Here is a 110937-nt window from a genome sequence, read left to right on the forward strand (position 1 = left end):
GGAATTAGTGAAACCCGCACGGCCCAATTCCCACTGATGCCGCTATGTTAATGGAGGATCATATCAACCGATGCGGCAGCCGTTATTTCGAGACCAGGCTACATACGATAGTTGACGCGACAAAGCTGCACGACGGAGAACAACAAATCCGATCCAAGATGCCATTCCACCGAAGCCATTCGAGTAAGAAGCAGTCATCAGTGCAGAGACAGCGAAACCCCGCTTTGTCCCGCTTAGCAGACATCCATGCGCCCCGCAGCGAGCGTCCGCTTTGAGGTTTACTGCCTGCCAAAAAGGACCGTTTGTTGAATGGTATATTTTCTGGGGCAATTTCACGCATAACCGCTGATACGTCATCTCCCTCTAATTCACCAAAAAACGGGTAAGGGGTGATATGCTCGGCGCTCGAATTGGTTCATCAACCGAGTAAAAACGGCAAACCTACTTCTTGTCCCGCGCGTCTTTTTCGTCCTTGGTCAGCGTCTGACCCCAAACATTCTTGGAAATTCCAAGCTCGGGTTTCATCGGCTTGGTCTTGCCCTTTTTCACAGCGCCACCCTTATTCAGGAATTCCTGAATAAGGGCGTCTTCCGTGGTCGATTTCGGAACTTGTTTCATCGCAATCCCCTAGCTCTCTTCGGTTTCAGCGTCCTCGACATCATCGCCCTGATCCGCGATCCATGCGACTGACACGACGCTTTCGTTCTTGCCGGTATTGAACACTTTCACACCGCCAGCCGAGCGTGAGCGGAAGGAAATCCCCTCGACGGGCACGCGGATCGACTGGCCCTTGGAGGTGGCGAGCATGATCTGATCGTCCAGCTCTACAGGGAAGCTGGCCACGACGTCGCCACCGCGCATCGCCTTGTCCATCGCCGTGACGCCCATGCCGCCGCGACCGCGCAGGGGGTAGTCGTGCGAGGAGGACAGCTTGCCCGCGCCTGCGCTCGTGATGGTCAGGATCAGGTTCTCGACCGCCGACATTTCCGCATAGCGTTCTTGCGATATCTGTGTGTTGGCATCGCCTTCCTCTTCCTCGGGCAGCTCTGCATCATCGGCAAGGCCCGCCATGGCGCGGCGCATCTTGAGGTAGGCTGCGCGCTCGTCCGAGGTGGCATCGAAGTGGCGGATAACCGACATCGACACGACCTTGTCATCGCCCTGCAAACGGATGCCGCGCACACCGACAGATGCGCGCGAGTTGAAGACGCGCACGTCCGTTGCACGGAACCGGATCGCGCGGCCGGAGTTGGTCACCAGCATGACATCATCGTCATTGCTGGCGATGCGCGCGTTGATCAAGGTGGTTTCGGCGTGATCATCCTCGAATTTCATTGCGATCTTGCCGTTGCGCATGACGTTGGTGAAATCGGACAGCTTGTTGCGCCGCACCGTGCCTGCGGAGGTGGCGAAGACAACCTGTAGATCGTCCCACTCGTCCTCGTCGCGGTCCACCGGCATGATCGCTGCAATGGAAACGCCCGTTGGGATTGGCAGGATGTTGATGATCGCCTTGCCCTTGGCGGTGCGCCCGCCGAGCGGCAAGCGCCATGTCTTGAGCTTGTAGCTCATCCCGTCGGTGGTGAAGAACAAAAGCTGCGTGTGGGTGTTGGCCACGAAGAGCGTCGTGATGACGTCCTCGTCTTTGGTCTGCATGCCAGCGACACCCTTGCCGCCACGGCGCTGCGCGCGGAAATCTGCAAGGGGCGTGCGTTTGATGTAGCCGCCCGAGGTGATGGTGACGACCATGTCCTCGCGCTCGATCAGGTCCTCGTCTTCCATATCGCCGGACCAGTCGACAATTTCGGTGCGGCGCGGCACGGCGAATTTCTCGCGTACTTCTTTCAACTCGTCGCGGATAATTTCCATGATCCGTTCGCGCGATCCAAGTATTTCCAAGTATTCTCTGATCTTTGCGGCAAGTTCTTTAAGTTCATCCGTTACTTCCTTGACGCCAATTTGTGTCAGGCGTTGCAGACGCAGATCAAGAATGGCGCGCGCTTGCGTTTCGGACAGGTTATAGGTGCCATCGTCATTCATCTTGTGGGTCGGATCATCAATCAGATTGATGTATTCGGCGATCTCCATCGCGGGCCAGCGGCGTGTCATCAGCTTTTGACGCGCTTCGGCTGCGTCCGCAGAGGAGCGGATGGTGGCGACCACTTCGTCCACATTGGTAACCGCGACCGCGAGGCCACAGAGAATATGGCTGCGCTCGCGGGCTTTGCGCAGCTCGAAAGCGGTGCGGCGCGCTACAACATCCTCTCGGAAGTCTATGAAACTGCTCAAGAAACGCAAAAGCGTGAGCGTCTCGGGGCGACCACCGTTCAACGCCAGCATGTTGCAGCCAAAGTAGGTCTGCATGGGCGTGAAGCGGAACAACTGGTTCAGCACGACCTCTGCCGTGGCATCGCGTTTCAGCTCGACCACGACGCGCACGCCGTTTCGATCGCTTTCGTCCTGCACGTGGGCGACGCCTTCGATCTTTTTCTCGCGCACTTGCTCTGCGATCTTTTCGATCATCGACGCCTTGTTCACCTGATAGGGAATTTCATCGACGATGATCGCATAGCGGTCTTTGCGGATTTCCTCGACGCGGGTCTTGGCACGGATCACGACAGAACCGCGCCCCTCAAGATAGGCTTTGCGCGCACCGCTGCGGCCCAGCATGATCGCCCCTGTGGGGAAGTCGGGACCGGGTACATATTCAATCAATTCCTCACTGGTGAGGTCGGGATTGTCGATCAGTGCAAGGGTCGCCGTGACCACTTCGCCAAGGTTATGGGGCGGGATGTTTGTGGCCATGCCGACGGCAATACCGCCTGCGCCATTGACCAGCATGTTAGGATAGCGCGCCGGCAATACTGTCGGTTCGCGATCTTTTCCATCGTAATTGTCCTGAAAATCCACCGTATCCTTGTCAATATCGGACAACAGATAGGCGGCAGGCTTGTCCATGCGTACTTCGGTATAGCGCATGGCGGCTGCGTTATCACCGTCCATGGAGCCAAAGTTGCCTTGCCCGTCAAGCAGGGGCAGCGACATGGAGAAATCCTGCGCCATGCGCACCAGAGCATCATAGATAGCGCTATCGCCATGGGGGTGATATTTACCCATGACGTCGCCAACAGCGCGCGCTGATTTACGGTAGCTTTTGTCGTGGGTATTTCCGGCTTCGTGCATCGCATACATGATGCGGCGGTGGACGGGTTTCAGACCATCGCGCAGGTCGGGAATCGCACGGCTGACGATGACCGACATGGCATAATCAAGGTAAGAGGTCTTCATCTCTTGGGTGATCGAGATGGAGGGGCCCGTGTAGGCCGATACCGGAGCTTGATTTTCGTCTTCGTTTTCAGGGGTTTCTGGGGTGTCGTTCACGTGAACTATCCTGCCTTATCACCGCGCACGCACTTTGGGCGAGCCGCTATATTTTGTTAGCTCGAATGTAGCAGAAACATTATGTAGGGTGCAATGGCAAGCGCCGCTAAAAACGCGGCGCAGGGCGCGATTAGCTCTCGAACATGCGTGAATACTTGGTGCCCTCGATTGTCGCGCCAAGGCGAATGCCGGCTTGACCAAAAACGATGCCCACCACGGGCGACATCGCCGTCGCGGTATTCGTGCTAAGAGATTCGCCGTCCCCGAGGAAGGTGGCGTCCACATCTGCGCCAGCGGCCCAGCCATCGCTCTCGCGGAAATCACGCAACGAATCTTCGGTCATGAAGAACAGCACATGGGCGTATTGATTTGCGCCGATCTGAATGCCGAAATTCGCTTTTGTCGCGGTAAAGTAATCCACCGTGCTGCCGCCAATCCGAAGTGCACCGCGCCCGAAACCGCCGCCAAAACCAAACCCCGCTTCAGTAATGAGCGGCATGACCAACATGCCCGAAGAGCGGGCTGCGATTGCGCGTGTTCTAGGAAATTCGGCGTACATCTGTGCCAGCGTGGCATCGACGCGGCCTTCGATGCGATCCACGCTGGAATTGGTGCGTCGATTGTCGCAAGCGCCAAGGAAAAAGGCACCGGCCAGTCCGGAAAGCGCAAATGCGCGGCGCGAGAAATTCGTCATGGGGTTACCTGCTCATAGCCTCAACTGCCCAACTCTTATGGCTGGATGTGAACGTAGTTTATGCGAGGCGCGCATGGAAGTCATCCACGCGCGCTAGCCGCAAGCGGAGTTCAGCGCAAAATGTTACCCATTTGCCAGAATTTGTGCGACGCGCGGTGCGAAATAGCTCAATATCCCGTCGCAGCCCGCGCGTTTGAAGCACATCAGGCTTTCCATCATCACGCGCTCGCCGTCGATCCAGCCGTTCTGCGCCGCCGCCTCGATCATCGCGTATTCGCCGCTCACTTGATAGGCATAGGTGGGCACGCCGAATTCGGTTTTGACGCGCCCGCAAATATCAAGGTAGGGCATGCCGGGTTTCACCATGACCATATCCGCGCCCTCGGACAGGTCGCGCTGGATCAGGCGCATTGCTTCGTCCGAATTGGCAGGGTTCATCTGGTAGGTTTTCTTGTCGCCCTGCAAGGCACCGGACGCTCCGACCGCGTCGCGAAACGGGCCGTAATAGCTTGAGGCGTATTTAGCCGCGTAACTCAAGATCATCACGTTGTGGTGGCCCGCACTTTCCAGCGCGCCGCGCATCGCGCCAATGCGCCCGTCCATCATATCGGACGGCCCGATGATATCTGCGCCGGACTCGGCCTGCGCGAGGGTCATTTTAACCAGCGCCTCTACGGTGCGGTCATTGACGATCTCGCCATGTTCGACAAAACCGTCATGTCCGTTGCTATTATAAGGATCTAGCGCGACGTCCGTCATCACAGCAATATCGGGCACAGCGTCCTTTATCGCGCGTGTAGCGCGGTTGCTCAGGTTGTCGGGGTTCCACGCCTCAGCACAATCTTCGGTTTTGAGGCTTTCGTCGGTATAGGGAAACAGGCAAACCGCTGGAATTCCAAGGCTATGCGCCTGTTTCGCAGCCTCTACGATCTTATCGACGGAGCGGCGCATGACGCCGGGCATAGAACTCACAGGCTCTTCGACCCCTTTGCCATCGCGCACGAAAAGTGGCCAGATCAGATCGGCCGGGCTAAGCGTGTTCTCCTGCGTCAGCGCGCGCAGTGCAGGGGTGCGGCGCGCGCGGCGAAAGCGGGCAGCGGGGAAGGGGGCGACGGTTCGGGTCATGGGCGGCCTCATGGTCTATTTGTCTCGCTCCAGACCTGCCATGCACAGCGGCTCAGAACAAGGCTGGGAATTGCTACCAAGGCCAGTTATAGAACCCGCGATAACTCTAGAGCTGTAATCGTGAGCCGAGCTTGGATCTGACCGACGCCCTTTTTGAACTGATCGACATGCGCTCGTTCTCGAACCTGTGGTTCTGGATCGCGCTTGCTGTGATGTGGTCGAGCGCCTCGCACTATGTTCTCGGGGTGCCGTATGATCTTGTGCTGCGCGCGCGCCGCTCTGGCGGCGAAGCGGTGAACGACATGGAAGATCTGGTGCGCATCAACGTCAACCGGCTGCTCTATATCGGGCGCATGTCGGGTCTTTGGCTGGCGGGAATTACCTGTTTCATGCTCACAGGTCTTGGTCTGCTTGGTTTTATCTACTGGGTGGAATTTGCGCAGGCGCTATTTTTGTTGCTTGCGCCGATGACGGTTGTGGGGCTTCTCAGCCTCAATACCGCGCGGTTGATCCAGATCGAATCTGCCTCGGGGGACGCGCTGTACAAGCGTTTGTTCCGCCACAGGATCACCGTGCAACTTATTGGCATGGTGTCGATATTCGTCACGGCCATGTGGGGCATGTACACCAATCTGGCGCTTGGTCCTCTGGGCATTTGACGTATTCGCCGCAAGGACCATATGCGCGTTATGACTGACACATCCAATATCACCGTTTCCGGTGCGCCCGAGGGCTTTGATGCGCAATTGATCCTGCGCGAAGTGGAGCGCAGCGGTGCGCCCGTGCTGCATGTTGCGCGCGACGACAAACGCATGGCGGCGATGCAGGACGCTTTGCGCTTTTTCGCCCCCGATATGCCTGTCGTGGTCTTTCCGGGCTGGGATTGCCTGCCCTATGATCGGGTTTCCCCGAACGCGGATATTTCGGCGACGCGCATGGCGACGTTGGCGGCGCTTGTACACGAGATGCCGAAGCGTTTCATTTTGCTCACGACCCTTGGCGCTGCGACGCAGCGTGTGCCTGCGCGCGCGGTCCTGCGCGAGGCGGCGTTCAGCGCGAGCGTCGGCGGGCGCGTCGATGAAAAAGCGCTGCGTAACTTCCTAGTGCGCATGGGTTTTGTGCAAAGCCCCACGGTGATGGAGCCGGGTGATTACGCGGTGCGCGGCGGTATCATCGACATTTTTCCGCCGGGCGAGCAGGGACCGATCCGCCTTGATCTGTTTGGCGATGTACTGGACGGCGCGCGCCGGTTTGATCCGGCAACGCAGCGCACGACAGAAAAGCTGGATGTGATCGAACTTGCGCCAGTGTCCGAGGTCATTCTGGACGAGGCGGCGATTACGCGGTTTCGTCAGAATTACCGCATCGAATTTGGCGCGGCTGGCACGGATGATCCTTTATATGAAGCGGTGAGCGCGGGGCGCAAACACCAAGGCGTCGAGCATTGGATGCCGTTTTTTCACGAGCGGCTTGAGACCTTGTTCGACTACTTGCCAAACGCGACAATCACCTGCGACGACCAACTTACCGCCGCGCGCATAGCCCGCTGGGAAAGCGTCGCGGATCAATACGAGACGCGTAAGATTGCGATGAATGCCAAAAAGCGGATGGATTCGGTTTACAAGCCAGCTCCTGCGGGGCTGTTGTATCTGGACGAGGCGGCATGGGACAAAGCGGTTGCCGCGCATCGCGTAGTGAAATTCAGCGCGCTGGCGCAAGCGGTCGGGCTTGGCGTTACCGATGCTTCGGGACGCATCGGGCGTAATTTTGCGCCAGAGCGTCAACAGGAAAGCATCAGCCTTTTCGGTGCGTTAGCCGCGCACATCAAAGCAAAGCTCGACACTGGCCCCGTGGTTATCGCCTCCTACTCCGAGGGTGCGCGCGAGCGCCTCACGGGGCTTATCGAGGACGAAGGTTTCGCCGAGACAATCGCCGTGCGCGATGCCAAAGGCGTGGGCAAACGTGGGCTGCATCTGGCGGTTTGGGCGTTGGAGCATGGCTTTGAGACGCCCGATCTGACGGTGATTTCCGAGCAGGATGTGCTTGGAGACCGTCTGATCCGCTCCGCCAAGAAGCGCCGCAAGGCAGAGAACTTTCTGACCGAAACACAGAGCCTCAATCCCGGTGATTTGGTGGTGCATGTGGATCACGGCATCGGGCGCTATCAGGGGCTTGAGGTGATCACGGCGGCGGGCGCGGCGCATGAGTGCATTTTGCTCGACTATGCAGAAAACGCGCGGCTTTATCTGCCGGTCGAGAACATCGAACTATTGAGCAAATACGGCCATGAAGAGGGTCTTTTGGACCGTCTTGGTGGCGGCGCGTGGCAGGCGAAAAAGGCCAAGCTAAAAGAGCGTATTCGCGAGATGGCGGACAAACTGATCCGCGTCGCCGCCGAGCGCGCTTTGCGCCGTGCGCCCATAATGGAGCCGCCGCCGGGCATGTGGGACGCGTTTTCCGCGCGCTTCCCGTATCAGGAAACCGACGACCAACTTGGCGCGATTGGCGATGTTCTGGCTGATATGGGATCGGGTCAACCGATGGATCGATTGATTTGCGGCGATGTGGGGTTCGGTAAGACCGAAGTCGCCATGCGCGCCGCCTTTATCGCGGCCATGTCCGGTGTGCAGGTTGCGATCATCGCGCCCACAACCTTGCTGGCGCGTCAGCACTACAAGAGTTTCGCCGAGCGTTTTCGCGGCTTTCCTATCGAAGTGCGCCCCTTGTCGCGGTTTGTCTCAAGCAAAGACGCCGAGGCAACCCGCAAGGACATGGCCTCCGGTGCGGTGGATATTGTGGTGGGCACCCATGCGCTTCTGGCCAAAAACACCAAGTTCAACAACCTTGGTCTGCTGATCATTGATGAAGAGCAGCATTTCGGTGTCGGGCATAAAGAGCGCTTGAAGCAGATGCGCACTGATATTCATGTGCTTACGCTGACGGCGACGCCGATCCCGCGCACCTTGCAATTGTCCCTATCAGGCGTGCGTGATTTGTCGATCATCGGCACGCCCCCCGTGGATCGCCTTGCCATTCGCACTTATGTCAGTGAATTTGACGCCGTGACCCTGCGCGAGGCGCTTTTACGCGAGCATTATCGCGGGGGGCAGTCTTTCTATGTGGTGCCGCGCATTTCGGACCTGCCGGAGATCGAGGCGTTCCTGACAGAGCAATTGCCCGAGCTTACATACATGGTCGCGCATGGCCAGATGGCGGCGGGTGAGCTTGATGATCGCATGAACGCCTTTTATGATGGCAAATACGATGTGCTTTTGGCGACAACGATTGTTGAATCCGGCCTTGATATTCCCACGGCGAACACGATGGTGGTGCACCGCGCCGATATGTTCGGCCTTGCGCAGCTCTATCAAATTCGTGGACGTGTGGGGCGCTCGAAGACCCGCGCTTATGCGTATTTGACGACGAAACCGCGCGCGAAACTAACGTCGACGGCCGAGAAACGCCTGCGGGTTCTGGGGTCATTGGACACGCTGGGGGCTGGTTTCACCCTTGCCTCGCAAGACCTCGACATTCGCGGTGCGGGCAATTTGCTGGGCGAAGAGCAATCGGGACAAATGCGCGATGTGGGCTATGAACTTTATCAGTCCATGCTCGAGGACGCGATTGCCAAGATCCGCTCTGGCGAGATGGATGGCCTTTCGGTGAATGACGATCAATGGGCACCGCAGATTAATCTGGGCGTGCCTGTGCTTATTCCCGAGACCTTCGTGCCTGATCTGGATGTGCGTTTGGGGCTGTATCGACGTTTGTCATCGCTGACGACAAAAGTGGAGCTGGAGGGGTTTGCTGCCGAGCTGATCGACCGTTTCGGCAAATTGCCGAAAGAGGTGAACACGCTGATGTTGGTCGTGCGCATCAAGGCCATGTGCAAGAAGGCGGGAATTTCCAAGCTGGACGGCGGGCCAAAGGGCGTCACAGTGCAGTTTCACAACGACAAATATGCTTCGCCCGAGGGGCTTGTGTCGTTCATTCAGAGCCAGAAGGGCCAAGCAAAAGTGCGCGACAACAAGATTGTGGTGCTGCGTGACTGGGGGACGGATGTGGATAAGATCAAAGGCGCGTTTTCGATCGCGCGTGATCTGGCCGAACATGCTGGTGCGATTAAACGCAGGGCGGTATAGCAAATTCGGACCGGTTTTGTCGGACCGGCTTTGCCTGTCCGATCCGCTGGGGGAGCGCGGCTCCCCCAGACCCCCTACGAGGTATTTTCGACCGAAGAAGGGTTTAAGGCTTAGCGTCTGGCGAACCAGTCTTCGATCTTGGGTTTGAGCCAGTCCCAAAGCGTCGGCGCACCGCGCGCGATTTTGGAGCCGACGCGGGCCTCGATCGTCCCGAAGCTTACCTTGTAGTCGCTCCAAGAGCCACCGTTTGACATAAGGTTCTGATTGGGCGGTTGGAAGCGGTCGAGGGATTTGGCGAAAATGGCGTCCGGCGTTGCTGCGGCTTCAAACTCTTCCCAGAGCGCCCGCAGGTCTCGCGATTGATCTGTTGGGAGCAGACCGTAAATGCGATCTGCGGCCTTGGCTTCATCTGCTTCCATCAAGGCAATGTCGTGATCGCCAAAAATGGGCGCATCTCCTGCGTCGATTTCCACGAGATCGTGCAGCAAAAGCATTTTTATCACGCGATTGATATCAACGCCCACAGGCGCATGTTCACCCAAGATCAGCGCGTAGAGCGCGATATGCCAACTGTGCTCGCCCGAGTTTTCATGGCGCGATCCATCGCAGAGCGTAGTCGCGCGGATCACTGATTTCAGCTTGTCCGCCTCGTTCAGGAAGGCCATTTGCGCATTGAGGCGTGCGCTCATTCGGGCGACGTATCTGCGGCCGCGTCCAGACGCGCCGCAGCGCGGTCGATCCGCTCGTTGAGCATTTTGCGCCCCCGGTCGAGCGCCATGCGTACACGTGCTGCGGTCATGAAGGCTTCCTCGGCCGTGGTCGAGGAACTGGCGAGCAAGTTGCCTATATCGACCACCAGCTCTTCGTCGCCAAGCGCGTTCGCCGCTTCGATAGCGTCACGGGCCAGATCATCGGCCAGCTTGTCGATAATCGCGCTCATGGCAACGCCTCCTTTAGCGTGTCGTCTCTGTCAGGCGGCGTTTCACATAGGTCGAGACGTTGCCGATCATCGTGTCCATATGTTGCTCTTCCTTGAAGAAGTGATCGGAGCCTTCAAGTTCCTGGTGCGTGATCGTGATGCCCTTTTGCTCGTGCAATTTATTGACGAGGCCGACCGTATCCGCAGGCGGCGCAACGCGGTCCGCAGTGCCGTTGATGACGAGGCCAGACGCGGGGCAGGGCGCGAGGAAGGAGAAATCATAAAGGTTCGCGGGCGGGCTAACCGAAATGAAACCGGTGATTTCAGGGCGTCGCATCAAGAGCTGCATGCCGATCCACGCGCCAAAGGAAAAACCGGCGACCCAGCAATGTTTGGAGTTGTTGTTCATCGATTGCAAGTAGTCGAGCGCGGAGGCGGCATCGGAGAGCTCGCCAATGCCTTGATCATATTCGCCCTGGCTGCGGCCAACGCCGCGAAAGTTAAAGCGTAGAACGGTAAAGCCCATGTTATAGAACGCATAGTGCAGGTTGTAGACGACCTTGTTGTTCATCGTTCCGCCAAATTGCGGATGGGGATGCAGCACGATTGCAATCGGTGCGTCCTTTTCCTTTTGCGGATGATAGCGGCCCTCTAGGCGACCTTCGGGACCTGGGAAAATAACCTCGGGCATATGCGTAAACTCCTGCGCGAAAGCGCCGCTGCCATTCTTGACGAATTCGCTAGGGCACTTTAGAACTATTCTAAGTCGAGCGGGGCTCAACCATCGACAAGCAGATATGCGCTGCTTGCGCGAAGGTCAATCTCATCAGTGCACTAAGGTGTTTTGAATGGCTCGGGGTGCAGTGATTTAGGGGCAGGTGATGAAGTTATCGACAAAGGGGCGCTATGCGATGGTCGCGCTTACAGATATTGCGCTGCAACCGGGCGATACGCTGGTGACCTTGGGCGATATTTCCAAACGCCAGGATATATCGCTGCCCTATCTGGAGCAGTTGTTCGTGAAATTGCGCCGCGCGGAATTGGTCATGTCGGTGCGTGGCCCCGGCGGCGGCTATCGTTTGGCTAAGGCCATGTCCGATATTCGGGTACTCGACGTGCTTGCTGCGGTGGATGAAACTGTGGATGCGATGCACAAGGGAGCGGGCGCGTCGGGCGGCAGTTCTGGCAGCCGTGCGCAGTCGATGACCAACCGTTTATGGGAGGGGCTGAGCGCGAACGTCTATGTCTACTTGCACCAGACGCGGCTTTCGGACGTTGTAAACAATGCGCTTGCGCCATGTCCGGCGGTTCCGAGCCTGTTTGATATCGTGGACGAATAATGGCGCGGGTTTACTTGGATCATAACGCGACCGCGCCGCTACGGGCCGAGGCCAGGGACGCGATGATCGCGGCGATGGACGCGGTGGGCAATCCGTCTTCTGTGCATGCAGAGGGGCGCACGGCGAAGGGCGTCATGGAAAAGGCGCGTGCACAAGTGTCAGCAGCGTTTGGCGCAGAGGGGGCGGATATCGTGTTCACCTCTGGCGCGACGGAAGCGGCCGGATTGGCGTGCATGGGGCGCGATCTGGCAAGCGCGCGGGTCGAGCATGATGCAGTACTGAGTTGGACCTCGGGTGAGCTTGGGGTTGATGCGGCCGGCGTGGTTATGCTGGATGATCCGCGCAAAAGCTCGGTGCAGCTGGCCAATTCGGAAACCGGCGTTGTTCAGGTATTGCCAGATGGATTGGCCGTGTCGGATATGACGCAAGGTTTTGGCAAGCTACCCGTGGCTTTCAACTGGTCTGGCGCGGATATGGCGTTGATTTCGGCGCATAAATTGGGTGGCCCCAAGGGGATCGGTGCGCTGGTGTTGAAGCGCGGCCTTGATGTCACGGCACAGATAAAGGGCGGGGGCCAGGAAATGGGGCGCCGCTCTGGCACGGAAAACATCATCGGAATTGCAGGTTTTGGCGCAGCGGCAGCGGCAGCGCAGCGCGATCTGGAGGCGGGTGTTTGGGATAAAATCGAGAAACTTAGAAACATTCTAGAAACAGCTATTGCAGATCGCGCAAAGCACACTATTTTTGTCGGGAAAGATACGAAACGCCTGCCAAACACATCCTGCATCCTCACGCCCGGTTGGAAGGGCGAGACGCAAGTGATGCAAATGGATCTGGCGGGTTTTGCGATTTCGGCGGGCTCTGCCTGTTCAAGTGGCAAGGTCAAAGCAAGTGGAGTTTTGATGGCGATGGGGCTCAATGAGGCTGCGGCATCTAGCGCCATCCGGGTCTCTTTGGGGCCGGAGACGACTGAACAAGAGGTGTTGGCCTTCGCGGATGCGTGGCTGACAGGGCACGATAAATTTCGCGCGCGCCGCGCGCTGTAGAACACGAACTGGAGATCAACATGGTAGCACTGGACACAAGCACGGACTCTGGCGTCAAGGACGGCGTAGATCAGGAAACAGTTGATGCTGTGCGCGAGGTTGGCGGCGCTTACAAGTACGGCTGGTCTACAGATATCGAAATGGAATACGCGCCCAAGGGTCTGAACGAAGACATCGTGCGTTTGATTTCCGAAAAAAACGAAGAACCCGAGTGGATGCTGGACTGGCGCCTTGAGGCGTACCGCCGTTGGTTGACGAAGACGGAGCCGGATTGGGCTATGGTCGATTATCCCGAGATCGATTTTCAGGACCAGTATTACTATGCGCGCCCGAAAAGCATGGCGATCAAGCCCAAGTCCTTGGAAGAAGTTGATCCCAAGTTGTTGGCAACTTACGCTAAATTAGGCATTCCACTGAAAGAGCAGATGATCCTTGCGGGCGTTGAGGGCGCGGAAGAAATTGACGTGAACGCGCCGCGCAAAGTGGCTGTGGATGCGGTTTTCGATTCTGTCTCCATCGGCACGACCTTTCAGGACGAGCTGAAAAAAGCGGGGGTGATTTTCTGCTCTATCTCGGAGGCGATCAAAGATCACCCAGATCTGGTAAAGAAGTATCTCGGCACGGTGGTTCCGGTATCTGACAACTACTATGCCACGCTGAACTCGGCGGTGTTTTCTGATGGCTCTTTCGTTTACATTCCGCCGGGCGTGCGTTGCCCGATGGAGCTGTCCACGTATTTCCGCATCAACGCGGAGAATACTGGCCAGTTCGAGCGCACATTGATCATCGCCGATAAAGGCAGCTATGTCAGCTACTTGGAGGGGTGTACTGCGCCAATGCGCGACGAATCCCAGCTGCACGCGGCTGTTGTCGAGATCATCATCGAAGAGGATGCAGAGGTGAAATATTCCACTGTGCAGAACTGGTATCCTGGCGATGAGAACGGCAAGGGTGGCATCTATAACTTCGTGACCAAGCGCGCTGATTGCCGCGGCGATCGTGCCAAGGTGATGTGGACGCAGGTTGAAACCGGTTCGGCCGTGACATGGAAATACCCAAGCTGCATTCTGCGCGGGGACGACTCGCAAGGCGAGTTTTACTCTATCGCCATTGCCAACAACTATCAGCAGGCGGATACAGGCACGAAGATGATCCATCTTGGTAAGAACACCAAGAGCCGGATCGTGTCCAAAGGTATTTCTGCGGGTCACGCGCAGAACACCTATCGCGGATTGGTTTCTATGCACCCCAAGGCGAAAAATGCACGTAACTTTACCCAGTGTGACAGTCTTCTGATCGGCGATAAATGCGGTGCGCATACTGTGCCCTATATCGAAGTGAAGAATAATTCGGCGCGGGTCGAGCACGAGGCGACAACCTCCAAAGTGGACGATGAGCAGCTGTTCTATTGCCGCCAGCGGGGTATTGGCGAGGAGGATGCTGTTGCCTTGGTCGTGAACGGGTTCTGCAAGGAAGTGCTGCAAGCGCTGCCGATGGAATTCGCGATGGAAGCGCAGCAGTTGGTAGCGATCAGTTTGGAAGGGTCGGTCGGGTAAAAATCTTCTAGAAAGATTTGCCTCCTGAATTTAACCGAGTTTGCTGAATGATCCAAACCACCATCATACCACGTCCCGAGTTGACGATGCCCGACGTTGAGGCCGCGCATTTGTGCGCGGCCTACGCCGAGGCCAGCGTCATCTTGGAGTATGGTGTGGGGGGCTCTACGATCATGGCCGCTGAAATGGCGGGCAAGACGATCACTTCGATCGAGACGGATCAGCTTTGGGTGGATACGCTTAACAATTGGTTTGAACAAAACCCGTGCCCCAGCTCGCCGGATATCATCTGGGCCAATATCGGAAAAACAAAAGCATGGGGGCGCCCTGTTAATGAGGATAGCTGGAGAGAGTACGCCAAATATCCTTTGGAAATCTGGTCTCTAGAGGACATTCCTCATCCAGATGTTGTGCTGGTGGATGGCCGCTTTCGCGCAGGCTGTGTGCTTGCCACCGCCTTTCACTGCAAACGCGACACCCGCGTGCTGGTAGACGACTATAGCCGCCGATCCAGCTATCACGCGATTGAAAAAATTCTAGGTGCGCCGCGTCTGGTCGGTCGGCTCGCCGAATTCGAAATCACACCTACACCGATCCCTGCAGAGCATCTGCTGGAGATCATTTCACTCATTCAAGACCCATACTAGGTCTGAAAAAAAACACTAACGAGGATGCAAAAAATGCTGAATATCAAGAACTTGCACGTTTCTCTTGAAGAGGAGGACAAGCAGATCCTCAAAGGCGTCAATCTGACGGTCGAGGCGGGGAAAGTCCATGCGATCATGGGTCCGAACGGGTCGGGCAAATCCACGCTTTCTTACGTGCTCTCCGGCAAGGACGGCTATACTGTGACCGAGGGCAGCGCTGATCTGCTGGGTGAAGATATCCTTGATATGGACCCGGAAGAGCGCGCGGCGGTTGGCCTTTTTCTAGCGTTTCAGTACCCCGTTGAAATCCCCGGCGTGGGTAACATGACGTTCCTGCGCACTGCGGTGAACTCGCAGCGCAAAGCGCGCGGCGAAGAGGAAATGAGCTCTACCGAGTTTCTCAAAGTGATCCGCGCGCGCGCCAAGGATCTCAAGATCGACGCAGACATGCTTAAGCGTCCTGTCAATGTCGGTTTCTCCGGCGGCGAGAAAAAGCGCAATGAAATCTTGCAGATGGCCATGCTCGAGCCAAAGATGTGCATCCTTGACGAGACGGATTCCGGTCTTGATGTGGATGCAATGAAGCTGGTTGCAGATGGCGTCAATGCGCTGCGCAACGAGGGTCGCGGTTTCCTTGTGATCACGCACTACCAGCGTCTTCTGGATCACATCAAACCCGATTACGTGCACATCATGGCCGACGGGCGCATCGTGAAAACGGGCGGCCCCGAGCTGGCGCTTGAAGTCGAGCAGAACGGTTACGCTGACATTCTGGCAGAGGTGGCGTAAATGGCTTTGGCACAAATAAAAATTGATGCAACGAGCGAGCGTCTCGCTGCGCTCGAAATGCCGCAGGGGGGCTGGTCCGGGGCTGCGCGCGCCGACGCTTTGGCGCGCTTGCAAGCCATGGGCCTGCCATCGCGCCGCGATGAATACTGGAAGTACACGCGCCCTGACACGCTGGTTCAGGCAAAAGCGCCTGAGGCTGCTGTTTTGGAAACGGATGAAAAGCCCGTGTTCAGCGGTATGGATCGTCTCAAGATCGTGTTTATCGACGGTGTATTTGACGCTGCTGCCTCTGATGATTTCGCGCTCGAGGGCGTGAGCATCGAGCGTCTTGCCGACACAAGCGCTGATATCCATTGGGCGCAAGGGCTTTACGGCGTGCTGGAAACAGCGGGTCAAGATCCGGTGGAACGCGCGCTTGCCGCGCTAAACACGGCCTATGCCACCGATGGCGTTTTGATCCATGTGACGGGTAAACCAAGCAAGCCGATCAGCCTGATTTATCGTCATGTTTCAACGAGTTCCGATGCGATCTTGCACCACGTTGTAAAGGTCGATGCTGGCGCGGAAGTGACTGTATTGGAAAACGGCCCAGCCGCCGCGCGCTTTAACAAGTGCATGGAAGTCGACATCGCGGATGGCGCCAAATTCCATCATGTGCGCACGCAGGGTCGCGATCACGAGCGCCGTGCGGCAACGCATATGTTTGCCCGCCTTGGCACGGAATCGGTGTTCAAGAGCTTCACGCTCACGGCGAATGGTGTGATGACGCGCAATGAGTGCGTGATCGAGCTGACGGGTGATGACGCCCACGCAACGGTTGCCGGCGCCGCGCTTGGTGATGGAGATTTTCACCACGACGACACGATTTTCATCACCCATGATGCGGTGAACTGCGAAAGCCGTCAGGTGTTCAAGAAGGTGCTGCGCAACGGCGCGACGGGCGTGTTCCAAGGCAAAATTCTGGTCAAGCCGGGCGCACAAAAGACCGATGGCTATCAGATCAGCCAGTCGCTTTTGCTGGATGAGGACAGCCAGTTCCTTGCCAAGCCGGAGCTGGAAATCTACGCCGATGACGTGGCTTGCTCGCATGGCTCGACCTCGGGGGCGATTGATGAAGAGGCGCTGTTCTACTTGCGCTCGCGCGGGGTTCCAAAAGGGCCTGCGACGGATCTTCTGACCCTGTCCTTCCTTGCCGAAGCCGTCGAGGAGATCGAGGATGAGGCCCTGGCTGAAGAGATTACCGAGCGCTTGGCCGCATGGTTGTCGCGCCGCCGTAGCTGATGCCCGTCACCTCTGACATGATTGCCACGTACAAGGGGCCGCGCAAGGTATTTGCGCGGCTTCTTGGTATGGGACAACGCGAAGATCGCGCATTGATCCTTGTGATGTCGGCCTGCGCCGTCGCTTTTATTTCGCAATGGCCCGCATTGGCGCGCAAAGCGCATTTGACGGGGCAGGCGCTTGATAGCTTGCTGGGCGGCGCACTCATGGCGTGGCTGTTTATTGCGCCTTTGCTGCTTTATGCGCTTGCCGCATTAAGCCATATCATCGCGCTCGCGCTGCGCGGTAAGGGCGATTGGTATGGCGCGCGCCTTGCACTGTTCTGGTCCATGCTTGCGGCAAGCCCGCTGATGTTACTGCATGGCATGATCGGCGGCTTCATCGGTCCCGGTACGGGCTTGCAAGTAGTTGGCTTTTTGTGGTTTGCGATATTTATCTGGTTCTGGCTCTCTTGCCTGATCGAAGCGGAAAGGTCCGTGTGATGCTGAACGCCTTTGTTACCCTTGCGATGCGCACGTTGACGGACACGCGCGCGGTTGCGCAAGAACTGCTGGACATGCGCATTTCGCGCCCCGTTCTCTGGCTTGCGCTTGCGTTGGCGGTTGTGCTTAACGCGTTGATATATAATGTTTCTTTGGTGCTTTCGCCGCCTGCGGGGCCCTTGCCAATGCTATTCGCGTCGCCATTGATCTTTGCGATGTTGATTGGCGGCGGTTTGGTTCTAAGTATCTTTGCAACCACCTACGCCGGACGCGCGCTTGGCGGCAAGGCGACGCTTGAGGGGATCATGACTTTGCTGGTCTGGCTGCAATTTCTGCGTTTTGCAGTGCAGATCGTCAGCTTTGTTTTGATGCCGATCATGCCCGGTCTTGTCGCGGTTCTTGTGCTGTCGGCGTCGCTTTACGGTATCTGGCTTTTGTTGCAATTCGTGGATGTGGCCCATGAATTCAACAGTCTGTTCGTTGCCTTCGGCGCGCTTATGCTGTCGGGTCTGGCGATCATGATTGGTCTTGCGATCATCCTGTCCATGTTGGGCATTCAGAATATGGGACTAATACCTAATGTTTGATGTAGATGCGATCCGCGCCGATTTTCCGATCCTGTCGCGCCAGGTGAACGGCAAACCGCTGGTTTATCTGGACAGCGGCGCATCGGCGCAAAAGCCGCAGGTGGTGATCGATGCGATCAGTCGCGCTTACGCCGAGGAATATGCCAATGTGCACCGCGGTCTGCATTTTCTGAGCAACCTCGCGACGGACAAATATGAGGGCGTGCGCGGTGTGATCGCCAAGTTTCTGAACGTGGCGGACGAAGAACAGATCGTGTTCAATTCCGGCACGACCGAGGGGATCAATACCGTTGCCTATGGCTGGGCCATGCCCAATCTGAGCGAGGGAGACGAAATCATCCTATCGGTGATGGAGCATCATGCCAACATCGTGCCCTGGCATTTCCTGCGCGAGCGCATGGGTGTTGTGATCAAATGGGTCGATGTGGACGCTACTGGCGATCTTGATCCGGCAGCGGTGATTGCCGCGATGGGGCCGCGCACCAAATTGGTGGCTGTGACCCATATGTCCAACGTGCTTGGCACTGTGGTGGACGTCAAAACAATCACAGAAGCGGCCCATGCGCGCGGCATCGCGGTGTTGGTCGATGGCAGTCAGGCGGCAGTGCATATGCCGGTCAATGTCGATGATATCGGCTGCGATTTCTATGCGATCACGGGGCACAAGCTCTATGGGCCGTCAGGGTCCGGCGCGATCTTCATGAAGCGCGAACGCATGGCCGAGATGCGCCCCTTTATTGGCGGCGGTGATATGATCCGCGAAGTGACCAAGGATGCGGTCAGCTATAATGATCCGCCAATGATGTTCGAAGCGGGCACGCCCGGCATCGTGCAGATGATCGGCCTTGGCGTAGCGCTCGAGTATATGATGGGGATTGGCCTTGAGAATATCGCCGCCCATGAAAAGGATCTGCGTGATTACGCGAACGAGCGTCTAAGCGGGCTGAACTGGATCACGGTGCAGGGTAATTCGGCGACCAAAGGCGCGATTTTCTCCTTTACGATGGAGGGCGCGGCCCATGCGCATGATATCTCGACCATTCTTGATAAAAAGGGTGTGGCCGTGCGCGCTGGCCAGCACTGTGCTGGGCCTCTTATGGAATTTCTTGATGAGAGTGCGACCTGCCGTGCCTCCTTTGCAATGTATAACACGCGGGCTGATGTCGATGCGCTGATCGATGCGCTGGAGTTGGCGCATGATCTGTTCGGCTAAAAGTTTTTCAACAAGACTTTGCCGTTGCGGGGCAGGGGCGGCAAAGTTATACCGCCCCTGTAGGCACCCATAGCTCAGCTGGATAGAGCGCTGCCCTCCGAAGGCAGAGGTCGATGGTTCGAATCCATCTGGGTGCACCAAATTCTCTCCACTACGCTGCGCGAAGTTCCATATGAGGCGTGCCATTTGATGTTTTTGCCTGCGTCACCCCATCGCCGTTTAGCGTGACATTTACTTGCTTGCGAAACGCGCTAAAGCTGTCGAACTCGACCACATCCACAGCTTCGTCGAACACTACGGTCAAAGACCAATATCCGGCGCCTGCTGCGCGCACGGCTTTGAGCGTGCCGTCGAACAAATGTCCTAGATAATGACCCGAAACACGCTGGTCCACATGCCAGCCGTGCGGCGCGTTTGATTTTGCTGCCGCGCTCAAGGTGTTCCAGTCGCGATAGCCCCATTGGCGCGCAATCGTTTCCAGCGCCATGCTTTGCGTGATCGGAGTTTGGCGCTCGCTCATCGCGGCGCGCAGTCGTTTGGCCTGCGTTTTGAGCGCTTCGAGGGAGGGCAGGTTTGTGCCGTTTATAAGTTGTGTCATTGGTTCAGTCCCATTTTGATCTATGGGTCACACTCTGTCGGGGGTGTTCGCATTGCCGCCTATCTGTGACCGAAAGTCAAAAATCGGGCTGGTTCAAGTGACTGCATTTACCAAAGGGTCGCCCCCGCGAACGGCAGGAGGCAGCGCTCCCTGAGGCGCTCTTACGCTTCGCTTGATGGCTTGTCCATCCCGTCGCGTAGGGCGATGTAGGAAAACAGGGCCGAGCCGAGAGCGGGGATCGTGAAAAAGAATGTGAAGGCCATAAGGTAGATGGAGGCATGTAGCGGCGCGCTAATCGCGCTGCCGATCGACCCTTTGGCGCGCAACTGCGCACGCAGTTTTTGCATGGCGATTTCGTCGCTCAGCGCTGATTTGCTTGTTGAACGAGCGCGTGGTTCGGGGCTGGGCGCGCCTGCGCACACCTTATCTATCTGCCTGTGAAGATGCGCCAGCATGTGCTCTACTTCTTCATTGAAATCGTCCATGACGTCGGGGCTAAGGTCGCGTGAATCTTCATGCCATAGCACTGCAGCGGGATCATGACCTTGGTTAAACTGCGCGCTCAAAGCCTGCGCAATATGCGCACTATTGAGGAACTTGGGCAATTTTTGCCCTGGCACAGGACCAACACCAAGGCAGATGCAACCGGGGCGATCGCCGCGTTCAGGCTGCTCGTGCAGCGCGATGCGCAGGCCTGCGAAATCCAGGAATACCAAATCATCGCAATCCCAAGTCACTGATTTTGAGCTGGAATATCTGGCAATTTTACTCGAAAGCACTTTGTCTGCCAGCGCATCTATTGCCATATGTGATCCGCTCTTGAGCACGATGGCCGCTATCGTTGTTGATGATCGCATTTTATTTGCCCGCTTTGTTGTGTCCCGCTGTTGATTTAAGTTTTGGTTAATAAAGATGGCAAGAATTTGGCGCACTTGCGCTTTTGAGATGTTACTCGCTTAGGGTTGCATGTCTGTTTGTGTGAAAGCGCCAAACCTGTCGGTGCTTTGCAAACCCAGCGCTAGCCGTCGATTTGCGCCGCCATGATTGCGATGGCTTTTTGGTAAACGCCTGCGGCATTCCACTGTTTGATCGCCGCGAAATTGGGCTGGCCTTCTTGATAGCCTGCGCCCGGGCGCCAGCCCTTTTGGCGGAGGAAATTTGCTGTTGAGGCCAGTGCGTCCGCTTCGGAATAGAAATTCACCCGCCCGTCGCCATTGGCATCAATGCCATAGGTCAGCGCATTGCCCGGCAGGAATTGTGTATGCCCGAGTTCACCATGTTTCGCGCCCTTTGTGTTGCCATCAATTGCGCCCATATCAACTAGTTTCAGAGCACCGATGGCGTGAGGCACGAAAAACGCGGAGCGGCGGCAATCAAAGGCCAAAGTGGTGATCGCCGAGACGATATGGCTGTCGCCCATAAAGCGGCCAAAGCCGGTTTCCATCCCGTGAATTGCGATGATCACGCCCGCGGGCACGCCGTATTGGCGCTCTAACGCGTTGAAAAAGGTGGCGTTCTGCGCTTTGCGTTTGCGCCCTTGGGCTACGATGGTCGGCGCGCCGCGCACTTGCATGAATTTCTGCAAAGAGTATTTGAAACTTTTCTGGTTGCGATCGGCCTTGATCGTGCCACTGGCATATTGGCTGTTTGCCAAGGCCTGAAGCCCGCGTTGCCCGACACCTGCGCGCTGCGCCTCGGCGGCGAAAGCGGCTTTCCATGCGTTGAAACCTGCCGAAGTGTTACCACACGGGGCGGCATGAGCGCTGCCGGCGGCTGTGAGGGTGGCCATGAAAAAGGCTACGGCTGTGATGATGCGTTTCATTAAAATCTCCCAAACCAATCTAAAAACTGGCTTAATGATACCGCTCAGTGGTTTGGGAGCAATGTAAAAGGCGTTTCTTGGCCGGCCTAGATGTATTGCGCCGCAAGAATGCTTGCCACCATCACAACAAGGGCGAGACGGCGTAGAAGGCTGATGGAGTGATGTTTCCAGCAGAATTTGTGCTTGTGGCGCGCAGCATGTTTCATGGCAATTTTGGCAAGGCGACGAGCAAAATCCAGTTGTCCGCGCTGCCAACCCTCGAAAGAGTTTTTACGCACAGCGCCGGGAAGCGCGTTAGCCGTGCCATCAGTGATAAAACCGCCGCTTTGTTTGGCAACCAGAGCGTTAAGGACCTTTTGTACGTCCTTCTGCTCAATCCTGTAGGCGGCATTGCGGCCCGAAAGGGAGCCCATTTGAGGTGTATATGTCATAATAAATACTCGTTAAAAATTATTCGTGTGGTTAAAGTTGCATTGAATTACGTATCTTTGTTGTTTCCATAATGGAATTTGTGTGCCCAAAACCAATCGATTGTGGCAAGCTTGCCCAAATCGTTAATCATGTTCACGCGCCTGTTTGGCATAAAAAAAGGCGCCCCAAAGAGCGCCTTTTTCCTAAATATCTGCTCAAATTAGCAAGAGTAATACATGCCGTACTCAACAGGATGCGGCGTGTGCTCGTAAAGCTCGACCTCTTCCATTTTGAGCGCGATATAGCCCTCGATCTGATCTGCGGTGAACACATCGCCTGCCAGAAGGTAATCCATATCTTTCTGCAACTCGTCCAGCGCCTCGCGCAGGGAGCCACAAACAGTCGGGATGTCCGCCAGCTCTTCCGCAGGAAGGTCATAGAGGTTTTTATCCATCGCTTCGCCCGGATCGATCTTGTTCTTGATACCGTCAAGGCCAGCCATCAAAAGCGCGGCAAAGCACAGATACGGGTTGGCGGAGGGATCAGGGAAACGAGCTTCGACGCGCTTGGCTTTGGGGCTTTCCGTCCATGGAATGCGAACGCAGCCAGAGCGGTTACGCGCAGAATAGGCGCGCAGAACCGGGGCTTCGAAGCCGGGGATCAGACGCTTGTAGCTGTTCGTGGAGGGGTTGGTGAACGCATTGAGCGATTTCGCGTGCGTCAGGATACCGCCAATGAAATACAGCGCCTCTTGCGAGAGGTCCGCATATTTGTCGCCCGCAAAGAGCGGCTTGCCGTCTTTCCAGATCGACATGTTGACGTGCATACCTGTGCCGTTGTCGCCGTAGATCGGCTTGGGCATAAAGGTCGCGGATTTGCCGTAGGCGTGCGCGACATTGTGAATCACGTATTTATACTTTTGAAGCTCGTCCGCCTGTTTTGTCAGGCTATCAAAGATCAGACCGAGCTCGTGCTGGCAGGACGCTACCTCGTGGTGATGCTTGTCCACCTTCATGCCGAGACGCTTCATCGTCGAGAGCATCTCGCCGCGCAGGTCTTGCGCTTCGTCGATCGGGTTGGTTGGGAAGTAACCACCCTTTAGGCCCGGGCGGTGACCCATGTTGCCCATCTCGTACTCTGTATCCGAGTTCCAAGAAGCGTCTGTTGCATCAACTTCGAATGATACTTTGTTGATTTTATTTGAAAAACGAACATCGTCAAAGAGGAAAAACTCCGCCTCTGGGCCCATGTAAGCCACATCGCCAATTCCGGAAGACTTGAGATAGGCCTCGGCCTTTTGCGCCGTGCCGCGTGGGTCGCGCTCATAGGCTTCGCCCGTGTCCGGCTCAACGATGGAGCAATGGATGCAGAGGGTTTTTTCTGCGTAAAACGGATCAAGATACGTGGTCGACGTGTCAGGCATCAGCTTCATGTCGGAATTTTCGATGCTCTTCCAGCCCGCGATCGAGGAGCCGTCAAACATGAAGCCTTCCTCAAGAAAGTCTTCGTCAACGAGATCGCAATCGACCGTGACGTGCTGAACTTTACCGCGCGTGTCGGTGAAACGGATATCGACATAGGCGATATCTTCGTCGCGGATTTGCTTTAGAACGGCTTCAATACTCATGCCTGATGTCCTCTTGGTGTTGTTGAATTTTGGAGTGTTTTACAGCGCGTCCGAGCCGGATTCGCCGGTGCGGATACGAATGGCTTGCTCGACGGGGCTGACGAAGATCTTGCCGTCGCCGATTTTATCGGTCTTGGCTGCGTTCACGATTGCCTCGATGGCGGCGTCCACTTGATCGTCGTCAAGAACCACGTCGATTTTAACCTTGGGCAAGAAGTCCACGACATATTCCGCGCCGCGATAAAGTTCGGTATGCCCCTTTTGACGCCCGAACCCTTTGACTTCGATCACACTCAGGCCTTGAACGCCCACGTCTTGAAGTGCTTCTTTCACTTCATCGAGTTTGAACGGTTTGATGATCGCTTCGATCTTTTTCATGGCCTGATCCTTTCGGTGATCTGCTTGAGTGTGTGAGACCACTTTCCCTTGGGCGGCACAATTGGATAGGCTAACGTAGTGGTCGATTTTGGGTGCTCTGCACAGGGCAGTGAATAATATTTGGGCGATATGCGCAAAAAAGAGGCAAAAGTGAAAGACGGTGAAATTTCAGCGCTAGGATTGCTGAGTGCGGCGCAAATGTGCGCGGCCGAAGCGCGTGTGGTAAACGCCGGGATGGCCAGCGGTTTGGAGTTGATGGAGCGCGCGGGGTGCGGCGTTGTTGAGGCGATTATTGAGACATGGCCCGAAATGGGTGCGGTGCCTGCGTATGCGCTGGTTCTGTGCGGTCCGGGCAACAATGGCGGCGATGGGCTTGTCGTTGCGCGCTTGCTGAAAGAGCTAGGCTGGACGGTGGATGTGTTCTTGCTTGGTGCGCCTGAGCGATTGCCGCGCGATGCGCGCGTTAACTTTGAGCGTTGGCGATCGTTGGGAGAGGTCAAGCCGTTGAATGACGCGGCGATTGGCAGGTATTTCGAAGAAAACCCAGAGACATCTGTCGTGATAGATGCGCTGTTCGGCACCGGATTGTCGCGGCCGTTTCATCCGGTCGCAGCCCTGCAAAGCGGCATTGAAACGCGGCGGAGTGTTTCGATCGACCTGCCCAGCGGGCTGTGCGCCGATAGTGGGCGATATCTGGGATTTGAAGGTGAAAACCCAAGGGAGGGCTGCATCAGGGCGGATCTCACCGTCACGTTTCATGCGCGCAAGCTGGGGCATGTGTTGGGCGACGGGGCGATTGGTTCAGGGCATGTAGTGGTCAAGGATATCGGGCTTGCGCCACTTGCCTGCGATCCGCAAATCGCGCGGGAGGTGGTGCTGGATGCCCGCCGGCTCGAAAAGGTGCAAGGCGGGCATAAATTTTCTAGTGGCTCCGCGCTGGTGCTGAGCGGCGGCGTGGGCAAGAGCGGCGCTGCACGTTTGGCGGCGCGCGCGGCGCTGCGAATCGGGGCAGGGGTGGTGACGCTTGGCGCGCCGCACTGTGCACAGGGCGAAATCGCCGCACAGATTACAGCGCTTATGTTGATCAGGATCGAGGATGCGGCGGATTTGGAAGTTGCCTTAGACGATGCGCGCATTTGTGCGCTTTGCATTGGGCCGGGTTTGGGAATTAACCGTGCGCACGCATTGGTAAGGGCCGCACTTGGAACACGCCATGCCCCGCTTCGCGTGGTTTTGGATGCGGACGCATTGAGCGCGTTTGCAGATGAGCCGCACGCGCTTTTTGACGCGCTTGGGGAGACTTGCGTACTTACCCCTCACTTTGGTGAATTCACGCGGCTGTTTCCCGATATTGCGGCGGACTTGAACGCTCCAGCCGAGCAAGGCCCCGCCTATTCCAAGGTAGATGCAGTACGCGCAGCGGCAAAGCGCGCGGGCTGTACGATCTTGCTCAAGGGGGTGGACACGGTGATTGGCGATCAAACAGGGCGCTGCGCAGTGCATAGCGCCAGCGGCGCGCGTGCGGCGCCTTGGCTGGCAACCGCCGGATCGGGCGATGTGCTGGCGGGGATCATCACAGGGCTGTTGGCGCGCGGACTTACACCCTTTGACGCGGCCTGCACCGGCGCGCATCTACATGTGGATTGCGCGTTGGCCTTTGGCCCCGGCTTGATCGCCGAAGACCTGCCTGAGGTTTTGCCAAAGGTGCTAAAACAGCATTTGGAGGCGACTTAGTCGTTGGTCTGACATCCTATTTCCAGCCCGCCTGCGTAGATCACATGCGGCGTGTCAAAGATGAATTCGACGATGTCGAGGTCTTGGGCCGGCAAAAGGGTGACGAATTCACCGTCTTGCAAATCCTGGACCGGAACCAGTTTTTGCGCTGAGGCATAAAGCGCACGGGCGCGCCAATCGCGGATCAGAATTTGGGTACCCGCAGGCAGGATCACATCCTCTGGCGGGCGTTTATGGCCAAGCGAGCCTGCTTTGATCTGGATAGCGTCACATCGCAGGCGTTTGCGGCGCACCCCCAAGAGCACGGCCATGCCGGCATCGCGCGTAATAATGCGATCACCGGGCGCGATGTCGCGCGCGGGCAATTCTCCGTCCATGGTCATTATGATCGTATCTGCGCAAAGACCGGCTTGGCGGGATTTCCCCAGACCTTGCTTGTCCTCCGAGGCCTGCACCCCGTTCTCGCGCCGGGCCATTTTCGGCTCCATCAGCGATATCCTATGTCTGCTCTGTTGGTCATTTTCGACCTTATGGAGCAAAGCGTACCCGCAATTTGCACGCGAATCTAGTGGCTTGTGATTTTCAATGTGCATGCGGTGGTTTTGACAGCAAAGCCTTGAGATTGCGTAAAGACATGATTTTCCTCTCGCCACGGGGATAGAGCTTTGCTAAGAGGCGTTTAAGTGCGGGTGTGGCGGAACTGGTAGACGCACCAGATTTAGGTTCTGGCGCCGCGAGGCGTGGGGGTTCGAGTCCCTTCACCCGCACCAACAGCGACGTTTTCATGCGAACGTCACGGCTCTCCCGAATCCCCTTGATCCCTATAGCGCCCCCAAGTAGGAAGGCGCTGATTTTGACCGCCGCGAACGCCTTTGCGGCCCCTATGCTATGGATAAGGACGACATGCAGGTCACCGAAACACTTAATGAAGGCCTCAAGCGCGGCTATTCGATCACCATTCCAGCGGCTGAACTGGCTGCGAAAGTCGACGAAAAGCTGCTTGAAGCGCGCCCCGAAGTCGAAATGAAGGGCTTTCGTAAGGGCAAAGTCCCGATGCCATTGCTGAAAAAGCAGTTTGGCCCGCGGATTCTTGGCGAAGCAATGCAGGAAGCCGTAGACGGCGCAATGTCCGAGCATTTCGAGACCACAGGCGATCGCCCTGCGATGCAGCCCGAGGTCGTTATGGTTGACGGCGAGACCTGGAAAGAGGGCGACGATGTAAACGTCACGATGTCCTATGAAGCATTGCCCGCGATCCCAGAAGTCGATCTGAGCAAGATCGAGCTGGAGCGCCTCGTGGCAAAGGCCGATGACGCCTCTGTTGACGAAGCACTGGCAAACCTAGCCGAGACGGCACAGGACTTTAAAGACCGCAAGAAAGGCTCCAAAGCCAAGGACGGCGATCAGGTCACGATGGATTTCCTCGGCAAGGTTGACGACGTTGCATTCGACGGTGGCGCTGGCGAAGATTACCCCTTGGTTCTTGGCTCCAACTCTTTCATTCCCGGCTTTGAAGAGCAACTGGTCGGCGTGAAAGCAGACGAAGTGAAGGACGTGACTGTTACGTTCCCGGAGCCCTACCAGGCCGAGCATCTTGCCGGCAAGGAAGCCGTTTTCACCTGCACGATCAAAGCTGTTAAAGAGCCCGTCGCGGCCGAGGTCAACGACGAGTTGGCAACGAAGTTCGGTGCGGAAGATCTTAACGCTCTGAAAGAGCAGATCAAAGAGCGTCTCGAGGCCGAGTATGTCGGCGCGGCGCGCGCAGTGATGAAGCGCAGCTTGCTCGACAAGCTGGACGACGTCGTTTCCTTCGATCTGCCCCCGTCTTTGGTGACGGCAGAAGCCGATCAGATCGCACATCAGTTGTTCCATGAGGACAACAAGGATATGGATCCGAACGATCACAGCCACGACAAAATTGTTCCAACGGACGAGCACAACAAGTTGGCCGAGCGCCGTGTGCGCCTTGGTCTTCTATTGGCAGAGCTGGGTCAGAAGGCAGAGGTTCAAGTGACCGACGCAGAAATGACACAGGCAATGATGAACCAGGCGCGTCAGTACCCCGGTCAAGAGCGTGAGTTCTTTGAATTCGTTCAGCAAAACCAGCAGATGCAGCAGCAGATGCGCGCGCCTATCTTTGAAGACAAGGTCGTGGATTACATTGTCGAGCTGGCGCAGGTCACCGAGAAGGAAATCAACAAGGACGAGCTGCAAAAGGCAGTCGAGTCGCTCGAAGAAGAGTGAAGCGTTCCTTGATTTGAATTGGATAAAACCCCGCTTTTCGAAGTGGGGTTTTTTCTTTTGGGCACTTGTTTTGCAACCCTAACAGAACGCAGGCTGGCGTTGAGTGTGCGGCATTGCGCAGGCGGGAAAAATGAACGTATTTGCGCGGACCCGAGCTGTCAATTTCGGATCCGCGCGACTGACCGTGAATGTCGATAGAGGGGATCACGTGTGAGTGGTGGCATCCTCGGTCAGTTTAAGCGATGTTTCTTTCTCAAGCTCCGCAAGCATCCGCAAAGCCGAGCGTAGCTCGCGTGGGTTGTCTGCGTTTGCCAATATTTCTTGAAAATAGGTGCGAAGGGCTTCCAGTGCCTTTGGGGTTTGGGTCTGCTTGCTTTGATCACCATAGCGCGCGATGGCCTCATGCTCCTTTAGGAAGACATTGCCGCGGATGTCCGAGCGTGTGCGCAAACGTTCGGTGCGCTCGATCGAGCAATCCAGAAGTCCGGCCATAGCGGTCACCTTGCCCATAGATGTTGGCGCGCCGAGGTAGTCGTAGGGCGCATTGCCGGAACGTTTCAGCACGCGGTTCATGAGTGGGTCGATCACGGCAACCGCATCGGTCACACCCGCATCCATTGCATATTCACAGGCCGCGATCATGATCTCGGAGGTGACGTAGCTGATTGAATTCTTGGCGCGCGCACAGCCCGTGGCACTAAGGCGATCGGTATCGACGCACAGACGTGTGGCTTCCCAGATCAACGGGCTGCGCGGGGCAGGTTCGCCTTGCAAAATAGCAGAGAAGACATCCGCCAGCATATTCGGACCTGTTGTCTGTAGAATTCGCATCGAGCCTACGACTTTGCCCGAGCTATCAATGCTAACAAGTGTCGTTGGATTAAGTGTGTCGAAGACATCGGTTTCTAGGCCGTCGTTTACATCAACATCCCATCCTAGACGATCCCGAAATACCCGGGCACGCAGGGCATAGGTCTGTTCAAGCAATTGGCTGAAGTGATGAGCATTAATACCATCTATCGAAATAATCATCTGTCCGTTCCCCACTTATCAAAAATCATCCTTAACGGCTCTACGCGGTAGCGCTATTAGGGGAATCCCGTAGATACACGTAAAAGTTGAGTGGGCGCGCCGTAAAAATCCAGGGAAGTAGATATTTGAATTTCTTTTGGCAGGGGGCTGCGAAATTTTGCAGACTATAGCCGCGTCTATTTGGGGTAAATGAAGCCCATTGCTATCGCGCGGCCCACCGCTTGGGGGGTCGTGAGGGCGCAGAGCTTTGATCGCGCTGATCTAAGGTGGACTTCCACCGTGCGCGAAGAGATCGACAGGATGTCTCCGATATCGATCTGGCTTTTTCCCGCGGCCGTCCATTGCAGCACTTCGCATTCTCTTGAAGACAGATGAGGACGGCGCAGCGCATGGCCCAGAGTGTCCGATTGCATGACGGTATCATGTAGCGAAACAGCAGCGGTTTGCAGCTCACCAATCACATTCTTGCGCAGTTTGTCCCACGTCTCACGAGAGCAATCGCGGGCAACGCTGATCAATCCGACCTCACCGTAGGGGCCGTGAATCGGTATGCTAAGTCCTTGTTCCGCAATGTTGAAATCCCGAGCATGTTCAAAGACTTTCTTGAAGTCTTCATGTTCGCTCAGGCGTTGCCAATCCACGGGTGCAATCGAGCGCATTGGCAGGTGCAATGTGGGGTCCACATTTTGAAACCGTTGCGCACCGTAGTGTTCTTTCCACTCGTTAGAGTAGGTAGAAAAGCCGATGACCTGATCGGACACGGTGTTTACGGCGCAGTAAGTTGCGAAATCCAGTTCGAGCTTGTCGCATAGATCCGTCAGGAACGAGGTGAACCCCGCTTCCGATTTTTCCAATGCTCCAAGATCGACAATGTCCATGATTAGCCTTGCTCCAGCGCTCAAAAAGCGGCTGACGCATGCTCTCACGTCTTAGGCGTTAACACAATGATTGTGTCGCGCAGTTTGCGATCGGGCTTAGACGGTTACGGGTTCGGATGTTTTGGAAAGCGTGCGCAGAAACGCAAGGACAGCCATTTGCTGGTCAGTCGGAAGGGTTTCAACCAAAGCAAGAATTTCCCCAACGCGGGCATCGGTAAGGGCGTTCATCGGCGCGTTTGAACGCGGTGCCTGAGGCGTGCTGTCGTCGCCAACCGCGCGGTCAAGTCCTTGGAAGAAGTAGGAAATCGGAACACCAAGCGTTTCGGCAATCATCAAAAGACGGGACGCGCTGACGCGGTTTGCACCGGATTCATATTTCTGGACCTGTTGGAAACGCACACCGACGGCCTCGGCCAAGGTCGTTTGGGAGATTTTCAAAGCAATACGGCGCCCTTTGATGCGCGCGCCAATTAAAACATCGATATTCGTCATATGTACCACCTTGATTACTAAACCTCACGTTGTTTACCGTTGACGTGGGCTGTTATTGCGTCATTTGACCACTAATATGCAGCGGTTGCAAGCGCTCGTAATGTATACGGTTAAAGGTGTCCTAGAGTAATCGTTTGAAAGCCCTAAAAATGGCGGGAATTTGCTTGGGATTATCGCTCTGTACATAAATAAAAAAGGGCCACATATCTAAATGCGGCCCTTATTCAATTCAATTGATTACCTGTTGGCAATGAATTGGCTGTTTACGATTCGTCTGTTGCTGGCTCGGACGCGGCAGATGGCTGATCGTCGTCATCCATTGCGGCAGAACCCAGATCGTCGAAGAGTTCAGCGATTTCGAAATCAGCGGCGGCTTCTTCCTCGGCAGCGAGTTCCTGAATGGACTTGCCGGAGGCCTGAAGCTCTGCTTCTTCAACAGAACGCGCAACGTTCAATTCGATCTCTGCATCCACTTCTGGGTGCAAACGAACTGTGACCATGTGCAGGCCCAGCTCTTTGATCGGAGCTTGCAGGACGACCTGCTTGCGATCGACGGAGAAACCGTCGGCTGTTGCCGCTTCGGCTGCATCGCGTGTGGTGACGGAGCCGTAGAGATAGCCCGCGTCAGATGCTTGGCGAATCACGACAAACTGCTGGCCGTTCAAGCGGGAAGCCATATCTTCGGCTTCTTTCTTGCTTTCCAGGTTGTTTGTCTCCAGCTGCGCTTTACGCACTTCAAAGCTGGCGATATTCGCGGCAGAGGCGGTCAGGCCTTTGTTCTGCGGAAGCAGAAAGTTGCGTGCGTAGCCGGATTTTACGTCAACAACATCGCCCATCTGGCCGAGTTTCGCGACGCGCTCAAGAAGGATAACTTTCATGTCAGGTTCTCCTTATTTCACGGCGTAGGGCAGCAGGGCGAGGAAGCGGGCGCGTTTGATGGCACGGGCCAATTCACGCTGCTTTTTCGCGGATACTGCGGTGATACGGGACGGCACGATCTTGCCACGCTCAGAGATGTAGCGCTGAAGCAGTTTCGTGTCTTTATAGTCGATCTTTGGTGCATTCTCGCCTGAGAAGGGGCACACTTTGCGACGGCGGAAAAATGGTTTTGCAGCCATGGTTTAGAGTCCTTTCTTCAGGTTAAATTAGCGACGCTCACGGCGTTCGCCGCGCTCTTCGCGTTTCTGCATTTGAACGGAGGGCAATTCGGCATGCTCGTCCATTTTGATCGTCAGAACGCGCATGACATCGTCATGTAGGCGCATCAGACGCTCCATTTCGTGCACGGCGCTTGCCGGTGCATCAGAGCGCAAAAAGGCGTAGTGGCCCTTGCGGTTCTTGTTGATCTTGTAGGCCATCGTCTTGACACCCCAATACTCGCTATCCACGAGTTTGCCGCCGTTGTCGGCGAGGACGGTGCCAAAATGTTCGATAAGACCTTCGGCTTGCGTGTTGGACAAGTCCTGCCGCGCAATCATGACATGCTCATATAAAGGCATGTGTGCTCCATTCATGTATCGGCGCATTTCAAAGACCGGGCAATGCACTTTCCGCGCCCATGGTCACGAGAGACTGCGCAGTGAAAAATTCCTGCGGAAAGCTGTGCTCTGTTAGCGGCCTTAGGTGCGCTTGGCAAGGGCGCGGCGAGCGGGGCATGAAAGGGTCAAAGAGGTGCCACATTCATAGCGCAAATTCAGGTGATGATAGACTTGGTATAATGTCATTTTTGGTGAGTAAGCCCCATGTCGGAGATTTCCTCCTATACGCTGGCAACGCAATCGCGGCGCGGATCTGGTTTGCGCAACAGCGACCCGTTATTGCGCCGCTTTCTAGGGATCGTTTGCGTGCTGGTTGCCGTCGGGCTTTGGATCACACCGGGTTTGAATGCGGGTGCGGATTTGCTTTTGATCAAGACCGCGCAAACCGGATTTGTGATTTTGATCGCAATCGCGACGCTTTTGTCCAAACGCTAGGGCCTTTACCGCGCGCGCCTAGGTTCGTGAGGCGTCATGTTCATTGGCGCACACGCTATGTTGATCGGCAATGGATTGCGCCGCGCGCGTTTTACACCGCATGCTTGCTTCATATTTAATTGGAGTGAGCTAAATGAAATCTTTCCTATTCGCCGCCGCATTCGCCCTTGCAGGCACATCTGCTTTTGCAGCCCCCGAGAAATACATGCTCGACGCGAGCCACAGCCAGATCGTGTTCTCTTACGATCACATCGGCTTTTCTACGACATACGGCATGTTCTCGGGCTTTGAAGGCGAGATCATGTTCGATCAGGAAGATCCCGCTGCCTCGAGCGTCAACGTCTCTATGCCGGCAAAATCCATGATTACGGGCTGGGAACAGCGCTTGGGTCACTTTATGTCCCCCGATTTCTTCGACGCCAGCGACGAAGAGATGATTTCGTTCACGTCGACCTCCATTGAAGTCACGGGCGACGACACGGCCTTGATCACCGGTGATCTGACAATCAACGACGTGACCAAATCGGTCGTGCTTGATGCGGTTCTGAACAAAGTGGGTGAGCATCCGATGGCAGGCAAGGCATGGGCCGGCTTTGATGCGACGACATCCTTGATGCGCTCTGACTTCAACCTTGGTGCATTTGCACCGGCGGTGAGCGACGAAGTGAAAGTGATGATTTCGATTGAAGCGGCCAAAGCCGAATAATCACCCATCAGTTTTTAGAAAGAAGGCCGCCGGAGTGATCCAGCGGCCTTTTTTATGTGCGCTTGTTCAATAGGGTTATTCGCTGCGCAGAGCCGTCAGTTCGATCATGACGCGAACCTCGAAGGCGAGGGAGCTTTCGTCCGGCATATTATCCCCAATCCCGAAGTCGCGCCGGTCCAGCAACAAAAGCCCTGACATGCGCGCCGTGTTCTCTTCGATAGAGAGATCGAAGGGCATCGACACCGGCATCTCGGCACCGCGAATGCGCAGGGTGCCAGCGGCGATGTAGCCATCTGGCTCGTTGAGCAGTTCGGCGCTGAAAACGGCTGTTTCATGGTTTGCTGCGTCAAAGAAATCGGGGCCCAGCGCCTGCGCTGTGACAGAGCCGAGCGTGAGCGAGCCGATCGAGACCACTGCACGCACCGATCCGTGCGAGCCAGCGGTGTTGCGAGGGGCGTAGGTGATATCGGCGGTCCAATCCTCGAAACTGCCCGTGACCTGAGAACCGAATTGCGTGATGGAAAGCGCAAGCGTGCCGCTTTGTACCTGCCACTCGCTTTGTACCTCAGCGAGCGCAGCGCGCGCCACGCTGGCATCGTGGCTCTTGTAGAGCCCGAGTGTGGAGCCAACGGCGATGGCCGCGGCCCAAGCGATAAGCGCGGCGCCGAATGGTGCGAGTTTGTTGGCTTTATGCGGCGTGCCCGCCTCTGTGCGTCCGGGCAACATACGGCGCAGCGTGTCGTCCTTGTCTATGAAGTGATGCTTGAGCGCGCCAACGACGTGCAGCGCGATCGAAATGACCAGCACACGTTCGAACACGATATGCAGACCCGCCGTCAGACCTGCCAGCGCTTCGCTTTTGGGCACCATTGGCAGGTTTTGCCCGAAGGGCCACCAGATGGGCGCGAAGCCTGCGGTGGAGGCATGGTGAATCCAGCCGGTCAGCGGCACCAGAACGAGCGAGCCATAGAGCAGCCAGTGCACCAGTTCGGCCAGAAAGCTCTCGGCCTTACGCTCGGGATGCAAGCCTGCGGGTTTGGGTTGGCTGATCGCCCATGCGATACGGGCGAGGGCGACGAAGAAGGCGGTGACGCCGACAGTCTTGTGCATGGAAAAGAGGAAGGCTTTGAACGCCAGTGCCTCACTGGTGTCATAGGGCAGTCCATTGGCGATGATCCCGAGCGGGATGGCGGTGAGGATCAGCAAAACGGTCAGCCAATGGAAGGCCTTTGTGACGGAGCCATAGCTGCGGGGGGTATTTAAAGCGGACATAAGGACAATTCCAATGCAGGCGGTGCGATTGCTTGAACCCTAGCGGCTGGGGCCGGGCTGTGCAGCCCCTATCTTGGAACAGCGGCTGTGCAGATATGCAGAGCAAGTGGGCGGCGCGCGCGTGGGCAGGCTTGCGAGCAGAGCCGTGCGCGGCTAGAGATTTGTCCAAAGAGCAATCAGGAGATGCGATATGACCAAAGCCTTTGTTTTCCCCGGTCAAGGGGCGCAATCCATCGGTATGGGCAAAGCGCTGGCAGACGCCTATCCGGCGGCGAAAGCGGTATTCGACGAGGTGGACGAAGCGCTTGGTGAAAAGCTGAGCACGTTGATCTGGGAGGGTGCGCAGGATAATCTGACGCTGACCCGCAACGCGCAACCTGCGCTGATGGCGACCTCGCTTGCGGCGATGCGCGCGCTGGAGGCCGAAGGTTTTGCGGTGACGGACGCGGCCTATGTGGCGGGGCATTCGTTGGGGGAATATTCGGCGCTGGCCGCAGCGGGTGCGTTGAGCATTTCTGACACTGCGCGGCTGCTGCGCACGCGCGGGCAGGCCATGCAAGAGGCGGTGCCAGTGGGCGTTGGCGCGATGGCGGCTTTGCTCGGCCTTGATTTCGAGACGGCCAAAGCGGTCGCCGAAGAGGCGGCGCAGGGCGAGGTCTGCCAAGCGGCCAACGACAATGACCCCAGTCAGGTGGTGGTTTCCGGTCATTTGGGCGCGGTCGAGCGCGCGCTGGTGATCGCCAAAGAAAAAGGCGCGAAACGCGCGATGCTTTTGCCCGTTAGCGCGCCGTTCCACTGCGCCTTGATGGAGCCTGCGGCACGGGTGATGTCGGAGGCTTTGAATGCGGTTCAGATCAATGTGCCAAGCGTGCCGCTGGTGGCCAACGTACGTGCAGAGGCAGTGAGCGATCCCGCGCTGATCCGCGCGCTTTTGGTCGAGCAGGTGACAGGATCGGTGCGCTGGCGCGAGAGCGTCGGCTTCATGGGCGCGCAAGGCGTAGATGTGATCTGGGAAATCGGCGCGGGCAAGGCGCTTTCGGGCATGATCCGGCGCATCGAGCGCGAGATTACGTGTAGCGCGGTTGGCACGCCCGAGGATATCGCCAAACTGGAGCGTTAGGCGCGCCTATTCGGCTGCGATTGCAGCGGCGTGGGCGGGCCTGATCGGGCGTGCGGGGCGACCCGGTCGGCTCGTTAGAGAGGGCTTGGCCACTGGCACCTGTGGCGCTTGCGCTGCAGGTTTCAGGTAGGCGGCGATCTTGGTGCGAATGTCCTTGGACGTGTCCGCGCTTGATAGTTTGATCGTGGGCAGGCCTGCCTGACTGAGTGCGCTCAGGATCACCGCCCGCTCGATTGCCTTGTTGCCGATGGCAGGGCTTGCGGCGGTCACGTCCAGCGCGAGTATGCAACGACCGGCACGATCGAACACGCCGAAATCCACATATTTTCCAGTGATAGCGGATAGCGCATTGGCGCGCGCGGGGCCGACGGCCTCGACCCCCGGTTCGAGCAGCGCACAAAGCGCGGTACGCGCCATGATCATATAGCCTGCACCTGCCTCATTCACGACCGATTGCACCAGAACGCGCATGCGAGCTTCATCAGGGGTGAGGGCAGGGCGCGCTTTGAAACTGATGGCGGTCACGTCTTCGAGTTGCTGCGCAGGGCCGCGCACTGCGTTTTTCGCGGAAGCGAGCGGGGGTAGTTCTGGGATTATGTCGACAACCTGTGCGCGCTCAAGGGGCAGTTCGGGCGCGGCCTTGTCAAAGCTGGCAGGGGCAACTCCACCGGTGTGGGGGTGATCGGGGGCACCGACATAGGGTTGTGGTATAACCAGCGCGATGTTCTTCACGCGTGCTTTGCGCCACTTGGAAAAACGCCGCTTCGCAATGATCAGCGCCAAGATAGCGCCAAGGCCGTAAAGCAGGGTTTGAGGGTTTTGTTGCAGGAAAACCTGGTCTTTCAGCACAGGGATATGTTGAAGGATCATCGAGGGATCAGAATATTCTACGGCCATATTTTTCAAGCTGCGCGTGAATTGCGTGATTTGCTGCTCTATCATGCTGTTGCCTTGATCCTGATTGACGTTTGCGTGTGTGGAACTTTGCTGGCCATAGGGCTAGCGGTGAATTTTGCCGAAAGCGGGGCATTGGTGTGAAAACACGGCGAAGCGGGCGTCTTGCGCCCTTGCACCGCGGTGAGGGCGGCGGGTGTTTGCCGAAACAGTTTGTCTTTGTTTTGATTGTTGTGATTGTGGCACCGGGGGGCCACGCTTTGTGCGAGGCAAGCAGAAAAGGATAAGAGCAATGAAGAAGCGTGTGTTTTTGATCGGGATTGGGGCGTTCGGTTTAAGCGGCGCATTGAGTGGCTGTGCGATCCTGCGCCGCGGGCCGGAAAATGTGCCTGTGGTGCGCGAGGGCTTTGTGGTGCGCCCCGAGCCGGTGGCGCAAAACAATATGACCGCGTTTTTGCCCGAGGGCGATACGATTTATCTTTCCGGTTCGATCAACGCGGATACGGCCGCAGGCTTTGCCGCCGTGCGCGAGGCGAATCCAGATGCGCGCCGCTTGGTCCTTCTGGAGGCCGACGGCGCAGCGGGTAGCGCGGAGGCGATGGGCTTTGGGCGTGCGGTGCGCGAGGCGGGGTTTGCAACGCATTTGCGCAACGATAGCGTGATCAGCGGCGGCGCGGTGGACGCGTTTCTGGGCGGCACGCAGCGCACCATGGAGGACGGTGCAGTGATTGGCGTGGTGCGCACCAAGGACGGCGATGCGCATAAGGCTTTCGCCAGCGAAATGACTGGCGGCGACGGCTATGCGCGCTTTGCGCAAGAATTTGGCGGGCGCAGACGCCCTCGGGCGATGACAATCGCAGAAATTGGCGCTATGGGGATCGTGAGCGCCGATCTCGGCAATGTATTAGCGACGAATTAGACGCCGATCCTGCGGGGGATTGGCGCAGCAGGAAAGGTTCATAACATGTTTGATTTGACAGGAAAATGCGCACTGGTGACAGGTGCGTCCGGCGGAATTGGTGCGGATATCGCGCGCGCATTGCACAGCGCTGGCGCAAGCGTTGGATTATCCGGTACGCGGGTCGAACCATTGGAGGCTTTAGCCGCTGAGCTGGGTGAGCGCGCCTTCGTTCTGCCTTGCAACCTGTCGGACATGGAAGCGGTTGCAGAGCTGCCCAAACAGGCGATTGCTGCAATGGGATCGGTGGATATTCTGGTAAATAACGCAGGCATCACGCGCGACAATCTGTTCATGCGTATGTCGGATGATGAATGGCAATCGGTGCTGGACGTCAACCTGACGGCGACAATGAAGCTGTGCAAGGGTGTGATGCGCGGCATGATGAAAGCGCGTTGGGGGCGGATTGTGAATATCTCGTCCATCGTCGGGGCAACGGGCAATCCCGGGCAGGCAAACTATGCTGCGTCCAAAGCGGGGATGATCGCGATGGGCAAATCGCTGGCTTATGAGGTTGCCTCGCGCGGGATTACGGTAAATGCGATCGCGCCCGGATTCATCGAGACGGCAATGACTGACAAGCTGACCGAGGATCAAAAGGGCGGTATTCTGGCGCAGGTGCCAGCGGGCCGTATGGGCACGCCAAACGAGATTGCTGCGGCGGTGATCTATCTGGCGAGCGCGGAGGCCTCTTATGTCACCGGCGCGACCTTGCATGTGAACGGCGGAATGGCCATGCTTTGAGCCAAGGGAGACGGGGCGTTGATTCCGTTTGCCTTAAGCACCGCGTGTGTTATAGCGGCGCATCATTGGCCTTGGATGCGTGAATTCAGGGTGGTCTTTCGGGACTGAAAGCTGCCCTGTTAGGGTAATAACAAGTGCCCCGATGGGGACAGGCACCAACGGGCCGCTGGCCCATAAGATAAGGATTTCGAGATGAGCGACATCGCAGATCGTGTTAAAAAGATCGTTGTTGAGCACCTGGGTGTGGAAGAAGATAAAGTTGTTGAAGGTGCATCCTTCATCGACGATCTGGGCGCAGACAGCCTCGACACAGTTGAGTTGGTCATGGCGTTCGAAGAAGAGTTCGGCATCGAAATTCCCGATGACGCAGCTGAGAACATCCAGTCCTTCGGCGACGCGGTAAAGTTCATCTCCGAAGCTGCGTAAGCAGCTTTCGTTAGACTTAAAGAGCGCCCCTCGCGAGTAGATCGCGGGGGGCGTTTTTTTTTGTGTGCTCTTGGAGCGCCTCCTTCGTCCCATGCCGCTTGGACCAGTCGTGCATAGCCGTATTAACCCCAAGATTGATGACCAGTTCCATCAAATCATCGCCAACACCTACGGGCAGATCGCCCTGATTGATCGTAACATCGGGGGTATTCTCATTGCTTTGCAAGAAGCTGGGTGAGACGAGACCCCCATCGTTATCTACATCGGCGATTATGGCGACTGGCTGGGTGATCACGGGCTGATCCTGAACGGGCCGATGCACTATGAGGGTCTGTTGCGTGTCCCGGTGATCGTCAAATGTCTAGGTTTTCCGGTTAGCAAGAAAGTCGATGGGCCAGTATCAATTCTTGATCTGGGCGAAACGTTTTTGATTATGGCGGTGCGACGCCCCTTCAAACACAACATGGGGCCTTCTTGCGCCTATGGCTTTTTAGATCGGAAAACAGATGCAATCTAAGGTTGCCACCCGGCTATTCATCGCTCAGTAATCTTGTATTTGCAAAGTGGGGGCAACACCTTGAGCAAAGGGGGACTTTTCGCTGCAAGTCCTATGAACGGCTGCTTTCTATGCAAAGCGGCGAAGAAGAAACGATAGCAGTTGTGCAATTTTTCTGCCGTGTGCGCTTGCGGCACGCTGTGATCGGCATTGATGCGAAGTTTAGCGATGCAACGCAGCATGAAAACCTGTCGTTCGTCCCAACTTATGAGAAAATTTAACGGTTCGTAATCAAATCTTTGGATTTTTGGGTCTTTTCGGCGGGTATTGCTCTCGGCCAATTTGGAAATTTCTATGCACTCGTGGCATTGCACGTGGTACTGCGGACTTGCTTGAAGATGCTTGTCGGTGACCACTGGTCTGGAGCAATCGGAATTCTTAGTTGCTATCCGCAACAAGCCGCATACCAAGGTGCGCAGGCGGCGCACCGACTGCGCAGCCCCCGCGTGCAGGGTCGCGTATCAGATAGGACATGACAGCCTCATGTTCGCCGCCCAAGACAAAGGCAGGGCAACGGTCAGGATTGATAGTGTCTTTGCCATCTGCGCCAGAGTAGCAATCGCTGGTCCATTCCCAGACGTTCCCGTCAAGATCGGTGATGCCTGTTGATGTTGTGGAAAACGCACCGCTCGGGCGCAGGGCGCGGCCGGTTTGGTTCGCTTCGGTCAAATAGCTCGAGGCCCATGTTAAAGACGGGTCAGTAAATATCGGATCTGCCTTTTCAGGCATCACTTCTTTGGAAATTTCCCTCCACTCCGCAGCGGAGGGCAAACGCCACTGAAGCGCGTTTTGAGTGTTGATCCACGTCACAAATTGCATCGCATCAGGATAGCTAAGACCCGTTGCGGGGAAATCGACGTCCCTGATCTTGCGTGAAAAGTCGAGTGCGCAGTAGCCTGCATCGTAGCACGCCTGCCATTCAAGCACAGCGACTTCGTGTGTCTGGACCTTCAGTTGACGACCATCTTGCAGGGTCAGCAATTCTGCTTGCACGATGTCGCTCATGGGGGATGATAAATCAGGGCCATGCGGGATGAACGCGGCCCCGATCACGGCCGCTGCCAAACCAATCAGCACACCACGGCGACGGGACATTCGCGACGGAACTGAGTGAAATTCAACAGCGGCCATTGGTCTGATCCTTATGCTAACCTGTTATGCTTCGAATTCACGCGGAGCGACGACTTGCTCCATCAGTGCGTTGTCCCATTCACCTTCGACAACAAAGTGAGCCGTGCCGCCCAGCATCGCACCGATGATCAGGTTGTGGTTCACATAGGCGTAAACGCCCGGTTGCTCGAAGGTGTACATCGCTGCCACCGCGCTACCGCCGCGCACAAACCATGTTTCCATGCCAGTCATCGGCTGGTCGCTGAACGAAGATTCCCAGACATATTCACCGTGACCACCGATCAGGTGGGGTCTGCTGTCCACGTTGCACGAGTTGTGGATTATCAGGACAGTTTCTCCGACTTTGGCTTTCAGAGCACCCTCGCCAGTCAGGGCACCGACTGCGCCATTGAAGACCTGATGGGTCGGGGTCAAAGTGCGCATCGCATCAAGGCTATCGGTGTAGTCCTCGCCTGCTGTATCGTATTTGCGATACTCGCCGTTCTCGTCCATCGGCAGGTAGTAATCCTGCTCGCCGATATAGGCGATGCTGTCATAGATTAGTTGGTTGCCATCCTTGTCTTTGAGGCCATCGCGCGGCAGCACCATAATCGCGCCGTTCATACCGTGGCACACGTGATACGGGATCATCGCGCCGCCGGGGGCGCAGTGGTATGTAAAGCAGCCGGGCTTGGTCGCCTTCCAGCGCAGCACGCATTCCTCGCCGGGATAGACGTGGGTCAGACCACCACCGCCTAGCGCGCCTGTAGAGGCGTGAAAGTCGATATTATGCTCCATCTGGCTATCCACAGGATTGCGCAGCGTTAGCTCGACCATATCGCCTTCATGGCAGATGATCAGCGGACCGGGGACGGAACCGTTATAGGTCAGCGCCCAGATTTCAGCGCCCGTGTCTTCGTCCACAACCATCAGAACTTCGCTGGTTTCCATGGTGATTTCGATGATCTTTGGGCCGCCTGTCGCGATTTGTTCATGCTTTGGGGCAAAGGGCGGTGCGACCAATTCCTGCTTTACGCGGGTGTAGCCAGACATATCCGCAGGTTTTGCAGTGCTATCCGCTGTCTGCTCAGCCGCTGCTTTATACAGCTTGGCAGATGTTGCGTTTGCGGCGTGCAGTTTGGGGGCACGCGGAGTTGCCATTGCACCTGCACCAGTCAGCGCTGCCGCGCCAGCAAGTACAGAGCCGCGCAACACATTACGGCGGCTGGTTTGCATAAGGCCGGGGTTGAAAAATTTGGTCATGGCTTGTCTCCTTGGAGTTAGCTTTGGGTAGAATGAGTAAAAGTGTAATCAGAGCCCGCTCAGGGCTTCTTCAAACCTTTCTTTGGCTTTCTTGGGCAAACGGCCTTCAAGAAAACTGTCGGGGGCAATGGCTTCATCGCCAACAGCAACGGCCATCACCATGCCCATGGCAAAGTGCGGCTTGCATTGAACGCCGTAAAAGCCGGCCTCGGGAAAAGTCACTTCGATCTCTTCGTTGATCTTGCCTTTGAAGCTCTCTGCGCCCTCGGGCATCATGCCTTTGACGCTTTCGGCATTGTGGCCTAGGTCTGTGGCCAGAAACTTGACCGTATCACCCGCCGCAATGCGCAGCGCAGACGGTTCAAAAATCATCCGGCCATTTTCGCCTTTGTTCAGCATTTTAACTTCAAAGGTCTCGGCAACGGCTGGCCCGCCAAGGGCGATAACAATTGCTGTGGATGTCATTAGGGTGCGAAACATTTTCTTTCCTCTCGGTGTCTGCATCTGTTGGCAAAAGGTTTAATGCGAGCGTCTGGGCCGCTCTTTGTGCAAACGCAAACTTCTGACCGCTAACGGAAATAAACTTGATTGCTGGCCCTAACAGGTAAAGGCCGTTACCAATTACGCACACCTGTGGATTGGATAATCATCTTGCCAACATCAATGGACGAAAGCCTGCTTGCCCCTTTGCCGCCGTTTTCGCTTTTGAAACGTGAGCAGATCAGAGCAATTCTGGATCATGCCGTCAGCCGCAGGGCCGACGTTGGCATCACTGTGTTTAATGAAGGTGACGCGGCAGAGCGATTTTTTCTATTGCTGGACGGAACCATACGCGTCGCGAAAGTGACGCCGGATGGCGAGCAGGTGACATCGCTACACATACCCGCAGGGCAGTTGTTCGGCATCGCGCCGGCGCTTGGGCGCGATGCTTATCCGGCAAGCGCAATCTCTGCATCAGAGGTGTTGTTTTTGTCATGGCCCGTTTCGCTCTGGCACAGTTTCATTGCTGATTATCCGGGCTTTGCAACCGAAACATATAAAACAGTCGGAGAGCGCGTAGCAGAGATGAATACCCGCATCATGGAAATGTCGACGCAGCATGTTGAGCAACGCATCGCACGCGCACTTCTCAGGCTGGTGAAGCAGTCTGGCAAACGCACAGATGAGGGGATCGAAATCAGTTTTCCGATCACCCGTCAGGATGTCTCGGAAATGACGGGCACGACCTTGCACACAGTCAGTCGCCTTCTGAGTGCTTGGGAAAAAGACGGGTTGGTCAGCAGTAAACGCAAAAAGATCGTGGTTTGTGATGCACACCGCCTTGTTGTTTTGGGTGGTGCCTAGTCAGTCACCAATGGCACGGTGCAGTTCCAGACGAAACAGCGCTTCGTCCAGATCATATTCCAGACAGGCATCTATGACGGTGTGAAACGAATTCACCGTACAGCCAACGCAGAGCATTTTGTGCCGCAAGAAGACCGCGACCGTTTCGGGCCAGATCGACATTAGGGTATCCAGATCAAGATCGGGATCATCCAGGTTCGCGCGTCGCATTTTAAAGTCCTCTCATATCCTTTTTGTCTAAAGCAAAAAATCAATCCAAACGTTGTGCTAACGCAAACTTCGCTTTTTTAGCTCTTGGTAATTCTGGCTCAATAACACTTGAATGGAGGGCAGAAGGATGGCCGAAACCCTGACAAAGTCGCATGCACGCAATATTTACTACGCAGGATTTCTGCCGTCACATAAAGTTGGGCGTCAAAGCGATTTGAGTATTGGAGGCTCTGGTTCGTTTGTTTGATTATTCTGCTTGTTTTTGATGTTACAAGCGGCGTTGTCGGATGATAATCCCCCCATTTTTAATGGGGTCAGACCGCAGAATTCAGGCGGCTGTTTTCAGTTTCATGGCAGGTGTCATGCCGCCGATGCCCATGTTGGGTCGTTCGTTGTTGTAAGCCCAGCGCCATACCGTGGCCTGATCCTGTGCCTCCTTGATCGTTTCAAAGATGTATTGGCTGAGCCATTCGATAATCTGGTTCAGGCTCCGCACCACGCGTTCGGCGGGCAATGAGAAGTCGACCTTGATGCAAAGACCCTCGCGATTGAAGGTATCCAGGACGTTCAGTGTCCGGATCAATCAGCCGCCGGAGAGTTGATTTGCCATAAAATTCATCGACCACGGTAGATCCGGTACACGCGTTTATGGTTCCAGCCATAGCCCTGCACATTGCGCAGATACAGAAAGCAAAGGCCAAAGTAACCGCGTCATTGGCACCGCCTGTCTGAGCATTAGGCTTTGTTCTACGTGCGCCGCCAGTTCGAAGCCCTACGTCCCCGCCGTATCCTGCGCCCGCGCCAAATTGACGGACGTGAATCGGACCTCGATGCCATATCGCAAGCCGTGCGGAAAATCGCGCTGGCGCTTTACCCCTTCGGTGCGTGCGCGATGGCAATAAACCTCTTTTACGCCTCGCTGATCGGATCTTGGGTGGGCTTTCCAGTGATATCTAGCGGATGGCCAATCGTGCTTGGTGCAATTATTAGGGTGCCTGCAACATGAGTGTTCGCGCGCCACATACGAACCTTGATGGATGAATCTGAGCCATGAAAATCGACCTTAGCCAAAACGAACCTGTCATTGAGGCCACAGACCTTGCAAAGTACTTGGACCTCACCCCCGAAGCCGTCAAAGACTTGATGCGCGCTGGGGCAATCACAAGCCTTTTTGAAACGGGCGTTGATGAACATGCGGGCAGCCACCGCCTTACTTTCACGTACCGCACTATCAGAGTGCGGTTTACCTGCGACAGCGAGGGCAAGGTACTTAAAACAGCGCGCTTTTCCATAGGATAAAGACCATGATCACCAGCGAGAAAATGCGCCAATGGACCGGCCCTTCACTTTTTTCACACGGGTTCAGAGCGTTCTTCTTGTTCGGCGCACTTTGGGCCGCGCTGGCGATGCTGCTTTGGACTTTCATGCTTTCGGGATATCTTGACTTGCCCACACGGTTTGACCCCGTGTCATGGCATGCGCATGAGTTTCTGTTCGGATGTCTGGGGGCCATCATCGCGGGCTTCCTATTTACCGCTGTGCCAAATTAGACAGGTCGTTTGCCTGTTGTTGGCTGGTCTTTGGCGCTGCTATTGGCAGCTTGGGTGTTGGGACGCATTGCGATTGCTTTTTCCGCGCGCGACTTTGGGGCATTCCAATCAAACGCCTAAGGCAGGGACCGGCAGCGTCATCATGTTTCTATCCGTGTTGGTCTCGGTCTTGATGCGTATTTGTGCTGGCGTCTGGCCAGACGGAGCGAGCATGTTCTGAGGCAACGGTATGTTGTCTTCATTGGGATGTTCATCGTCTGCTTGATTACATTGTCTTGTGCGAATTTCAATTATCCTCAAGTCAGGATAATATCTCTCAAACATATTCTTGAGATTTTTTAGACGAACACTCATTTCGTTTCAAAGCATGACCTTGCCAGCCCCATATGCCTCCTCTTGCCCCCAAGCCCCATACATTGGTAAACCCTACAAAAGAACATAGCATTGAGAGGGCAGTTTATGCGCAGAGTCGTTGTCACAGGATTAGGTCTCGTCACGCCATTAGCGTGCGGAGTGGAAGAAACGTGGAGCGCTATTTTGGCGGGCAAGTCTGGCGCGGGTCCGATCACGCGCTTTGATGCGTCGCGCGTAAAGACCAAATATGCCTGCGAAATCCCCCTTGGTAATGGCACGGACGGCACGTTCAATGCGGACGACTGGATGCTTCCCAAGGAGCGGCGCAAGGTGGATGACTTTATCCTCTACGGGATTGCGGCGGCCGAGCAGGCGGTACGCGATGCCAATTGGATGCCCGAGGACGAGGAGGACAAGCTGCGCACGGGCGTGATGATCGGTTCTGGTATTGGCGGTCTGAACTCGATCGCAGAGACCGCGATCCTGATCCATGAGCGTGGCCCGAGCCGTGTGTCGCCGTTCTTTATTCCCGGTGCGTTGATCAATCTGATCTCTGGTCAGGTGGGTATTCGTTACGGCTTTAAAGGGCCGAACCACGCGGTCGTGACGGCTTGCTCGACCGGCGCGCATGCGATTGGCGATGCGGCGCGGTTGATTATGACGTCTGATGCGGATGTGATGATTGCGGGCGGCGCTGAAGCGTCGATTTCCGAGATTGGCATTGCAGGTTTTAATGCGTGCAAGGCGCTTAGCACCAAGCGTGAAGATGATCCGACCAAGGCGAGCCGTCCTTATGACACTGACCGCGACGGGTTTGTCATGGGCGAGGGCGCGGGCGTGGTTGTGCTGGAAGAATACGAACATGCCAAAGCGCGCGGCGCGAAGATTTACGCCGAGGTGATCGGTTATGGTCTGTCGGGCGATGCCTATCACATCACCGCGCCGAGCGAGAGCGGCGAGGGCGGCGAACGCTCCATGCGCGCGGCGCTTGGCAAGGCGGGGCTTGAGCCTAAAGATATCGATTACATCAACGCACATGGCACATCGACCATGGCGGATACCATCGAGCTGGGCGCTGTCGAGCGGATGATGGGCGAGCATGCTGGCAAAGTCACTATGTCCTCGACCAAGTCGATGACGGGTCACTTATTGGGGGCAGCGGGCGCAATCGAGGCGATTTTCTCGATCCTTGCGATCCGCGATCAGGTGGCTCCGCCGACGATTAACCTCGATAATCCAGCGGTTGAGACAGCAGTCGATCTGGCCGCGAATGGCCCTGTAAAGCGCGAAATTAACGTGGCGCTCAGCAATTCCTTCGGATTTGGCGGGACCAACGCCAGCGTGCTCTTCGGAAAGGTCGAGTAATATGTGGCGCCACATTGCCTCTAACGCGGTGACATTTTTGATCGTCGCGCTGTTCTTGCTCGGGGGGATGATCCTGTGGGGACAGGGGCAGTATCGCAATGCCGGACCACTGGATCAGGCGATTTGTCTCAAGGTTGAGCGTGGCTCCAATATGGGCACGGTCAGCCGCGATCTGGATGCAGAGGGCGCCGTGAGCAGCGCTGCGATCTTCCGGATAGGCGCTGATTACGAGGATAAGACCGGATCGTTAAAAGCGGGCAGTTTTCTGGTGCCGGAGAACGCCTCGATGGAAGAGATCGTCAGCATCATTACGCGCGGCGGCGCGAGCACATGCGGCACCGAAGTGGTGTACCGCATTGGAGTAACGCGCGCGACGGTGCAGGTACGCCAGCTTGATCCGGCAACGAACCGTTTTGTCGAAAAGGCGAGCTTTAATCCAGCGGAGGAAGAGGCTCCCGAGATTTACACGCAGCTGCGCGGCGAGAACGATACGCGCTATCGCATTGCGCTGGCCGAAGGTGTGACGAGCTGGCAGGTAATCGAGGAGTTGAAATCGGTCGATCTGCTGGAGGGCGATGTGGACGCGGTGCCGGCAGAGGGCATGCTTGCGCCCGACAGCTATGAGGTGCGCGCGGGCGATACGCGCGCGGCTTTGGTGGCGCGGATGCAGGACGCACAAGAGCGCAGGATTGCGCAGGTCTGGGCAGCGCGTCGCGATGGTTTGCCGTTGCAGAGCGCTGAAGAGATGCTGACTCTTGCCTCGATTATCGAGAAGGAAACCGGCGTTGCAGAAGAGCGCAGGCAGGTGGCCTCGGTCTTTGTGAACCGTTTGAACCAGGGGATGCGTTTGCAGACGGACCCGACGGTGATTTACGGAGTGACGCGGGGCGAGGGCGTTTTGGGGCGTGGATTGCGTCAAAGCGAGCTTCGCCGCGAGACGCCTTGGAATACCTATGTGATAAACGGGCTGCCGCCTACACCGATCGCCAACCCCGGACTTGCAAGTTTGCAAGCGGCGGTCAATCCAGACGAGACGCCGTTTATCTTTTTCGTGGCGGATGGAACCGGAGGGCATGCTTTTGCGGTGACGCTCGCGGAGCATAATGCCAATGTGGCGCGCTGGCGTTTGATCGAAGCGGAGCGCGCGAATAATTGAGTGCGATTGATTGAAGATGGGCCTATTGAAGCCAGGCGTGGGGGCGCTGCCCCCGTCCATCCAAGATGGACTCCCCCGAGGTATTTCAAGACCAGAGAAGCGAGGCACCGGTTAACGATTTGTTAGGCTGAGCGGTCGCTAGAGCGCGCGCGTGGGCGCGGTTTTGCTTGACTTAGCGAACGGACTCGCCTATAAGTTGTGACATGCTAGGAGAAATGGCAAAGCGGCACCGGATAATTCCGGGGGCCGCTTTTTTGTTTCGCTCGTGCGGAGAAAACTCGCATGAGGAGTAAAGCTGTATGACACCAACATCCCCGCGTGTGATTGCTCAGAGTTTAGATGAGCTTGAAACATCGGCCAAGGCTCAGGTCGTGAGCGCCATTGAGGCGCTTAATCGACTGATGGCCGAGGTTGATGCTGGGAAGGTCGGGCCTAAATCCGAGGTCGCCAAGGTTCTTGGAGACATTCGGGATTGGTTGAAAATCGCTCATGAGATGGAGTTGCGTCTTGAAAAATCAGACCAAGGCAGAACAGGGAGCGGGCGAGGATATGCGCTCGATCTTGAGGAGGCCCGATCTAGCATCGGGTGCAGGTTGGATCGCTTGCGAAGATCGTGCTGTTCAGGAAAAATTTCTGGATGACATGGAGGAGGGAGAGCTTTTGGCTCTCCCTTTTTTGTTCGAGTTCTGGGCGATGCCGCATCAACTGCCGCCCGAGGGCGCTTGGCGGGCCTGGGTCGTGATGGGGGGGCGCGGCGCAGGTAAAACGCGCGCGGGGGCCGAGTGGGTGCGCACGCAAGTCGAGGGTGCGGGGCCGATGGATAAGGGGCGATGTTCGCGGATTGCCTTGATTGGCGAGACGGTGGATCAGACCCGCGATGTGATGATTTTTGGCGAGAGCGGGATTTTGGCGTGCTCGCCACCCGATCGCCGGCCTGAGTGGCAGGCGACGCGTAAGCGGCTGGTTTGGCCGAACGGGGCAGTGGCGCAGGTATTTTCGGCCCATGATCCCGAAGCGCTGCGCGGGCCGCAGTTTGACGGGGCCTGGGTGGACGAGTTGGCCAAGTGGAAGCGGGCGGATGAGGCCTGGGATATGCTGCAGTTTGCGCTGCGCCTTGGCGAGCATCCGCAGGTTTGCGTGACGACCACGCCGCGCACTGTCGGGGTTTTGAAAGAATTGCTGAAAGCGCCAAGCACGGTGGTGACCCATGCGCCGACGCAGGCCAACCGCGCCAATCTGGCGAGCAGTTTTCTGAAGGAAGTCGAGCGGCGCTATGCGGGCACGCGGCTGGGACGGCAGGAATTGGAGGGGGTGTTGCTTGAGGACAGTGAGGGCGCACTGTGGGGTAGCGCGTTGTTAGAGAGTTTGAGGGTAGAGTGTATTCCAGAGGTTGATCGCATTGTTGTCGCGGTGGACCCGCCAGCAGGGAGTAAGAGCGGCGCGGACGAGTGCGGGATTGTTGTGGTGGGAGTGCAGTGCGGCGGCGCACCGAATGAATGGCGTGCGGTGGTGCTGGAGGATGCGAGCCTCCAAGGTGCATCGCCCCACGGTTGGGCAAGCGCGGCGATTGCGGCGATGGAGCGATGGAAGGCGGAGCGCTTGGTGGTCGAGGTCAATCAGGGCGGCGATATGGTGAGTGCGGTTTTGCGTCAGGTTGATCCTATGGTGGCGATCACGGCGGTGCATGCGTCGCGCGGGAAGGTGGCGCGGGCGGAGCCTGTGGCGGCGCTATACGAGCAGGGGCGTGTGTCGCATGTGCGCGGATTGGCGGAGTTGGAGGACCAGATGTGCCGGATGACGGCGCGGGGCTATGATGGCAAAGGCTCGCCCGACCGCGTCGACGCGCTGGTTTGGGCGCTGCATGAGGTGATGATTGCGCCAGCGCTTGCCTATCGCAAGCCGCAGATACGGGCGCTGTAAAATTTAGCGCATTGGAGTGGGACCGGCGCGTGCCATGGTGGGGCGCGGACAGGGAAGCTGCGCGAAAAGGAGTGAGACATGGCATTTGATTTACTGAGGCGGCGCGGCGAAGTAGCGGCGCTCGAGACCAAAGCGAGCGCGACGGGGCCAGTGATTGCGTATCATGGCGCGGGGCGCGTGGCGTGGTCGGCGCGCGATACCGTATCGCTGACGCGCACGGGGTTTGTGGGAAATCCGGTGGGGTTTCGCGCGGTCAAGCTGATTGCAGAGGCGGCGGCGGCGGTGCCTTTGGTGCTACAGGATAATGCGCAGAGGTTTGAGCACCATGAGATTTTGACGCTGCTGGCGGCACCGAATGGGGCGCAGGGGCGGGTCGAGTTTCTGGAGGCATTGTTCGGGCAGCTCTTGCTGTCAGGGGATACATATGTGGAGGCTGTTGCCGCCGAGAGTGGCGCGCCGTTCGAGTTGCATGTGCTGCGCTCGGACCGGATGCGGGTTGTTCCCGGGGGTGATGGCTGGCCAGTGGCCTATGAATATGCTGTGGGCGCGCGCAAGGCGCGGTTCGATGTGAGCGGGGCAGTATCGCCGATATGTCATGTGAAATCGTTTCATCCGCAAGATGATCATTACGGGCTCTCGCCAATGCAGGCGGCAGCGACGGCGCTGGATGTGCATAATTCTGCCTCGCGCTGGTCAAAGGCTCTGCTGGATAATGCAGCAAGGCCATCGGGGGCGATTGTCGTCAAAGGCACGGACGGCAATGGTACGCTGGGGCCGGAGCAGTTCCAGCGTTTGCAGGACGAGATGGAGGCCTATCATCAGGGCGCAAAGAATGCGGGGCGTCCTATGCTGCTTGAGGGTGGTCTTGATTGGAAGCCGATGGGGTTCTCGCCCTCTGACATGGAGTTTCAAAAGACCAAGGAGAGTGCGGCGCGCGAGATTGCCATTGCCTTCGGGGTGCCGCCGATGCTGCTCGGGATTCCCGGGGATGCGACCTATGCAAATTACCAGGAGGCAAACCGCGCGTTTTATCGACAGGTGGTTGTTCCGCTGGCGGGCAAGGTTGCGGGCAAGCTGGGCGCTTGGCTAGCGGGCTACACTGGCGAGGCGGTAGAGTTGAAGCCCGACCTTGATCAGGTAGCGGCGCTGGCGGTGGAGCGGGATGCGCAGTGGAGCCGCGTTGCGGGGGCGGATTTTCTGAGCGTTGACGAGAAACGCGCGCTGTTGGGGCTACCGCCGCTTAGCGGCGAGGTGGCTGAATGAGCGAGCGCACAGATCGCTATGGGTTTGAGGCGTTTGATTGCGCTCCTGCGCTGCGCTTGGAGGCCCATGAGCGCGTTGCAAAGCTCCAGTTTGATGGATTGGGCAAGAGGCTAGATCGGATCGAAGAGTTGATTGAGCGATTGGAGCGGCGGCTTTGGTTGATGGTGTACGGCGTTGTTGCGGTGATCTTGGCGCAGGCTGTGCAGCCGTTGCTTTTAGCTGGCTAGCGGTTTGGGGCGCTGCCCCGTCTCAGCATGCTGAGACTCCCCGCGATATTTTTGGAAAGAGGAAACGGCATGCAGAGTGATGGTGGTTTAGAGCGCAAATTTTGCCGGTTTGGCGATGCGTTGACCGTAAAGGATGGTGTGGAGATTGAGGGCTATGCGTCGTTCTTTGGCGCGGCGGATCAGGGCGGCGATGTCGTGGTTAGGGGAGCCTATGCGGGGTCTTTGCAGGCATTGGCGGTACAGGGGCGGCAGGTGAAGATGCTTTGGCAGCATGACGCGAGCGCGCTGATTGGCGTTTGGGACGAAGTGCGCGAGGACGAACGCGGACTTTATGTGAAGGGGCGGCTTTTGGAGAGCGTAGCGCGGGGGCGCGAGGCGGTTGCCCTGATCGCGGCGGGCGCGCTTGACGGGCTCTCGATTGGCTATCGCACCAAAAAGGCAGTTCGCGGCGAGAATGGCACGCGCCATTTGCAGGAATTGGAGCTTTGGGAGGTGTCGCTGGTGACCTTTCCGATGCTGCCAAGTGCGCGTGTTGGTGCAAAGGGCGATGTGCTGGCAAGCGATATGCACGGGTTTCGCGCACTTGCTGAGGTTTTGCGCGGCGTTAGCAAAGAGTTGAATTTCTAACACTTAACGAAAGGACGAAGCGATGAGCGATCCTGAGATGAATTCTCGGGCCGGGGAAGACGTGTCTCCTGCCCAGGAACTGAAATCTGCCATGGCGGATTTCGTGGCCGGCTTTCACAGCCATACGGCCAAGACCGAGCAACGATTTCAACAGCAAGAAGAGCGACTGAGCATGTATGAACGTAAATCTTTGACACGAAACGCCCGTCCAGCTTTGTCGGGGGCGGCACTGGAAACGGCCCCGCACGAGAAGGCGTTCGGCGCTTACTTGCGCAATGGCGAGGAAGATGCGCTGCGCGGCATAGAGCTTGAGGGTAAGGCGATGTCCACGGCGGTTGCTGCGGATGGCGGTTATCTGGTTGATCCGCAAACCTCCGAAGCGGTTCAATCGGTGCTGCGCGGCGCGGCGTCCTTGCGCGCTGTTGCGAGCGTGGTGAATGTGGAGGCCACGTCCTATGATGTGCTGGTGGATCATTCTGACGCCGGTGTTGGCTGGGCGAGTGAAACGGCGGCCTCTGCGGAAACGGGCACGCCGCAAGTGGATCGCATTTCCATCCAGCTTCATGAATTGAGCGCACTGCCCAAGGTCTCGCAGCGCCTTTTAGATGACAGCGCCTTTGACATTGAGGGGTGGCTTGCGAGCAAGATCGCAGACAAGTTTGCGCGCGCAGAGAGTGCCGCGTTCATTAGTGGCGATGGCAACGACAAGCCCAAGGGTGTTCTGAGCTACGCCACGGCGGCAGATGGCACAGAGGTTTGGGGCGAGATTGGTCACATCGCTACAGGTGTGGACGGTGATTTTGCAGCGCTCAATTCTGGTGATAAGATTGTCGATCTGGTCTATGCGCTGGACGCGCGTTACCGCGCCAATGGTGTGTTCGTGATGAACTCCAAGACGGCGGGCCGTGTGCGCAAGATGAAGGACGGCGATGGTCGTTTCCTATGGTCCGACGGGTTTGCCGCGGGCGAGCCATCCCTGTTGCTGGGCTACAAGGTCGTCATTTGCGAGGACATGCCGGATGTGGCGAGTGGCCAAACCGCGATTGCCTTTGGCGATTTTGGCGCGGGCTATACAATTGCCGAGCGTCCAGATTTGCGCGTGCTGCGCGATCCGTTCTCGTCCAAACCCAATGTGCTGTTCTACGCCACCAAGCGCGTTGGCGGCGACGTGACGGATTTCAAAGCCATCAAGCTGTTGAAATTCGCACTCAGCTAAAAAGCTGGGCTGCGATTTGCGAAAGGCTGGCGATCGCGTCCGCCTTTCGCCCTTTGGGCGCGTGCAGAGAGAAAACCTGTGTTGTCTAGCTGCTCCCCTCCGTCCGAGCAACGCAGCTGTGCGCGTCCACCATTGCCGCCCCCGGGGAGGCCGACGTTAGATTTGGAGATATCGATGATGTTGATCGAAGAGGCTACAGTGCCGGACGGGGCCTTGCCCCTCGCGGCCTTCAAAGCGCATTTGCGCCTCGGGACGGGGTTTGGCGAGAGCGATTTGCAAGAGCCTGTCTTGAAGAGTTTTTTGCGCGCGGCTTTGGCAGCGATCGAGGCGCGCACGGGCAAGGCGTTGATTGCGCGTGAATTTTCATGGTCGGTTACACGTTGGCGGGATCCAGCCGCAGAGGTCTTACCGCTGGCGCCTGTGCGCGCTGTTGAGGCGGTAGAGATCGTCGACGGCGATGGAGTAGCAGCGGTTCTGCCGCCCGAGCGTTATGCTTTGGAGCAGGATGGACAGCGCCCTAAATTGATTGCGCGAGGGGCCGGATTTGGCACGATTTTGTGCGGCGGCAAGGCGGTCATTCGCTTTGAGGCGGGCTTTGGCGCGGCGTGGGACGAGTTGCCGAGCGATCTGGCGCAAGCAGTGTTTTTGTTGGCTGCGCATTACTATGAGTACCGGGACGAGACGGCATTGGCGCGGGGCTGTATGCCGTTTGGTGTGCAGACCTTGATCGAGCGATATCGCCCGATGCGCCTGTTCTCGGGTGGCCGCTCATGAGCGGGCTACGTTTGAACCGGGCGCTGGTTTTGGAGCAGCGCGTCGAGGTTGCGGATGGGGCGGGCGGTTTGCTGAATTCCTGGAACACGCTTGGCACGCTTTGGGCGGATATTCGCAGCTTTTCCGGGCGCGAGAGTGGTGGGCTGGGTGTGGCGCGCTCGAAAGTGGCTTTGAAAATTACGCTGCGCGCGGCACCGCAGGGGTCAATGATGAGGCCTACGCCAGATCAGCGCTTTCGTGAGGGCGCAAGGATCTATCTGATTACGGCCGTGGCAGATGGCGAGCCGCAGGGGCGCTATCTGACCTGCTTTGCAACAGAGGAGGTGGCGGCATGAGCGTGCTTTTATCTGGGGCCTTGCAGAGCGCGCTTTATACGCGGCTATCGGACGATCCGGTTCTTGCTGGGATCGTGGGCGTGCATGTCTATGACGCGGTGCCAGCGGGGCCTTTGCCGGATTTGTATGTGCTGCTGGGCGAGGAGGCGGTCAAGGATGCGTCGGACAAGAGTGGCGCGGGTGCGGTGCATGATTTGCTGATTTCGGTGATGAGCACAGCGGATAGCTTTCTGACGCTGAAGCAGGCGGCGAGCGCGATCTGGGACGCCTTGAGTAGCACCGATCTGGCGCTGAGCGAGGGGCGCGTGGTGGGACTTTGGTTTGCGTCAAGCAATGCCAAGCGCAGCGCAGCGGGGCAGCGCAAGATTGATCTGAAATTCAGGGCGCGCGTCGAGGCGTGAGTTGAAGCGGTAATTTTCCTAACGAAATGGAGTGAGCATCATGGGTGTGCAAAATGGTAAAGATCTGCTGATCAAAGTGGATGTGAATGGCAGCAATACGTTTGAAACACTTGCGGGCCTGCGGGCGACGCGGGTGAGCTTCAACGCCGAGACGGTGGATGTGACCAACCTGAGTAGCGCAGGGGGTTGGCGCGAATTGCTCTCTGGTGCGGGGGTCAAGACGGCGGCGCTATCCGGCTCTGGTGTGTTTCGCGACGAAGCCACGGACGAGCGGGCGCGGCAGATTTTCTTTGACGGGGAAATCCCGAATTTTCAGGTGATCATTCCTGATTTTGGCACTGTGCAAGGCCCGTTCCAGATAAGCGCGATTGAATACGCAGGCTCGCATAACGGCGAGGCGACCTATGAGATGTCGATGGCCTCTGCGGGCGAGTTGACGTTCACGGCGGCGAGTTGATGGAGAACCCCTGGAGCGGCGTGGTGAGTGTGGAGGTGGACGGAGTGGCCCGGCCTATGTCGCTCACGCTGGGTTCGCTGGCGGAGCTTGAGACGGTGCTGGGCGATGACACGTTGGTAGCACTTGTCGAGCGCTTCGAGAGTGGCGGGTTTTCCAGCTGCGATGTGTTGGCGCTGATCGTTGCGGGTTTGCGCGGTGGGGGCTGGGATGTTGTTAGCGCTGATCTGCTTGCTGCCGAAATCAAAGGCGGGCCTAGGGGCGCGGCGGAGGCGGCTGCAAGGCTGCTGGCGCGCGCGTTTCTGCTGCCGGAAGAGCGGCGCGCATGAAGCGCGTAAATTGGCCGGATATGATGCGCGCGGGGTTGGTGCGGCTGCGCCTTAAGCCTGCCGAGTTCTGGGCGCTGACGCCAGCAGAGTTGTTGCTGATGCTGGGGCACGGCGGCTTTGATGCCCCGATGGGGCGCGCGCGTTTGGCTGATTTGCTGAGGGCCTATCCCGATGTGCATAGCGGCGCTGGCGTAGAGAAGGAAATGCGAGATGAGTGAATTTGAGAGTTCGAATCCTGTGGAAGTGCAGCTTGACGCGCTTGAGGACAGCTTTGCCAATGCGGCGGGGATGGCGTCGAGTTTTGATGCGGAGATGAAGCGTATTCAGGGCACGTTTGCTGAAACGGGCAAGGGGATACAGAGCCTTGATGCCTCGCTCAGCCGCTCGCTGCGCGGGGCGTTCGAGGGGGTCGTGTTCGACGGTCAAAAGCTGAGCGATGCGCTGCGCGAGGTGGGGCAATCCATGGCGAGTGCGGCGCTGAATGCGGCAATCAAGCCGGTGACTAACCATTTCTCGGGCATGATCACTGGCGGCATGGATGCGTTGTTCAAGGGGCTGATGCCCTTTGCGGATGGCGGCAGTTTTGCGCAAGGGCGCGTCACGGCCTTTGCTAATGGCGGCGTAGTGAATGGGCCGACGACCTTCCCGATGCGCGGCGGCACCGGATTGATGGGCGAGGCGGGGCCGGAGGCGATCATGCCGTTAACGCGCGGCGCGGATGGCAAACTTGGCGTTCAGGCGCAGGGCGGCGGGCGCGGAGCGTCGATTGTAGTGAATATCTCCACCCCCGATGTGGAGGGGTTCAGGCGTTCACAAAGCCAGATCGCCGCGCAGATGAGCCGTGCCTTGGGCCGCTCGCAGCGCGCGCGTTAAGCAATTTCAGTCAGGCGGAGGGACAGGCATATGCAGTTTCATGAGGTTAGGTTTCCGGCGGCCTTGAGCTTTGGCTCGATGGGCGGGCCGGAGCGGCGCACGGATATCGTCGCGCTGAGCAATGGGTATGAGGAACGCAACACACCATGGGCACATTCGCGCAGGCGTTATGATGCTGGCGTGGGCTTGCGCGCGATGGATGATGTGAGCGAGGTGCTGGATTTTTTCGAGGCGCGGCGCGGGCAGATGTATGGGTTTCGTTGGAAGGACTGGTCGGATTTTAAGTCGTGCAAGCCATCGAGCACGGTCGCGCTGGGTGATCAGACGATTGGTTACGGCGATGGAATTGCGACGGAATTTCAGCTCAGCAAGGCCTATCGTTCCGGCGATGCGAGTTATACGCGGGTGATTTCCAAGCTGGTGAGCGGTACGGTCAAAGTCGGCATTGCAGGGGATGAACAGAACGAGGGTGTGCATTTCGAGGTCGATCTGGCGCGCGGCGTGATCATTTTTGAGCGCGCGCCTGACGAGGATCGCGAGATCACGGCAGGGTTCGAGTTCGATGTGCCTGTGCGTTTTGATACGGACCGCATTCACACATCAGCGGCGAGTTTTCAGGCGGGTGAAGTGCCAAGCATTCCTGTGCTGGAGGTGCGGTTATGACTGCGTTGCCGGAGGCGTTTCAGGCGCATCTTGATAGCGGCGTCACGACGCTGTGCCGCGCGTGGAAAATCGAGCGGCGCGACGGGGTATGCTTTGGCTTTACCGATCACGATCTTGCGTTGGAATTTGACGGGTTGATCTTCAAGCCTGACACGGGATTGTCGGCGATGGCCTTGCAACAAAGCACCGGATTGTCGGTGGACAACACCGAAGCGGTTGGTGCGCTGAGTGATACAGCGATCAAGGAAGTGGACATTGATGCGGGGCGATTTGACGGCGCTGAGGTGACATCGTGGTTGGTGAACTGGACCGACACGGCGCAGCGCATTTTGCAGTTTCGCGGCAATATCGGTGAAATCCGCCGCGCAGGGGGCGCGTTTCAGGCGGAATTGCGTGGTTTGACGGATATGCTGAACCGGCCTGTGGGGCGGGTTTATCAGCGCCCGTGCGGCGCGGTTTTGGGGGACGGTGCCTGCAGCGTCGATCTGCAAAGCGCGGCATACCGCGTGCAGAGCATTGTGGCTGAAATCGAGAACGCGCGGGTGTTTCGCTTTGAGGGTCTGGGCGGTTATGCGAGCGATTGGTTCGAGCGCGGGCGTTTGGACGTCATAAGTGGAGAGGGCGTTGATCTGAGCGCGGCGATCAAGGTGGATCGCATGTTCGGGGGGCTGCGCGAGATCACGCTGTGGGAGCCAATGCGCGCGGATATCCGTGCCGGCGATCACGTGCGCCTGTTCGCGGGATGTGACAAGCGGTTCGAGACCTGCCGCGTGAAATTCTCCAACGCTGTGAACTTTCGTGGATTTCCGGACATTCCCGAAGAGGAATGGATGATGGTGCATCCGAGCAAGGCGCCCTCCAAAGACGGGGGGAGCCGCAGGTGAGCGCCGCGTTGATGCCCGCAGAACGGGTCGTGGAAATTGCGCGCACCTGGATTGGCACGCCGTATCGCCATCAAGCCTCGGTGCGGGGGGCGGGGACCGATTGCCTTGGACTGCTGCGCGGTGTTTGGCGCGCGCTTTACGGGGCAGAGCCGGAGGTAGTGCCGCCCTATTCGCAAGACTGGGCGGAGCCGCAAGGCGACGAAGTGCTGCTGCGCGCGGCTTTGCGTTATTTGCAGCCGCAAAGCCGCGCAATGGCGGCGGGCGATGTGCTGCTGTTTCGCATGCGCGACGGGGCGATCGCCAAGCACGTCGGGATTTGCAGCTGCGCGGGCAAAGCCGCGACATTCATTCACGCCTATAGCGGCCACGCGGTCACTGAAAGTCCGCTTAGCCGTCCTTGGCAGCGCCGGATCGCGGCGCGTTTTCGTTTTCCGCTAGGAGTTTAACCCATGGCTACCATCCTTCTCTCTGCTGCCGGTGCATCTTTGGGGGCCTCTGTCGGAGGCTCGGTTCTGGGGCTGTCCATGTCCGCGATCGGCCGCTTTGCAGGGGCGATGGTCGGCAATGCGATTGACCGGCGTACGGTGCGCACGGATCAGCATATTATCGGCGGTGGATCAGAGACGGTTCAGACCGGCCAGATGAACCGCTTTCGCCTGACAGGTGCGGGCGAGGGGCGGCCTATCGGCCAGATTTTCGGGCGTATGCGCGTGGCCGGGCAGGTGATCTGGTCGAGCGAATTCGAAGAGCGGATCTACACCTCTAATGCGACGCAGGTCAGCACGCAAACGCAGGGCGCGCCAAGCGGTGGCAAGGGGGCGGCGCGCGAGGTGGGCAGCACGACGATCACCAATTCAAACACAACCGTCACGCAAAGCTATGCCTATTCCATCAGTATCGCTGTGGCGCTGTGCGAGGGAGAGATCACTTCGATCGGACGGGTTTGGGCCGACGGCATCGAGGTGAGCCCGGTGGATCTGAACATGCGCGTTTATGAGGGATCAAGCGACCAATTGCCCGACCCCAAGATTGAAGCGGTCGAGGGTGCGGGGCTTGCGCCAGCCTATCGCGGCACGGCTTATGTTGTATTCGAAAACCTGCAATTGGCGAATTACGGCGATCGCGTTCCGCAGTTCACTTTTGAAGTGGTGCGCGGCGCAACGGATGAGTTGCAAGGCCAGGCTGAAGATTTGACCCAAGCGATCAAAGCGGTGGCGGTGATGCCCGGCTCTGGCGAATTTGCGCTGGCGACGACCCCCGTGCATTACGATTACGGGCTTGGCAACCGCAAGAGCGCGAACGTCAACTCGCCAAGCTATCGCAGTGACATGGCGACTTCGGTCAAAATGTTGCGCGAGGAGTTACCGGGTTGTGCGGCTGCCTCGCTTATCGTGAGTTGGTTCGGGGATGATCTGCGCTGCGGGTCTTGCGAGATCAGGCCAAAGGTCGAGCAAAAGGAGTTTGAAGGCGATCGTTTGAAGTGGGGTGTGGCGGGTCTGAACCGTGCCTCTGCGCAGATGATTGCGCAGGATAGCGGGCGGCCGGTGTATGGCGGCACGCCGTCGGATAATTCGGTGCTTGAGGCGATTGCCGAGTTGAAGCGCGCGGGGCAGGCGGTGATGTTCTATCCCTTCATTCTGATGGATCAGATTGATGGCAACGGCCTGCCTGATCCTTGGAGCGATGCGAGCAGCCAGCCGAAATTGCCATGGCGCGGGCGCATCACATGCTCGGTTGCGTCGCTGCGTGATGGATCGCCCGACGGCACGGCTGCGGCAGCAAGCGAGGTTGCCGCTTTCTTTGGTGCGGCTTCGGCCAGCGATTTCAGCGTGTCCTCTAGCAGCGTAAGTTATAACGGTCCGAATGATTGGGGCTTTCGACGTTTCATCTTACACAATGCGGCGCTTTGCGCGGCGGCCGGCGGTGTGGAGTCGTTCTGCGTCGGATCGGAGATGCGCGGACTGACGCAGATCAGAGGCGCAGCGCACAGCTTTCCTGCGGTCACGCAGTTGATTGCGCTTGCAGGCGAAGTGCGCGCGCTGCTCGGGCCGAATTGCAAGATCGGCTATGCGGCAGATTGGAGCGAGTATTTCGGCTACTCTCCGCAGGATGGCTTTGGCCATCACTACTTCCACCTTGATCCGCTTTGGGCGGACGAAAACATCGATTTTATCGGGATCGACAATTACATGCCCCTGTCCGATTGGCGCGACGGTGAGCAGCATCTGGATGCGCAGCATGGCTCGATCTATGCGCTGGAGTATCTCAAGAGCAATATCGAGGGTGGCGAGGGCTATGATTGGTACTACCACTCCGATGAGGCGCGCGCGGCGCAAATCCGCACACCGATCACAGACGGCGCGCATGGCGAACCTTGGATTTACCGTTACAAGGATTTGAAAAGCTGGTGGAGCAAGCCGCATCACAACCGCATTTCAGGCGTGCGCGATGATCAGGCGACTGCGTGGGAGCCGCAATCGAAACCGTTCTGGTTTACCGAATATGGCTGCGCAGCAATCGACAAGGGCACGAACCAGCCCAACAAATTCGTCGATCCCAAATCATCGGAATCGAGCCTGCCACAGTATTCGAACGGGCAGCGCGACGAGTTGATGCAGATGCAATATTTGCGCGCCATGACCGATTATTGGGGCGATCCTGCGCGCAACCCGGTGTCCGATTTATACGGTGCGCCGATGCTTGATATGTCGCGCGCTTTCGTCTGGGCCTGGGATGCACGGCCCTATCCTCATTTTCCGAACCGCTCTGATCTTTGGTCGGATAGCGCGAATTATTGGCGCGGGCATTGGCTTAACGGGCGCTCGACGTCACGCTCGCTTGGCTCGGTCGTGGCAGAGATTTGCCTACGGGCGGGCGAGACGCGCTTTGACGTTAGCGCGCTTTATGGCGTGGTGCGCGGCTATCAGATAGCCGATGTGCTGGAGGCGCGCAGCGCGCTGCAACCTCTGATGCTGCGCTATGGTTTCGACGCTGTCGAGCGCGATGGCGTGCTGCATTTCATTATGCGCGACGGGCAGAGCGATGTGAGCCTCTCGATGGAGGATCTGGTGCACCATGCTGATATGGAGGGGGTTTTGGAGGTCGTGCGCGGCTCTGATGCCGACCTTGCGGGGCGTTTGCGCGCGAGTTTCGTGCAGGCGGATGGCGATTTCGACGTGATCGTCGAAGAAACCGTGCTGCCGCAGGACGGATCGCACGCGGTGTCGTCCTCTGACTTGCCGCTGATGATGACGCGCGCAGAAGCGCGGCAAATGCTGGAGCGTTGGCTGAGCGAAGCGCGTTTGTCGCGCGAGGCTGTGCGCTTTGCTTTGCCGCCCTCGAAGATGGGGGTGAAGGCGGGTGATGTGGTGCGCCTGAGCGGAGCGCAAGGCGATACGCAGTTTCGCGTCGACCGCGTCGAGCAAGGAGCGAGCCAGATTTTGGAGGCGGTGCGTATCGAGCCGAACATCTACCGCCCCGCGCCCTATGGCGACGAGGCGATTTCCATGCGTCCTTTCGTACCTGCGCTGCCTGTGCTGCCCTATTTTCTGGACCTGCCTTTGATGAGCGAAAACGAGGTGCCCCATGCGCCCCATATCGCTGTGACGGCCACGCCCTGGCCTGGGGCCGTGGCGGTTTACGATGCGCCCACGGACGCGGATTACGGGTTCAATACCTATGTTCAGGGTCGCGCAACGGTTGGCGTCACTGAAACGCCGCTGTTCAAGGGGGCAGTCGGCGTGATTGATCGCGGTGCGCCGCTACGTGTGAGGCTGGCGAGCGATCAACTTGAGAGCATCGCGCGCGAGACGCTGCTTGCAGGGGGCAATCTTGCCGCGATTGGCGATGGTTCGGGGAGCAATTGGGAAGTGTTCCAGTTCCAGCGCGCGGAATTGGTTGCACCCGACACCTACGAGCTAAGCACGCGTTTGCGTGGTCAATTCGGCACCGACGGGTTGATGCCGGATGCCTGGCCGATCGGCTCCATCTTTGTGCTGTTGAACGGTGTGCCGAACCAGATTGGCTTGCGCGCGAGCGATCGCGGCGTGCAGCGCCACTACCGGATCGGCCCAGCGGCGCGCGGCTATGACGATCCATCGTACGAGATGCGCGTGGAGCAATTTGACGGCGCGGGGCTGCGGCCCTATCCGCCCGCGCACCTGCGGGCGATCGAGGACGCAACGGACGTGAAAGTGACATGGCTGCGCCGCACGCGGATCGATGGTGATGATTGGGGTTGGGGCGACGTGCCGCTTGCGGAGGAGCGCGAACAATACGTGCTGCGCGTGCTGATCGGTGGTATCGTGGTGCGCGAAGAAGTTCTGGACGCGCCTGCCTTCACCTACAGGCTTGCGGATCGCATCGCAGATGGTGCCAGTGGCATTTACGAGTTGCGCGTTGCGCAGGTTTCCGAGCGCTTTGGTCCCGGCCTGTTCGCGCGACAGATCTTGGGGCTGTGATGCGCGCGGCTTTTACTTTGGGTGATCTTGTGCTGGCTGCGCGTTACCTCATGCGTTTCGAGCGCGCGGTGCGGGCAGAAAAATGCGCTGAGCTGCTTTGTCAGCTTGAGCAAGCGCGCGATTTCGCTGCGGTGACAGGAAGGGCCCATGCGCTCTTGGGGGATGGATCGCTTGGGGCATTGGCGCTGCGCAGAGGCATCGCGCCGATGCCAGCTTCGCTGACCCCCAAGGTAATGGAAGCGCTTGAACTGGTGCTTGGGCAGCTGAAACAAGTGCAAACGCTGGATCGATCGTCTGCGAGGATGTGAAACATCACCCCTTTGCATTTGTCCTGCGCCGCATAGATGGTGTAGGGTAGATGTGCAGAAAAAAAGGATGAATTTCATGGCACAGGCCAGACAACCGCTTCACCGCATCGACCCCGTTTGGGAGCGCATTTCGCACGAAGCCCAAGAGGCGGTGCGCGCGGAGCCACTTATGGGCGGGCTTTTGCATGCCTGCATTCTGCATCATGACAATCTGGAAAAAGCGCTGTCCTATCGCTTTTCGGCCAAGCTGCATTCCAACGAGATGAGCCAGCTGATCCTGCGCGACATCGCGGATGAGGCCTTTGCCGACAAGCCCGATATCGTCGAAGCGGCGCGCGCGGATTTGATGGCGATCTATGATCGTGATCCGGCCTGCCATCGCCTTTTGCAGCCCATCGTATTCTTCAAGGGGTTTCAGGCGATGCAGGCCTACCGGATCGCCCATTGGCTTTGGGGGCAAGGGCGCGAGGACCTTTCGTATTTCGTGCAAATGCGCGTGTCGGAGATTTTCGGCGTTGATATCCACCCTGCTGCGCGCATTGGCAAAGGCATCATGATCGATCACGCACATTCCATTGTGATCGGCGAAACGGCGGTTGTGGGTGACAACGTCTCGATGCTGCATTCCGTGACGCTGGGCGGAACAGGCAAGCAAGAGGAAGAGCGTCATCCCAAGATCGGCGATGGAGTGATGATTGGCGCAGGCGCGAAAGTGCTGGGCAATATCAAGATCGGCGCATGTAGCCGCATTGCTGCAGGCTCGGTCGTTCTGGCGGAAGTGCCGCCGTGCAAGACGGTCGCGGGCGTACCTGCGAAGATCGTGGGCGAGGCGGGCTGTGATCAGCCGTCGGTTTCCATGGACCAGTTGATCAATTCTGCGCCGAAGTGATCCGAGTGGCTGCGGGCGCGGCCCGCAGACTTGTTTTAGCCTGACCCTATGGGGGTCAGGCGGTGCCTCCGGCGGGAGTTTAAGGGCAAGATGAAGATCAGGCGAGCATGGCGATGGGATTTTCCAGATTTTCTTTGATGGCGGCAAGAAGTTCTGCGCCGAGCGCGCCATCGATGACGCGGTGATCCACGCTGAGGGTGACGGACATGACCACGGCGATGCCAAGTTCGCCGCTATCTGTGACGACGGGTTTCTTCACGCCAGCGCCAACCGCGAGGATCGCGCCGTGAGGCGGATTGATCACCGCATCGAAGTTGTCGATGCCCATCATGCCAAGGTTGGAAATTGCAAAGCTGCCGCCTTGATATTCATGCGGCGCAAGTTTGCGGGTTTTGGCGCGGGCTGCGAGGTCTTTCATTTCGGCCGAGAGCGAAGAAAGTGTTTTGCTTTCTGCGTCTTGCAACACGGGGGTGAATAGCCCGCCCTCGATTGCGACGGCCACAGCTACATCCGAAGCCTGCATTTGCAGAATGCGATCACCGGCCCAGACGGCATTGGCGGCAGGGACTTGTTGCAAGGCCAATGCACAGGCTTTGATGATGAAATCATTGACCGAGAGTTTGATATCGCGGCTCGACAGTTGTTTGTTGAGCTCGCTGCGAAACTCTAGCAGCGCATCGAGGTGGATATCACGGCGAAGATAGAAATGCGGGATGGTTTGTTTCGCTTCGGTGAGGCGTGCGGCGATGATCTTGCGCATGCCGTCGAGCGCGACTTCGGTGAAGGCGCGGCCCTCGTACATGCGGGTGATCGTGTTTGGATCGGTGGGTGCAGGCACAATGGGCGTTAGTGTAGTTTTGGCCGCTTTCGGCGCAGCGCTCGTTTGCGCCGTGTCGAGGTCTGCTTTGACAATGCGGCCTTTGGGGCCAGAGCCAGCGAGCGCGCCGAGATCGATCCCCTTATCCGCAGCAATGCGGCGGGCCAAGGGAGAGGCAAAGATGCGTCTTTCGTTTGTTGGTCTGGGCTTTGTTTGTTGCACCGACTGCTCTTTCGGCTGCTGCGCTGTCATTGCCTCCGGCGCAGTTTCGCCGTCCTCCAGCAAGAGCGCGATAGGACTGTTTACTTTCACTCCAGCCGTGCCTTCGGCCACCAGCAGCTTGCCGATCACGCCGTCATCGACGGCTTCAAATTCCATCGTCGCCTTGTCGGTTTCGATTTCGGCCAAAAGATCGCCGGAGGAGACCGTGTCACCCTCCTTAACGAGCCACTTGGCCAGCGTGCCTTCTTCCATCGTGGGGGAAAGCGCGGGCATGAGGATTTCGAGTGCCATTGGTATCTTCCCTTAACGATAGGTTACTTTTTGCACCGCTTCGATCACTTCTGCAGTGGTGGTCAGCGCGAGTTTTTCAAGGTTCGCCGCGTAGGGCATCGGCACATCTTTGCCCGTGCAATTGATCACGGGGGCATCGAGATAATCAAAGGCCTCCTGCATCAAAGTCGCAGAGATGTAATTGCCGATCGCGCCGACGGGCCAGCCTTCTTCAACAGTCACGCAGCGGTTGGTTTTCTTGACGCTCTCGATTACGGTTTGCGTGTCCATGGGGCGCAAAGTGCGCAGGTCGATTACTTCGGCTTCGATCCCGTTTTCCGCCAATTTATCAGCAGCTTCCAGTGCGTAAGTCATCCCGATCCCAAAGCTGACAATGGTCACGTCCGTGCCGGAGCGCGCGATGCGGGCCTTACCGATGGGAACGGTAAAATCCTCCAAGTCAGGCACATCAAAAGAGCGCCCGTAGAGGATTTCGTTCTCAAGGAAAATCACCGGATTTGGATCGCGGATCGCAGATTTAAGCAAGCCCTTGGCGTCCGAAGCGCTGTAGGGCATGACCACCTTGAGGCCGGGAATATGCGCATACCACGCGGCGTAATCTTGCGAGTGCTGCGCACCGACGCGCGCCGCAGCGCCGTTGGGGCCGCGAAACACCATAGGGGCGCCCATTTGACCGCCCGACATATAAAGCGTCTTGGCGGCGGAATTAATAATTTGATCAATGGCTTGCATGGCGAAGTTAAACGTCATGAATTCCACGATGGGTTTGAGCCCACCAAAGGCAGCGCCAACGGCGATGCCGGTAAATCCGTGCTCGGTGATCGGCGTGTCCATCACGCGTTTATGGCCGAATTCATCTAGCATGCCTTGGGAAATCTTGTAGGCACCCTGGTATTCGCCCACTTCTTCGCCCATCAGGAAAACGTCTTCGTCGCGGCGCATTTCTTCGCTCATGGCATCGCGCAAGGCCTCGCGCACGGTTTGTTGTTTCATCGCCGTGCCCTCGGGCCAGTCGGGGGCAGGCGCGCTCCACTCGGGTGTGGCCACGGGCGCGCTCACCTGTGCAGGGGCGCTCGCGGCTGGGGTCGCAGACGTGGGCGCAGACGTGGGCGCAGCAACCGCATCAGCACTATCGCCATCCTCCAAAAGCAGGGCAATGGCGGTGTTTACAGCCACGCCAGCACTGCCCTCGGGGACCAGAATTTTACCGATGACCCCATCATCGACCGCCTCGAATTCCATCGTGGCCTTGTCGGTTTCGATTTCAGCAAGGATATCGCCAGAAGCGACTGTATCGCCTTCCTTAACAAGCCATTTGGCGAGCGTGCCTTCTTCCATCGTTGGGGACAGGGCGGGCATTAGGATTTCATTAGCCATGATTTACACCTCTACCTCTGCATAAATATCCGTCCAAAGCTCCGAGAGATCAGGCTGCGGGCTTTCCTTGGCGAATTCAGCTGAGGCGTTCACCACTTTCTTGATCTCTTTATCAATCGCTTTCAGATCGTCCTCGCTCGCGTGTTTGCCCGTCAGCAGTATTTCGCGCACTTGCTCGATCGGGTCGCGTTCGTCGCGCATTTTCTGCACTTCTTCGCGGGTGCGGTATTTTGCGGGATCGGACATGGAGTGGCCGCGATAGCGATAGGTTTTGATCTCCAGAATGTAGGGGCCCTTGCCAGAGCGGCAGTGTTTCACCGCGCGCTCGCCCGCGTCCTTGACGGCCAGTACATCCATGCCGTCCACCGCTTCGCCCGGGATGCCAAAGGCCTCACCGCGCATATAGATATCTGGCGAGGATGTGGAGCGATGTTGCGACGTTCCCATGGCGTACTGGTTGTTTTCAATGACGAAAATACATGGAAGCTCCCAAAGTGCCGCCATATTGAAGGTCTCGTAGACCTGTCCTTGGTTCGCAGCGCCATCGCCAAAGTAGGTAAAGGTGACGCGCCCGTTTTCTTTGTACTTGTCCGCAAATGCAAGGCCCGCACCGAGCGGCACCTGAGCCGCAACGATCCCGTGGCCACCATAGAAATGTTTCTCTTTGGAGAACATGTGCATGGAGCCGCCCTTGCCTTTGGAATAGCCCCCCTCGCGGCCCGTAAGCTCGGCCATGACGCCGTTCGGATCCATTCCGCAGGCCAGCATATGGCCGTGATCACGGTAGGAGGTGATGCGCTTGTCGCCTTCCTCTGCAGCGGCCTCGAGGCCCACAACGACCGCTTCCTGGCCAATATAAAGATGGCAGAAGCCGCCGATCAGGCCCATGCCATAAAGCTGGCCCGCCTTTTCCTCAAAGCGGCGGATCAGCAGCATGTCCTTGTAATAGGCAAGCAATTCGCCTGCCGAGACATTTGGTTTTGCAGATGTTTTTCGCGCGGCCATGGTCTGCGTGCCCTCCCAGAGACAGAGATAGTTTAGCGTTAAACTACATGATACCGCATTGAATGCAGGCTGACCAGAGGGGTGATTTCGAATGCAGGCCTTTTCGCGGCAAAGCCCCGTTAGCGCACGACGATTTCATCAGCCCGCAGCAGGCCCAGCACATCGCGCGCCTGTTGATCCAATAGATCGAGGTCGAGGAACGTATCGGAGAGCCGCTTTGTCAGGTTTTCCATATCGTCAACTTCGGCCTGCAACTCGGTCAATTGTGCGCTCAGCTCACGCGCAGCGACGGTGATTTCCGCGCGCCGGAACACGCCGTAATCGCCCTGAACCGCCGCAAATGTGAAATAGGTCGCAAGGCTGAAGGCCACTGCGAAATAGATCAATGCGCCCAGCGCGGGTTTTGCGGTTTTGGATGTCATACTGGCCTCGGTTGGCGAGTCTTGCGCTCGCTGTGCAAAGTATGTGCCACGAAGGTTTGACGCAGGTCAGCCCCTTTTCCCCCTAAAGCGGGAAGTGAGGCAGAGGTGTGTGATGGAAGGCACAATTCTTGGGCTTGATGCGGCTCAAACCGCCCTTAGCGATTTCAGAATATCAGCAGCCAATTGGAACGAGCGCACGCGCGCCGCGTGATCATGGATCATCCCCGTTACCATGATCTCATCAGGTTGGTATCGCGTGATAATTTCATCAAGCTGACGATACACACTGTCCGGCGCGCCGGTGGCAGAGCACGACAGCGCATGATTTACGCCCTGCATAACGGGCGCGGGCACATGTGCTTCGATGTCGTTGACGGGCAGGGGCAAGGGCCCGGGCCGCCCCGTGCGCAAACGCGCGAAGGCAAGGATTTGCGAAGAGCGCAGGAAAGCAGCTTCTTCATCGCTTGGCGCAGCGCACACGCCCGCAGCAAGCATCGCGTGGGGCTTTTCGAGTGTGCTCGATGGCTGGAACGTGCTGCGATAGATATGCAGCGCTTGCTCCAGCATGTCTGGCGCAAAATGCGAAGCGAACGCATAGGGCAGGCCGAGATAAGCCGCGAGCTGTGCACCGTACAGGCTGGAGCCAAGTATCCAGACCGGCACATTTGTACCTTGCCCGGGAATCGCGCGCACGGGCGCGGTGTCATCGCCGTCTGCAAGGTAGCCGATCAATTCCTGCACATCCGTCGGGAAACTATCCTCTGGCGCCATGTGCCGGCGCAGCGCCCGCGCGGTCGCCATGTCCGATCCGGGTGCGCGGCCAAGGCCAAGGTCGATGCGATCGGGATAAAGCGTGGCCAGCGTGCCGAACTGCTCTGCAATCACCAGCGGCGCATGGTTGGGCAACATTATGCCGCCCGCGCCAACGCGGATGGTTTTGGTGGCCGCCGCGATCTGCGCAATAACAATGGAGGTCGCAGCGCTGGCGATCCCGGGCATGTTGTGATGCTCGGCCAGCCAATAGCGTTTGTAGCCTGCCGTTTCAGCCGCTTGCGCCAAAGACACGCTATTCAGGATCGCGTCGCGCGCAGTTTGGCCCTCTGGAATGGGCGATAAATCAAGCAGCGAAAAAGCATCCATACTAGTACCCGCGCCAGATCCAGCCGCCGCCAAAGATGCGGGTGCTATCAACGTCATAGAACACGCAGGCCTGACCCGGTGACACGCCGTCTTCTGGCGTGAGCAACTCGACGCTTGCCTCCACCTCTGAAATCGGGCGAATGATCGCAGGGCGCGGCGGACGTGTCGAGCGTACGCGCACCAGCACATGCCATTCGTCCTGTGACATCAGCGGCGCATCGCCCAGCCAGTTGATCTCGCGCACGGGGATCGTTCGGGTGGACAGCAGCTCTTTCGGGCCAACGATCACATGTTTCAGGTCTACATCAAGGCGCACCACATAAAGCGGGGTTTCCAGCCCGCCAATTCCAAGGCCGCGGCGCTGACCGATCGTATAGTGAATGACGCCATTATGATGCCCGAGCACATTGCCCTCGGTATCGACGATATCCCCCGGCTCTGCCGCACCGGGGCGCAGTTTTTCAATCACGGCGGCATAATTGCCGTTGGGCACGAAACAGATATCCTGACTATCGGGCTTGTCCGCGACGCTAAGTCCGAATTTCTCGGCCAGCGCGCGGGTGTCGTCCTTGGAGGGCAGGTGGCCTAGCGGGAAGCGCAGATAATCCAGCTGCTCTTGCTTGGTGGAAAACAGGAAGTAGCTCTGATCGCGCGCCGAATCGGCGGCGGAGTGCAATTCCGCCTTGGCAGGCCCCATCATCCGCTGGATATAATGCCCCGTTGCCATGCAATCGGCGTCCAAGTCCTTGGCAGTTTCCAGCAAGTCCTTGAATTTCACCCGCTCGTTGCAGCGAATGCACGGCACAGGCGTCGCGCCCGCAAGGTAGCTGTCTGCGAACTCGTCGATCACCGCATCTTTAAATTTGTTCTCATAATCCAGGACGTAATGCGCAAAGCCCATTTCCTCGGCCACGCGGCGCGCATCATGAATATCGCGCCCTGCGCAGCACGCGCCCTTCTTAGCCAGCGCAGCACCGTGATCATAGAGCTGCAAGGTCACGCCGACCACGTCATAGCCCTCAGAGGCAAGCTGGGCTGCCACAACAGAGCTGTCCACGCCGCCCGACATCGCCACGACGACGCGTGTCTCGGATGGGGGTTTGGCAAAGCCAAGACTGTTAAGCGGTGCAGTGCGGTCCAGCGCCATCGCGGTAACTCCTTACCAAAGCCTAAGAAAATATAGGAAAATCCTACACACTCTCAAGAGGGGCATTTCACTTTGCTTTAAGAGATTGGGCGCAAAAAGGCCAGCAACAGAAAAGAGGTGAGTAGATGTATCTCAAGAAAGTCGAAGGGCCGCGTGCGGTCACACTCCCGGGTGGCCAGGTGATGAGCCGCGCCGACCTTCCAAACGCCAAAACGCGCCGCTGGGTCGCATCGCGCAAGGCCGCCGTTGTGAAAGGTGTCACATACGGGCTGATTTCTATGGACGAGGCGCTCGAACGCTACAGTCTGAGCGAGGAAGAATTCACGCAATGGGTGCATGCGGTTGCGATCCATGGCGAAGATGCGTTGAAAACGACCTGTTTGCAGCGCTATAGACAACTTTAAGGAGAATATGTTACCTCTTTTTAACTAGGTAACGTTGGGTTAACTATTTTCGCCGAACCTGTCCTTGAAGCACATGAAACGGAGTGACCACCATGCGCGTACTCTTGGTTGAGGACGATCCCACGACTTCCAAAAGCATCGAAATGATGCTGACCCATGCAAATCTTAACGTCTATTCCACCTCCTTCGGGGAAGAGGGAATCGATTTAGCAAAACTTTATGATTACGATTTGATCCTTCTGGATTTGAATTTACCGGACATGAACGGGCATGAGGTGCTGCGCCAATTGCGCCTTGCCCGCATTGAAACACCTATTCTGATCCTCTCGGGTTCGGATGATACAGAGAACAAGATCAAAGGTTTCGGGTTCGGTGCAGATGATTATCTTACCAAGCCGTTCCACCGCGATGAATTGGTTGCACGCATTCATGCGATCATCCGCCGCTCCAAGGGGCATTCGCAATCGATCATCAACACCGGCAAGATCGCTGTGAATCTTGATGCAAAAACGGTCGAGGTGGCAGGCATGACAGTGCATTTGACGGGCAAGGAATACCAGATGCTCGAGCTGCTTTCCCTACGCAAAGGCACGACGCTGACCAAGGAAATGTTTCTCAATCATCTCTATGGCGGCATGGACGAACCTGAATTGAAGATCATCGACGTGTTTATCTGCAAACTGCGTAAGAAACTTTGCGAGGCGACGGGCGAGGATAGTTATATCGAAACGGTCTGGGGGCGTGGATATGTTCTGCGCGATCCTGTCGATACCGCCCAAAGCGATGCGCCTTTAGCGGCCGTCGGCTAGCGCCCGGATAAAACTTCGCACTCCTGCCTGGCTTTGCCCCTCTTGTCGCGCCAGCGCCTCCCCCCTATCACTGGGCTGAACTTGGGGGAGCGCGCGTATGGCCGACATTACTGTAGCTGATTTGGATGAGAACAGTGCGCGCGCTGAGCTTGCCGCTCTTGCGAAAGCGCTTTTAGGCGCCAACGCCAAGTATCATGGTCGGGATGCACCAGATATCAGCGACGCCGACTATGATCGACTAAAGCTGCGCAACAGCGCGATCGAGGCTGCCTTTCCTCACTTGAAACGTGCAGATAGCCCCAGCGATCAAGTGGGGGCACCCGTCCAGGACGGTTTTGGCAAGATAACCCATGCGCAGCGAATGATGTCGCTGGGCAATGCGTTTGAAGACGAGGATGTTGCCGATTTCGTGCAAGGCATTCGCAAATATCTAGGGCTTGGCGCGGATGCACCACTAGCCTTTACCGCAGAACCGAAGATCGACGGGTTGTCTCTTTCGCTGCGCTATGAAAATGGCCGATTGGTCCAAGCTGCGACGCGCGGCGACGGTGCGGTGGGCGAGGATGTTCTGGCCAATGCGCGCACGATCGCAACTATTCCCGATGTGATCGAAGGCGCGCCTGATCTGCTCGAAGTGCGCGGTGAAGTCTACATGAGCCACGCCGATTTCGAAGCGCTGAACGCGCGTCAAACCGAGCGTGGCGGCAAGGTGTTCGCCAATCCGCGTAACGCCGCTGCCGGCTCCTTGCGTCAACTTGATGCGGAAATCACCCGCGCACGGCCTTTGAAATTCTTCGCATATGCCTGGGGGGTCGTGTCCGAACCTTTGGCAGAAACGCAAATGGGCGCAATTTTGCGGCTTAAATCGCTGGGATTTGACACAAACGCACTCACTGCGTGCTTTGAGACAAGCGCCCGTCTGATCGCGCACTACCGCAAGATCGAGCAAATGCGCGCGTCGCTTGGCTATGACATCGACGGGGTCGTCTACAAGGTGGATGATCTCGCCTATCAGGCGCGGCTCGGCTTTCGCTCCACTACGCCGCGTTGGGCGATCGCGCATAAATTCCCCGCCGAACTCGCTTGGACGCGGCTTGAAGCAATCGACATTCAGGTCGGGCGCACTGGCGCGCTCAGCCCCGTTGCGCGGCTCGCGCCGGTGACGGTTGGCGGCGTCGTCGTCTCTAACGCGACCTTGCACAACGAGGATTACATCAAAGGCCTGGATGGCAAAGGCGCGCCGATACGCGAGGGGCGTGACATCCGGATCGGTGACTGGGTGCAGGTCTTCCGCGCGGGTGATGTGATTCCCAAAATCAAAGATATTGATCTGGAAAAACGTGCAGCCGGCAGCGTTGCTTATGATTTTCCGACAATTTGCCCTGAATGCGGCAGCGCCGCGATCCGCGAGATGGGCGATGCGATCCGCCGCTGTTCGGGCGGGTTGATTTGTCCGGCGCAGGCGGTCGAAAAGCTAAAGCACTTCGTGTCGCGCGGGGCTTTCGATATCGAAGGGTTGGGGGCCAAACAGGTAGAGATGTTTTACCACGACTCCAATCTGACAATACGCGAGCCTGCTGACATTTTTACGCTCAAAGCGCGCGATGCAACTCAATTAACCAAGTTGAAAAACCGTGATGGCTGGGGCGCAAAAAGCGCGGACAAGCTGTTTGATGCGATCGACGAGCGTCGCCGCATCGGGTTCGCCCGCGTGCTTTTCGCGCTTGGCCTGCGCCATGTGGGCGAGCAAAGCGCAGCGCTGATCGCGCGCCACTACGGATCATGGGGCATTTTTCTGGCCGCCATGGACGCGAGCGCGCAGAAATCTGGCGCGGCATGGGACGAGCTCCTCTCGATCGACGGCGTGGGCGAGGTGATGGCAACATCGCTTGTCACCAGTTTCTCGCAAGCGGCGGAGCGCGCCTCGATCCTGCGCCTTGCGGATGAATTAACCATACAGGACGAAGCGCAGCCCGGCACCGACAGCCCCGTCACTGGCAAGATTGTGGTCTTTACCGGCACGCTCGAAAAAATGACCCGCGCCGAGGCCAAAGCGCGCGCAGAGGCGCTCGGGGCGAAGGTGTCAGGCTCTGTTTCGGCCAAAACCGATATTTTGATCGCAGGGCCCGGGGCCGGGTCAAAGGCAAAAAAAGCGGCTGAGTTGGGGGTGCATACCCTTGATGAAGACGGCTGGCTCGCACTGATTGCGGGCCTATGAGCACGCGGCCCGAAATATTATTCCCGCTTTTCGCGGCGCTCACGAGCCTTGATGGAATCGGTCCGAAAACTGCGCAGCACATGGCAGTCCTTGGTGTAACGAAGCCTCGTGATCTGTTGTTTTTACTCCCTTATTCCGGCATTGACCGTAGCCTGCGCGCCTCGGTTCAGGGCGCAGATTTACCTGCCACTCTAACAGTCGAAGTCGAAGTTGGTGAACATCGCCCGCCGCGAAACAAAGGCGGTGCCTACCGTATTGACGTCATCGATGCCCAGATTGCGTTTCAACTGGTCTATTTTCATGCGCGCGGCGAGTACCTTGGTAAACTTTTGCCAACGGGACAACGCCGCACGGTGTCGGGCAAAGTCGAATTTTTCGACGGCATGGCGCAAATGGTGCATCCGGATCATGTGGTGCGCGATGATGAAGCCGATCAAATCCCGCTGTTCGAACCGGTCTATCCGCTGACTTCGGGTATCACGCAAAAACCGCTAGGTAAGGCGATTGCCAGCGCGCTCTCGCGCATGCCCGAACTGGTAGAATGGATCGATCCAAACCAGAAAACGTTGAAAAACTGGCCCGATTGGCGCGCTGCTGTGCAAAGCGCCCATGCGCCCGAAACGATGGCTGATCTAAGCGCCATGGCGCCAGCGCGCGAACGCCTCGCTTATGATGAATTCATGGCGCATCAACTGACGCTCGCGCTTGCGCGGGCCAATCGGCGCCGTGCGCCCGGCATCGAGAGCCATGGAAACGGTAGGCTACGTAACAAAGTGCTCAGCGCGCTGCCCTATAAGCCCACCGGCGCGCAGCAGCGCGCGATCGAGGAAATTACCTCCGATCTGGCCCGCCCCGAGCGGATGAACCGCCTGCTTCAGGGAGATGTCGGTTCAGGCAAGACTTTGGTGGCCTTCATGGCGCTTTTGACGGTCGTGGAAGCGGGCGGGCAAGGCGTGATGATGGCGCCGACGGAAATTCTGGCGCGCCAACATCTGGAGGGCTTGCAACCTTTGGCCGAGGAAGCAGGCGTTGTGCTGGAGCTATTGACGGGCCGCGATAAAGGCCGCGAACGCGAGGCAAAGCTGGGGGCCTTGCAGGCGGGCGATATCCAGATACTGGTCGGCACCCATGCGGTGTTCCAGAAAGACGTGCATTTCGCGGACCTGCGCCTTGCGATCGTGGATGAGCAACATCGCTTTGGCGTGCGCCAGCGCCTTGAACTCGGAAAAAAGGGGCAGGGCGCAGATGTTTTGGTGATGACGGCCACCCCGATCCCGCGCTCTTTGGCATTGGCGCAATACGGCGATATGGATGTGTCGGTGCTGGATGAAAAACCTGCGGGGCGCAAGCCGATCAAGACGGCGCTGATCTCTGACGAGCGCGTAAGCGAGGTGGTCGATCATCTTCGGCGCGCGATCGCCGAGGGGCGTCAGGCCTATTGGGTCTGCCCTTTGGTCGGTGAAAGCGAAGTGTCCGATCTGATCGCAGCGGAGGAGCGGTTCAAGACCCTACGTGCGCTGCTCGGCGAGGCGGCCGTGCGGCTGGTACACGGGCAAATGCCACCCTCGGAAAAGGATGCGGCCATGGCGGATTTCACCGCCGGACGCGCGCAGGTTCTTGTCGCGACCACGGTGATCGAAGTGGGCGTCAACGTGCCGAACGCCACCATCATGGTGATCGAGCGCGCGGAAAGTTTCGGCCTTGCGCAGCTTCATCAGTTGCGCGGGCGGGTTGGGCGCGGCTCTGCGGCCTCGACCTGTTTGCTCATGTACAAAGCCCCGCTTTCAGAGAACGGGCGCAAGCGCTTGACCGTTCTGCGCGAGACCGAAGACGGCTTTGTGATTTCCGAGACCGATTTGCAAATGCGCGGAGCTGGGGATTTGATCGGCACTGCGCAATCGGGACTGCCACGGTTTCGCGTGGCGGATATGGAAAGCCAGACGGCCCTTATGGATATAGCCCAAAGCGACGCCCGCAAATTGCTGCATGATGATCCCGAACTTGTCACGCCGCGCGGTCAAGCGGCGCGTGTTCTTCTTTGGCTGATGGAGCAGGACCAAGCAATTCGTTTAATATCAGTGGGTTAGAATATTAGTTAACAAAATGTTCTCGTTTGTTCTATTTTTTTCTTTACAGATGAAGCGCTAAATGAGAACAAAGGGTCAACAAAAAGCAGATTAAGCAGGAGACACGCCATGATGGATCAAATCAAAACAGTCATTGCCCGCGCGGATCGTACCTTGGTGCAGGACGCGATCGGAGCGGTGTCCCTTATGACCATTCTCATGGTTGCCCTGCACATTCCCGGATTTGCCTGATACCTTTTTGCCTCGTGATTTCGTGCCGACCACCGCGCATCCCTGTCCCAACTAAGATGCTGAAAAATCCGTCATGTCCCAACTAACGGATTGTCCTTTCAGGGAGCTTTGCCTAGCTCCGTATCTGGTGAATATCGGGTCCCACACGAAAGCACTTACCTTGCGCCGCCATCCTTTTAAGGATGTGCGGCGTTTTTTTATGCGCCAATGATTTGCTCGATCGCTTCGCATGTTGCCTCGATCGAGAGCAAAATAGAAGCGTGACGGTTCTTGTAGGCAGAGGCGGGCAGGAAAACCTCGAAGCCGTCAAAGGGCGGATCGGGAACGATGCCGCTGCCCTTCAAGAGCGCGCGCAACTGATCACGCGCGCTTAACGCTTGCGCCTGCGTGCAGCCAATGATCGCGCCGCCTACAACGGAGGCGGCGGCCTGGCCCAAGGCGCAAGCTTTGACGTCCTGCCCGAAAGCGCTGACCTTGCCGCCCTGCATTGCGAGATCAACCGTCACAGCCGAACCGCAAAGGGGCGAGCGTTTCTTGACGCTGGCCTGCGCATTTTGCAAACGCTCCGCATGGGGAATGTCCGCCGCCAGAGCCAGAATGCGGCCAGAATAGAGTTTGATCAGGTCGGTTTCACCAGTCATAAATTTGCGTGCTTTCGCCTTGGTTGATGCTTTGGTAGTTAGGCGGCACGCCGCACTTGTCAAAGGAGTAGCATGATGGCTTTTGATCCCGCAACGCTGACATTTAACGAGGCCGGTCTCATTCCCGTGATTGCGCAGGCCGAAGGGTCTGGTGAGGTGCTGATGATGGCCTGGATGAACGCACAGGCCGTCGCGCGCACGATTGAGAGCCGCAAAGTGACTTATTGGTCGCGCTCGCGCAGCGTATTCTGGGTGAAGGGCGAAACATCGGGTCACGTTCAGGAGTTGGTTGATCTGCGCATGGATTGCGACAAGGATTGCTTGTTGGCCATCGTGCGCCAGAGCGGACCTGCCTGTCATACCAATCGACGAAGTTGTTTTTATACATCTATTTCTGAAGGTTCCGAGGTGGAATTGATGTCGCCAGAATAGGGGCGCTGCCCCCGGCTTGGCACAGCCAAGCCTCCCCCGAGGTATTTCTGGACCAGAAAAGCATAGGGTGTCAGAGCCCTATCATCTGGCGAATATCCAGCGGTGTGCGCCCCTCGATGCGGTAGGCTGCGATTGCGCGGGCATCATCGCGTTTGGCGAGGCGTTTGCCGTTTTCGTCGCGGATCAGCGGGTGGTGTCGGTACTTTGGGGTTGGATAGCCGAGCAGGCGTTGCAGCAGAATATGGATGAACGTGGCCTCACGCAAATCTTCGCCGCGGATCACATGAGTGATGCCTTGATCTGCATCATCGCACACAATCGATAGATGATACGAGGCTGCCATATCCTTGCGCGAAAGTACGACATCGCCGATTTGGGCGATCATTTCCAACGCTGTTTTTGTATAGTTTTGATTGGATTCTGAAAATGAAATATGTTTTATATCAAATAATTGAAGGGACTTTTTCATATTCAGCCTGAGTGCAGCATGTTTGGGCATCACTCCCTCGGGATCGCAGCGACAGGACCCAGGATAGATCACGCCATCCGGCCCGATCAGCGGCGCACCTTCTTGCGGGGCATTGGCGGCGGCTTTGATATCGGCGCGTGTGCAGGTGCAGGAATAGAGCAGGCCTTTTGCCCAAAGACGTTCCAAAGCAAGGATATAGTGCGCGCTGCGTGCATGTTGCGACCAGATCGGACCATCCCAAGTGACGCCAAGCCAGCGCAGGTCGTCTTGGATTTGCAAAGCCCACTCCGCGCGGGCGCGGCTTTGATCGATATCATCCATGCGCAGGTAAAACTGGCCAGCGCTCGCGCGTGCGGCGCTGTGTGCAAGCAAGGCAGAATATGCATGGCCAAGGTGCAGTGGCCCGGTAGGACTAGGCGCAAAGCGCATTTTAAATTTCACGTTTTTTCAAGCACATATACTTTGGACTTCATGTTGATACCCGGCAAATGATCACCGTAATTTTCGCTTAGCAATATCGCAGATTTACAGGAAACGCTTGCGTAAAGCCGCTGTTCGAATGCTGGGATTTTCAGCGTGCTGTCATTGAAGGATAGAACGAATTTACCACCCGTTCCAAGCGCACCGAGCAGCATATCGAAGACATCGATCGGGGCCGCGCCAGCACCGATGACGCCAATTGCGCTGATTGCGGCGTAATCACCGCGTCGCACGGGAAATGGAACATCGGGATCTGACAGACTCAGGTTGCGATAGAGTTGTTTTTCGCCCGCGCGATCAAGCATGCCTTGCGTCAGGTCGATGCCGTCGATCGTGCTAAATCCAGCCATCGACAGGGCAAGACCAGACAGGCCCGTACCGCAGCCGAAATCAAGGATTGGCGCATCAAAATCAAGCGTAACCGCTTGCAAGGCCTCGGCGCAGCGGCGCGGCGTTGCATAGCCGTTCTGGCTTACCTCGGCCTCGTAGCTCGCAGCCCAGCGGGAATAAAGATCACGCGTCGCAGCGATGCCAGCAGTGTTGTAGGCTTTGTCCAAGAATGTATCGCTCATGATCAAAAGCTAACGGCGCAGCCTACGCCTGTCTAGCTTTGCGCACCAAGCCAGTCGTCCCAAGCCGCTTTGGCGCGGTCTGTGTAGGCTTTGTAGCGATCCGTGCGACCGCGGCGACCACCCTTTAGGCCATCAACAGGGCGGAACAGGCCAAAATTGACGTTCATCGGCTGGAACGTTTTTGCATCTGCACCGCCTGTGATGTGATGCACCAGCGCGCCTGTGGCAGTATCCTGCGGCAGATCGGGCAGGATCTCACCCTTGATTTCAGCAGCGGCCAAACGACCCGCGAGCAGGCCCATGGCTGCGCTTTCTACATAGCCCTCAACACCAGTGATCTGCCCTGCAAAACGAATATGAGGGCGCGATTTTAGGCGCATTTGACCATCGAGCAAAGTAGGTGAGTTGAGAAACGTGTTGCGATGGATGCCGCCAAGACGCGCAAAACTTGCATTCTCAAGTCCGGGTATTGTTTTGAATACAGCAGCTTGTGCACCATACTTCATCTTGGTCTGAAAGCCCACGATGTTATAAAGCGTGCCCAGGGCATTGTCGCGGCGCAGTTGCACGACGGCATGGGCTTTGACGTCTGGCTGATGCGGATTGGTGAGGCCCACTGGCTTCATCGGCCCATGGCGCAGGGTTTCGCGGCCGCGTTCGGCCATAACTTCGATCGGCAGGCACGCATCGAAATATTTTGCCGTTTCACCTTCGTGGAACTCGGCCTTTTCGGCCTCGAGCAACGCATCGATGAAGGCCTCGTACTGCGCTTTATCCATGGGGCAGTTAAGGTAGGCGGTGCGTTCTTCCTCGGTTTCGCCTTTGTCGTAGCGCGACTGCATCCAGGCTTTGCTCATATCGATGCTATCGAAATAGAGGATCGGCGCGATGGCGTCGAAAAAGGCGAGCGCGTCCTGACCTGTCTCTTGCGCTATCGCTTCTCCGAGCGCGGACGAGGTCAGAGGACCGGTCGCTATGATCCAGTGGCCACTTGAAGGAAGCGCCGTAATCTCTTTATAATCAACGGTTATCAAGGGATGTGCTTTGATCTTGGTGGTAACGCCCGCGGCAAAGGCTTCGCGGTCCACAGCCAAGGCACCGCCAGCAGGAAGGCGATGCGCTTCTGCCATGTCCATGATCAAACCGCCCGCTTGACGCATTTCCCAATGGAGCAGGCCAACGGCGTTCTGCTCGGAATCGTCAGAGCGGAAGGAATTGGAGCAGACCATTTCCGCAAGGTCGCCCGACTTATGCGCGAAAGTTTCCACCTTCGGGCGCATCTCGTGAATGACGACGTTGACGCCAAGGTTTGCAGCCTGCCAGGCCGCTTCCGAACCGGCGAGCCCGCCGCCGATGATATGTAGAGTTTTATCCATGGCGCGCATGTAGGTCAGTGCGCGCCAATTAGCAAACTTTTAACTCGGATCCGATACAGGATCGAGAGGAAGATCAGAGGGAACACGATCCGGCACGCCAAGACGGCCATTGCGGCTAATCGGATCCTCAAGCGCAGAAAGGAACGCCATGAGTTGATCGATCTCAACCTCGCTGAGGTCAACAGGTTCGATTTCCGCAGCCATTGCGATGCGCAGAACTTCGGCCAGGTTTTCCATCGGCTCCCAGTCTTTGTCCTGTGCGCCAAGGTCGTGCAGCGTAGCTTGGCGGCGATCGTAATTGCCGAGACCCTCAAAGGGATCAAGGTGGTGTCGCACCATCGCTTCGAGGTCGCTATAGGCGCCATTGTGGCCGTAGGGCGCGCTTAGCGTAACATTGCGCAAAGATGGCGTGCGAAAGCGGTATTTGTCCGCGGCCAAGCCGGTGATCATACCGCGCCCGGCATCGGAATAAGCATCGTCTTTGCCGGGGCCGAATTGGGGCAGGCCAATGGCGTGAAAGCCGTGATCGGTCTGGAACTTGCCTGAATGGCAAGAGGCACAATTTGCCGGGCCGTAAAACAGCTCCATACCGGCAAGTTGATCAGGGGCAAGCGCATCGGCCTTGCCGCTTAGGAATTGATCGAACGGGCTGTCGGTGGCGCGAAATTCATAGGTGATGAACTGCGAGAGTGCATTGCCGATATCGGTGATGTGCAGGGGCGTATCCTTGCCGATGACCCAGTCGAAGGCCATGCGATATTCCTCGACCGCTTCGACCTTGTCGGTGATCTGCTGCCATGCGCCGTTGGGGCCGTGGATTTCTTCGGCGTCGATGGCGTCGGCAATCGGGTTTTCACCGGGATGGCCCGCCATTTCATCATGGCTTAGGATGGGCAGAATGTTCTGCGCTGCGAGGGGCGTGGCAACGGGACGTTCAAGCGTGCGTCCTTCGGGCATGGCAATACCGTACATCGCATCGCGGCTCATTTGCACGCGTCCATCATGGAACATCACGGAAAATTCGCGCGCACCAAGGTTAAAGAGTGCGGGAGCGTTGCGCGGAATGCGCGCTTTGGGCGCGTTGCCGTTCACCACTTCGCGCATGCGGCCAAGGCCAAGCCCGCCTTCACCGATGGAAAGCGACATCGCGTCGCCCGTGCCAAGAGCTGGGTGATGGCAGGTGGCGCAGGCAATATTGTCGTTGCCGGACAGAACCGGATCAAAGAACAACTGACGTCCGATGGCGACGATTTCGGCGTCCAGTGTTGGAAAATCAGATGGCAAGACTGGATTGGGCAGATCGGAAGCAGAGGCAATACCAGCGACAGAAGTGAGGAGAACGCTTTTGAGCAGATTTCGCATGGGGCACACCTTTGAGATCATAAAAATATCCCGCGCTGCAATACTCACGCGGATGTGATCAGGGTGATTGATGGGGGCTGCTGCGGCAAACCTGCTTTGGGAAACAGTGTTATACGTGAATGGAAACGCTGCACGTGAAAGCTGCGTTAACCTTAATATTTGCTAGGGTTAATCATGCTGGCAGATGTTTGGTGTTGCGTTAGTGCCGCGATCTACGCGACACAATCAAGGCGCGATTGTTTCTTTTTTTGAAACGGAGACGGTGGAATTGGTCAAACTGTTGCCGCCTAATCCTGCGTCCATTCAGGTGGACGTTTATCAAGAAAGGCGGCGATGCCTTCTTCGGTGTCGCGATAGAGCATGTTTTGCACCATGACCTCGCCGGTGAACGCGTAGGCTTCGTCAAGGGGCATATCCATCTGCTCGTAAAATGCGGATTTGCCGATTTTCACGGCCGCGCCAAGTTTGTCGGCGATGGTCTGGGCAAGGGCTCGGGTCTCGGCCTCCAGCGCATCGATGGGAACAACGCGGTTAATCAGACCGAGCGTTTCGGCGCGTTCAGCCTCGATAAAACTGCCGGTCGTGAGCATCTCGAAGGCCTGCTTGCGCGCGATATTACGGCTGAGCGCGACCATAGGCGTAGAGCAAAACAGCCCGATGTTGACGCCGTTCACGCCAAAACGGGTGCCCTGCGCGGCGACCGCTAGATCACAACTGGCGACCATCTGGCAACCTGCGGCGGTCGCGATACCATGTACCTGTGCGATCACGGGTTGGGGCAGGGCGCGGATTGTCTGCATCATGTGCGCGCAACGATCGAAGAGGTCTTTGAAATAGGCTTTGCCGCCGTCGCTCGCTTGCCGACCCGCTGTCATTTGCTTGAGATCATGCCCTGCGCAAAAAGCCTTGCCCGCACCGGAAAGAATAACTGCACGCACTTTTTCTGTCTCGCGCAGCTCGTCCAGTTGCGCTTGCAGCGCGCTAAGCATCTCATCGGAGAGCGCATTCAACCGCTCGGGGGCGTTCATATGAAGATGCGCAATCGCACCAGTGCCGCGACGTTCCAGAATTGTCATCTTGCTCTCCGTATCTGCTTGGGCAAACCCTAGAGCCAGAGTTGACGGGAGGGAAGCTATGGAACTGAAATTGGACGCAGCGGCATTGAGCGACATCATGCGCACCGAATTTTCGCAGGTGGCTGAAGATTTCGTGATCGAAGAGGTGATCCCGATGCAGGTCCGCGTGCGCCTTCCCGTAGCAGAGCGGCATTTGCGCCCCGGGGGTACAATCAGCGGTCCGGCTATGTTTACTTTGGCGGATGTATCAATTTACCTTGCTACAATGGCGATGATCGGTCCTGTGACATTGGCCGTTACCACGAATTGTAGCATTGATTTCATGCGCAAACCCGCCGCTGGCGTTGATTTGATCGCAACGGCGCGACTGTTGAAGCTGGGCAGATTGCTCGCGGTTGGCGATGTAATGATACATTCCGATGGCATGGACGCGCCTGTTGCGCGCGCCTCGTTGACCTATGCGATACCACCAAGATGAGCGCGGTTGAGGGCCAACTTTCCAGCCTTGGCCTTAAGGCAATCGGGCTGTTGATCCTCACAATCCTGTGTTTTGACGCCATGTCCATTCTGGTGCGTATTTTGTCGGCCAGCTACTCGGCGCAAGAGCTTTCAGCCTATCGCAACGTGCTTGGCATCTTTCCGTCACTGGTCTTGTTGATTTACACGGAGGAGTTGAAGTTTCGCGGTAGCAGCTTAAAGATCGAGCAATGGAAACTGGCGCTGTTTCGCGGACTTGTGGTCGCCGTCGCACAGATATTTTTCTACTCGGCGCTCGCGCAGCTTGAACTGGCCACCGTAGCGACGCTGGGGCAGACCAACGCCTTCTTCGTGGTGATCCTATCGGTGCTCTATTTGGGCGAAAAAGTAGGTGCCTGGCGCGTTGCTGCACTGGTGATCGGCTTTGCCGGAGTGGTCTGGATTTTGCGCCCGGGATCGGATGCCTTCACCCTCGCGGCCTTGCTGCCGATCGGGGCAGCGGCCTGCTATGCCTTCGCCATGGTAAGCGTTCGAAAGTTCGGCCCGCAAACCTCTAATGGTTTGCTGTATCTATATTCTTCCGCAGGATCTGCCGTCGGTGCTATTTTCCTTGCAATGTTCACAACCGAGTTTTCCCCGATCCATAGCATTGCCGATGGTGCGCTTATTTTTCTAATGAGCACAATCGGTGGCATCGGGGTTTTGTTGATGATGATCGCCTTTCGCATTGCCAGCCCATCTGTGCTGGCACCCTTCTGGTACTTCGGCATTTTGACCGCTGGACTGTTTGGCTGGTTGATCTTTGACGAAGCACCGCTGGATACGCTGTTCCCGGGCGTTTTGCTAATTGTCGGGGCAGGGGCGTTGATCATTTGGCGCGAAAAGCGGCGCACATAAAAAGCGGCGGCCCATGATAGTCATGAAGGCCGCCGAAGTAAGAGGTTCGTGAAACTTGGGAACAGTCCGAAGCGCAGTTTAGCTGCGCCAGAACCTCTTGTTCGCTTCGATATCCGCAGCATTCGGCGTCAGGCCGATATCACGCAGCAGACGGGGATCGAGGTGCTTGAGCGCGCCGCGTGTACGCGATTGACGTGCCCATTTGGAGCTTGTCACAGCAACGCTTACCGCCAGCGCCGCGAGCAGGGGCATCAGGCGTTGACGATCTGAAAAAGCAAGATCGGCTGAGATCAGAGCGTGAGTTTGTGACATGAATATTCCTAAAATTGTATTGACACAATATTGCTGACTTCCTAACCAATGGGTACAAAGTGAATCATTCCACGTCCACAGAAAGATTGTAATGAATACAATTTGGCTTCCCGAGATCGAAAGCCGTAATGGCCCCAAGTACAAAGCCCTTGCAGATGCCATTCGCGAAGCAGTGGCCAGTGGCACGCTAAAGGTTAAGCAAAAATTGCCCCCAGTGCGCGATCTTGCTTGGTCACTGAAAATCACCCCCGGAACCGTCGCGCGCGCCTACACGCTTTTAACGGACGAGGGCACGCTAGAGGCAGCCGTGGGGCGCGGCACGTTCGTGAGCGCGCCGAAACCTGCACCTGCGCACCCCGGCTTTTTTACGGATGTGATAGCCGCGCCGATCCAGACAGAAACCCACCCAGATGTCGTGCGCCTGACCTCGCCCTTGTTGCCGGACGTGGGGCAGGTGGCCCTGATCCAGAGCCTGATGGCGCAAGTTGCGGCCAGGCCGCAATCGGGCGTGATGCACTACCCCAATCGCACCACATTTCGCCCTGCGCGCGAGGCGGTGATCCACTGGCTGCGCGGCACCCCGCTCGGGGCGATTGATCAGGAAGATATCGTGCTCTCGCATGGCGGCCAGAACGGGGTGAGCCTTGCGATGCAAGCAATTCTACATGGGCCAGAGCCTGTCATACTGATCGAAGAGCTATCCTATCCGGGCTTTCGGCGCGCCGCTGCGCTGCTACGTGCCAAAGTAATTGCCATTCCGATGGACGAGCACGGAATGATGCCGCAAGCCATTGCTAATATTGCGAAAAACCACAATGTACAGGCTATCTGCACATCGCCCGAAGTGCATAATCCAAGCGGACTTTTCACTCCCGAAACCCGCCGCGAGGAAATCGTCGAAGTGGCGCGCGCGCATGACATCCAGATCATCGAGGATGATTGTTATCGCATGGGGGCCGCGCGCGCGCCGAGCTATCGCATGCTCGCCCCCGAGCGGGGATGGTATGTGTCCTCGATCTCCAAGACATTAACCCCGGCGCTGCGCATCGGCTTTGTGGTCGCGCCCAAGCCTCTGGTGCCTGCGCTGCGCCGCTCGGCAGAGCACGGTTTTTTCGGACTTGCCACGCCTTTGGCTGATCTAGCCGAACGCTTGCTAAGTGATCCGCGCGCAGAAACTTGCGCGCGCGATGTGAGCGCGGTGTTCAGCCAATATGCACAGACCTGCGTCAACCATCTTGGAGCCTATGACCTTACATGGCACGAAGATGTGCCCTTCGTCTGGTTGAAATTACCCGAGGGATGGCGTGCTTCTGCTTTTTGCCAAGCGGCCGAAGCACAAAAAGTGCAAATTCGCCCAGCCGAAGAATTTGCAGGGCGCGAGGCGCGCGCGCCGCATGCGGTACGCATCGCTCTCAACGCACAGATCGCCCATGACCACTTCGAAGCTGCGGTAATGCGATTGCGCCTGTTGCTCGACAATCCCCCCGAAAGGATCGGCGTGTGATGGGGTATTATTATACCTAATTTGCAAGCGATTGTTTTTACTATATAAATCGCAATTAACTGCGCTTGACGTGACATTCACGGCGCGTATAACCGCTTCATTCGGCGCGGGTCTCTCCGCGCCTCGTGATTCAAAAGACCTATAAGGGTATATGTCGATGAAAACCTTCTCTGCAAAGCCAGCAGACATCGAGAAAAAGTGGATCCTGATCGACGCTGAAGGCGTTGTTCTGGGCCGTCTTGCCTCGATTATTGCTATGCGCCTGCGCGGCAAGCACAAGCCGTCGTTCACCCCGCACATGGATATGGGCGACAATGTCATTATCATCAACGCTGAAAAAGTGCAGATGACCGGCAAGAAGCGCACGGACAAGCGTTATTACTGGCACACGGGCCACCCGGGCGGCATCAAGTTCCGCACTGCGGGCGAGTTGCTTGAGGGCGACTACCCCGAGCGCGTGTTGACCAAAGCGGTTCAGCGTATGCTGCCTGGCGGTCCACTTAGCCGCCAGCAAATGACCAACATGCGTGTCTACTCGGGCCCCGAGCATCAGCACGAAGCACAAAACCCTGAAGTTCTGGATGTGAAATCCATGAACTCCAAAAACACGCGGGTGTAAAAATGGCTGATCAAATCAATTCTCTCGAAGAGCTGAGCGCAGTTGCCGAAGACGTAGCTGTTGTTGTTGAAGCAGCACCTTTGCGCGAGCAGGTTCGCGACGAGCTCGGACGCTCCTATGCGACGGGCAAGCGTAAAGACGCAGTTGCTCGCGTTTGGATCAAGCCGGGTTCCGGCAAGGTCACAGTCAACGGCAAAGAGATCAACGCCTACTTTGCGCGTCCTGTTTTGCAGATGATCCTGAAGCAGCCTTTCACGGTTTCTGGCACGGAAGATCAATTCGACGTGATGGCAACAGTCAAAGGCGGCGGCCTCTCTGGTCAAGCTGGTGCGGTCAAGCATGGTATCTCCAAAGCGCTCCAGCTTTATGATCCCTCCTTGCGCGGCGCTTTGAAAGCCGCTGGCTTTATCACGCGCGACAGTCGCGTCGTCGAGCGCAAGAAGCCGGGCAAGCGTAAAGCGCGCCGTAGCTTCCAGTTCTCCAAGCGCTAAACCCGCTTCAGTATTGTTTTGCAAAGGGCTGCCATTCTGGTGGCCCTTTTCTTATTGAGCGCGCCTTAGGCGCGCACATTACAAGCATGACCTATTGGTCATGCATTTCGCCTCCGGCGGCGATACTTGAAGAAAGAGGAAGGGGACAGCCCTGCAAAAGACCATCCCCTTGGAAGCTATGCTTCCCCTTTCACGGTCATCGGCGTCGCCGCCTGTACCGCCCGTCTTTCCTCCCCGATAAATATTAAAAAAGCGTTTCCTCTTTCGATAAATATCGCCGCCGGAGGCAAACTGCGTGTCTATAGACACGCTAAACCTGCGCCGCGCTTTGCGCGGCTCTATTTGGTATCGGGATCAATCAGGCCCAGACCGCGCAGGTAAATGCCGATCGCGCTTTCCAAAAGATCTTCAGGCGGAAACGGGCTTTGGGTGCCGGGACTATTGCGCGCAAAAAGCTCAACCACACCGTGACTTAACGCCCAGATATGCGCGCTGAACATTGATGCGGGTGGGCGCTTGTCCGCTGGGATATGCTTGTTCAAATCTTCCGCGGCTTGCTCTAAAACCGCTCGCGCGCGCATAGAGACCAGGGCCAGTTCGGGCGTTCGGTTCACCGAAATACCACTTTCAAACATCGCGATATAATGGCCCGGGTATTTTCGGGCGAAGGCCAGATAGGCGCGGCCCGTTGCCTCGAATGCAGAGAGCGCGGAGGGTTGGCCTTTGTCGTAAGCGTATTGCATCAGATCGGCGAAAATCTCGTAGCCTTGGCGCGCAGCCTCTGCGATAAGATCTTCGCGACCCTCGAAATGGCGATAGACGGCTGCGGGGGTGACGCCCGCCTGTTTTGCAGCCTCCGATAAGGTGAAACCCGTCGGGCCTTTCATGCGGATCAGTTCCAGCGCGGCTTCCACCAGTGCTTGACGCAGATTACCGTGGTGATAGCCGCGTTTAGGCATCCCAAATCTCCGGCCCTGCGCAAATAGCGGGGTCAATTTGGCCCAGGGCTTTGGGGTCTTTATGGCTGTAATCGAACTGGCCTAGCACATGGCGGATCGCACTCAGGCGCGCGCGGCGCTTGTCATCCGAGCGCACCACCGTCCAGGGCGCGGCATCCGTGTGCGAACGCGCAAGCGTTTCTTGGATCGCGCCCGAGTAGGCGTCCCAGCGCTTCAGGCCCTCCACATCGATCCACGATAGTTTCCACTGTTTCAAAGGGTCACGCTCGCGCGCCATGATGCGGCGCAATTGCTCGGCGCGGCTCACGTTGAGCCAGAACTTCACCAGCGTAATGCCCTCGTTCACCAGCATGTCCTCGAATTGTGTGACCTGCGTGAAGAACGCCTCGCGCTGCGGCGGGGTGCAAAAATCGAACACTTGTTCGACCACGCCTCGATTGTACCAACTGCGATCGAAAAAAGCGATTTCGCCGCCCGCAGGCAAGTGGTCGATGTAGCGTTGGAAATACCATTGGCTCGCTTCGCGCTCGGTCGGTTTGGACAGGGCGATCACATTGGCCGAGCGCGGGTTCAGGTTCTCGCGAAAGCGTTTGATCGTGCCGCCTTTGCCGGCTGCATCGCGCCCCTCGAACACGATCGCAACGCGCGCGCCGCTCTCGCGCACCCAATGCTGAAAGCGCACCAGTTCGATTTGCAGCATCGCCATTTCTTTGTCGTAGGCTTTGCGTTTCATCCGCTCGGTATGGGGGTAGGCCGCGCTTAGGATGTCATCCTTATCGGCGCGCTCGATCGCGCGGCGGATATCGCTGGGCGCGGTGTCGTTGAAAAAGGCGCTAATGGCGCCGTCAAATGGCAGGTCCATGCTGCTCTCTCCCCAATGCGTTTGTCCCACTATGAAGGGCGCGCGCGATTATCGCAATCCGGCGCCGCGCGCTGCGCGCTCGATTGCAGCAATGACTTCAGGCTGCGAGACATGTTGCGGCATGTGGCCGACGCCTTGTAGTACGCTAAGCTGCGCATCCTGGATTTGATCGACAAGCAAGGCCGAGTGGATCGACAGGCCAACGATTGTATCGGTGTCGCCGTGCACGAGCTGGGTCGGCACAGCGATTTGGCCATAGCGCGGGATCAGTGCTTTGATATCGTCCAAAAGCCGCACGCGTTGGCGGGCGTTGGCAATCATGGTCTCGCGGCGCAGTGTGATGCCGGGGCCAAAATATTCAGCGTAGCCAGCGGGTTCGTCCTGAGGCTCGAAAATCTCTTCCAGCGCGCCGGCAACATAGGAATTTGGCACCCAAGCCGTCAATAAAGGAACAAAGAGCTTAGCCCCAAGGCGCGAGGAGGTGGCGCGGTAGAGTCGATCGACCGGAGTTGTCCAAAGGTTTGAAGGCGCAGCCAAAAGCACCAGCGCCGCTATATTTTCAGGGTGGTGCACCGCCCATGCCAGCGCAACTGCGCCGCCAAAGGATTGGCCCAGAACGATGGGATTTTTTGCCCCGAGATGTAGCGCAGCGCCCGACAAAAGCGCAGCCTGCTCCGCAAGGCTTTCGCCGCGTTCATGCAGGCGCGGTGTATAGCCAAGGCCGGGACGATCGAGCACGATCACGCGGTAATCGCTCTTGAGTTTATCCAGGAGGGAAAATGTGTAGTCGCGCGTCGAGCCGGAAGCACCGTGGATCAACACCAGATCTGGGCCGCTCCCGCGCACCACCGCATGAACGCGGTGACCGTTAACCTCGATGAACTGCCCCTCTGGTGGGTAGCCCGCCTCTGATGCGGCTTCGCGCGCGGCTGCACGCCACCATGTGAGGGCTGCGAAAACCGCCAGAAACAGCGCAGCATAGAGCGCGAATTTAAGCACCAATCTGCTCAAGATCGAAAGGCGTGCTTTGGTATATCTCGTTGATCCAATTGCCATAAAGCAAATGCGCGTGGCTGCGCCAGCGGTTCTGCGGCGGTTGGCTTGGATCATCGTTAGGGTAGTAATTCATTGGCACGTTTATGGCCGTTCCCTCGGCCACATCGCGATCATATTCCTGCTTCAACGTGCCGCTGTCATATTCAAAATGGTTAAATATATAGAGCGCGCGATGCTTTGGATCTTCCACCAAACACGGCCCAGCGGCGTCACTCGCCAGCAGCGTCACAAGCCCGTCGCCCGCATCGATCTCGCTTTGACGCATCTCGGTCCAGCGACTTACAGGGATCACGCAATCATCGGAAAACCCGCGCAAATAGGGCGAGGCATGGGCCAGATTGCGGTGGCGGAAACAGCCGAACGCTTTGGCCTCCAGCATATGTTTCTTGACGCCGTGAAAATAGTTGATCATCGCCATGCCGCCCCAGCACACGCCAAAAGTGGAATGCACGTGGCTTTGTGTCCACTCGAACACGTCGCGCAGCTCGTCCCAATAGGTGACATCGTCAAAGGGCAGATGTTCAATCGGGGCACCCGTGATGATCAGCCCGTCGAATTTTTCGCGCCGCACCTCGGAAAACGGGCGATAAAAGCTCTCCATATGTTCAGAAGAGGCATTCTTGGCCTGATGCTCGGTCATGCGGATCAGCGTCAGCTCGATCTGCAAAGGCGTCGCGCCAATAAGGCGCGCGAACTGGTTCTCGGTCTGGATCTTCTTCGGCATCAGATTGAGCAGCGCGATACGCAAGGGCCGGATGTCCTGACGCGCAGCTTGATCCTCGGAAACCACCATAACGCCCTCGCGCGAGAGCACGTCGAAGGCAGGCAGATCGGAGGGCAATTTGATGGGCATGATAGGTCTTTCATTCAGGCGAAGGTGTCAGATAGGTCTATGCAGGGCGTGCGGCAAGGGCATCGGCAATCACGTCTGTGAACGAGGCCGCATCGTGCACGCGCGCCATGTCGCCCGCCTGCACCGTGATCCCGAAATTGCGCGCCATCGCAGCGTAGCGCGGCTGGCGGTGCGCAAGCGCCTGCGCATAGGTCCACCGGATAAAATCATCCGGATTAACCTCGTCTTCTTTCATGTTGTTTTTGCTTAAATATTCATGCCAAGTTCGCAGCAAGAATTCAGGCTGGTAGGACATGGGTTTGGGCGCTTTGTCAAAGCGTGCGATCAGCTCTTCGGTATGCGCTTCGCTGCCCTCGATCCAGACCATCAAACAGTCTTGCGCAAGTGCGCTCAGCAACGGGTCATCGGGGTCTTCGGGATCAACCCATTCGCAGATCGACCCGCCAGTGTCGCATATGAAGTGATCGTAGCCATAGATCGCCTGTGCACGCTCGATAAAATGGTGCGTGTCCTGCAAGGCGGCGATTTCAGCCGAGCGAAACTGGTCCTGGCGGCGCTGATATTCGGCAAAGGGCAGGCCGCCCTTGGCGTGCTCGCCCGGTTTACCAAGATAGCTCGACACCGGCGCAAGGTTTTCGAAGCTGATGTTAGAGCCGATATAGATACTGTCGGACATCAGCAAATCGCGCAGGAACGGCACTTTCATCGCTTCGCGCTTGGCATTGTCGGTAATATGCTCGCCCATGTAGCGCGTGCCGATGCGGTAATCGACCGAGTAATGAAACCAATTGCCTGCGCCGCGCAAGATATTGGAAACATGGGTTTTCCCAAGACCGGACATGGCAAAGAAAAGCACGCGCTTTTGCGGCGCATCGCGCCAGCTTTGGGCAGTGGGGTACAGCATTCTCGGGCTCCTCGGGCAGGCGGTCTGATTGCCTTGCTACTTGCCCTGCCATTTAGCGTCAACGGCGCGCAGCGCGCGGCCATCCAGAATGATCAGGCCAAGCGCAAGTAGCGCAAAGCCGAGGTAGGCGCGCGGGTGCAGCGTTTCGCCCAAGAACAGCGTCCCAAGCAGGATCGCGATGGGCGGCACCAACAGCGTCACCAGCATCAGAGTGCCGCTGCCTGCCAGCGCCAGAATGCGGTAATAGAGCAGATAGGCCAGCGCCGTGGCGATCACCGTGTAGTATCCGATGGCAAGCCATGTAATCGGTTGCAGGTTCAGCGTGATCGGCCCTTCAATCAGCCATGCTGCGGGCAACATGATAAACGTCGATCCGGTGAGCATGCCCGTTGCCGCGACTTCGGGCTTGAGGCCCGAGAGCCGTTTGCGCGCCCAGATGCCAGCGAAAGCGTAGGATATTGTACCGCCGATCACCGCAAGCTGCGCAAGAGAGCGTGGATCAAAGGCCAGCAAATGCTCCAGCCCTATGGCTGTCGCAACGCCGAAAAAGCCAACGGTGACACCAATTACTTTACGCGCGCTCAGGCGCTCATCGGCAAAGAAAAGCGCGGCAAGCACCACACCGAAAATCGCCGTCGCCGCATTGAGGATCGAGGTTAATCCGCTCTCGATATAAAGCTGGCCCCAGGCCATCAGCGAAAAGGGAATTGCATTGTTCAAAAGCCCCATGCCGAGAAAACCGATCCAGATGCGCCGATCTGTCGGGACGGGCAGGCGTCGGATCAACACATAGCTCCACAGGATAACCATCGCCCAGCCGGTGCGATGCGCGACGGATGTCAGGAACCCCACCTCATTGAGCGCGATGCGAATGGACAAGAACGAGCCGCCCCAGATCAAACCGAGCAGCGCCAGCAGCCCCCAAGCGAGCGGCGAGATATCTTTGCTTTGCGTCATGTCTTTGGCTTGGCCGCGCAATATGCGCGCTTCAACCCGAAACCTGCGCTTTGCGCGTTTCCGACCAGATATTGTAGTAATTTCCCGCAAAAATCAGCGCCGCGCCGACGAACACCCAAGGGTCGAGCATTTCGCCAAAGACCAGCATCCCGATGACCGCGATCATCGGCAAGCGAGTGAAATCTATCGGCATCACCACGGTCGCAGGCGCAATCGACAGCGCCTTGGTCAAACAAAGATGCGCAATAAGACCCGCAAGGCCGACCATCGCCAAAAGCGGCGCGCTCTGCGCCGTCGGAAGCGCGATATCGCCGTCATACCCCGCGCAGATGATCCCGAAAACCAACTGCGTGACGGTGAGATAGGCCAGAATGCAGGTCAGGCTTTCGGTGCGCGTAAGCCGCTTGGTCAACATGCCTGTTGCTGCGAAGCAGATCGCCGAAAGCGCCGCGGCGACGATCCCGATATTCATCGGCGTTGCCCCGGGCCGTGTCACGATCAGGATGCCGATGAAACCCAAAACAGCCGCGATCACCCTTGGCCGCGTCAAACGCTCACCCAGAAAGATCGGCGACAGGATCAGCACCCAGATCGGGGATGTAAATTCCAGCGCAAAAACCTGCGCCAACGGAATCACTGTGATCGCGAAGAACCACAGGTTTTGCCCTGCAAAATGAAACAGGTTGCGCACCAGTTGCACAGGCGCGGTCGCACGGGTGATTTGCCCGAGCGTTCCAAATGCCGCGCCAAAGGCAAAAACCACGACAACCCCCATGAGCGAGCGATACAGCATGATTTCGAACGTATCATACTCCGCCGCGAGCCACCGCCCCGCAACCGCCATGAAGGAGAACGACACGATCGAGCCGATCATCCAGATCGCTGCACGTAATTCAGGGGCGAGCGGGCTCTTCATCTTGCTTTTAAACTCTTCCCGAAGGGCCGGTCAGCCATTATTCCCACTCGATCGTTCCGGGAGGTTTGGAGGTGATATCATAGGTGACACGGTTAATGCCCGGCACCTCGTTGATGATCCGCGTCGCAGTTTCACCCAGAAACTCATGGGTGAAGGGATAATAATCTGCCGTCATCCCGTCTACCGAAGTCACCGCGCGCAAAGCGCAGGCAAAATCATAAGTGCGCCCGTCGCCCATGACGCCAACCGTGCGCACAGGCAGAATGGCGACGAAGGCCTGCCATATCTCATCGTAAAGCCCATGCTTGCGGATCTGGTCGATATAGACCGCGTCCGCCTCTCGCAGAATTTCGAGCTTGGGACGGGTGATTTCGCCAGGACAGCGGATCGCAAGGCCGGGGCCGGGGAAGGGATGACGCCCGATGAAAGAGGGCGGAAGACCCAGCTCGCGGCCAAGCGCGCGCACCTCGTCCTTGAACAACTCGCGCAAAGGTTCGACCAGTTTCAGACCCATCTTTTCAGGCAAACCGCCGACATTGTGATGCGATTTGATCGTCACCGACGGACCGCCGGAAAAACTCACGCTCTCGATCACGTCCGGATAAAGCGTGCCTTGCGCCAAAAACTCCGCGCCCTCGATCTCGCTCGCATGTTTCTGGAACACATCGATGAACAAGCGGCCAATGATCTTGCGCTTGGTCTCGGGGTCGCTTTGCCCGTCAAGCTCGCCAAGGAACAATTCCTGCTCGTCCGCATGAATGAACTGCATGTTATAATTGTCGCGGAACATCGTGACGACTTCTTCCGCCTCGCCTTTGCGCAGCAGACCGTGATCAACGAAGACGCAGGTCAACTGATCGCCGATCGCTTCATGGATCAGAACCGCCGCAACAGAGCTGTCGACGCCGCCCGAAAGACCGCAAATGACTTTTTTGTCGCCCACCTGTTCGCGGATCGCCTCGATCGCTTGCTCGCGGTAGGCGTCCATCGTCCAGTCACCGCTAAAGCCTGCCAGCTTCACGAAATTTTCGTATAGTTTCGCACCGTTGGGCGTGTGATGCACTTCGGGGTGGAACTGCACCGCATAAAAATTGCGCGACGCATCGCCCGTAATCGCAAAGGGCGCGTTGGGCGAAGTGCCGTAAACCTCGAAACCGGGGGCGAGCATGCTGACGTGATCGCCGTGACTCATCCAGACCTGTTCTTTACCGTCCTTGAACCAGCCATCAAGCAAAGGCAGATCATTGGCCTGCTCGACGTAGGCGCGCCCGAATTCAGCGGTGCCGCCGCCGCCGGAAATCTTGCCGCCCAAGACCTTGCCGCCCAGCTGCTCCATCATCACTTGCTGGCCATAGCAAATGCCAAGGACAGGCACGCCATATTCGAACAATGCCTTTGGCGCGCGCGGGCTACCGGCGCGGGTGACGCTGTCAGGCCCGCCCGACAGAATCACCGCTTTTGGCGCGAACTCGGCCAGAAACGCATCCGTGACGTTTTGATAGGGGTGAATTTCGCAAAAGACATTCAACTCACGCAGGCGGCGCGCGATAAGCTGCGTTACCTGGCTGCCGAAGTCGATAATCAGAAGGCGGTCATGGGATATATCTGTCATGTTTACCCTCTATTGCGGGTCTGCGCCCTTCGCAAGAGAGGCGCGGTGCGGATGCGTCAAAAAGAGCGTTTCAAGCCTGATATGTCGGATTTGCATCTGAAAGGGCGCTAACTGCGCGCGCGGCTTTGATTTGGCGCGCTATTCGGAAGGAGAAAACGAACAGCTGGCCGCGAGGCCCATTTTCAGAGGATCACAGATTATGGCAGATGCAGCAGCAGCGCACGGTACACGGCGGGCACGTGGAGGCGGCGGCGCAGCGCGCCGGGCAGAGCGCACCAGCGTCAGCTTTGACACTGCGAAATACATCGAGCGCAACATACCGAATTTCGAAATTCTGACCGAAGAGGCGCTTCAGATCATCGAAGCCAATGCCGAGCAGATTCTTGAAGAGGTGGGCGTGAATTTCGTCAACAATCCCGCGGCGCTTGATCGTTGGCGCGAGGCGGGCGCGATGATCGAGGGCGAGCGCGTGCGCATTCCCAAAGGACTGGCGCGCCAGCTCTGCAAAACCGCGCCAAGCAGCTACACACAACACGCGCGCAACCCTGATCGCAACGTTGTCATCGGCGGCAACACTCTGGTCTGTGCGCCTGTGTACGGCCCGCCCTTCGTGCGCGACGCCGCAGGCGGGCGCCGCTACGCAACCATGGACGATTTCAACAAATTCGTGAAACTCGGGTATATGTCCAAGTGGCTTCACCATTCGGGCGGCACCGTGTGCGAGCCGACGGACGTAGCGGTGAACAAACGTCACCTTGATATGCTGCACGCGCATATGACCCTGTCGGACAAGCCGTTCATGGGGTCGGTGACAGAGCCGAGCCGCGCGCAGGACAGTGTAGAGATGTGCGAAATCCTGTTCGGCAAGGACTTCATCCAAGAGAATACGGTGATGACCTCGCTGATCAACATCAACTCGCCCATGACGTTCGACGATGTGATGATGGGCGCGATGGAAGTCTATGCGCAGAACAACCAAGCCTGCATCATTTCGCCCTTTATCGTCGGCGGCGCGATGGCGCCCGTCTCCGTTGCCGGCACGCTGACGCAGGTTCTTGCCGAAGTGCTTGCCGGCATTGCCTATAGCCAGCTCGTCAAACCCGGCGCGCCAGTGATCTTCGGCGCATTCGTGACCTCGATCGACATGAACTCGGGCGCGCCTACCTTCGGCACCCCCGAAGCGAGCCATATTCTATATGGCGCTGGCCAGCTTGCGCGCCGCCTTGGTCTGCCATTCCGTTCCGGCGGCGGGCTTTGCGGCTCTAAATTACCCGATGCGCAGGCCGCTTACGAGACGGCGCACACGCACAACGCAGCATTGCTGGGCGGTGTGAACTTCATGTTGCACTCTTGTGGCTGGCTGGAGGGGGGGCTTGTGTCCTCGTTCGAGAAATTCGTGATCGATGCGGATCAGCTTGGCATTTTGCACCACCTCGCCAAAGGCGTCGCGCATGATGAAAATGCGCAGGCCATGGATGCGATCCGCGAAGTCGGACCGGGCGGTCACTATCTTGGCTGCGCGCATACCCAGGCCAATTTCAAAGAAGCGTTCTGGCGCACCGAAGTGTTCGATTACAAACCCTACGAGACATGGCACGACGAGGGCGCGCGCGATACGCAAACCCTTGCCAGCGCGCGGGTCGAGCGGATGCTGGCGACCTACCAGCAACCCGCGCTCGACCCTGCAATTGCAGAGGCGTTGAAGGATTACATCGCGAATAAAAAAGCCTCCATGCCGGACGCTTTTGTTTAAGGCCTGAACTCTGAATTGCGCTGTGCTTCAATGATCAGCGCAACCAGCACTTCTACATGACGCGCGGCGCTGTAGGCAGCATCGCGCGTTTTGCGTAGCGCGTTCATGTGGTTTTCCAGATCGCACAATTGCACCAGAACCGCGTTTGCCTTGGGCGGGACCGGGCCACGCAGCACGCGGGGCAGGTGGATTTTGCGGCGGTAATCCTTGGCAGCGATATTGGCCGCCTTGACCAAAAGCTTGGGACGTCTGAGAGCGGCAATTTGCGAGGCAGTGTCAAGCATGTTCGATCCTTTTCAAAGATGTTGAATTGGATTTAGATTACGCAACCTTAAGATGTGTTGCGCTGGGCGTATGAACAACGCACGGCCTGTTCAGTTTTGTTTATCATTTGGAAACAATACTTAACGAAACGGAAGATTGTTAACCATTAGGTAACAATTACCGTTCAGGTTGTGGATAAACCTATGGGCAAATCTTGTATAACAGGGTCAAAACTCGTGACACATCACTCTTCGCACAGCAATATGGACAGACATTCGAACCAGCATTCGGATATGACAGCGCAGGGCAAAGCCCCGCTGCAAACAGCGTCAATCCCAGCATGGGTGCCCGAAGCGGTGCAACGCTATCTGACCCATACCGAAGAAGGGCTGACCATTCGCGAAGTGGCGCGCCGCTCTGGCGCTCACGCTTCGACTGTGTTGCGCCAGATTCGCAAAATCGAAGTGCGCCGCGACGATCCCATGGTGGATCGCGCGCTGCATGCGCTCAGCTCGCAGTTTTTCCACACCGCATCCCCTCAATGCGCCAAGGATACCTCTCACATGAAACACACGCAGCTGCCCGCCGCCGATGCCACCTACAACCCTGATATGGATCGCCAATGCGTTCGCATTCTGCGCCGCCTTTGCGAAACGGGCGCGGTGCTTGCGGTCGCTAAGGGTATGGAAACCGCTGTGGTCGTGCGCGAAACCAGCAGCGGTGCAACAAGCAAAACCGCCGCTGTTTCGGCTGAATTCGTCTCTGTTCTGGCGCTGAACGCCTGGGTAGAGTGCGCCAATCCGGGCCGCATTTCGCGCTATCGCATCACCCATGCGGGCCGGATGAAACTGGCACAGCTCTCCGAGAGCATCGCACCAAGCGAGAGCCTCGAGGCGGGCTTGGCGAGACAGGACAATACTCGCCGCCGCGTGCGCTATAACGCCGCCGAATCTCCCGTCGGTGCCTTGTCACGGCGCAAGGGCAAGGACGGCAAAGCCTTTCTAAGCGATGATCTGGTCAACGCGGCAGAGCGGCTGCGCGAGGATTTTGAACTATCGCAAATGGGGCCGCGTGTGACGCAAAACTGGGACATGTTTCTAACCGCAGGCACCAAACGTGGCAGCGAAAAGGGCGACGGCGTGATCGGCAACGGCCCTGGCGATGCCCGCGAGCGCGTGGCCAAAGCGCTGCGCTACCTCGGCCCCGGGCTTGGCGATGTGGCGCTGCGGTGTTGTTGCTATCTCGAAGGGCTGGAGAGTGCGGAAAAGCGTATGGGCTGGTCCGCGCGTTCGGGCAAGATCGTACTGCGCATCGCGCTGGGGCGCCTGCAGCAATTTTACGACACGGAACTCGGGGATGTGTTGATCGGTTGAAGACGTAGGGCATCTGCGACCCTGTGCGATCCTCCCGCGCACTCGGCCTTGATGTTTTGCCATAGGCGGCGCGCGATATGCTTGCGTGCCGCCTGTTTTATGTCACGTTTCCATGTGTAAGCACGCAGAGCGGCTATGCGCCGCGCTGACTGGCGCGCGCGCTCTTCTATGTTATAAGACAAGAAATCTTATCCCAGCGAGGGCCGAGCACATGCGCGATCTTAAAATTCCAGACCAGCGTCACCCCGAAAAGGCGCATCGCCCCGACAATGCGCAGCCCAAGAAACCCGACTGGATTCGCGTCAAGGCACCCACGGGGGCAGGGTATAAACAGACCCGCGATATCATGCGCGAGAACAAGCTGGTAACGGTGTGCGAAGAGGCCAGTTGCCCCAATGTCGGCGAGTGCTGGAATCAAGGCCATGCCACGATGATGATTATGGGCGATATTTGCACGCGCGGCTGCACATTTTGCAACATTGCGACGGGCAAGCCCGAAACGCTCGATGCGTTCGAGCCGGGGCGCGTGGCCCATGCGGTCGACACGCTTGGGCTCAAGCATGTGGTTATCACTTCGGTGGATCGCGACGATCTGGCCGACGGCGGCGCAGAACATATCGCGCAGACCATTCGCGCCGTGCGCCACCGCGCCCCCGGTACAACGATAGAAGTGCTGACACCTGATTTTCTGAAATGCCCCGATAGTGCGCTTGAGGCAGTGATCGAAGCGCGCCCGGATGTGTTCAACCACAACCTTGAAACAGTGCCCGGCCTTTATCCCACCGTGCGCCCCGGCGCGCGCTATTTCCATTCCTTGCGGCTTTTGCAGCGCGCCAAAGAGCTTGATCCGACGATTTTTACAAAATCGGGCATCATGGTCGGCCTTGGCGAGGAAAAGCAGGGCGTGGGTCAAGTGATGGACGACATGCGCGCGGCGGATGTGGATTTTCTGACCATTGGCCAGTATTTGCAGCCCACTCCCAAGCATCACCGCGTTGACCGCTTTGTCGATCCGGCCGAGTTCAAAGCCTATGAAAAAGCGGCTTGGGGCAAGGGGTTCTTGATGGTTTCGGCCACGCCACTGACGCGCTCGTCCTACCATGCGGGCGATGATTTCGCACGCCTGCGCGATGCGCGCGCGGCGAAATTGGGCTGAACCCGCGATTTTTCTAGAAAAATCACCCCGCGCGCTGCTCAAATGGCTTGCGCCTCAAACGTGGCTGTTCTATCTGCGCGCTATTAAATCCCGCAAGTGGGGATGGGCTCTTGGGGGAGAAATCCTCGCAGCAGTCCGCCGGTTGAGCAAACGCTCATACCCCCACTAAGGCGAAACCGGAAAAGGAAAACGACATGGCTCTTCCAGAGTTCACCATGCGCCAACTGCTTGAAGCAGGCGTACACTTCGGCCACCAAACGCAGCGTTGGAACCCACGTATGGGTCCGTTCATCTACGGCGCGCGTAATGGCATTCACATCATGGATCTTACACAGACCGTTCCAATGCTCGACGCAGCACTGGGCGCGATCCGTGACACAGTCGCCAAGGGCGGCCGTATCTTGTTCGTTGGGACCAAGCGCCAGGCGGCACAGCCCGTCGCGCAGGCCGCAGAGCAGTGCGCACAGTATTACATGAACCACCGTTGGCTCGGCGGCACATTGACCAACTGGAAAACAGTTTCCCAGTCGATCAATCGCCTCAAGTCCATCGACGAGAAGTTCGAGACTGGCTTTGAAGGTCTGACAAAGAAAGAGCGCCTCGGCATGGAGCGCGATCAAGGTAAACTTCAGGCGTCCCTCGGCGGCATCCGCGAAATGGGCGGCGTGCCTGACCTGATCTTCGTCATCGACGTGAAAAAAGAGGCACTGGCCATCGCAGAAGCCAACAAACTGGGTATTCCCGTTGTTGCAATCGTCGATTCAAACTGCTCGCCAGACGGCATTGACTACATCATTCCGGGCAACGACGACGCGGCGCGCGCAATCGCGCTCTACACAGACCTCGCAGCACGCGCAGCGCTGGACGGCATGTCCGCACAGCTTGGCGCAGCCGGTGTTGATCTGGGTGCGATGGAAGAAGCGCTTGTTGAAGAAGTTGTCGCAGACGCGCCAGCAGCCAGCTAAGCCACGCCTGACCTTTAAGAGCGAGGGCAGGGCACACCCGCCCTCGTTTTTCCCATTCTAGGAGATATGAAAATGGCAATCACAGCAGCCATGGTTAAAGAACTGCGCGACACATCCGGCGCAGGCATGATGGACGCCAAGAAGGCGCTTACAGAAACAGCAGGCGACATGGAGGCAGCAATCGATTGGCTGCGCACCAAGGGCCTTGCGAAAGCTGCCAAAAAATCCGGCCGTACAGCCGCAGAGGGCCTTGTTGCTGTCGCGGTGACCGGCGGCAAAGGCGTTGCGGTTGAAGTGAATTCCGAGACGGATTTCGTTGGCAAGAACGCTGAATTTCAAGAGATGGTCGGCGGAATCGCTGCGACTGCAATGGGCGTTTCCGACGTTGAAGCGCTGGCCGCTGCAGACATGGGCGGCAAATCTGTCGCTGACGTGTTGAACGCCAAGATCGCGACAATCGGCGAGAACATGTCCCTGCGCCGTATGGCCGTTGTCGAGAGCACGTCCGTCGTGTCCTACGTGCACAACGCCGTCACAGGCGGCATGGGCAAGATTGGTGTTCTGGTCGGCCTGTCCGGCGAGAACGAGGCATTCGGCAAGCAGGTTGCGATGCACATCGCCGCTGCAAACCCCGTGTCTTTGTCCGAAGCCGATCTGGACCCGGCCGTTGTCGAAAAAGAGAAGCAAGTGCAGATGGATATCGCCCGCGAGTCCGGTAAGCCCGAGCAAGTGATCGAAAAGATGATCGTCGGCCGTATGAAGAAATACATGTCCGAAGTCACGCTTTTGGGTCAGGCGTTTGTTGTGAATCCAGATCTGACCGTTGGCGAAGCGGCGAAAGAAGCGGGCGTTGAAATCACCGGCTTCCATCGCCTTGAAGTCGGCGAAGGCATCGAAAAGAAAACAGAAGATTTCGCAGCCGAGGTTGCGAAAACAATGAAGGGCTAAGGCGCTTTCATTGCTTCAGTGATTAGGCCGCTGTGTGATTTGGTTCGCGCAGCGGCCTTTTTTGTCCTTGAGGGAACGAAAGGGCCGTGGAGATATCGTGTGCGCCTCGACGGGTTACGCGAAAAGTCCAGGACTTGATATCTAATTTCTCTCCAAAGCAGTGGTTCTGACCGGTCACTGTTCCGCACGCTCTGCCGATTAAAACGAAAAAGGCGACGTACCCCGAGGGGGGAACGCCGCCAAAGAAGATCGCCAGCCCGAACATTGGGGATGAGGCAGGCTCGCGATACACACCGGTCAGGCGGTGAACTATACACCGCCCGAACCGGCACCGGATTGCTCCGGTAGAAGGATGTCATGGCCTTGAAATCACAAGGTTAACTTCCAAAGTTCCTAGGCTAAAGCCACCACTCACGGAACCCGTTTACTATGCGTCACTTTGAAGTTGAGAAAAAGTAAAGGATTCCATACCTTTCTAGTTTTCACGGTAAATTCACGCTAGCGATGATCCGCAGGATTAGCGTCAAAATCTGCAAGTTCGAACCGGCTAAAACATCAACAAATTAGCCCACTTTCGAGCGCCGGCTAAGCACAAAGGAAATTAACGCTGGCCGTCTGGCGGCAAAATCCGGCCAGTGCCAAGCAAATTTTCTGTAGATTTGTGTGAAGTGAACGCGTGCGCTGGCGCGTCATAGCCCATCGACGATAAACATCTGATTCTGGAACGAAGCCTTTAGAACTGCCTGCGCCGTCGTTTCCACGCTCAAGGCCTCGCGCGCGAGGCGCAGATGCTTTTCAACCGTCGCAGCCGTCAGCCCCATCAACAGCGCAATGTCCTGCGTGGTCTTGCCATCGCCAACCCATTCAAGCGCCTCGCGCTGGCGCTTGGTCAACGAGCGGCCTTCGGTCTGCTGGGGCAGGGTGACGATCTTCAGATGCGCCACATTGTTCATCACCACGATATCACTGCCATGCTCGGCCCAGATCGCATCGACCTCGTCCTGGCTCATACCTTTGCGCGCAGTCAGCGCAATCGCGCCTTTTGAGCGCGATGTAATCGCCTTAAAACTGATCGAATAGCCCGCCGTCACGCCGTGCATCTGATTGATCTCGATGATGTGTTTTTCGCGCTCCGTCAACGTTCCGCGCGCCATTTCGTCCCAAAGGTAACGCCAGGAACAGGCTCCAACATTATGCAGCGCCCAACGCACCATAGGCGCATCGCGATAGAGGTTGTTGCCCATGAAAAGCTGCATATAGGCGGGGTCATGATTGGTCAGCAAAACGAAGTCCGCAGGATCGCCCATGGAGGTTTCGGACATGTAATGGGAAAATCCGTAGATGATGCGGTCAAAGCCGTATTCGGCCATTTTCTCGCAGTGCAATCGCCACAGAACTTCCGCCGTTGGCGCGCCCGTCAAGGTTTCAAGAAATCTGCGCAGCTCGCTCATACAGCCGCGTGCAAATGCGCATGCAGCGCATCAAGCGCAAGCAGATAGCCCAACGCGCCAAAGCCCGCAATTTGCCCTAGCGCAACAGGCGCGATGTAGGAATGGTGGCGAAAGCTCTCGCGCGCATGGATATTGCTAAGGTGCACCTCAACGCAGGGCAGCTCGATCGAGGCAAGCGCGTCATGCAGCGCCACAGAAGTATGCGTATAAGCGCCTGCATTCAGGATGATACCGTCTTGCGCGCCCTTGGCGGCGTGGATCGCATCGATCAACGCGCCTTCATGATTTGATTGAAGGAACGCTAGCGCGCTCGAGGGCGCGTGAGCGGTACACATGATTTCGATATCTTGCAACGTCGTCGCTCCGTAAACCTCCGGCTGACGCGTGCCCAGCAGGTTGAGATTGGGACCGTTAAGGATAAGAATGCGTGCCATTGGATATGCGCCTTTGTTAGTGCTCCAACCTTGCGCATTCGCGCACAGGGTGTCCAGTAGTCAAAGCGCTTGTTCGACGCGACTTCATGAACTATTTCGCAAAGCATTGCATATCAAGGGGATCGGCTTGTTATAAAAGTTACATAATACTGATTATGCGTGCTTTTCATGCGTAAAGGTGCGCGCTACCTTGAAGTGCGACTCCTATTAGAAAACAATGAGTTATCTAATGAGGCAATATCTGCCCCAGCGCCGCACACGTTTAACAAACCACATTAACTAAGTCTCGCTAACTAATAGTAAAAAAAGAAAAATAGGCAGATCCTAAGATCTGCCCACCAAGCCCTATTAAAAGAACGCCTGCAAACCGGTCTGCGCGCGGCCAAGGATAAGCGCGTGCACATCATGCGTGCCCTCATAGGTGTTTACGGTTTCGAGGTTCATCATGTGGCGGATTACGTGGAACTCGGCAGAAATGCCGTTGCCGCCGTGCATGTCGCGCGACATGCGTGCGATATCTAGCGCCTTACCGCAATTGTTGCGCTTGACGATGGAAATCATCTCCGGCGCCGCATTTGCGCTGTCCATCAAACGGCCCACTTGCAAGCTGGCCTGTTGGCCCAGCACGATCTCCGTCTGCATATCCGCCAGCTTTTTCTGGAACAATTGTGTTTGCGCCAGCGGCTTGCCGAACTGCTTGCGATCAAGCCCGTATTGACGCGAGGCGTGCCAGCAAAATTCAGCGGCGCCCAGAACGCCCCAACTGATGCCATATCGCGCACGGTTAAGGCAGCCAAACGGCCCCTTGAGACCCTGCACATGTGGCAACAGCGCATCCTCGCCCACTTCGACGTTGTCCATCACGATTTCACCGGTGATCGAAGCGCGCAAGGACAGCTTGTTGCCAATTTTCGGCGCGGACAAGCCTTTCATGCCTTTCTCAAGCACAAAGCCACGGATTTTACCGCCATGCTCTTCGGACTTCGCCCAGATCACGAAAACATCTGCGATGGGGCTGTTGGAAATCCACATTTTCGAGCCAGTGAGCTTATAGCCCGTCGCCGTTTTTACTGCACGGGTTTTCATGCCGGCAGGGTCTGATCCGGCATCCGGCTCGGTCAGACCGAAACAGCCGATCCACTCGCCGGAAGCCAGTTTAGGCAGGTATTTCTTACGTTGCTCTTCCGATCCATAAGCATAGATCGGATACATCACCAAGGAGCTTTGCACAGACATCATCGAGCGATAGCCACTGTCCACACGCTCCACCTCGCGCGCGACAAGGCCGTAACCGACATAACCGCCGCCCAGCCCGCCGTATTCTTCGGGAATGGTCGTTCCAAGCAGGCCCATCTCGCCCATTTCGCGAAAAATCTCGACGTCTGTCTGCTCGTTCTGAAACGCCTCGAGCACCCGTGGCTGCAGCTTTTCCTGCGCATAGGCGCGCGCGCTTTCGGCGATCATACGCTCGTCTTCGCTCAGTTGATCCGCCAGGCGGAACGGATCGTCCCACTGGAATGTGCTTAGATCGGGCTGGTCTTTGGGTTTCAAGATGGGGGCAGTTTCAAACATTTTTGTCTCCCTGAGTGATGACGGTGTTGATTGCCTTGTAGACCAATGCAGCGAAGGGAGCTAACAAGATGATCACCCCAGTTGATGAGTTTTTAGAATATGCTAGCCACATCCCTGCCCCGGCGCTACCTGCCCTCGCTCGCTTCGTTGCGCGCGCTCGAAGCGCTCGATCGCCTTGGCACGGCCACTGCTGCGGCTGAAGAATTGTCGCTGACGCAAAGCGCGGTCAGTCGCCAGCTTCAGGTTCTGGAGGAACAACTCGGCACTGCGCTGATATTGCGCGTAAAGCGCCGCATGCGCATGACAGAAGCGGGCGCGCGCTATGCGGGCGAAGTACGCGCTGCGCTCGATCTGATCACGCGCGCCTCGATGCAGCTTCATGTGCAGCCCGGCGCTGGCGGACTTAGCCTTGCCATTCTGCCCAGCTTCGGAATGCGCTGGCTGGTGCCGCGCCTGGCGCAGTTCGCGGCGCTTCACCCCGATGTGACTGTGAACCTGTCAACGCGCCTCACCCCCGTGGCCTTTCAAAGCGAACCCTTCGATGCCGCCATTCAATACGGAAGCGGCCATTGGCCATCGTGTCAAAGCCTGCTTTTGCGCGAAGAAACCCTGATCCCCGTTTGCGCGCCAAGCCTTTTAGAACAAACAGACATCACGCAGCCAGCCGATCTAGCCGCCCTGCCCTTGCTGCATATCCAAACCCGTCCCGAGGCTTGGAACACTTGGCTTGCAGCTCACGGCGCGCCGCCGCCCAAAACCTCAGGCGCGCGCTTTGATCAATTCTCCACCATCACCCAAGCCGCCATTCACGGCCTTGGTGTCGCGCTTTTACCAGATTTCATCGCTGAACAAGACCTCGCCGCTGGCCGACTTGTCACAGCCTGCGGCGGCCCGACCCGCGCGCTCGGCGCATATTATCTCGTCTGGCCGGACAGCAACGCAGCCAGCCCCGCGCTGCGCCTGTTTCGCGACTGGATCGCGACCCAGTCAGAGGGCGAAGACGGCCTTCCCCGTTGATGCTTCATCTTCCTGAATAAACTTCGGGGGCACGGGGGCTGGCCCCCGCCCCTCAACTAGCTGAGCGCATAGCCCGCGCCGCGCACCGTGCGCACGGGATCGCTGCCGCCAGCGCCTGTAAGCGCCTTGCGAAGACGCCCCACATGCACGTCCACCGTGCGCGTATCCACATAGACATCGCGCCCCCAGACACGGTCCAACAGCTGATCGCGCGACCAAACCCGCCCGGGTTTTTCCATGAAGTTGCTAAGTAGGCGAAATTCGGTCGGCCCCAGTTTCACCTCCGCACCCGCGCGCGTCACCTTATGGGTTTCGCTGTCCAGCACGATATCCTCGAACATCAGCCGGGCACCGGTTGCGGCAGCGCGCGTGCGCCGGAGCTGTGCGCGCACACGCGCCATCAACTCGTTCACCGAATAGGGTTTAACCACATAATCATCCGCGCCCGTCTCAAAGCCGCGCACCCTGTCGACCTCTTCGGATCGCGCCGAAAGCATGATCACCGGAGTGGCGCGCGTTTCGAGCCGCATCTTGATCTGGCGGCATACTTCGATGCCCGACACGCCCGGCAACATCCAATCGAGCACGATCAGATCGGGCATTTCCTCGTCCAGCAACAACAGCCCTTCATCACCGCTTTGGGCCTGCACCACGCGGTAGCCCTCGGCCTCAAGATTATAGCATAGCACCTCGCGCTGCGCGGGTTCATCCTCAATCAAAAGCACGCAAGGCCGCGGCGCGCTCATCGGTTAAACCTTTGCCGCATCAGCCGTGTAGAAATCACCTTTCGGGCGGTTTTCCTCGGGCACCGATCCGGTCACCAGATAGACCACCTGCTCGGCAATATTCGTGACCAGATCACCCATGCGCTCGGTGTTCTTGGCGATGAAATGCAGGTGCATGCAGGGCGTGATATTGCGCGGATCTTCCATCATGAAGGTCAGATACTCGCGAAACAGCGCATTATACATCTGATCCACATCCGCGTCCTGCTGGATCACGTTCATCGCCAGCTCCGGATCGCGCTGCACATAGGCATCCAGCGCGTCCTTGAGCATGCTTTGCACTTGGCGCGCCATGCGGCGCAGCGCCGATTGCGAGCCTGCGACCTCCGTCATGCCAGCCAGAACCGACGTGCGCTTGGCCATGTTCTTGGCGTAATCGCCGATCCGTTCAAGCGCAGCGCTGATTTTGATGACCGACAGGATCAGACGCAGATCAATCGCCGTTGGCGCGCGCAGCGCGATCACACGCGCGGCTTGCTCGTTGATCTGCTCTTCCAGCGCATCGATCGCCTTATCTCCGGCGCGCACCTGTTCGGCCAGTTCCACGTCGCGCGTTTCCAGCGATTTAGCCGCGTCCAGAATAGCGCGCTCGACCATGCCGCCCATCTTCATGATCTGGGCTTGGATCGCCTCGAGATCACGATCGAAGGCGGATGAAATATGTTTGGGGCTCATGAGGTTATCCAATCCGTCCAGTGATATAGCTTTCCGTGCGTGGATCGCTGGGGCTCGTGAAAATCGTATCGGTGTCGCCATATTCCACGAGGCTGCCAAGGTGGAAGAAGGCGGTATTCTGCGACACACGCGCGGCCTGCTGCATCGAATGGGTCACGATCACCACTGCAAAGCTCTGACGCAGCTCGTCGATAAGTTCCTCGACCTGCGCCGTCGCAATCGGGTCAAGCGCAGAGCATGGCTCGTCCATCAGCAAAACCTCGGGCGCGGTCGCGATGGCGCGCGCGATGCAAAGTCGCTGTTGTTGGCCACCCGACAGGCCGGTGCCGGGCGCGCTAAGGCGGTCCTTTACCTCATTCCAAATCGCGGCGCGGCGCAGGGATTTTTCAACGATCTCGTCAAGCTCCGCCTTGGAGCGAGACAGCCCGTGAATACGCGGGCCGTAAGCGACATTGTCATAGATCGATTTCGGGAACGGGTTGGGTTTCTGGAACACCATCCCCACTTTGGCGCGCAGTTGCACCGGATCAACGCGGCGGTCATAAATGTCCTCGCCGTCAATCGCGATATCACCCGTGACGCGGCAAATGTCGATCGTGTCGTTCATCCGGTTCAAGCAGCGCAGAAACGTTGACTTGCCACAGCCGGAGGGGCCGATAAAGGCCGTCACCGTCTTGTCCTCGATCTGCACATCCACGTCTTTGATCGCATGGTTGTCGCCGTAATAGACCTGCACATTATTGGCAGAAATCTTGATCTTGTTCATGGTTACGTCTTTCATATCAGCGCCCTACCAGCGGCGTTCAAAACGGCGGCGCAGAAGAACCGCAATCGTATTCATCGTAACGAGGAAGGCCAGAAGAATGATAATTCCGCCCCATGCACGCTCGTAAAATGCCGGATCGGCGCGCTTGGCCCACTCATAAATTTGCGCAGGCATGGCTGAGTTGGGATCCAGCAGGCCGCTGGCCACGCTATCGGGCGCGTTGGAAGCAATGTATCCGATCATCCCGATGAGCAAAAGCGGCGCGGTTTCCCCCAGTGCCTGCGCAAGGCCAATAATCGTCCCTGTCAGAATGCCTGGCGCGGCAAGCGGGAGAACATGGTGAAACACGCTCTGCATCTTGGACGCGCCAACCCCGAGCGCGGCATCGCGGATGCTGGGCGGCACCGCTTTCAAGGACGCGCGCGTCGAGATGATAATCGTCGGCAGTGTCATCAGCGTCAGAACAAACCCACCCACCAGCGGCGCAGATTGCGGCAAGTGCATGTAATTGATAAACACTGCAAGCCCAAGGATACCAAACACGATCGAGGGGACTGCCGCCAGGTTCGAGATATTCACCTCGATGATATCGGTGATCCAGTTCTTTGGAGCGAATTCCTCAAGGTAGATCGACGCAGCCACGCCAATCGGTAATGCCAGCGCCAAAACCACCAGCATCATGAAGAAACTGCCCATCATCGCCACGCCCATGCCAGCGGCCTCGGGGCGCGCATCAGAGGCATCTGCACCAGTGATAAACGCAAGGTTAAAGCGCTTTTCAATGACGCCTGCCACCACCAGTGCATCAACCAGATCAAGCTGCTCCGCATCAATGCTCTTGTCGTCCGCAATGCTTTCCCGCGTCACGCGTTCCTTCAGATAACCATCGACGCGCGAATTGGCGAGAAAAGTGAACGCGACCGTTTTGCCGATCATGCTCGGATCATTGATAACGAAATCGCGTAAATCAGCGGCTGCACTTTTCGACAAAAGCGCCGCCTGCTTTTTGCCCTTCAACTCTGTCTCGATGCCATTTGCGGCCAGCGCATCCTCCATCGCCTGTACCATCAGGGGCGCGTACCCGAAGGTGGACACCTTCTTGATCTTCTCCAGATCGCGCTCACCGGACTTGTCCAGCTTGCCCTCCAGAAGCGGCACATTGAGCGTGATAAAGGTCTGCTGGAACGCGCCAAGACCGTTGCCAAAGATTGTCACCAGCAAAAGCACCAGCATCGCCAGCCCTGCGCCAATCGCGCTTAGCCCGTAAAAACGGAACCGCTTTTCTGCCGCGTTGCGTTTGCGCGTGCGCGCATCGACGGACAATAACGAGGATGTCACAGGATCGCTCATTCGTATTGCTCCCGATATGTGCGCACGATGTAAAGCGCGATAATGTTAAGGCCAAGGGTCAACACAAAAAGCGTGAGGCCGAGGGCAAACGCGACCAGCGTCTCGGGGCTGGCGAAATCGCCGTCTCCGGTAAGCTGGCTTACGATACGGGTGGTGATTGTGGTCATCGCCTCAAGCGGATTGGCGGAAAACTTGGCAATCGCCCCTGCCCCTAAAACTACGATCATCGTCTCGCCGATAGCGCGGCTTGCGGCCAGCAAGATCGCGCCGACAATGCCGGGCAATGCGGCGGGAATGACCACCTGTCGGATCGTCTCGGATTTCGTCGCACCCAGCCCGAGCGAGCCGTCGCGCATGCTCTGCGGCACCGCGTTGATAATATCATCAGACAGGGAGGATACGAAAGGGATCAGCATGATGCCCATCACGCGCCGTCAAAACCGCCGTCGCGCCGCTCATCCAATCGACGCCAAGATAGCCGCCGCCGCCAAACGTGCGCAAAAGCAGAGGTCCTACCGTCAGCAACGCAAACAGGCCATAGACGATGGTCGGAATACCAGCAAGAATTTCAAGCAGCGGCTTGGCCACGCCGCGCGTCTTCGGACCCGCATATTCACTGAGAAAAATCGCAGCGAACAAGCCGATGGGCACCGACACAAGCAGCGCGATGATGGAGATGTAGATTGTCCCCCAAAGTAGCGGCAGGATCGACAGATCACTGTCACCGCGAAAATTCGGAGCCCATTTCACGCCAAAAAAGAAGTCCTTCCAGCTGTGCAGCCCAAAGAAATTGCGCGTCTCGAAGATCATCGACAGAACGATGCCCAGCGTCGTCAAAATCGCCAGCGAGGCTGCGGTCATCAGCAGCGCCAGCACCACGCGCTCGACCCCATTGCGTGCACGAAACTCGGGGTCGATCTTGCTCAGCGCAAAGGCCAGACCAGCCCCCGCAAGCATCAGAACCGCCAGCATACGCCAGAAATCTGCGCGCATATCTGCCGCGCGGTAGCGTTGCGCCGCTTGCAAAACCTCTGGCACGATATCGCCGCCAAGCGCGATACCGACGTCGTTCAAAGTCTCGCGCAGCCCCGTCAGTGCCGACCCGGCCTGCGCTTCGCTGAGGCTTCCCGCGGCCACTGCAAGGCTCAATCCTTCGGACACACGGCGCACATCGCTCATCATCAGCGAGGCGTCCGCCCCCTCGCTTGCGCTGTCCACCGGAAGCATCGCAGCGACGCTGCGCTCAATCAACATGGGCTGCGCGATCAGCCATACGGCAAGGACGCCAATTGCTGGCAAAGCCGTGCTAAGCGCAGCGAAACTGCCATAATACTTCGGCAGGGAATGTAGCTTGCGCACATCCCCCCCCGCAGCGCCAAGCGCGCGGGCGCGTCCCAAGTATGCTGCGAGCGCGGCAAGGGCCAGAACGATCACAGTGAGCCAGAATGCGGGCATAAGACCTCCAGAAAAGCGAAGAGCGGCGCAGGCTGTGATAAGCCTGCGCCGCACCCCGTTAGGTGTTTACATGTTCAGATCGAGAACCGCCTCGTTCGCAATCACTTCCTGCGTCGCTGCCAGTTCAGGATCGGCCACAAGCCCGTATTCCGCCAGCGGGCCGTCCTCACCTGCGATCTCGTCCAGAACGAAGAATTCCGCAAAGTCCTTAAGGCCGGGGATTACACCGATATGCGCTTGTTTAACATAGATAAACAAAGGGCGCGACACGGGGTATTCACCGCTGGAAATGCTCTCTACGCTTGGCACCACACCGCCCATCGTCGCCACGCGCAGCTTGTCGGTGTTGTTCTCGTAAAACGCGAGGCCGAACACGCCGATACCGTCTTTGTTGCTCTGGATGCGGGCCAAAGTCTCGGTGTAATCGCCATCGATATCAACCGAAACCCCGTCGCTGCGCAGGGTGATGCAGGATTTCTCTGCCGCCTTTTTGTCACCGCCGTTGGCCGCCATGAACGCTTCGAATGCGCCAGTCTGCTCGCAGCCTGCGATCAGTACTTTGTCTTCGAAAACTTCACGCGTGCCGTGCTTTGTGCCGGGGATGAAGGCTTGCAAATTCTGCACAGGAAGTGCGGCGTTCACATCTGCCCACGTCTTGTTAGGGTTGGCGGCCAATGCGCCGTCTACCATGACCTGCTCGGCTAGCGCGCCGTACCAATCAGACGGTGTAAAGCCGAATTCATTGCCCGCCTTTTCGGAAGCGAAGACGATGCCGTCATAGCCGATACGCACTTCGATAATCTCCGTTACGCCATTGGCAACGCAAACTTCAATTTCGCTTGGCTTGATCTAGCGCGAGGCATTGGCGATGTCGATCGTGTTCTCGCCCACGCCCTCGCAGAACCGCTTGAGACCCGCAGAAGAGCCACCGGAT

At 57.5% G+C, this 110937-nt stretch carries 117 protein-coding genes, 2 tRNA genes and 3 pseudogenes (1 of these 122 only partly in view); 61 read left to right on the forward strand and 61 right to left on the reverse strand.

What is annotated here, in order from left to right:
• Positions 1-441: 441 nt before the first annotated feature.
• The 4 genes from B9P63_RS19215 to hemB all read right to left on the reverse strand — a co-directional run bounded on the left by B9P63_RS19215 (position 442) and on the right by hemB (position 5200).
• Entirely contained in the window at positions 442-618 is a 177-nt protein-coding gene (locus B9P63_RS19215) for a hypothetical protein (RefSeq protein WP_176219145.1), read from the reverse strand.
• Positions 619-627: 9 nt separating this feature from the next.
• Positions 628-3381 (reverse strand): DNA gyrase subunit A, encoded by a 2754-nt coding sequence (gyrA, locus tag B9P63_RS10600; protein ID WP_085308578.1) that lies wholly within the window; start codon positions 3379-3381, stop codon positions 628-630.
• A 130-nt stretch (positions 3382-3511) separates the two neighbouring features.
• A complete protein-coding gene (locus tag B9P63_RS10605) occupies positions 3512-4075 on the reverse strand; it encodes a lipid-binding SYLF domain-containing protein (RefSeq protein WP_085308580.1) in 564 nt (187 codons plus the stop codon).
• Between the two features lie 123 nt (positions 4076-4198).
• Positions 4199-5200 carry a porphobilinogen synthase gene (hemB, locus tag B9P63_RS10610; protein ID WP_085308582.1) on the reverse strand — a complete coding sequence of 334 codons (1002 nt, stop codon included), beginning with the start codon at positions 5198-5200 and terminating at the stop codon, positions 4199-4201.
• A gap of 131 nt (positions 5201-5331) precedes the next feature.
• Between hemB and B9P63_RS10615 the strand changes: the two genes are divergently transcribed.
• Both B9P63_RS10615 and mfd read left to right on the forward strand, forming a co-directional pair.
• Positions 5332-5859 carry a component of SufBCD complex gene (locus B9P63_RS10615; RefSeq protein WP_176219146.1) on the forward strand — a complete coding sequence of 176 codons (528 nt, stop codon included), beginning with the start codon at positions 5332-5334 and terminating at the stop codon, positions 5857-5859.
• A 30-nt stretch (positions 5860-5889) separates the two neighbouring features.
• Positions 5890-9342 (forward strand): transcription-repair coupling factor, encoded by a 3453-nt coding sequence (gene mfd / locus B9P63_RS10620; protein WP_085309190.1) that lies wholly within the window; start codon positions 5890-5892, stop codon positions 9340-9342.
• 110 nt (positions 9343-9452) lie between these two features.
• On the opposite strand, the gene B9P63_RS10625 is transcribed toward mfd, so the two are convergent.
• From B9P63_RS10625 to B9P63_RS10635, 3 genes are read right to left on the reverse strand one after another with little or no spacing between them, the layout of a single operon-like run.
• Positions 9453-10031, reverse strand: a complete 579-nt coding sequence (locus tag B9P63_RS10625) for an HD domain-containing protein (protein WP_085308584.1) — start codon at positions 10029-10031, stop codon at positions 9453-9455.
• Positions 10028-10282: a hypothetical protein gene (locus B9P63_RS10630; protein WP_085308586.1), complete on the reverse strand. Its 255-nt coding sequence runs from the start codon at positions 10280-10282 to the stop codon at positions 10028-10030. The genes B9P63_RS10625 and B9P63_RS10630 overlap by 4 nt, the downstream gene beginning before the upstream one ends.
• Before the next feature lie 13 nt (positions 10283-10295).
• Positions 10296-10952 carry an alpha/beta hydrolase gene (locus tag B9P63_RS10635; protein WP_085308588.1) on the reverse strand — a complete coding sequence of 219 codons (657 nt, stop codon included), beginning with the start codon at positions 10950-10952 and terminating at the stop codon, positions 10296-10298.
• Positions 10953-11142: 190 nt separating this feature from the next.
• On the opposite strand from B9P63_RS10635, the gene iscR reads away from it, so the two are divergent.
• The 10 genes from iscR to B9P63_RS10685 all read left to right on the forward strand — a co-directional run bounded on the left by iscR (position 11143) and on the right by B9P63_RS10685 (position 19342).
• Positions 11143-11601 (forward strand): Fe-S cluster assembly transcriptional regulator IscR, encoded by a 459-nt coding sequence (gene iscR / locus B9P63_RS10640; protein ID WP_085308590.1) that lies wholly within the window; start codon positions 11143-11145, stop codon positions 11599-11601.
• Positions 11601-12647: a cysteine desulfurase family protein gene (locus B9P63_RS10645; protein ID WP_085308592.1), complete on the forward strand. Its 1047-nt coding sequence runs from the start codon at positions 11601-11603 to the stop codon at positions 12645-12647. The genes iscR and B9P63_RS10645 overlap by 1 nt, the downstream gene beginning before the upstream one ends.
• 20 nt (positions 12648-12667) lie before the next feature.
• Positions 12668-14203 (forward strand): Fe-S cluster assembly protein SufB, encoded by a 1536-nt coding sequence (sufB, locus tag B9P63_RS10650; protein WP_085308593.1) that lies wholly within the window; start codon positions 12668-12670, stop codon positions 14201-14203.
• A 47-nt stretch (positions 14204-14250) separates the two neighbouring features.
• Positions 14251-14850: a hypothetical protein gene (locus B9P63_RS10655; RefSeq protein WP_245830636.1), complete on the forward strand. Its 600-nt coding sequence runs from the start codon at positions 14251-14253 to the stop codon at positions 14848-14850.
• Positions 14851-14883: 33 nt separating this feature from the next.
• The gene (sufC, locus tag B9P63_RS10660; RefSeq protein WP_085309194.1) at positions 14884-15639 is read left to right on the forward strand and encodes a Fe-S cluster assembly ATPase SufC; all 756 of its coding nucleotides are present in this window, start codon (positions 14884-14886) and stop codon (positions 15637-15639) included.
• Positions 15640-16920 (forward strand): Fe-S cluster assembly protein SufD, encoded by a 1281-nt coding sequence (gene sufD / locus B9P63_RS10665; protein ID WP_085308595.1) that lies wholly within the window; start codon positions 15640-15642, stop codon positions 16918-16920.
• On the forward strand, positions 16920-17402 hold the full coding sequence (locus tag B9P63_RS10670; protein ID WP_085308597.1) for a YIP1 family protein: 483 nt from the start codon (positions 16920-16922) through the stop codon (positions 17400-17402). The genes sufD and B9P63_RS10670 overlap by 1 nt, the downstream gene beginning before the upstream one ends.
• On the forward strand, positions 17402-17989 hold the full coding sequence (locus tag B9P63_RS10675; protein WP_085308599.1) for a Yip1 family protein: 588 nt from the start codon (positions 17402-17404) through the stop codon (positions 17987-17989). Before B9P63_RS10670 ends, B9P63_RS10675 begins: the two co-directional genes overlap by 1 nt.
• Entirely contained in the window at positions 17982-19202 is a 1221-nt protein-coding gene (locus B9P63_RS10680) for a cysteine desulfurase (RefSeq protein ID WP_085308601.1), read from the forward strand. Before B9P63_RS10675 ends, B9P63_RS10680 begins: the two co-directional genes overlap by 8 nt.
• 63 nt (positions 19203-19265) lie before the next feature.
• A tRNA-Arg gene (locus B9P63_RS10685) sits at positions 19266-19342 on the forward strand.
• Positions 19343-19353: 11 nt separating this feature from the next.
• On the opposite strand, the gene B9P63_RS10690 is transcribed toward B9P63_RS10685, so the two are convergent.
• From B9P63_RS10690 to B9P63_RS10715, 6 genes are all read right to left on the reverse strand, one after another.
• A complete protein-coding gene (locus B9P63_RS10690) occupies positions 19354-19800 on the reverse strand; it encodes a glyoxalase superfamily protein (protein WP_085308603.1) in 447 nt (148 codons plus the stop codon).
• Between the two features lie 161 nt (positions 19801-19961).
• Positions 19962-20657 carry a hypothetical protein gene (locus B9P63_RS10695; protein ID WP_139816250.1) on the reverse strand — a complete coding sequence of 232 codons (696 nt, stop codon included), beginning with the start codon at positions 20655-20657 and terminating at the stop codon, positions 19962-19964.
• A 161-nt stretch (positions 20658-20818) separates the two neighbouring features.
• Entirely contained in the window at positions 20819-21589 is a 771-nt protein-coding gene (locus B9P63_RS10700; RefSeq protein WP_425439746.1) for a lytic murein transglycosylase, read from the reverse strand.
• Between the two features lie 119 nt (positions 21590-21708).
• The gene (locus B9P63_RS10705; RefSeq protein WP_139816251.1) at positions 21709-22053 is read right to left on the reverse strand and encodes a hypothetical protein; all 345 of its coding nucleotides are present in this window, start codon (positions 22051-22053) and stop codon (positions 21709-21711) included.
• Positions 22054-22253: 200 nt separating this feature from the next.
• Positions 22254-23660, reverse strand: coding sequence for a type I glutamate--ammonia ligase (glnA, locus tag B9P63_RS10710; protein WP_085308611.1), 1407 nt, complete (start codon positions 23658-23660; stop codon positions 22254-22256).
• Positions 23661-23699: 39 nt separating this feature from the next.
• Positions 23700-24038, reverse strand: a complete 339-nt coding sequence (locus B9P63_RS10715) for a P-II family nitrogen regulator (protein ID WP_085308614.1) — start codon at positions 24036-24038, stop codon at positions 23700-23702.
• Positions 24039-24188: 150 nt separating this feature from the next.
• Between B9P63_RS10715 and B9P63_RS10720 the strand changes: the two genes are divergently transcribed.
• Positions 24189-25772: an NAD(P)H-hydrate dehydratase gene (locus B9P63_RS10720; RefSeq protein ID WP_342743589.1), complete on the forward strand. Its 1584-nt coding sequence runs from the start codon at positions 24189-24191 to the stop codon at positions 25770-25772.
• Here the strand turns inward: B9P63_RS10720 and B9P63_RS10725 are convergent.
• Positions 25769-26248 carry a Hint domain-containing protein gene (locus B9P63_RS10725; protein ID WP_095533038.1) on the reverse strand — a complete coding sequence of 160 codons (480 nt, stop codon included), beginning with the start codon at positions 26246-26248 and terminating at the stop codon, positions 25769-25771. The two genes, B9P63_RS10720 and B9P63_RS10725, sit on opposite strands and share 4 nt — an antisense overlap.
• Positions 26249-26457: 209 nt before the next feature.
• On the opposite strand from B9P63_RS10725, the gene B9P63_RS10730 reads away from it, so the two are divergent.
• Positions 26458-26542: transfer RNA gene (locus B9P63_RS10730), tRNA-Leu, on the forward strand.
• Positions 26543-26675: 133 nt separating this feature from the next.
• Positions 26676-28016 carry a trigger factor gene (tig, locus tag B9P63_RS10735; RefSeq protein WP_085309199.1) on the forward strand — a complete coding sequence of 447 codons (1341 nt, stop codon included), beginning with the start codon at positions 26676-26678 and terminating at the stop codon, positions 28014-28016.
• 204 nt (positions 28017-28220) lie between these two features.
• On the opposite strand, the gene B9P63_RS10740 is transcribed toward tig, so the two are convergent.
• The 6 genes from B9P63_RS10740 to rpsF form a co-directional block, all read right to left on the reverse strand.
• A complete protein-coding gene (locus B9P63_RS10740) occupies positions 28221-29048 on the reverse strand; it encodes an acyl-homoserine-lactone synthase (RefSeq protein WP_085308618.1) in 828 nt (275 codons plus the stop codon).
• Positions 29049-29224: 176 nt separating this feature from the next.
• A complete protein-coding gene (locus tag B9P63_RS10745) occupies positions 29225-29926 on the reverse strand; it encodes an autoinducer binding domain-containing protein (protein ID WP_085308620.1) in 702 nt (233 codons plus the stop codon).
• Between the two features lie 96 nt (positions 29927-30022).
• On the reverse strand, positions 30023-30418 hold the full coding sequence (locus tag B9P63_RS10750) for a helix-turn-helix domain-containing protein (protein WP_085308622.1): 396 nt from the start codon (positions 30416-30418) through the stop codon (positions 30023-30025).
• Positions 30419-30681: 263 nt separating this feature from the next.
• Positions 30682-31296 carry a 50S ribosomal protein L9 gene (gene rplI, locus B9P63_RS10755; RefSeq protein ID WP_085308624.1) on the reverse strand — a complete coding sequence of 205 codons (615 nt, stop codon included), beginning with the start codon at positions 31294-31296 and terminating at the stop codon, positions 30682-30684.
• Between the two features lie 12 nt (positions 31297-31308).
• On the reverse strand, positions 31309-31536 hold the full coding sequence (gene rpsR / locus B9P63_RS10760) for a 30S ribosomal protein S18 (RefSeq protein WP_009805008.1): 228 nt from the start codon (positions 31534-31536) through the stop codon (positions 31309-31311).
• A gap of 27 nt (positions 31537-31563) precedes the next feature.
• A complete protein-coding gene (rpsF, locus tag B9P63_RS10765; protein ID WP_085308625.1) occupies positions 31564-31917 on the reverse strand; it encodes a 30S ribosomal protein S6 in 354 nt (117 codons plus the stop codon).
• 243 nt (positions 31918-32160) lie between these two features.
• Between rpsF and B9P63_RS10770 the strand changes: the two genes are divergently transcribed.
• On the forward strand, positions 32161-32391 hold the full coding sequence (locus B9P63_RS10770) for a hypothetical protein (protein ID WP_085308626.1): 231 nt from the start codon (positions 32161-32163) through the stop codon (positions 32389-32391).
• A 133-nt stretch (positions 32392-32524) separates the two neighbouring features.
• Positions 32525-33097: a YceI family protein gene (locus B9P63_RS10775; protein WP_085308628.1), complete on the forward strand. Its 573-nt coding sequence runs from the start codon at positions 32525-32527 to the stop codon at positions 33095-33097.
• A 75-nt stretch (positions 33098-33172) separates the two neighbouring features.
• Here B9P63_RS10775 and B9P63_RS10780 read toward each other — a convergent pair whose 3' ends face one another.
• A complete protein-coding gene (locus B9P63_RS10780; protein WP_085308630.1) occupies positions 33173-34369 on the reverse strand; it encodes a cytochrome b/b6 domain-containing protein in 1197 nt (398 codons plus the stop codon).
• Between the two features lie 190 nt (positions 34370-34559).
• On the opposite strand from B9P63_RS10780, the gene fabD reads away from it, so the two are divergent.
• A complete protein-coding gene (gene fabD, locus B9P63_RS10785; protein WP_085308632.1) occupies positions 34560-35489 on the forward strand; it encodes an ACP S-malonyltransferase in 930 nt (309 codons plus the stop codon).
• A 6-nt stretch (positions 35490-35495) separates the two neighbouring features.
• On the opposite strand, the gene B9P63_RS10790 is transcribed toward fabD, so the two are convergent.
• On the reverse strand, positions 35496-36431 hold the full coding sequence (locus B9P63_RS10790) for a DUF2726 domain-containing protein (RefSeq protein WP_085308634.1): 936 nt from the start codon (positions 36429-36431) through the stop codon (positions 35496-35498).
• Between the two features lie 244 nt (positions 36432-36675).
• Between B9P63_RS10790 and B9P63_RS10795 the strand changes: the two genes are divergently transcribed.
• From B9P63_RS10795 to B9P63_RS10805, 3 genes are all read left to right on the forward strand, one after another.
• A complete protein-coding gene (locus B9P63_RS10795) occupies positions 36676-37302 on the forward strand; it encodes a hypothetical protein (RefSeq protein ID WP_085308636.1) in 627 nt (208 codons plus the stop codon).
• A gap of 45 nt (positions 37303-37347) precedes the next feature.
• Positions 37348-38085, forward strand: a complete 738-nt coding sequence (gene fabG, locus B9P63_RS10800) for a 3-oxoacyl-[acyl-carrier-protein] reductase (protein ID WP_085308638.1) — start codon at positions 37348-37350, stop codon at positions 38083-38085.
• A 192-nt stretch (positions 38086-38277) separates the two neighbouring features.
• Positions 38278-38511, forward strand: a complete 234-nt coding sequence (locus B9P63_RS10805; RefSeq protein ID WP_085308640.1) for an acyl carrier protein — start codon at positions 38278-38280, stop codon at positions 38509-38511.
• A 16-nt stretch (positions 38512-38527) separates the two neighbouring features.
• On the opposite strand, the gene B9P63_RS10810 is transcribed toward B9P63_RS10805, so the two are convergent.
• The 5 genes from B9P63_RS10810 to B9P63_RS10830 all read right to left on the reverse strand — a co-directional run bounded on the left by B9P63_RS10810 (position 38528) and on the right by B9P63_RS10830 (position 41920).
• The gene (locus tag B9P63_RS10810; RefSeq protein WP_139816252.1) at positions 38528-38806 is read right to left on the reverse strand and encodes a hypothetical protein; all 279 of its coding nucleotides are present in this window, start codon (positions 38804-38806) and stop codon (positions 38528-38530) included.
• 239 nt (positions 38807-39045) lie between these two features.
• A complete protein-coding gene (locus B9P63_RS19350) occupies positions 39046-39348 on the reverse strand; it encodes a hypothetical protein (protein ID WP_217806506.1) in 303 nt (100 codons plus the stop codon).
• A gap of 97 nt (positions 39349-39445) precedes the next feature.
• The gene (locus B9P63_RS10820) at positions 39446-40198 is read right to left on the reverse strand and encodes a formylglycine-generating enzyme family protein (protein ID WP_085308645.1); all 753 of its coding nucleotides are present in this window, start codon (positions 40196-40198) and stop codon (positions 39446-39448) included.
• Between the two features lie 24 nt (positions 40199-40222).
• Positions 40223-41440 carry a copper-containing nitrite reductase gene (gene nirK / locus B9P63_RS10825; protein ID WP_085308647.1) on the reverse strand — a complete coding sequence of 406 codons (1218 nt, stop codon included), beginning with the start codon at positions 41438-41440 and terminating at the stop codon, positions 40223-40225.
• Positions 41441-41488: 48 nt separating this feature from the next.
• Positions 41489-41920, reverse strand: a complete 432-nt coding sequence (locus B9P63_RS10830; RefSeq protein ID WP_085308649.1) for a pseudoazurin — start codon at positions 41918-41920, stop codon at positions 41489-41491.
• Positions 41921-42103: 183 nt separating this feature from the next.
• Between B9P63_RS10830 and B9P63_RS10835 the strand changes: the two genes are divergently transcribed.
• A complete protein-coding gene (locus B9P63_RS10835) occupies positions 42104-42784 on the forward strand; it encodes a Crp/Fnr family transcriptional regulator (RefSeq protein ID WP_085308651.1) in 681 nt (226 codons plus the stop codon).
• Here B9P63_RS10835 and B9P63_RS10840 read toward each other — a convergent pair whose 3' ends face one another.
• Positions 42785-42994: a hypothetical protein gene (locus tag B9P63_RS10840; RefSeq protein WP_085308653.1), complete on the reverse strand. Its 210-nt coding sequence runs from the start codon at positions 42992-42994 to the stop codon at positions 42785-42787. It abuts the gene before it with no gap.
• Between the two features lie 328 nt (positions 42995-43322).
• Positions 43323-43696 (reverse strand): annotated as a pseudogene (locus B9P63_RS10845) (integrase core domain-containing protein); the annotation flags it as partial.
• Between the two features lie 348 nt (positions 43697-44044).
• Here B9P63_RS10845 and B9P63_RS10855 point away from each other — a divergent pair.
• From B9P63_RS10855 to mltG, 4 genes are all read left to right on the forward strand, one after another.
• Positions 44045-44293 (forward strand): DUF6522 family protein, encoded by a 249-nt coding sequence (locus tag B9P63_RS10855; protein WP_085308658.1) that lies wholly within the window; start codon positions 44045-44047, stop codon positions 44291-44293.
• A 5-nt stretch (positions 44294-44298) separates the two neighbouring features.
• A complete protein-coding gene (locus B9P63_RS10860; RefSeq protein WP_342743590.1) occupies positions 44299-44544 on the forward strand; it encodes an NnrS family protein in 246 nt (81 codons plus the stop codon).
• A gap of 459 nt (positions 44545-45003) precedes the next feature.
• Positions 45004-46263: a beta-ketoacyl-ACP synthase II gene (fabF, locus tag B9P63_RS10870; RefSeq protein ID WP_085308662.1), complete on the forward strand. Its 1260-nt coding sequence runs from the start codon at positions 45004-45006 to the stop codon at positions 46261-46263.
• 1 nt (position 46264) lies between these two features.
• Complete coding sequence (gene mltG / locus B9P63_RS10875) at positions 46265-47419, forward strand: endolytic transglycosylase MltG (RefSeq protein ID WP_085308663.1); 1155 nt, start codon at positions 46265-46267, stop codon at positions 47417-47419.
• A 335-nt stretch (positions 47420-47754) separates the two neighbouring features.
• On the opposite strand, the gene B9P63_RS19220 is transcribed toward mltG, so the two are convergent.
• Positions 47755-47910 carry a hypothetical protein gene (locus tag B9P63_RS19220; RefSeq protein ID WP_176219147.1) on the reverse strand — a complete coding sequence of 52 codons (156 nt, stop codon included), beginning with the start codon at positions 47908-47910 and terminating at the stop codon, positions 47755-47757.
• A gap of 58 nt (positions 47911-47968) precedes the next feature.
• On the opposite strand from B9P63_RS19220, the gene B9P63_RS10880 reads away from it, so the two are divergent.
• From B9P63_RS10880 to cysE, 18 genes are all read left to right on the forward strand, one after another.
• Positions 47969-49339, forward strand: a complete 1371-nt coding sequence (locus tag B9P63_RS10880) for a DNA-packaging protein (protein WP_085309200.1) — start codon at positions 47969-47971, stop codon at positions 49337-49339.
• A 78-nt stretch (positions 49340-49417) separates the two neighbouring features.
• Positions 49418-50602, forward strand: coding sequence for a phage portal protein (locus B9P63_RS10885; protein WP_085308664.1), 1185 nt, complete (start codon positions 49418-49420; stop codon positions 50600-50602).
• Positions 50599-50829 carry a GTA head formation protein, RCAP_rcc01685 family gene (locus B9P63_RS10890; protein WP_085308666.1) on the forward strand — a complete coding sequence of 77 codons (231 nt, stop codon included), beginning with the start codon at positions 50599-50601 and terminating at the stop codon, positions 50827-50829. Before B9P63_RS10885 ends, B9P63_RS10890 begins: the two co-directional genes overlap by 4 nt.
• Positions 50830-50898: 69 nt before the next feature.
• The gene (locus tag B9P63_RS10895) at positions 50899-51456 is read left to right on the forward strand and encodes an HK97 family phage prohead protease (RefSeq protein ID WP_085308668.1); all 558 of its coding nucleotides are present in this window, start codon (positions 50899-50901) and stop codon (positions 51454-51456) included.
• A gap of 22 nt (positions 51457-51478) precedes the next feature.
• The gene (locus B9P63_RS10900) at positions 51479-52672 is read left to right on the forward strand and encodes a phage major capsid protein (protein WP_085308670.1); all 1194 of its coding nucleotides are present in this window, start codon (positions 51479-51481) and stop codon (positions 52670-52672) included.
• 174 nt (positions 52673-52846) lie between these two features.
• Positions 52847-53446, forward strand: coding sequence for a head-tail connector protein (locus B9P63_RS10905; RefSeq protein WP_085308672.1), 600 nt, complete (start codon positions 52847-52849; stop codon positions 53444-53446).
• Entirely contained in the window at positions 53443-53781 is a 339-nt protein-coding gene (locus tag B9P63_RS10910; RefSeq protein WP_085308675.1) for a head-tail adaptor protein, read from the forward strand. Before B9P63_RS10905 ends, B9P63_RS10910 begins: the two co-directional genes overlap by 4 nt.
• Positions 53778-54182: a DUF3168 domain-containing protein gene (locus B9P63_RS10915; protein WP_085308677.1), complete on the forward strand. Its 405-nt coding sequence runs from the start codon at positions 53778-53780 to the stop codon at positions 54180-54182. The genes B9P63_RS10910 and B9P63_RS10915 overlap by 4 nt, the downstream gene beginning before the upstream one ends.
• A 40-nt stretch (positions 54183-54222) precedes the next feature.
• Positions 54223-54639: a phage major tail protein, TP901-1 family gene (locus tag B9P63_RS10920; protein WP_085308679.1), complete on the forward strand. Its 417-nt coding sequence runs from the start codon at positions 54223-54225 to the stop codon at positions 54637-54639.
• Positions 54639-54965, forward strand: coding sequence for a gene transfer agent family protein (locus tag B9P63_RS10925; protein WP_085308681.1), 327 nt, complete (start codon positions 54639-54641; stop codon positions 54963-54965). The genes B9P63_RS10920 and B9P63_RS10925 overlap by 1 nt, the downstream gene beginning before the upstream one ends.
• The gene (locus tag B9P63_RS10930; protein WP_085308683.1) at positions 54962-55183 is read left to right on the forward strand and encodes a rcc01693 family protein; all 222 of its coding nucleotides are present in this window, start codon (positions 54962-54964) and stop codon (positions 55181-55183) included. Before B9P63_RS10925 ends, B9P63_RS10930 begins: the two co-directional genes overlap by 4 nt.
• Complete coding sequence (locus B9P63_RS10935; protein ID WP_085308685.1) at positions 55176-55838, forward strand: phage tail tape measure protein; 663 nt, start codon at positions 55176-55178, stop codon at positions 55836-55838. Before B9P63_RS10930 ends, B9P63_RS10935 begins: the two co-directional genes overlap by 8 nt.
• A gap of 30 nt (positions 55839-55868) precedes the next feature.
• A complete protein-coding gene (locus tag B9P63_RS10940; RefSeq protein ID WP_085308687.1) occupies positions 55869-56501 on the forward strand; it encodes a DUF2460 domain-containing protein in 633 nt (210 codons plus the stop codon).
• Positions 56498-57385, forward strand: coding sequence for a DUF2163 domain-containing protein (locus B9P63_RS10945; RefSeq protein ID WP_085308689.1), 888 nt, complete (start codon positions 56498-56500; stop codon positions 57383-57385). Before B9P63_RS10940 ends, B9P63_RS10945 begins: the two co-directional genes overlap by 4 nt.
• An 11-nt stretch (positions 57386-57396) precedes the next feature.
• Positions 57397-57831 (forward strand): NlpC/P60 family protein, encoded by a 435-nt coding sequence (locus B9P63_RS10950; RefSeq protein WP_085309202.1) that lies wholly within the window; start codon positions 57397-57399, stop codon positions 57829-57831.
• Positions 57832-57834: 3 nt separating this feature from the next.
• Positions 57835-61845, forward strand: a complete 4011-nt coding sequence (locus B9P63_RS10955; protein WP_085308691.1) for a baseplate multidomain protein megatron — start codon at positions 57835-57837, stop codon at positions 61843-61845.
• Positions 61845-62153, forward strand: coding sequence for a DUF7742 family protein (locus B9P63_RS10960; RefSeq protein WP_139816253.1), 309 nt, complete (start codon positions 61845-61847; stop codon positions 62151-62153). The genes B9P63_RS10955 and B9P63_RS10960 overlap by 1 nt, the downstream gene beginning before the upstream one ends.
• A 76-nt stretch (positions 62154-62229) precedes the next feature.
• On the forward strand, positions 62230-63042 hold the full coding sequence (gene cysE, locus B9P63_RS10965) for a serine O-acetyltransferase (protein ID WP_085309204.1): 813 nt from the start codon (positions 62230-62232) through the stop codon (positions 63040-63042).
• 97 nt (positions 63043-63139) lie between these two features.
• Here cysE and B9P63_RS10970 read toward each other — a convergent pair whose 3' ends face one another.
• From B9P63_RS10970 to mnmA, 6 genes are all read right to left on the reverse strand, one after another.
• Positions 63140-64372, reverse strand: coding sequence for a 2-oxo acid dehydrogenase subunit E2 (locus B9P63_RS10970; RefSeq protein WP_085308695.1), 1233 nt, complete (start codon positions 64370-64372; stop codon positions 63140-63142).
• Between the two features lie 12 nt (positions 64373-64384).
• Complete coding sequence (locus B9P63_RS10975; RefSeq protein WP_085308697.1) at positions 64385-65749, reverse strand: pyruvate dehydrogenase complex E1 component subunit beta; 1365 nt, start codon at positions 65747-65749, stop codon at positions 64385-64387.
• 3 nt (positions 65750-65752) lie between these two features.
• Complete coding sequence (pdhA, locus tag B9P63_RS10980; protein WP_085308699.1) at positions 65753-66754, reverse strand: pyruvate dehydrogenase (acetyl-transferring) E1 component subunit alpha; 1002 nt, start codon at positions 66752-66754, stop codon at positions 65753-65755.
• Positions 66755-66873: 119 nt separating this feature from the next.
• Positions 66874-67176: an FtsB family cell division protein gene (locus B9P63_RS10985; RefSeq protein WP_085308701.1), complete on the reverse strand. Its 303-nt coding sequence runs from the start codon at positions 67174-67176 to the stop codon at positions 66874-66876.
• 144 nt (positions 67177-67320) lie between these two features.
• Positions 67321-68316 carry an LLM class flavin-dependent oxidoreductase gene (locus B9P63_RS10990; RefSeq protein WP_085308703.1) on the reverse strand — a complete coding sequence of 332 codons (996 nt, stop codon included), beginning with the start codon at positions 68314-68316 and terminating at the stop codon, positions 67321-67323.
• A gap of 1 nt (position 68317) precedes the next feature.
• Entirely contained in the window at positions 68318-69463 is a 1146-nt protein-coding gene (mnmA, locus tag B9P63_RS10995; protein WP_085308705.1) for a tRNA 2-thiouridine(34) synthase MnmA, read from the reverse strand.
• A gap of 125 nt (positions 69464-69588) precedes the next feature.
• On the opposite strand from mnmA, the gene sciP reads away from it, so the two are divergent.
• From sciP to B9P63_RS19575, 5 genes are all read left to right on the forward strand, one after another.
• Positions 69589-69867, forward strand: a complete 279-nt coding sequence (gene sciP / locus B9P63_RS11000; RefSeq protein ID WP_085308707.1) for a CtrA inhibitor SciP — start codon at positions 69589-69591, stop codon at positions 69865-69867.
• Positions 69868-69959: 92 nt separating this feature from the next.
• Complete coding sequence (gene ctrA, locus B9P63_RS11005; protein ID WP_085309206.1) at positions 69960-70676, forward strand: response regulator transcription factor CtrA; 717 nt, start codon at positions 69960-69962, stop codon at positions 70674-70676.
• 97 nt (positions 70677-70773) lie between these two features.
• Positions 70774-72894: an NAD-dependent DNA ligase LigA gene (gene ligA / locus B9P63_RS11010; RefSeq protein WP_085308709.1), complete on the forward strand. Its 2121-nt coding sequence runs from the start codon at positions 70774-70776 to the stop codon at positions 72892-72894.
• Positions 72891-74981, forward strand: a complete 2091-nt coding sequence (recG, locus tag B9P63_RS11015; RefSeq protein WP_085308711.1) for an ATP-dependent DNA helicase RecG — start codon at positions 72891-72893, stop codon at positions 74979-74981. Before ligA ends, recG begins: the two co-directional genes overlap by 4 nt.
• 108 nt (positions 74982-75089) lie before the next feature.
• Positions 75090-75212 (forward strand): hypothetical protein, encoded by a 123-nt coding sequence (locus B9P63_RS19575; RefSeq protein WP_281252337.1) that lies wholly within the window; start codon positions 75090-75092, stop codon positions 75210-75212.
• Between the two features lie 197 nt (positions 75213-75409).
• Here B9P63_RS19575 and B9P63_RS11020 read toward each other — a convergent pair whose 3' ends face one another.
• Positions 75410-75853 carry an iron-sulfur cluster assembly scaffold protein gene (locus tag B9P63_RS11020; protein WP_085308713.1) on the reverse strand — a complete coding sequence of 148 codons (444 nt, stop codon included), beginning with the start codon at positions 75851-75853 and terminating at the stop codon, positions 75410-75412.
• Positions 75854-75928: 75 nt separating this feature from the next.
• Here B9P63_RS11020 and hisI point away from each other — a divergent pair, with 75 nt between their 5' ends.
• Positions 75929-76285, forward strand: coding sequence for a phosphoribosyl-AMP cyclohydrolase (gene hisI, locus B9P63_RS11025; protein WP_085309208.1), 357 nt, complete (start codon positions 75929-75931; stop codon positions 76283-76285).
• 70 nt (positions 76286-76355) lie between these two features.
• Here hisI and gluQRS read toward each other — a convergent pair whose 3' ends face one another.
• The 5 genes from gluQRS to B9P63_RS11050 form a co-directional block, all read right to left on the reverse strand.
• Positions 76356-77195 carry a tRNA glutamyl-Q(34) synthetase GluQRS gene (gluQRS, locus tag B9P63_RS11030; protein ID WP_085308715.1) on the reverse strand — a complete coding sequence of 280 codons (840 nt, stop codon included), beginning with the start codon at positions 77193-77195 and terminating at the stop codon, positions 76356-76358.
• Positions 77192-77806 (reverse strand): class I SAM-dependent DNA methyltransferase, encoded by a 615-nt coding sequence (locus tag B9P63_RS11035; RefSeq protein ID WP_085308717.1) that lies wholly within the window; start codon positions 77804-77806, stop codon positions 77192-77194. The genes gluQRS and B9P63_RS11035 overlap by 4 nt, the downstream gene beginning before the upstream one ends.
• Before the next feature lie 32 nt (positions 77807-77838).
• The gene (gene trmFO / locus B9P63_RS11040; protein WP_085309210.1) at positions 77839-79182 is read right to left on the reverse strand and encodes a methylenetetrahydrofolate--tRNA-(uracil(54)-C(5))-methyltransferase (FADH(2)-oxidizing) TrmFO; all 1344 of its coding nucleotides are present in this window, start codon (positions 79180-79182) and stop codon (positions 77839-77841) included.
• Positions 79183-79221: 39 nt separating this feature from the next.
• Positions 79222-80544: a cytochrome-c peroxidase gene (locus B9P63_RS11045; RefSeq protein WP_085308720.1), complete on the reverse strand. Its 1323-nt coding sequence runs from the start codon at positions 80542-80544 to the stop codon at positions 79222-79224.
• Between the two features lie 287 nt (positions 80545-80831).
• Positions 80832-81659, reverse strand: a complete 828-nt coding sequence (locus B9P63_RS11050; protein WP_281252346.1) for an enoyl-CoA hydratase — start codon at positions 81657-81659, stop codon at positions 80832-80834.
• Between the two features lie 19 nt (positions 81660-81678).
• Here B9P63_RS11050 and B9P63_RS11055 point away from each other — a divergent pair, with 19 nt between their 5' ends.
• Together B9P63_RS11055 and B9P63_RS11060 are read left to right on the forward strand one after the other, a co-directional pair.
• Entirely contained in the window at positions 81679-82098 is a 420-nt protein-coding gene (locus tag B9P63_RS11055) for a PaaI family thioesterase (RefSeq protein ID WP_085308724.1), read from the forward strand.
• Positions 82095-82994 (forward strand): DMT family transporter, encoded by a 900-nt coding sequence (locus tag B9P63_RS11060; RefSeq protein ID WP_085308726.1) that lies wholly within the window; start codon positions 82095-82097, stop codon positions 82992-82994. The genes B9P63_RS11055 and B9P63_RS11060 overlap by 4 nt, the downstream gene beginning before the upstream one ends.
• A 78-nt stretch (positions 82995-83072) precedes the next feature.
• Here the strand turns inward: B9P63_RS11060 and B9P63_RS11065 are convergent, their stop codons facing one another.
• The gene (locus tag B9P63_RS11065; protein ID WP_245830638.1) at positions 83073-83306 is read right to left on the reverse strand and encodes a DUF1127 domain-containing protein; all 234 of its coding nucleotides are present in this window, start codon (positions 83304-83306) and stop codon (positions 83073-83075) included.
• A 91-nt stretch (positions 83307-83397) separates the two neighbouring features.
• On the opposite strand from B9P63_RS11065, the gene B9P63_RS11070 reads away from it, so the two are divergent.
• The 3 genes from B9P63_RS11070 (at position 83398) to rpsI (ending at position 85920) form a co-directional block, all read left to right on the forward strand.
• The gene (locus B9P63_RS11070) at positions 83398-84810 is read left to right on the forward strand and encodes an aminotransferase-like domain-containing protein (RefSeq protein ID WP_085308728.1); all 1413 of its coding nucleotides are present in this window, start codon (positions 83398-83400) and stop codon (positions 84808-84810) included.
• Between the two features lie 157 nt (positions 84811-84967).
• On the forward strand, positions 84968-85429 hold the full coding sequence (gene rplM, locus B9P63_RS11075) for a 50S ribosomal protein L13 (RefSeq protein ID WP_085309214.1): 462 nt from the start codon (positions 84968-84970) through the stop codon (positions 85427-85429).
• A gap of 2 nt (positions 85430-85431) precedes the next feature.
• Complete coding sequence (gene rpsI / locus B9P63_RS11080) at positions 85432-85920, forward strand: 30S ribosomal protein S9 (protein ID WP_085308730.1); 489 nt, start codon at positions 85432-85434, stop codon at positions 85918-85920.
• Positions 85921-86258: 338 nt separating this feature from the next.
• Here the strand turns inward: rpsI and B9P63_RS11085 are convergent, their stop codons facing one another.
• Genes B9P63_RS11085 through guaA form a run of 8 tightly spaced genes read right to left on the reverse strand, consistent with a single transcriptional unit; the run spans position 86259 to position 94039 of the window.
• Positions 86259-86879: a TetR/AcrR family transcriptional regulator gene (locus tag B9P63_RS11085; RefSeq protein WP_085308732.1), complete on the reverse strand. Its 621-nt coding sequence runs from the start codon at positions 86877-86879 to the stop codon at positions 86259-86261.
• Positions 86872-87741, reverse strand: a complete 870-nt coding sequence (gene ppk2 / locus B9P63_RS11090; RefSeq protein WP_085308734.1) for a polyphosphate kinase 2 — start codon at positions 87739-87741, stop codon at positions 86872-86874. Before ppk2 ends, B9P63_RS11085 begins: the two co-directional genes overlap by 8 nt.
• A gap of 48 nt (positions 87742-87789) precedes the next feature.
• On the reverse strand, positions 87790-88752 hold the full coding sequence (locus B9P63_RS11095) for an alpha/beta fold hydrolase (protein WP_245830639.1): 963 nt from the start codon (positions 88750-88752) through the stop codon (positions 87790-87792).
• On the reverse strand, positions 88733-89650 hold the full coding sequence (gene metA, locus B9P63_RS11100) for a homoserine O-acetyltransferase MetA (RefSeq protein WP_085308738.1): 918 nt from the start codon (positions 89648-89650) through the stop codon (positions 88733-88735). The genes B9P63_RS11095 and metA overlap by 20 nt, the downstream gene beginning before the upstream one ends.
• Positions 89651-89687: 37 nt before the next feature.
• A complete protein-coding gene (locus B9P63_RS11105; protein ID WP_085308740.1) occupies positions 89688-90554 on the reverse strand; it encodes an ATPase in 867 nt (288 codons plus the stop codon).
• 36 nt (positions 90555-90590) lie between these two features.
• On the reverse strand, positions 90591-91511 hold the full coding sequence (locus tag B9P63_RS11110; protein WP_085309216.1) for a DMT family transporter: 921 nt from the start codon (positions 91509-91511) through the stop codon (positions 90591-90593).
• A 31-nt stretch (positions 91512-91542) separates the two neighbouring features.
• Positions 91543-92427: a DMT family transporter gene (locus B9P63_RS11115; protein ID WP_245830640.1), complete on the reverse strand. Its 885-nt coding sequence runs from the start codon at positions 92425-92427 to the stop codon at positions 91543-91545.
• A 37-nt stretch (positions 92428-92464) separates the two neighbouring features.
• On the reverse strand, positions 92465-94039 hold the full coding sequence (gene guaA, locus B9P63_RS11120; RefSeq protein ID WP_085308742.1) for a glutamine-hydrolyzing GMP synthase: 1575 nt from the start codon (positions 94037-94039) through the stop codon (positions 92465-92467).
• A 199-nt stretch (positions 94040-94238) separates the two neighbouring features.
• Here guaA and B9P63_RS11125 point away from each other — a divergent pair, with 199 nt between their 5' ends.
• Entirely contained in the window at positions 94239-95792 is a 1554-nt protein-coding gene (locus B9P63_RS11125; RefSeq protein ID WP_085308744.1) for a trimethylamine methyltransferase family protein, read from the forward strand.
• Here the strand turns inward: B9P63_RS11125 and B9P63_RS11130 are convergent.
• Positions 95789-96076 carry a DUF6477 family protein gene (locus B9P63_RS11130; RefSeq protein ID WP_085308746.1) on the reverse strand — a complete coding sequence of 96 codons (288 nt, stop codon included), beginning with the start codon at positions 96074-96076 and terminating at the stop codon, positions 95789-95791. The genes B9P63_RS11125 and B9P63_RS11130 overlap by 4 nt on opposite strands.
• Before the next feature lie 273 nt (positions 96077-96349).
• On the opposite strand from B9P63_RS11130, the gene B9P63_RS11135 reads away from it, so the two are divergent.
• The 4 genes from B9P63_RS11135 (at position 96350) to tsf (ending at position 100498) form a co-directional block, all read left to right on the forward strand.
• The gene (locus B9P63_RS11135; protein ID WP_085308748.1) at positions 96350-97429 is read left to right on the forward strand and encodes a DUF6456 domain-containing protein; all 1080 of its coding nucleotides are present in this window, start codon (positions 96350-96352) and stop codon (positions 97427-97429) included.
• 211 nt (positions 97430-97640) lie between these two features.
• Complete coding sequence (lipA, locus tag B9P63_RS11140; RefSeq protein WP_085308749.1) at positions 97641-98585, forward strand: lipoyl synthase; 945 nt, start codon at positions 97641-97643, stop codon at positions 98583-98585.
• Positions 98586-98779: 194 nt separating this feature from the next.
• Positions 98780-99550 carry a 30S ribosomal protein S2 gene (gene rpsB / locus B9P63_RS11145; RefSeq protein WP_085308751.1) on the forward strand — a complete coding sequence of 257 codons (771 nt, stop codon included), beginning with the start codon at positions 98780-98782 and terminating at the stop codon, positions 99548-99550.
• A gap of 72 nt (positions 99551-99622) precedes the next feature.
• Positions 99623-100498 (forward strand): translation elongation factor Ts, encoded by an 876-nt coding sequence (gene tsf / locus B9P63_RS11150; protein WP_085309220.1) that lies wholly within the window; start codon positions 99623-99625, stop codon positions 100496-100498.
• Between the two features lie 689 nt (positions 100499-101187).
• Here tsf and B9P63_RS11155 read toward each other — a convergent pair.
• The 3 genes from B9P63_RS11155 to B9P63_RS11165 form a co-directional block, all read right to left on the reverse strand.
• Positions 101188-101949, reverse strand: coding sequence for a LuxR family transcriptional regulator (locus tag B9P63_RS11155; protein WP_085308753.1), 762 nt, complete (start codon positions 101947-101949; stop codon positions 101188-101190).
• Positions 101946-102383 carry a type II 3-dehydroquinate dehydratase gene (gene aroQ / locus B9P63_RS11160; protein ID WP_085308755.1) on the reverse strand — a complete coding sequence of 146 codons (438 nt, stop codon included), beginning with the start codon at positions 102381-102383 and terminating at the stop codon, positions 101946-101948. Before aroQ ends, B9P63_RS11155 begins: the two co-directional genes overlap by 4 nt.
• Before the next feature lie 348 nt (positions 102384-102731).
• Complete coding sequence (locus tag B9P63_RS11165; RefSeq protein ID WP_085308757.1) at positions 102732-103955, reverse strand: acyl-CoA dehydrogenase; 1224 nt, start codon at positions 103953-103955, stop codon at positions 102732-102734.
• Positions 103956-104054: 99 nt separating this feature from the next.
• On the opposite strand from B9P63_RS11165, the gene B9P63_RS11170 reads away from it, so the two are divergent.
• Positions 104055-104972, forward strand: a complete 918-nt coding sequence (locus B9P63_RS11170) for a LysR substrate-binding domain-containing protein (protein ID WP_085308759.1) — start codon at positions 104055-104057, stop codon at positions 104970-104972.
• A 56-nt stretch (positions 104973-105028) separates the two neighbouring features.
• Here B9P63_RS11170 and phoB read toward each other — a convergent pair whose 3' ends face one another.
• The 6 genes and pseudogenes from phoB to B9P63_RS11200 all read right to left on the reverse strand — a co-directional run.
• Positions 105029-105718: a phosphate regulon transcriptional regulator PhoB gene (gene phoB / locus B9P63_RS11175; protein ID WP_085308760.1), complete on the reverse strand. Its 690-nt coding sequence runs from the start codon at positions 105716-105718 to the stop codon at positions 105029-105031.
• A gap of 3 nt (positions 105719-105721) precedes the next feature.
• Positions 105722-106432: a phosphate signaling complex protein PhoU gene (gene phoU, locus B9P63_RS11180; protein WP_085308761.1), complete on the reverse strand. Its 711-nt coding sequence runs from the start codon at positions 106430-106432 to the stop codon at positions 105722-105724.
• A 4-nt stretch (positions 106433-106436) separates the two neighbouring features.
• The gene (gene pstB, locus B9P63_RS11185; RefSeq protein WP_217806507.1) at positions 106437-107198 is read right to left on the reverse strand and encodes a phosphate ABC transporter ATP-binding protein PstB; all 762 of its coding nucleotides are present in this window, start codon (positions 107196-107198) and stop codon (positions 106437-106439) included.
• A gap of 24 nt (positions 107199-107222) precedes the next feature.
• Positions 107223-108548: a phosphate ABC transporter permease PstA gene (pstA, locus tag B9P63_RS11190; RefSeq protein WP_085308766.1), complete on the reverse strand. Its 1326-nt coding sequence runs from the start codon at positions 108546-108548 to the stop codon at positions 107223-107225.
• Positions 108545-110003, reverse strand: a pseudogene (pstC, locus tag B9P63_RS11195) (phosphate ABC transporter permease subunit PstC). Before pstC ends, pstA begins: the two are co-directional and overlap by 4 nt.
• A gap of 66 nt (positions 110004-110069) precedes the next feature.
• Positions 110070-110937 (reverse strand): annotated as a pseudogene (locus B9P63_RS11200) (substrate-binding domain-containing protein); it runs 182 nt beyond the window's last position.

This window comes from Planktotalea arctica, assembly GCF_002105285.1.
Lineage (GTDB): Bacteria > Pseudomonadota > Alphaproteobacteria > Rhodobacterales > Rhodobacteraceae > Planktotalea > Planktotalea arctica.

Bases quoted from the DNA above. Each gene is read 5' to 3' on its own strand.
- B9P63_RS10780 (WP_085308630.1), bottom strand. From the start codon at position 34,369: ATGTCCGCTTTAAATACCCCCCGCAGCTATGGCTCCGTCACAAAGGCC.
- sufB (WP_085308593.1), top strand. From the start codon at position 12,668: ATGGTAGCACTGGACACAAGCACGGACTCTGGCGTCAAGGACGGCGTA.
- B9P63_RS10670 (WP_085308597.1), top strand. From the start codon at position 16,920: ATGCCCGTCACCTCTGACATGATTGCCACGTACAAGGGGCCGCGCAAG.
- cysE (WP_085309204.1), top strand. From the start codon at position 62,230: ATGGCACAGGCCAGACAACCGCTTCACCGCATCGACCCCGTTTGGGAG.
- aroQ (WP_085308755.1), bottom strand. From the start codon at position 102,383: ATGGCACGCATTCTTATCCTTAACGGTCCCAATCTCAACCTGCTGGGC.
- B9P63_RS10835 (WP_085308651.1), top strand. From the start codon at position 42,104: ATGGACGAAAGCCTGCTTGCCCCTTTGCCGCCGTTTTCGCTTTTGAAA.
- B9P63_RS10605 (WP_085308580.1), bottom strand. From the start codon at position 4,075: ATGACGAATTTCTCGCGCCGCGCATTTGCGCTTTCCGGACTGGCCGGT.
- B9P63_RS11055 (WP_085308724.1), top strand. From the start codon at position 81,679: ATGGAACTGAAATTGGACGCAGCGGCATTGAGCGACATCATGCGCACC.
- B9P63_RS10805 (WP_085308640.1), top strand. From the start codon at position 38,278: ATGAGCGACATCGCAGATCGTGTTAAAAAGATCGTTGTTGAGCACCTG.
- B9P63_RS10635 (WP_085308588.1), bottom strand. From the start codon at position 10,952: ATGCCCGAGGTTATTTTCCCAGGTCCCGAAGGTCGCCTAGAGGGCCGC.
- rpsI (WP_085308730.1), top strand. From the start codon at position 85,432: ATGGCTGATCAAATCAATTCTCTCGAAGAGCTGAGCGCAGTTGCCGAA.
- B9P63_RS10945 (WP_085308689.1), top strand. From the start codon at position 56,498: ATGACTGCGTTGCCGGAGGCGTTTCAGGCGCATCTTGATAGCGGCGTC.
- metA (WP_085308738.1), bottom strand. From the start codon at position 89,650: ATGCCCATCAAATTGCCCTCCGATCTGCCTGCCTTCGACGTGCTCTCG.
- B9P63_RS10830 (WP_085308649.1), bottom strand. From the start codon at position 41,920: ATGTTTCGCACCCTAATGACATCCACAGCAATTGTTATCGCCCTTGGC.
- B9P63_RS11020 (WP_085308713.1), bottom strand. From the start codon at position 75,853: ATGACTGGTGAAACCGACCTGATCAAACTCTATTCTGGCCGCATTCTG.
- B9P63_RS10840 (WP_085308653.1), bottom strand. From the start codon at position 42,994: ATGCGACGCGCGAACCTGGATGATCCCGATCTTGATCTGGATACCCTA.
- B9P63_RS10750 (WP_085308622.1), bottom strand. From the start codon at position 30,418: ATGACGAATATCGATGTTTTAATTGGCGCGCGCATCAAAGGGCGCCGT.
- nirK (WP_085308647.1), bottom strand. From the start codon at position 41,440: ATGACCAAATTTTTCAACCCCGGCCTTATGCAAACCAGCCGCCGTAAT.
- pdhA (WP_085308699.1), bottom strand. From the start codon at position 66,754: ATGGCCGCGCGAAAAACATCTGCAAAACCAAATGTCTCGGCAGGCGAA.
- B9P63_RS11165 (WP_085308757.1), bottom strand. From the start codon at position 103,955: ATGTTTGAAACTGCCCCCATCTTGAAACCCAAAGACCAGCCCGATCTA.
- B9P63_RS10745 (WP_085308620.1), bottom strand. From the start codon at position 29,926: ATGGACATTGTCGATCTTGGAGCATTGGAAAAATCGGAAGCGGGGTTC.
- B9P63_RS10975 (WP_085308697.1), bottom strand. From the start codon at position 65,749: ATGGCTAATGAAATCCTAATGCCCGCCCTGTCCCCAACGATGGAAGAA.
- lipA (WP_085308749.1), top strand. From the start codon at position 97,641: ATGCGCGATCTTAAAATTCCAGACCAGCGTCACCCCGAAAAGGCGCAT.
- B9P63_RS11115 (WP_245830640.1), bottom strand. From the start codon at position 92,427: ATGAAGAGCCCGCTCGCCCCTGAATTACGTGCAGCGATCTGGATGATC.
- B9P63_RS10630 (WP_085308586.1), bottom strand. From the start codon at position 10,282: ATGAGCGCGATTATCGACAAGCTGGCCGATGATCTGGCCCGTGACGCT.
- recG (WP_085308711.1), top strand. From the start codon at position 72,891: ATGAGCACGCGGCCCGAAATATTATTCCCGCTTTTCGCGGCGCTCACG.
- fabG (WP_085308638.1), top strand. From the start codon at position 37,348: ATGTTTGATTTGACAGGAAAATGCGCACTGGTGACAGGTGCGTCCGGC.
- B9P63_RS19220 (WP_176219147.1), bottom strand. From the start codon at position 47,910: ATGAGCGATTTTCAACCAATCCCGAATGTCTCCAAGAACCTTGGCGAC.
- B9P63_RS10655 (WP_245830636.1), top strand. From the start codon at position 14,251: ATGATCCAAACCACCATCATACCACGTCCCGAGTTGACGATGCCCGAC.
- B9P63_RS10645 (WP_085308592.1), top strand. From the start codon at position 11,601: ATGGCGCGGGTTTACTTGGATCATAACGCGACCGCGCCGCTACGGGCC.
- B9P63_RS10990 (WP_085308703.1), bottom strand. From the start codon at position 68,316: ATGGATGCTTTTTCGCTGCTTGATTTATCGCCCATTCCAGAGGGCCAA.
- B9P63_RS19575 (WP_281252337.1), top strand. From the start codon at position 75,090: ATGATGGATCAAATCAAAACAGTCATTGCCCGCGCGGATCGTACCTTG.
- B9P63_RS10885 (WP_085308664.1), top strand. From the start codon at position 49,418: ATGGCATTTGATTTACTGAGGCGGCGCGGCGAAGTAGCGGCGCTCGAG.
- B9P63_RS10855 (WP_085308658.1), top strand. From the start codon at position 44,045: ATGAAAATCGACCTTAGCCAAAACGAACCTGTCATTGAGGCCACAGAC.
- sufD (WP_085308595.1), top strand. From the start codon at position 15,640: ATGGCTTTGGCACAAATAAAAATTGATGCAACGAGCGAGCGTCTCGCT.
- B9P63_RS10910 (WP_085308675.1), top strand. From the start codon at position 53,443: ATGAGCGGGCTACGTTTGAACCGGGCGCTGGTTTTGGAGCAGCGCGTC.
- phoB (WP_085308760.1), bottom strand. From the start codon at position 105,718: ATGAGCGCGCCGCGGCCTTGCGTGCTTTTGATTGAGGATGAACCCGCG.
- B9P63_RS11130 (WP_085308746.1), bottom strand. From the start codon at position 96,076: ATGCTTGACACTGCCTCGCAAATTGCCGCTCTCAGACGTCCCAAGCTT.
- B9P63_RS10705 (WP_139816251.1), bottom strand. From the start codon at position 22,053: ATGACATATACACCTCAAATGGGCTCCCTTTCGGGCCGCAATGCCGCC.
- B9P63_RS10795 (WP_085308636.1), top strand. From the start codon at position 36,676: ATGAAGAAGCGTGTGTTTTTGATCGGGATTGGGGCGTTCGGTTTAAGC.
- B9P63_RS10725 (WP_095533038.1), bottom strand. From the start codon at position 26,248: ATGGCCCGGCGCGAGAACGGGGTGCAGGCCTCGGAGGACAAGCAAGGT.
- B9P63_RS10625 (WP_085308584.1), bottom strand. From the start codon at position 10,031: ATGAGCGCACGCCTCAATGCGCAAATGGCCTTCCTGAACGAGGCGGAC.
- ligA (WP_085308709.1), top strand. From the start codon at position 70,774: ATGGCCGACATTACTGTAGCTGATTTGGATGAGAACAGTGCGCGCGCT.
- glnA (WP_085308611.1), bottom strand. From the start codon at position 23,660: ATGAGTATTGAAGCCGTTCTAAAGCAAATCCGCGACGAAGATATCGCC.
- B9P63_RS10880 (WP_085309200.1), top strand. From the start codon at position 47,969: ATGCGCTCGATCTTGAGGAGGCCCGATCTAGCATCGGGTGCAGGTTGG.
- fabD (WP_085308632.1), top strand. From the start codon at position 34,560: ATGACCAAAGCCTTTGTTTTCCCCGGTCAAGGGGCGCAATCCATCGGT.
- B9P63_RS11085 (WP_085308732.1), bottom strand. From the start codon at position 86,879: ATGCCTAAACGCGGCTATCACCACGGTAATCTGCGTCAAGCACTGGTG.
- B9P63_RS19215 (WP_176219145.1), bottom strand. From the start codon at position 618: ATGAAACAAGTTCCGAAATCGACCACGGAAGACGCCCTTATTCAGGAA.
- guaA (WP_085308742.1), bottom strand. From the start codon at position 94,039: ATGACAGATATATCCCATGACCGCCTTCTGATTATCGACTTCGGCAGC.
- mltG (WP_085308663.1), top strand. From the start codon at position 46,265: ATGTGGCGCCACATTGCCTCTAACGCGGTGACATTTTTGATCGTCGCG.
- rpsF (WP_085308625.1), bottom strand. From the start codon at position 31,917: ATGCCTTTATATGAGCATGTCATGATTGCGCGGCAGGACTTGTCCAAC.
- iscR (WP_085308590.1), top strand. From the start codon at position 11,143: ATGAAGTTATCGACAAAGGGGCGCTATGCGATGGTCGCGCTTACAGAT.
- B9P63_RS11070 (WP_085308728.1), top strand. From the start codon at position 83,398: ATGAATACAATTTGGCTTCCCGAGATCGAAAGCCGTAATGGCCCCAAG.
- B9P63_RS10915 (WP_085308677.1), top strand. From the start codon at position 53,778: ATGAGCGTGCTTTTATCTGGGGCCTTGCAGAGCGCGCTTTATACGCGG.
- rpsB (WP_085308751.1), top strand. From the start codon at position 98,780: ATGGCTCTTCCAGAGTTCACCATGCGCCAACTGCTTGAAGCAGGCGTA.
- rpsR (WP_009805008.1), bottom strand. From the start codon at position 31,536: ATGGCTGCAAAACCATTTTTCCGCCGTCGCAAAGTGTGCCCCTTCTCA.
- phoU (WP_085308761.1), bottom strand. From the start codon at position 106,432: ATGAGCCCCAAACATATTTCATCCGCCTTCGATCGTGATCTCGAGGCG.
- B9P63_RS11135 (WP_085308748.1), top strand. From the start codon at position 96,350: ATGACAGCGCAGGGCAAAGCCCCGCTGCAAACAGCGTCAATCCCAGCA.
- hisI (WP_085309208.1), top strand. From the start codon at position 75,929: ATGGCTTTTGATCCCGCAACGCTGACATTTAACGAGGCCGGTCTCATT.
- B9P63_RS10950 (WP_085309202.1), top strand. From the start codon at position 57,397: ATGCCCGCAGAACGGGTCGTGGAAATTGCGCGCACCTGGATTGGCACG.
- B9P63_RS10960 (WP_139816253.1), top strand. From the start codon at position 61,845: ATGCGCGCGGCTTTTACTTTGGGTGATCTTGTGCTGGCTGCGCGTTAC.
- tsf (WP_085309220.1), top strand. From the start codon at position 99,623: ATGGCAATCACAGCAGCCATGGTTAAAGAACTGCGCGACACATCCGGC.
- B9P63_RS10680 (WP_085308601.1), top strand. From the start codon at position 17,982: ATGTTTGATGTAGATGCGATCCGCGCCGATTTTCCGATCCTGTCGCGC.
- B9P63_RS10700 (WP_425439746.1), bottom strand. From the start codon at position 21,589: ATGGCCACCCTCACAGCCGCCGGCAGCGCTCATGCCGCCCCGTGTGGT.
- sufC (WP_085309194.1), top strand. From the start codon at position 14,884: ATGCTGAATATCAAGAACTTGCACGTTTCTCTTGAAGAGGAGGACAAG.
- B9P63_RS10985 (WP_085308701.1), bottom strand. From the start codon at position 67,176: ATGACATCCAAAACCGCAAAACCCGCGCTGGGCGCATTGATCTATTTC.
- B9P63_RS10900 (WP_085308670.1), top strand. From the start codon at position 51,479: ATGAGCGATCCTGAGATGAATTCTCGGGCCGGGGAAGACGTGTCTCCT.
- B9P63_RS11125 (WP_085308744.1), top strand. From the start codon at position 94,239: ATGGCAGATGCAGCAGCAGCGCACGGTACACGGCGGGCACGTGGAGGC.
- B9P63_RS11035 (WP_085308717.1), bottom strand. From the start codon at position 77,806: ATGAGCGATACATTCTTGGACAAAGCCTACAACACTGCTGGCATCGCT.
- B9P63_RS10955 (WP_085308691.1), top strand. From the start codon at position 57,835: ATGGCTACCATCCTTCTCTCTGCTGCCGGTGCATCTTTGGGGGCCTCT.
- B9P63_RS10715 (WP_085308614.1), bottom strand. From the start codon at position 24,038: ATGAAAAAGATCGAAGCGATCATCAAACCGTTCAAACTCGATGAAGTG.
- sciP (WP_085308707.1), top strand. From the start codon at position 69,589: ATGTATCTCAAGAAAGTCGAAGGGCCGCGTGCGGTCACACTCCCGGGT.
- hemB (WP_085308582.1), bottom strand. From the start codon at position 5,200: ATGACCCGAACCGTCGCCCCCTTCCCCGCTGCCCGCTTTCGCCGCGCG.
- ppk2 (WP_085308734.1), bottom strand. From the start codon at position 87,741: ATGGACCTGCCATTTGACGGCGCCATTAGCGCCTTTTTCAACGACACC.
- trmFO (WP_085309210.1), bottom strand. From the start codon at position 79,182: ATGGATAAAACTCTACATATCATCGGCGGCGGGCTCGCCGGTTCGGAA.
- mfd (WP_085309190.1), top strand. From the start codon at position 5,890: ATGACTGACACATCCAATATCACCGTTTCCGGTGCGCCCGAGGGCTTT.
- B9P63_RS10675 (WP_085308599.1), top strand. From the start codon at position 17,402: ATGCTGAACGCCTTTGTTACCCTTGCGATGCGCACGTTGACGGACACG.
- B9P63_RS10770 (WP_085308626.1), top strand. From the start codon at position 32,161: ATGTCGGAGATTTCCTCCTATACGCTGGCAACGCAATCGCGGCGCGGA.
- B9P63_RS10695 (WP_139816250.1), bottom strand. From the start codon at position 20,657: ATGCGATCATCAACAACGATAGCGGCCATCGTGCTCAAGAGCGGATCA.
- tig (WP_085309199.1), top strand. From the start codon at position 26,676: ATGCAGGTCACCGAAACACTTAATGAAGGCCTCAAGCGCGGCTATTCG.
- mnmA (WP_085308705.1), bottom strand. From the start codon at position 69,463: ATGGCGCTGGACCGCACTGCACCGCTTAACAGTCTTGGCTTTGCCAAA.
- ctrA (WP_085309206.1), top strand. From the start codon at position 69,960: ATGCGCGTACTCTTGGTTGAGGACGATCCCACGACTTCCAAAAGCATC.
- B9P63_RS10925 (WP_085308681.1), top strand. From the start codon at position 54,639: ATGGAGAACCCCTGGAGCGGCGTGGTGAGTGTGGAGGTGGACGGAGTG.
- pstA (WP_085308766.1), bottom strand. From the start codon at position 108,548: ATGAGCGATCCTGTGACATCCTCGTTATTGTCCGTCGATGCGCGCACG.
- B9P63_RS11110 (WP_085309216.1), bottom strand. From the start codon at position 91,511: ATGACGCAAAGCAAAGATATCTCGCCGCTCGCTTGGGGGCTGCTGGCG.
- B9P63_RS11170 (WP_085308759.1), top strand. From the start codon at position 104,055: ATGCTAGCCACATCCCTGCCCCGGCGCTACCTGCCCTCGCTCGCTTCG.
- B9P63_RS10920 (WP_085308679.1), top strand. From the start codon at position 54,223: ATGGGTGTGCAAAATGGTAAAGATCTGCTGATCAAAGTGGATGTGAAT.
- rplM (WP_085309214.1), top strand. From the start codon at position 84,968: ATGAAAACCTTCTCTGCAAAGCCAGCAGACATCGAGAAAAAGTGGATC.
- B9P63_RS10890 (WP_085308666.1), top strand. From the start codon at position 50,599: ATGAGCGAGCGCACAGATCGCTATGGGTTTGAGGCGTTTGATTGCGCT.
- B9P63_RS10790 (WP_085308634.1), bottom strand. From the start codon at position 36,431: ATGATAGAGCAGCAAATCACGCAATTCACGCGCAGCTTGAAAAATATG.
- B9P63_RS10935 (WP_085308685.1), top strand. From the start codon at position 55,176: ATGAGTGAATTTGAGAGTTCGAATCCTGTGGAAGTGCAGCTTGACGCG.
- B9P63_RS10775 (WP_085308628.1), top strand. From the start codon at position 32,525: ATGAAATCTTTCCTATTCGCCGCCGCATTCGCCCTTGCAGGCACATCT.
- B9P63_RS11105 (WP_085308740.1), bottom strand. From the start codon at position 90,554: ATGCTGTACCCCACTGCCCAAAGCTGGCGCGATGCGCCGCAAAAGCGC.
- B9P63_RS11060 (WP_085308726.1), top strand. From the start codon at position 82,095: ATGAGCGCGGTTGAGGGCCAACTTTCCAGCCTTGGCCTTAAGGCAATC.
- B9P63_RS11045 (WP_085308720.1), bottom strand. From the start codon at position 80,544: ATGCGAAATCTGCTCAAAAGCGTTCTCCTCACTTCTGTCGCTGGTATT.
- B9P63_RS10905 (WP_085308672.1), top strand. From the start codon at position 52,847: ATGATGTTGATCGAAGAGGCTACAGTGCCGGACGGGGCCTTGCCCCTC.
- B9P63_RS10940 (WP_085308687.1), top strand. From the start codon at position 55,869: ATGCAGTTTCATGAGGTTAGGTTTCCGGCGGCCTTGAGCTTTGGCTCG.
- B9P63_RS10820 (WP_085308645.1), bottom strand. From the start codon at position 40,198: ATGGCCGCTGTTGAATTTCACTCAGTTCCGTCGCGAATGTCCCGTCGC.
- B9P63_RS10895 (WP_085308668.1), top strand. From the start codon at position 50,899: ATGCAGAGTGATGGTGGTTTAGAGCGCAAATTTTGCCGGTTTGGCGAT.
- B9P63_RS10970 (WP_085308695.1), bottom strand. From the start codon at position 64,372: ATGGCACTCGAAATCCTCATGCCCGCGCTTTCCCCCACGATGGAAGAA.
- pstB (WP_217806507.1), bottom strand. From the start codon at position 107,198: ATGAACAAGATCAAGATTTCTGCCAATAATGTGCAGGTCTATTACGGC.
- B9P63_RS10740 (WP_085308618.1), bottom strand. From the start codon at position 29,048: ATGATTATTTCGATAGATGGTATTAATGCTCATCACTTCAGCCAATTG.
- B9P63_RS10860 (WP_342743590.1), top strand. From the start codon at position 44,299: ATGATCACCAGCGAGAAAATGCGCCAATGGACCGGCCCTTCACTTTTT.
- B9P63_RS11065 (WP_245830638.1), bottom strand. From the start codon at position 83,306: ATGTCACAAACTCACGCTCTGATCTCAGCCGATCTTGCTTTTTCAGAT.
- fabF (WP_085308662.1), top strand. From the start codon at position 45,004: ATGCGCAGAGTCGTTGTCACAGGATTAGGTCTCGTCACGCCATTAGCG.
- B9P63_RS10690 (WP_085308603.1), bottom strand. From the start codon at position 19,800: ATGACACAACTTATAAACGGCACAAACCTGCCCTCCCTCGAAGCGCTC.
- rplI (WP_085308624.1), bottom strand. From the start codon at position 31,296: ATGAAAGTTATCCTTCTTGAGCGCGTCGCGAAACTCGGCCAGATGGGC.
- B9P63_RS10930 (WP_085308683.1), top strand. From the start codon at position 54,962: ATGAAGCGCGTAAATTGGCCGGATATGATGCGCGCGGGGTTGGTGCGG.
- B9P63_RS11155 (WP_085308753.1), bottom strand. From the start codon at position 101,949: ATGAGCGAGCTGCGCAGATTTCTTGAAACCTTGACGGGCGCGCCAACG.